At 66.4% G+C, this 111,550-nt stretch carries 108 protein-coding genes, 3 tRNA genes, 1 other RNA gene, 27 pseudogenes and 1 riboswitch (2 of these 140 running past the window's edge); of the genes and pseudogenes, 86 read left to right on the top strand and 53 right to left on the bottom strand.

Translation table 11 applies throughout. The features are described 5' to 3' along the window. The 3 genes and pseudogenes from ACPEE0_RS08265 to ACPEE0_RS08255 all read right to left on the bottom strand — a co-directional run. A protein-coding gene (locus ACPEE0_RS08265; RefSeq protein ID WP_424574320.1) for an Fpg/Nei family DNA glycosylase crosses the window boundary here: on the bottom strand, positions 1–312 show its beginning. Its footprint begins 642 nt before the window's first position; only the first 312 of its 954 coding nucleotides appear in the window; it begins with the start codon at positions 310–312; its stop codon lies beyond the left edge, outside the window. After that, positions 312–751, bottom strand: a pseudogene (locus tag ACPEE0_RS08260) (ribose-5-phosphate isomerase). The gene ACPEE0_RS08265 and the pseudogene ACPEE0_RS08260 overlap by 1 nt, the downstream one beginning before the upstream one ends. 133 nt (positions 752–884) lie before the next feature. Beyond that, positions 885–1,901 carry a hypothetical protein gene (locus ACPEE0_RS08255; protein WP_424574319.1) on the bottom strand — a complete coding sequence of 339 codons (1,017 nt, stop codon included), beginning with the start codon at positions 1,899–1,901 and terminating at the stop codon, positions 885–887. A gap of 159 nt (positions 1,902–2,060) precedes the next feature. On the opposite strand from ACPEE0_RS08255, the pseudogene pepN reads away from it, so the two are divergent. Together pepN and ACPEE0_RS08245 are read left to right on the top strand one after the other, a co-directional pair. Further along, positions 2,061–4,612: pseudogene (gene pepN / locus ACPEE0_RS08250) on the top strand (aminopeptidase N). Positions 4,613–4,636: 24 nt separating this feature from the next. Then, positions 4,637–5,110 carry an OsmC family protein gene (locus ACPEE0_RS08245; RefSeq protein WP_424575257.1) on the top strand — a complete coding sequence of 158 codons (474 nt, stop codon included), beginning with the start codon at positions 4,637–4,639 and terminating at the stop codon, positions 5,108–5,110. On the opposite strand, the pseudogene ACPEE0_RS08240 reads toward ACPEE0_RS08245, so the two are convergent. Then, positions 5,107–6,092: pseudogene (locus tag ACPEE0_RS08240) on the bottom strand (NAD-dependent epimerase/dehydratase family protein). The gene ACPEE0_RS08245 and the pseudogene ACPEE0_RS08240 sit on opposite strands and share 4 nt — an antisense overlap. A gap of 64 nt (positions 6,093–6,156) precedes the next feature. On the opposite strand from ACPEE0_RS08240, the gene ACPEE0_RS08235 reads away from it, so the two are divergent. After that, positions 6,157–6,843, top strand: coding sequence for a mechanosensitive ion channel family protein (locus ACPEE0_RS08235; protein ID WP_407709562.1), 687 nt, complete (start codon positions 6,157–6,159; stop codon positions 6,841–6,843). 2 nt (positions 6,844–6,845) lie between these two features. Then, complete coding sequence (locus ACPEE0_RS08230) at positions 6,846–7,298, top strand: globin (protein ID WP_009372883.1); 453 nt, start codon at positions 6,846–6,848, stop codon at positions 7,296–7,298. A gap of 13 nt (positions 7,299–7,311) precedes the next feature. Here the strand turns inward: ACPEE0_RS08230 and ACPEE0_RS08225 are convergent, their stop codons facing one another. Continuing rightward, a complete protein-coding gene (locus tag ACPEE0_RS08225; protein WP_407709563.1) occupies positions 7,312–7,971 on the bottom strand; it encodes a hypothetical protein in 660 nt (219 codons plus the stop codon). A gap of 63 nt (positions 7,972–8,034) precedes the next feature. On the opposite strand from ACPEE0_RS08225, the pseudogene ACPEE0_RS08220 reads away from it, so the two are divergent. Beyond that, positions 8,035–9,014 (top strand): annotated as a pseudogene (locus tag ACPEE0_RS08220) (acyl-CoA thioesterase). A 62-nt stretch (positions 9,015–9,076) separates the two neighbouring features. On the opposite strand, the gene ettA reads toward ACPEE0_RS08220, so the two are convergent. From ettA to ACPEE0_RS08205, 3 genes are all read right to left on the bottom strand, one after another. Beyond that, the gene (ettA, locus tag ACPEE0_RS08215) at positions 9,077–10,759 is read right to left on the bottom strand and encodes an energy-dependent translational throttle protein EttA (protein ID WP_009372887.1); all 1,683 of its coding nucleotides are present in this window, start codon (positions 10,757–10,759) and stop codon (positions 9,077–9,079) included. Between the two features lie 49 nt (positions 10,760–10,808). Further along, the gene (locus tag ACPEE0_RS08210) at positions 10,809–11,381 is read right to left on the bottom strand and encodes a DUF6993 domain-containing protein (RefSeq protein ID WP_424574318.1); all 573 of its coding nucleotides are present in this window, start codon (positions 11,379–11,381) and stop codon (positions 10,809–10,811) included. 121 nt (positions 11,382–11,502) lie between these two features. Further along, the gene (locus ACPEE0_RS08205) at positions 11,503–12,063 is read right to left on the bottom strand and encodes a single-stranded DNA-binding protein (protein ID WP_424574317.1); all 561 of its coding nucleotides are present in this window, start codon (positions 12,061–12,063) and stop codon (positions 11,503–11,505) included. A 216-nt stretch (positions 12,064–12,279) separates the two neighbouring features. Here ACPEE0_RS08205 and ACPEE0_RS08200 point away from each other — a divergent pair. Then, a tRNA-Arg gene (locus tag ACPEE0_RS08200) sits at positions 12,280–12,352 on the top strand. A 55-nt stretch (positions 12,353–12,407) separates the two neighbouring features. On the opposite strand, the pseudogene ACPEE0_RS08195 reads toward ACPEE0_RS08200, so the two are convergent. Continuing rightward, positions 12,408–13,579 (bottom strand): annotated as a pseudogene (locus ACPEE0_RS08195) (ROK family protein). A 182-nt stretch (positions 13,580–13,761) separates the two neighbouring features. Here ACPEE0_RS08195 and xylA point away from each other — a divergent pair. Together xylA and xylB are read left to right on the top strand one after the other, a co-directional pair. Continuing rightward, positions 13,762–14,948: pseudogene (xylA, locus tag ACPEE0_RS08190) on the top strand (xylose isomerase). Positions 14,949–14,951: 3 nt separating this feature from the next. Continuing rightward, a pseudogene (xylB, locus tag ACPEE0_RS08185) lies at positions 14,952–16,369 on the top strand (xylulokinase). A gap of 139 nt (positions 16,370–16,508) precedes the next feature. Here the strand turns inward: xylB and ACPEE0_RS08180 are convergent. The 3 genes and pseudogenes from ACPEE0_RS08180 to ACPEE0_RS08170 form a co-directional block, all read right to left on the bottom strand. Next, a pseudogene (locus tag ACPEE0_RS08180) lies at positions 16,509–17,347 on the bottom strand (sugar phosphate isomerase/epimerase family protein). Next, positions 17,344–18,557, bottom strand: a pseudogene (locus tag ACPEE0_RS08175) (dihydrodipicolinate synthase family protein). Before ACPEE0_RS08175 ends, ACPEE0_RS08180 begins: the two co-directional pseudogenes overlap by 4 nt. Then, positions 18,557–19,726 carry a Gfo/Idh/MocA family protein gene (locus ACPEE0_RS08170; RefSeq protein ID WP_424574316.1) on the bottom strand — a complete coding sequence of 390 codons (1,170 nt, stop codon included), beginning with the start codon at positions 19,724–19,726 and terminating at the stop codon, positions 18,557–18,559. The pseudogene ACPEE0_RS08175 and the gene ACPEE0_RS08170 overlap by 1 nt, the downstream one beginning before the upstream one ends. Before the next feature lie 171 nt (positions 19,727–19,897). Here ACPEE0_RS08170 and ACPEE0_RS08165 point away from each other — a divergent pair, with 171 nt between their 5' ends. Together ACPEE0_RS08165 and ACPEE0_RS08160 are read left to right on the top strand one after the other, a co-directional pair. After that, positions 19,898–20,971 carry a LacI family DNA-binding transcriptional regulator gene (locus ACPEE0_RS08165; RefSeq protein WP_424574315.1) on the top strand — a complete coding sequence of 358 codons (1,074 nt, stop codon included), beginning with the start codon at positions 19,898–19,900 and terminating at the stop codon, positions 20,969–20,971. Continuing rightward, on the top strand, positions 20,968–21,750 hold the full coding sequence (locus ACPEE0_RS08160) for an alpha/beta hydrolase (RefSeq protein ID WP_424574314.1): 783 nt from the start codon (positions 20,968–20,970) through the stop codon (positions 21,748–21,750). Before ACPEE0_RS08165 ends, ACPEE0_RS08160 begins: the two co-directional genes overlap by 4 nt. Before the next feature lie 27 nt (positions 21,751–21,777). Here ACPEE0_RS08160 and ACPEE0_RS08155 read toward each other — a convergent pair. Then, positions 21,778–22,679: pseudogene (locus ACPEE0_RS08155) on the bottom strand (aldose 1-epimerase family protein). 81 nt (positions 22,680–22,760) lie between these two features. On the opposite strand from ACPEE0_RS08155, the gene ACPEE0_RS08150 reads away from it, so the two are divergent. Continuing rightward, a complete protein-coding gene (locus ACPEE0_RS08150) occupies positions 22,761–23,471 on the top strand; it encodes a DNA alkylation repair protein (RefSeq protein ID WP_407709573.1) in 711 nt (236 codons plus the stop codon). On the opposite strand, the gene ACPEE0_RS08145 is transcribed toward ACPEE0_RS08150, so the two are convergent. Both ACPEE0_RS08145 and mptB read right to left on the bottom strand, forming a co-directional pair. Further along, positions 23,468–24,052: a hypothetical protein gene (locus tag ACPEE0_RS08145; RefSeq protein WP_424574313.1), complete on the bottom strand. Its 585-nt coding sequence runs from the start codon at positions 24,050–24,052 to the stop codon at positions 23,468–23,470. The two genes, ACPEE0_RS08150 and ACPEE0_RS08145, sit on opposite strands and share 4 nt — an antisense overlap. 5 nt (positions 24,053–24,057) lie before the next feature. Beyond that, positions 24,058–25,023, bottom strand: coding sequence for a polyprenol phosphomannose-dependent alpha 1,6 mannosyltransferase MptB (mptB, locus tag ACPEE0_RS08140; RefSeq protein WP_424574312.1), 966 nt, complete (start codon positions 25,021–25,023; stop codon positions 24,058–24,060). 199 nt (positions 25,024–25,222) lie between these two features. Between mptB and orn the strand changes: the two are divergent. From orn to def, 3 genes and pseudogenes are all read left to right on the top strand, one after another. Then, positions 25,223–25,808: pseudogene (gene orn, locus ACPEE0_RS08135) on the top strand (oligoribonuclease). Between the two features lie 128 nt (positions 25,809–25,936). Further along, positions 25,937–26,009, top strand: a tRNA-His gene (locus ACPEE0_RS08130). 122 nt (positions 26,010–26,131) lie between these two features. Continuing rightward, positions 26,132–26,704, top strand: coding sequence for a peptide deformylase (gene def / locus ACPEE0_RS08125; RefSeq protein WP_407709576.1), 573 nt, complete (start codon positions 26,132–26,134; stop codon positions 26,702–26,704). A gap of 31 nt (positions 26,705–26,735) precedes the next feature. Here def and ACPEE0_RS08120 read toward each other — a convergent pair whose 3' ends face one another. The 5 genes from ACPEE0_RS08120 to rnpB all read right to left on the bottom strand — a co-directional run bounded on the left by ACPEE0_RS08120 (position 26,736) and on the right by rnpB (position 30,626). Then, the gene (locus tag ACPEE0_RS08120) at positions 26,736–27,533 is read right to left on the bottom strand and encodes an HNH endonuclease family protein (protein WP_424574311.1); all 798 of its coding nucleotides are present in this window, start codon (positions 27,531–27,533) and stop codon (positions 26,736–26,738) included. Positions 27,534–27,645: 112 nt separating this feature from the next. Next, a complete protein-coding gene (locus ACPEE0_RS08115; RefSeq protein WP_009372903.1) occupies positions 27,646–27,855 on the bottom strand; it encodes a hypothetical protein in 210 nt (69 codons plus the stop codon). A 71-nt stretch (positions 27,856–27,926) separates the two neighbouring features. Further along, entirely contained in the window at positions 27,927–29,405 is a 1,479-nt protein-coding gene (locus ACPEE0_RS08110) for a glyceraldehyde-3-phosphate dehydrogenase (RefSeq protein ID WP_083874976.1), read from the bottom strand. Between the two features lie 246 nt (positions 29,406–29,651). Continuing rightward, on the bottom strand, positions 29,652–30,053 hold the full coding sequence (locus tag ACPEE0_RS08105; RefSeq protein WP_424575256.1) for a TspO/MBR family protein: 402 nt from the start codon (positions 30,051–30,053) through the stop codon (positions 29,652–29,654). Positions 30,054–30,236: 183 nt separating this feature from the next. Continuing rightward, positions 30,237–30,626, bottom strand: an RNA gene (gene rnpB / locus ACPEE0_RS08100) — RNase P RNA component class A. A gap of 56 nt (positions 30,627–30,682) precedes the next feature. Here rnpB and ACPEE0_RS08095 point away from each other — a divergent pair. Next, a pseudogene (locus ACPEE0_RS08095) lies at positions 30,683–31,446 on the top strand (YaaA family protein). A gap of 12 nt (positions 31,447–31,458) precedes the next feature. Here ACPEE0_RS08095 and ACPEE0_RS08090 read toward each other — a convergent pair. Both ACPEE0_RS08090 and ACPEE0_RS08085 read right to left on the bottom strand, forming a co-directional pair. Further along, a complete protein-coding gene (locus ACPEE0_RS08090) occupies positions 31,459–32,196 on the bottom strand; it encodes a zinc ribbon domain-containing protein (RefSeq protein ID WP_407709579.1) in 738 nt (245 codons plus the stop codon). An 86-nt stretch (positions 32,197–32,282) separates the two neighbouring features. Beyond that, positions 32,283–33,207: pseudogene (locus tag ACPEE0_RS08085) on the bottom strand (Nif3-like dinuclear metal center hexameric protein). A 100-nt stretch (positions 33,208–33,307) separates the two neighbouring features. On the opposite strand from ACPEE0_RS08085, the pseudogene msrA reads away from it, so the two are divergent. The 3 genes and pseudogenes from msrA to epsC all read left to right on the top strand — a co-directional run bounded on the left by msrA (position 33,308) and on the right by epsC (position 35,455). Continuing rightward, a pseudogene (gene msrA, locus ACPEE0_RS08080) lies at positions 33,308–33,858 on the top strand (peptide-methionine (S)-S-oxide reductase MsrA). Between the two features lie 36 nt (positions 33,859–33,894). Then, entirely contained in the window at positions 33,895–34,830 is a 936-nt protein-coding gene (gene cysK, locus ACPEE0_RS08075) for a cysteine synthase A (protein ID WP_407709581.1), read from the top strand. Positions 34,831–34,867: 37 nt separating this feature from the next. Beyond that, on the top strand, positions 34,868–35,455 hold the full coding sequence (epsC, locus tag ACPEE0_RS08070) for a serine O-acetyltransferase EpsC (RefSeq protein ID WP_424574310.1): 588 nt from the start codon (positions 34,868–34,870) through the stop codon (positions 35,453–35,455). A gap of 97 nt (positions 35,456–35,552) precedes the next feature. Here the strand turns inward: epsC and gndA are convergent, their stop codons facing one another. Continuing rightward, on the bottom strand, positions 35,553–36,989 hold the full coding sequence (gene gndA, locus ACPEE0_RS08065; RefSeq protein WP_354176108.1) for an NADP-dependent phosphogluconate dehydrogenase: 1,437 nt from the start codon (positions 36,987–36,989) through the stop codon (positions 35,553–35,555). Between the two features lie 193 nt (positions 36,990–37,182). On the opposite strand from gndA, the gene ACPEE0_RS08060 reads away from it, so the two are divergent. Then, the gene (locus ACPEE0_RS08060) at positions 37,183–37,908 is read left to right on the top strand and encodes a FadR/GntR family transcriptional regulator (RefSeq protein WP_009372912.1); all 726 of its coding nucleotides are present in this window, start codon (positions 37,183–37,185) and stop codon (positions 37,906–37,908) included. Between the two features lie 176 nt (positions 37,909–38,084). Here the strand turns inward: ACPEE0_RS08060 and ACPEE0_RS08055 are convergent, their stop codons facing one another. From ACPEE0_RS08055 to ACPEE0_RS08040, 4 genes are all read right to left on the bottom strand, one after another. Beyond that, positions 38,085–38,375 (bottom strand): hypothetical protein, encoded by a 291-nt coding sequence (locus ACPEE0_RS08055; RefSeq protein ID WP_035751654.1) that lies wholly within the window; start codon positions 38,373–38,375, stop codon positions 38,085–38,087. Between the two features lie 177 nt (positions 38,376–38,552). Further along, positions 38,553–39,683 (bottom strand): tyrosine-type recombinase/integrase, encoded by a 1,131-nt coding sequence (locus tag ACPEE0_RS08050; RefSeq protein WP_424574309.1) that lies wholly within the window; start codon positions 39,681–39,683, stop codon positions 38,553–38,555. Between the two features lie 3 nt (positions 39,684–39,686). Continuing rightward, a complete protein-coding gene (locus tag ACPEE0_RS08045; RefSeq protein WP_424574308.1) occupies positions 39,687–39,950 on the bottom strand; it encodes a hypothetical protein in 264 nt (87 codons plus the stop codon). A 117-nt stretch (positions 39,951–40,067) separates the two neighbouring features. Then, on the bottom strand, positions 40,068–40,487 hold the full coding sequence (locus ACPEE0_RS08040; RefSeq protein ID WP_424574307.1) for a transcriptional regulator: 420 nt from the start codon (positions 40,485–40,487) through the stop codon (positions 40,068–40,070). Between the two features lie 190 nt (positions 40,488–40,677). Here ACPEE0_RS08040 and ACPEE0_RS08035 point away from each other — a divergent pair, with 190 nt between their 5' ends. From ACPEE0_RS08035 to ACPEE0_RS07805, 47 genes are all read left to right on the top strand, one after another. After that, a complete protein-coding gene (locus tag ACPEE0_RS08035; protein WP_424574306.1) occupies positions 40,678–40,965 on the top strand; it encodes a helix-turn-helix domain-containing protein in 288 nt (95 codons plus the stop codon). After that, entirely contained in the window at positions 40,965–41,504 is a 540-nt protein-coding gene (locus ACPEE0_RS08030; protein WP_424574305.1) for an HNH endonuclease signature motif containing protein, read from the top strand. Before ACPEE0_RS08035 ends, ACPEE0_RS08030 begins: the two co-directional genes overlap by 1 nt. Next, positions 41,501–41,695, top strand: a complete 195-nt coding sequence (locus tag ACPEE0_RS08025; RefSeq protein ID WP_424574304.1) for a hypothetical protein — start codon at positions 41,501–41,503, stop codon at positions 41,693–41,695. The genes ACPEE0_RS08030 and ACPEE0_RS08025 overlap by 4 nt, the downstream gene beginning before the upstream one ends. Then, positions 41,692–41,958: a hypothetical protein gene (locus tag ACPEE0_RS08020; RefSeq protein ID WP_424574303.1), complete on the top strand. Its 267-nt coding sequence runs from the start codon at positions 41,692–41,694 to the stop codon at positions 41,956–41,958. Before ACPEE0_RS08025 ends, ACPEE0_RS08020 begins: the two co-directional genes overlap by 4 nt. After that, positions 41,955–42,110 (top strand): hypothetical protein, encoded by a 156-nt coding sequence (locus tag ACPEE0_RS08015; RefSeq protein ID WP_424574302.1) that lies wholly within the window; start codon positions 41,955–41,957, stop codon positions 42,108–42,110. The genes ACPEE0_RS08020 and ACPEE0_RS08015 overlap by 4 nt, the downstream gene beginning before the upstream one ends. Positions 42,111–42,279: 169 nt before the next feature. Beyond that, entirely contained in the window at positions 42,280–43,209 is a 930-nt protein-coding gene (locus tag ACPEE0_RS08010) for a DNA-methyltransferase (protein WP_424574301.1), read from the top strand. Continuing rightward, entirely contained in the window at positions 43,206–43,406 is a 201-nt protein-coding gene (locus ACPEE0_RS08005; RefSeq protein WP_424574300.1) for a helix-turn-helix domain-containing protein, read from the top strand. The genes ACPEE0_RS08010 and ACPEE0_RS08005 overlap by 4 nt, the downstream gene beginning before the upstream one ends. Further along, the gene (locus ACPEE0_RS08000) at positions 43,403–43,693 is read left to right on the top strand and encodes a hypothetical protein (protein WP_424574299.1); all 291 of its coding nucleotides are present in this window, start codon (positions 43,403–43,405) and stop codon (positions 43,691–43,693) included. The genes ACPEE0_RS08005 and ACPEE0_RS08000 overlap by 4 nt, the downstream gene beginning before the upstream one ends. 117 nt (positions 43,694–43,810) lie before the next feature. Continuing rightward, the gene (locus ACPEE0_RS07995) at positions 43,811–44,185 is read left to right on the top strand and encodes a hypothetical protein (protein ID WP_424574298.1); all 375 of its coding nucleotides are present in this window, start codon (positions 43,811–43,813) and stop codon (positions 44,183–44,185) included. Further along, positions 44,182–44,307, top strand: coding sequence for a hypothetical protein (locus tag ACPEE0_RS07990; RefSeq protein WP_424574297.1), 126 nt, complete (start codon positions 44,182–44,184; stop codon positions 44,305–44,307). Before ACPEE0_RS07995 ends, ACPEE0_RS07990 begins: the two co-directional genes overlap by 4 nt. Positions 44,308–44,413: 106 nt before the next feature. After that, the gene (locus ACPEE0_RS07985; RefSeq protein ID WP_424574296.1) at positions 44,414–44,587 is read left to right on the top strand and encodes a hypothetical protein; all 174 of its coding nucleotides are present in this window, start codon (positions 44,414–44,416) and stop codon (positions 44,585–44,587) included. After that, positions 44,584–45,678 carry a hypothetical protein gene (locus tag ACPEE0_RS07980; protein ID WP_424574295.1) on the top strand — a complete coding sequence of 365 codons (1,095 nt, stop codon included), beginning with the start codon at positions 44,584–44,586 and terminating at the stop codon, positions 45,676–45,678. The genes ACPEE0_RS07985 and ACPEE0_RS07980 overlap by 4 nt, the downstream gene beginning before the upstream one ends. Then, complete coding sequence (locus tag ACPEE0_RS07975; protein WP_424574294.1) at positions 45,675–46,298, top strand: hypothetical protein; 624 nt, start codon at positions 45,675–45,677, stop codon at positions 46,296–46,298. The genes ACPEE0_RS07980 and ACPEE0_RS07975 overlap by 4 nt, the downstream gene beginning before the upstream one ends. Further along, positions 46,298–46,657, top strand: a complete 360-nt coding sequence (locus ACPEE0_RS07970; protein ID WP_424574293.1) for a hypothetical protein — start codon at positions 46,298–46,300, stop codon at positions 46,655–46,657. The genes ACPEE0_RS07975 and ACPEE0_RS07970 overlap by 1 nt, the downstream gene beginning before the upstream one ends. 104 nt (positions 46,658–46,761) lie before the next feature. Continuing rightward, positions 46,762–46,995 (top strand): hypothetical protein, encoded by a 234-nt coding sequence (locus ACPEE0_RS07965; protein WP_424574292.1) that lies wholly within the window; start codon positions 46,762–46,764, stop codon positions 46,993–46,995. Positions 46,996–47,761: 766 nt separating this feature from the next. Then, complete coding sequence (locus ACPEE0_RS07960; RefSeq protein WP_424574291.1) at positions 47,762–48,274, top strand: single-stranded DNA-binding protein; 513 nt, start codon at positions 47,762–47,764, stop codon at positions 48,272–48,274. A gap of 227 nt (positions 48,275–48,501) precedes the next feature. Further along, positions 48,502–48,720 (top strand): hypothetical protein, encoded by a 219-nt coding sequence (locus ACPEE0_RS07955; protein WP_424574290.1) that lies wholly within the window; start codon positions 48,502–48,504, stop codon positions 48,718–48,720. Next, a complete protein-coding gene (locus tag ACPEE0_RS07950; protein WP_424574289.1) occupies positions 48,717–49,748 on the top strand; it encodes a DNA cytosine methyltransferase in 1,032 nt (343 codons plus the stop codon). The genes ACPEE0_RS07955 and ACPEE0_RS07950 overlap by 4 nt, the downstream gene beginning before the upstream one ends. Then, positions 49,748–50,617, top strand: a complete 870-nt coding sequence (locus ACPEE0_RS07945) for a hypothetical protein (protein WP_424574288.1) — start codon at positions 49,748–49,750, stop codon at positions 50,615–50,617. The genes ACPEE0_RS07950 and ACPEE0_RS07945 overlap by 1 nt, the downstream gene beginning before the upstream one ends. After that, positions 50,614–51,912 carry a replicative DNA helicase gene (locus ACPEE0_RS07940; protein ID WP_424574287.1) on the top strand — a complete coding sequence of 433 codons (1,299 nt, stop codon included), beginning with the start codon at positions 50,614–50,616 and terminating at the stop codon, positions 51,910–51,912. Before ACPEE0_RS07945 ends, ACPEE0_RS07940 begins: the two co-directional genes overlap by 4 nt. Then, positions 51,909–52,319, top strand: coding sequence for a hypothetical protein (locus ACPEE0_RS07935; RefSeq protein WP_424574286.1), 411 nt, complete (start codon positions 51,909–51,911; stop codon positions 52,317–52,319). The genes ACPEE0_RS07940 and ACPEE0_RS07935 overlap by 4 nt, the downstream gene beginning before the upstream one ends. 193 nt (positions 52,320–52,512) lie before the next feature. Then, entirely contained in the window at positions 52,513–52,953 is a 441-nt protein-coding gene (locus ACPEE0_RS07930; RefSeq protein WP_424574285.1) for a hypothetical protein, read from the top strand. Continuing rightward, positions 52,950–53,141 carry a hypothetical protein gene (locus ACPEE0_RS07925; protein ID WP_424574284.1) on the top strand — a complete coding sequence of 64 codons (192 nt, stop codon included), beginning with the start codon at positions 52,950–52,952 and terminating at the stop codon, positions 53,139–53,141. The genes ACPEE0_RS07930 and ACPEE0_RS07925 overlap by 4 nt, the downstream gene beginning before the upstream one ends. 85 nt (positions 53,142–53,226) lie before the next feature. After that, positions 53,227–53,667 carry a hypothetical protein gene (locus tag ACPEE0_RS07920; protein ID WP_424574283.1) on the top strand — a complete coding sequence of 147 codons (441 nt, stop codon included), beginning with the start codon at positions 53,227–53,229 and terminating at the stop codon, positions 53,665–53,667. A gap of 109 nt (positions 53,668–53,776) precedes the next feature. Then, positions 53,777–54,070 (top strand): hypothetical protein, encoded by a 294-nt coding sequence (locus ACPEE0_RS07915; RefSeq protein ID WP_424574282.1) that lies wholly within the window; start codon positions 53,777–53,779, stop codon positions 54,068–54,070. Next, on the top strand, positions 54,067–54,240 hold the full coding sequence (locus tag ACPEE0_RS07910) for a hypothetical protein (RefSeq protein ID WP_424574281.1): 174 nt from the start codon (positions 54,067–54,069) through the stop codon (positions 54,238–54,240). Before ACPEE0_RS07915 ends, ACPEE0_RS07910 begins: the two co-directional genes overlap by 4 nt. Then, positions 54,237–54,548, top strand: a complete 312-nt coding sequence (locus tag ACPEE0_RS07905; RefSeq protein ID WP_424574280.1) for a hypothetical protein — start codon at positions 54,237–54,239, stop codon at positions 54,546–54,548. Before ACPEE0_RS07910 ends, ACPEE0_RS07905 begins: the two co-directional genes overlap by 4 nt. Continuing rightward, on the top strand, positions 54,545–55,039 hold the full coding sequence (locus ACPEE0_RS07900; RefSeq protein WP_424574279.1) for a hypothetical protein: 495 nt from the start codon (positions 54,545–54,547) through the stop codon (positions 55,037–55,039). Before ACPEE0_RS07905 ends, ACPEE0_RS07900 begins: the two co-directional genes overlap by 4 nt. 583 nt (positions 55,040–55,622) lie before the next feature. Beyond that, positions 55,623–55,943: a hypothetical protein gene (locus tag ACPEE0_RS07895; protein ID WP_424574278.1), complete on the top strand. Its 321-nt coding sequence runs from the start codon at positions 55,623–55,625 to the stop codon at positions 55,941–55,943. Between the two features lie 67 nt (positions 55,944–56,010). Further along, on the top strand, positions 56,011–56,532 hold the full coding sequence (locus tag ACPEE0_RS07890; protein ID WP_424574277.1) for a hypothetical protein: 522 nt from the start codon (positions 56,011–56,013) through the stop codon (positions 56,530–56,532). A gap of 64 nt (positions 56,533–56,596) precedes the next feature. Continuing rightward, entirely contained in the window at positions 56,597–57,388 is a 792-nt protein-coding gene (locus tag ACPEE0_RS07885) for a hypothetical protein (protein ID WP_424574276.1), read from the top strand. Then, a complete protein-coding gene (locus ACPEE0_RS07880) occupies positions 57,385–57,705 on the top strand; it encodes a hypothetical protein (RefSeq protein ID WP_424574275.1) in 321 nt (106 codons plus the stop codon). The genes ACPEE0_RS07885 and ACPEE0_RS07880 overlap by 4 nt, the downstream gene beginning before the upstream one ends. A gap of 283 nt (positions 57,706–57,988) precedes the next feature. After that, positions 57,989–58,156 (top strand): hypothetical protein, encoded by a 168-nt coding sequence (locus ACPEE0_RS07875; RefSeq protein ID WP_424574274.1) that lies wholly within the window; start codon positions 57,989–57,991, stop codon positions 58,154–58,156. 16 nt (positions 58,157–58,172) lie between these two features. Continuing rightward, positions 58,173–59,678, top strand: coding sequence for a phage terminase large subunit (terL, locus tag ACPEE0_RS07870; protein ID WP_424574273.1), 1,506 nt, complete (start codon positions 58,173–58,175; stop codon positions 59,676–59,678). Positions 59,679–59,689: 11 nt separating this feature from the next. Next, a complete protein-coding gene (locus tag ACPEE0_RS07865; RefSeq protein WP_424574272.1) occupies positions 59,690–61,255 on the top strand; it encodes a hypothetical protein in 1,566 nt (521 codons plus the stop codon). A gap of 9 nt (positions 61,256–61,264) precedes the next feature. Continuing rightward, positions 61,265–61,519, top strand: coding sequence for a hypothetical protein (locus tag ACPEE0_RS07860; RefSeq protein ID WP_424574271.1), 255 nt, complete (start codon positions 61,265–61,267; stop codon positions 61,517–61,519). Positions 61,520–61,530: 11 nt separating this feature from the next. Further along, positions 61,531–62,574, top strand: a complete 1,044-nt coding sequence (locus ACPEE0_RS07855) for a phage minor head protein (protein ID WP_424574270.1) — start codon at positions 61,531–61,533, stop codon at positions 62,572–62,574. A 187-nt stretch (positions 62,575–62,761) separates the two neighbouring features. After that, positions 62,762–63,979: a hypothetical protein gene (locus ACPEE0_RS07850; RefSeq protein ID WP_424574269.1), complete on the top strand. Its 1,218-nt coding sequence runs from the start codon at positions 62,762–62,764 to the stop codon at positions 63,977–63,979. Positions 63,980–63,981: 2 nt separating this feature from the next. After that, positions 63,982–64,329: a DUF2190 family protein gene (locus ACPEE0_RS07845; protein ID WP_424574268.1), complete on the top strand. Its 348-nt coding sequence runs from the start codon at positions 63,982–63,984 to the stop codon at positions 64,327–64,329. Between the two features lie 14 nt (positions 64,330–64,343). Beyond that, positions 64,344–65,411, top strand: coding sequence for a hypothetical protein (locus ACPEE0_RS07840; protein WP_424574267.1), 1,068 nt, complete (start codon positions 64,344–64,346; stop codon positions 65,409–65,411). Between the two features lie 69 nt (positions 65,412–65,480). Beyond that, positions 65,481–65,912: a hypothetical protein gene (locus ACPEE0_RS07835; RefSeq protein ID WP_424574266.1), complete on the top strand. Its 432-nt coding sequence runs from the start codon at positions 65,481–65,483 to the stop codon at positions 65,910–65,912. Continuing rightward, positions 65,912–66,325, top strand: a complete 414-nt coding sequence (locus tag ACPEE0_RS07830; protein ID WP_424574265.1) for a DUF6093 family protein — start codon at positions 65,912–65,914, stop codon at positions 66,323–66,325. Before ACPEE0_RS07835 ends, ACPEE0_RS07830 begins: the two co-directional genes overlap by 1 nt. An 11-nt stretch (positions 66,326–66,336) precedes the next feature. Beyond that, the gene (locus ACPEE0_RS07825) at positions 66,337–66,696 is read left to right on the top strand and encodes an HK97-gp10 family putative phage morphogenesis protein (RefSeq protein ID WP_424574264.1); all 360 of its coding nucleotides are present in this window, start codon (positions 66,337–66,339) and stop codon (positions 66,694–66,696) included. After that, positions 66,689–67,105, top strand: coding sequence for a hypothetical protein (locus ACPEE0_RS07820; protein WP_424574263.1), 417 nt, complete (start codon positions 66,689–66,691; stop codon positions 67,103–67,105). Before ACPEE0_RS07825 ends, ACPEE0_RS07820 begins: the two co-directional genes overlap by 8 nt. 11 nt (positions 67,106–67,116) lie before the next feature. Continuing rightward, positions 67,117–67,362, top strand: a complete 246-nt coding sequence (locus ACPEE0_RS07815) for a hypothetical protein (RefSeq protein WP_424574262.1) — start codon at positions 67,117–67,119, stop codon at positions 67,360–67,362. Beyond that, positions 67,346–67,861 carry a hypothetical protein gene (locus tag ACPEE0_RS07810; protein WP_424574261.1) on the top strand — a complete coding sequence of 172 codons (516 nt, stop codon included), beginning with the start codon at positions 67,346–67,348 and terminating at the stop codon, positions 67,859–67,861. The genes ACPEE0_RS07815 and ACPEE0_RS07810 overlap by 17 nt, the downstream gene beginning before the upstream one ends. 106 nt (positions 67,862–67,967) lie before the next feature. Beyond that, positions 67,968–68,894, top strand: a complete 927-nt coding sequence (locus ACPEE0_RS07805; RefSeq protein ID WP_424574260.1) for a hypothetical protein — start codon at positions 67,968–67,970, stop codon at positions 68,892–68,894. Here ACPEE0_RS07805 and ACPEE0_RS07800 read toward each other — a convergent pair. Then, complete coding sequence (locus tag ACPEE0_RS07800; RefSeq protein WP_424574259.1) at positions 68,884–69,081, bottom strand: hypothetical protein; 198 nt, start codon at positions 69,079–69,081, stop codon at positions 68,884–68,886. The two genes, ACPEE0_RS07805 and ACPEE0_RS07800, sit on opposite strands and share 11 nt — an antisense overlap. A 34-nt stretch (positions 69,082–69,115) precedes the next feature. On the opposite strand from ACPEE0_RS07800, the gene ACPEE0_RS07795 reads away from it, so the two are divergent. Together ACPEE0_RS07795 and ACPEE0_RS07790 are read left to right on the top strand one after the other, a co-directional pair. After that, complete coding sequence (locus ACPEE0_RS07795; protein WP_424574258.1) at positions 69,116–72,133, top strand: phage tail tape measure protein; 3,018 nt, start codon at positions 69,116–69,118, stop codon at positions 72,131–72,133. Positions 72,134–72,136: 3 nt separating this feature from the next. Further along, positions 72,137–72,976, top strand: a complete 840-nt coding sequence (locus tag ACPEE0_RS07790) for a hypothetical protein (protein WP_424574257.1) — start codon at positions 72,137–72,139, stop codon at positions 72,974–72,976. Between the two features lie 44 nt (positions 72,977–73,020). Here the strand turns inward: ACPEE0_RS07790 and ACPEE0_RS07785 are convergent, their stop codons facing one another. After that, the gene (locus ACPEE0_RS07785; protein ID WP_424574256.1) at positions 73,021–73,377 is read right to left on the bottom strand and encodes a hypothetical protein; all 357 of its coding nucleotides are present in this window, start codon (positions 73,375–73,377) and stop codon (positions 73,021–73,023) included. 190 nt (positions 73,378–73,567) lie between these two features. On the opposite strand from ACPEE0_RS07785, the gene ACPEE0_RS07780 reads away from it, so the two are divergent. The 9 genes from ACPEE0_RS07780 to ACPEE0_RS07740 are packed head-to-tail and all read left to right on the top strand — an operon-like array spanning position 73,568 to position 80,174. Beyond that, complete coding sequence (locus ACPEE0_RS07780; protein WP_424574255.1) at positions 73,568–74,278, top strand: hypothetical protein; 711 nt, start codon at positions 73,568–73,570, stop codon at positions 74,276–74,278. Between the two features lie 10 nt (positions 74,279–74,288). Further along, positions 74,289–75,248, top strand: coding sequence for a hypothetical protein (locus tag ACPEE0_RS07775; RefSeq protein ID WP_424574254.1), 960 nt, complete (start codon positions 74,289–74,291; stop codon positions 75,246–75,248). Further along, positions 75,248–75,886, top strand: a complete 639-nt coding sequence (locus tag ACPEE0_RS07770) for a hypothetical protein (protein WP_424574253.1) — start codon at positions 75,248–75,250, stop codon at positions 75,884–75,886. Before ACPEE0_RS07775 ends, ACPEE0_RS07770 begins: the two co-directional genes overlap by 1 nt. An 18-nt stretch (positions 75,887–75,904) precedes the next feature. Then, positions 75,905–76,225: a hypothetical protein gene (locus ACPEE0_RS07765; RefSeq protein ID WP_424574252.1), complete on the top strand. Its 321-nt coding sequence runs from the start codon at positions 75,905–75,907 to the stop codon at positions 76,223–76,225. Continuing rightward, positions 76,218–77,081 carry a hypothetical protein gene (locus ACPEE0_RS07760; protein WP_424574251.1) on the top strand — a complete coding sequence of 288 codons (864 nt, stop codon included), beginning with the start codon at positions 76,218–76,220 and terminating at the stop codon, positions 77,079–77,081. Before ACPEE0_RS07765 ends, ACPEE0_RS07760 begins: the two co-directional genes overlap by 8 nt. Beyond that, entirely contained in the window at positions 77,078–78,046 is a 969-nt protein-coding gene (locus ACPEE0_RS07755) for a hypothetical protein (protein WP_424574250.1), read from the top strand. Before ACPEE0_RS07760 ends, ACPEE0_RS07755 begins: the two co-directional genes overlap by 4 nt. Next, entirely contained in the window at positions 78,046–78,345 is a 300-nt protein-coding gene (locus tag ACPEE0_RS07750) for a hypothetical protein (RefSeq protein ID WP_424574249.1), read from the top strand. Before ACPEE0_RS07755 ends, ACPEE0_RS07750 begins: the two co-directional genes overlap by 1 nt. A 15-nt stretch (positions 78,346–78,360) precedes the next feature. Next, entirely contained in the window at positions 78,361–78,567 is a 207-nt protein-coding gene (locus ACPEE0_RS07745) for a hypothetical protein (protein ID WP_424574248.1), read from the top strand. After that, positions 78,567–80,174 (top strand): GDSL-type esterase/lipase family protein, encoded by a 1,608-nt coding sequence (locus tag ACPEE0_RS07740; RefSeq protein WP_424574247.1) that lies wholly within the window; start codon positions 78,567–78,569, stop codon positions 80,172–80,174. Before ACPEE0_RS07745 ends, ACPEE0_RS07740 begins: the two co-directional genes overlap by 1 nt. Here ACPEE0_RS07740 and ACPEE0_RS07735 read toward each other — a convergent pair. Continuing rightward, entirely contained in the window at positions 80,171–80,485 is a 315-nt protein-coding gene (locus ACPEE0_RS07735) for a hypothetical protein (RefSeq protein ID WP_424574246.1), read from the bottom strand. The genes ACPEE0_RS07740 and ACPEE0_RS07735 overlap by 4 nt on opposite strands. Positions 80,486–80,708: 223 nt before the next feature. Between ACPEE0_RS07735 and ACPEE0_RS07730 the strand changes: the two genes are divergently transcribed. Continuing rightward, complete coding sequence (locus ACPEE0_RS07730; RefSeq protein WP_424574245.1) at positions 80,709–81,629, top strand: tyrosine-type recombinase/integrase; 921 nt, start codon at positions 80,709–80,711, stop codon at positions 81,627–81,629. 464 nt (positions 81,630–82,093) lie between these two features. Here the strand turns inward: ACPEE0_RS07730 and ACPEE0_RS07725 are convergent. The 4 genes and pseudogenes from ACPEE0_RS07725 to ACPEE0_RS07710 form a co-directional block, all read right to left on the bottom strand. Continuing rightward, positions 82,094–82,166 (bottom strand) — tRNA-Val (locus ACPEE0_RS07725). A 106-nt stretch (positions 82,167–82,272) separates the two neighbouring features. Then, positions 82,273–83,192: pseudogene (locus tag ACPEE0_RS07720) on the bottom strand (NAD-dependent protein deacetylase). Between the two features lie 6 nt (positions 83,193–83,198). Then, positions 83,199–83,692 (bottom strand): annotated as a pseudogene (locus ACPEE0_RS07715) (peroxiredoxin). Next, complete coding sequence (locus tag ACPEE0_RS07710) at positions 83,689–84,108, bottom strand: DUF3052 domain-containing protein (RefSeq protein ID WP_009372916.1); 420 nt, start codon at positions 84,106–84,108, stop codon at positions 83,689–83,691. The pseudogene ACPEE0_RS07715 and the gene ACPEE0_RS07710 overlap by 4 nt, the downstream one beginning before the upstream one ends. 428 nt (positions 84,109–84,536) lie before the next feature. On the opposite strand from ACPEE0_RS07710, the pseudogene aceE reads away from it, so the two are divergent. From aceE to ACPEE0_RS07680, 6 genes and pseudogenes are all read left to right on the top strand, one after another. Then, positions 84,537–87,279, top strand: a pseudogene (gene aceE, locus ACPEE0_RS07705) (pyruvate dehydrogenase (acetyl-transferring), homodimeric type). A gap of 226 nt (positions 87,280–87,505) precedes the next feature. Further along, positions 87,506–88,750 carry a PucR family transcriptional regulator gene (locus ACPEE0_RS07700; RefSeq protein ID WP_133346444.1) on the top strand — a complete coding sequence of 415 codons (1,245 nt, stop codon included), beginning with the start codon at positions 87,506–87,508 and terminating at the stop codon, positions 88,748–88,750. Positions 88,751–88,838: 88 nt separating this feature from the next. Further along, a pseudogene (locus ACPEE0_RS07695) lies at positions 88,839–89,766 on the top strand (ACP S-malonyltransferase). Continuing rightward, positions 89,763–90,823: pseudogene (locus ACPEE0_RS07690) on the top strand (beta-ketoacyl-ACP synthase III). The pseudogenes ACPEE0_RS07695 and ACPEE0_RS07690 overlap by 4 nt, the downstream one beginning before the upstream one ends. 80 nt (positions 90,824–90,903) lie before the next feature. Next, positions 90,904–91,149, top strand: coding sequence for an acyl carrier protein (locus ACPEE0_RS07685; protein ID WP_009359314.1), 246 nt, complete (start codon positions 90,904–90,906; stop codon positions 91,147–91,149). Between the two features lie 154 nt (positions 91,150–91,303). Then, a complete protein-coding gene (locus tag ACPEE0_RS07680; RefSeq protein WP_009359313.1) occupies positions 91,304–92,539 on the top strand; it encodes a beta-ketoacyl-[acyl-carrier-protein] synthase family protein in 1,236 nt (411 codons plus the stop codon). A gap of 113 nt (positions 92,540–92,652) precedes the next feature. Here the strand turns inward: ACPEE0_RS07680 and ACPEE0_RS07675 are convergent. The 17 genes and pseudogenes from ACPEE0_RS07675 to ACPEE0_RS07595 form a co-directional block, all read right to left on the bottom strand. Then, positions 92,653–93,157 (bottom strand): annotated as a pseudogene (locus tag ACPEE0_RS07675) (DUF3145 domain-containing protein). 232 nt (positions 93,158–93,389) lie between these two features. Then, a pseudogene (locus ACPEE0_RS07670) lies at positions 93,390–94,315 on the bottom strand (tyrosine recombinase XerC). Positions 94,316–94,398: 83 nt separating this feature from the next. Then, a pseudogene (gene dprA / locus ACPEE0_RS07665) lies at positions 94,399–95,540 on the bottom strand (DNA-processing protein DprA). Between the two features lie 52 nt (positions 95,541–95,592). Next, positions 95,593–97,137 carry a YifB family Mg chelatase-like AAA ATPase gene (locus ACPEE0_RS07660; protein ID WP_407709583.1) on the bottom strand — a complete coding sequence of 515 codons (1,545 nt, stop codon included), beginning with the start codon at positions 97,135–97,137 and terminating at the stop codon, positions 95,593–95,595. Further along, positions 97,137–97,493, bottom strand: coding sequence for a YraN family protein (locus tag ACPEE0_RS07655; RefSeq protein ID WP_424574244.1), 357 nt, complete (start codon positions 97,491–97,493; stop codon positions 97,137–97,139). The genes ACPEE0_RS07660 and ACPEE0_RS07655 overlap by 1 nt, the downstream gene beginning before the upstream one ends. A 112-nt stretch (positions 97,494–97,605) precedes the next feature. Beyond that, positions 97,606–97,932, bottom strand: a complete 327-nt coding sequence (locus tag ACPEE0_RS07650) for a DUF2469 domain-containing protein (protein WP_009359307.1) — start codon at positions 97,930–97,932, stop codon at positions 97,606–97,608. A gap of 53 nt (positions 97,933–97,985) precedes the next feature. Then, positions 97,986–98,863 (bottom strand): annotated as a pseudogene (locus tag ACPEE0_RS07645) (ribonuclease HII). A gap of 1 nt (position 98,864) precedes the next feature. Next, positions 98,865–99,692: a signal peptidase I gene (lepB, locus tag ACPEE0_RS07640; protein ID WP_424574243.1), complete on the bottom strand. Its 828-nt coding sequence runs from the start codon at positions 99,690–99,692 to the stop codon at positions 98,865–98,867. Further along, on the bottom strand, positions 99,693–100,370 hold the full coding sequence (lepB, locus tag ACPEE0_RS07635; protein ID WP_424574242.1) for a signal peptidase I: 678 nt from the start codon (positions 100,368–100,370) through the stop codon (positions 99,693–99,695). It abuts the gene before it with no gap. A gap of 85 nt (positions 100,371–100,455) precedes the next feature. Next, positions 100,456–100,815, bottom strand: coding sequence for a 50S ribosomal protein L19 (gene rplS, locus ACPEE0_RS07630; RefSeq protein ID WP_009359303.1), 360 nt, complete (start codon positions 100,813–100,815; stop codon positions 100,456–100,458). Positions 100,816–101,068: 253 nt separating this feature from the next. Beyond that, the gene (gene trmD / locus ACPEE0_RS07625) at positions 101,069–101,881 is read right to left on the bottom strand and encodes a tRNA (guanosine(37)-N1)-methyltransferase TrmD (RefSeq protein ID WP_424574241.1); all 813 of its coding nucleotides are present in this window, start codon (positions 101,879–101,881) and stop codon (positions 101,069–101,071) included. After that, on the bottom strand, positions 101,882–102,427 hold the full coding sequence (gene rimM / locus ACPEE0_RS07620) for a ribosome maturation factor RimM (protein WP_424574240.1): 546 nt from the start codon (positions 102,425–102,427) through the stop codon (positions 101,882–101,884). Positions 102,428–102,530: 103 nt separating this feature from the next. Beyond that, on the bottom strand, positions 102,531–102,773 hold the full coding sequence (locus ACPEE0_RS07615) for an RNA-binding protein (protein WP_009359302.1): 243 nt from the start codon (positions 102,771–102,773) through the stop codon (positions 102,531–102,533). A 1-nt stretch (position 102,774) separates the two neighbouring features. Further along, positions 102,775–103,197 carry a 30S ribosomal protein S16 gene (gene rpsP, locus ACPEE0_RS07610; RefSeq protein WP_009359301.1) on the bottom strand — a complete coding sequence of 141 codons (423 nt, stop codon included), beginning with the start codon at positions 103,195–103,197 and terminating at the stop codon, positions 102,775–102,777. A 230-nt stretch (positions 103,198–103,427) separates the two neighbouring features. After that, positions 103,428–103,868 carry a hypothetical protein gene (locus tag ACPEE0_RS07605; protein WP_009359299.1) on the bottom strand — a complete coding sequence of 147 codons (441 nt, stop codon included), beginning with the start codon at positions 103,866–103,868 and terminating at the stop codon, positions 103,428–103,430. An 87-nt stretch (positions 103,869–103,955) separates the two neighbouring features. Continuing rightward, positions 103,956–104,831 carry a VOC family protein gene (locus ACPEE0_RS07600; RefSeq protein WP_424574239.1) on the bottom strand — a complete coding sequence of 292 codons (876 nt, stop codon included), beginning with the start codon at positions 104,829–104,831 and terminating at the stop codon, positions 103,956–103,958. Between the two features lie 89 nt (positions 104,832–104,920). After that, positions 104,921–106,008: pseudogene (locus ACPEE0_RS07595) on the bottom strand (amidohydrolase family protein). A 79-nt stretch (positions 106,009–106,087) separates the two neighbouring features. Then, positions 106,088–106,195, top strand: a riboswitch (TPP riboswitch). Between ACPEE0_RS07595 and thiC the strand changes: the two are divergent. Further along, positions 106,190–108,018, top strand: a pseudogene (thiC, locus tag ACPEE0_RS07590) (phosphomethylpyrimidine synthase ThiC). Its footprint overlaps the riboswitch before it by 6 nt. A gap of 67 nt (positions 108,019–108,085) precedes the next feature. Here thiC and ACPEE0_RS07585 read toward each other — a convergent pair. Together ACPEE0_RS07585 and ffh are read right to left on the bottom strand one after the other, a co-directional pair. Further along, positions 108,086–108,818: pseudogene (locus tag ACPEE0_RS07585) on the bottom strand (alpha/beta hydrolase). 116 nt (positions 108,819–108,934) lie between these two features. After that, positions 108,935–110,518: a signal recognition particle protein gene (gene ffh / locus ACPEE0_RS07580; protein ID WP_009356574.1), complete on the bottom strand. Its 1,584-nt coding sequence runs from the start codon at positions 110,516–110,518 to the stop codon at positions 108,935–108,937. An 84-nt stretch (positions 110,519–110,602) separates the two neighbouring features. Here ffh and ACPEE0_RS07575 point away from each other — a divergent pair. After that, positions 110,603–111,550 (top strand): annotated as a pseudogene (locus tag ACPEE0_RS07575) (glucose-6-phosphate dehydrogenase) (it continues 455 nt past the right edge of the window).

Genomic DNA, 111,550 nt, shown 5'->3' with positions numbered 1-111,550 from the left:
ATCCCCGTCCGCAAAGGCTTCCTGCTCCCCCACCCGGCGGGGCGCTCCAATGCTGGAGGCCCCGGTGAAGGTGCGGTCGCCGCCGAAGCTCCAGGCCCCGTAGAGGCCCAGGTGGACGTGCAGGACCAGGGAGTTGTCGAAGTCCAGGAAGAGGTGCTTCCCGTGGGCTTCGGCGGTGAGCAGCGTGGCGCCGTCCAGGAGCGCCGCTCCCCCGCTGAACCTGCCCTGGGGGCTGGACACGGCAAGCCGCCGGCCCGCGAAAACGTCGCCGAACTGGCGGGCCAGGCGCCGGACTGAATGCCCTTCAGGCACTACTCGATGACCTCGCCGGTGGCCTCGTAGGCGGCGATCTTGCCGATCCTGCGGACGTGCCGTTCGTCATTGCTGAAAGGCTCGGCCAGGAAGGCCTCGATGAGCTCCGTGGCTTCCTCCACGGTGTGCTGGCGGCCGCCCACGGCCACCACGTTGGCGTCGTTGTGCTCGCGGGCCAGGGTGGCCGTGGAGTGGTTCCACGCCAGGGCTGCGCGGACGCCCTTGACCTTGTTGGCGGCGATCTGTTCGCCGTTGCCGGAGCCGCCCAGCACAATGCCCAGCGCGTGGACTCCTGCCTGCTGGTCCGCCACCACTGCGAGTGCCGCGTTGATGCAGAAGGACGGGTAGTCGTCCTGCGCGTCGTAGACCTTGGGGCCGTGGTCCACCACTTCGTAGCCCTTGGCGGTCAGGTGGGAACCAGGTGGGCGCTGAGCTCCATGCCCGCGTGGTCGGTGGCGATGTGGACCCGCGGGAAGGCAGGGGTAGAGGTCACGAGCAGAATCCGTTCAGTTGGCGGCGCTGGCGGCCGGGCCGGGAGGAGCCGGCCGGTGGAATGACACGGACAAGGATACTCAGGACTCCGCCGGACCGGGCTGCGGGGGTCCGCCGGCGCGACGGGCCCTGGCGGCCACCCGGGTCAGGACCTCAGCGAGCCGGGCCGCGGAAGCCTGGCTGCCGCTGCTGACGGCCAGGCGCTGGCCGTCAGCCTTGCGCACGACGACGGCGGGTCCGCTGCTGACCAGCATCGCCGCGGTTTCGCCGTGCTTCCGGTAGCCCCACCCGCCATAGTCGGCCGCCCGGACGTCCGCCGCGCTGGCGGCAGTAATGGAGCCTGCCGGGATGTCCATCACCGGCACCACGCCGGCCAGCAGGACTTTCAGGCCGCCGCGGTCCGCCTTGACCCGGGCAAACAGGAACGCTGCGCCGAAGAAGGCCAGGACCACGAGCAGGATGCCAAGCCACGGCACGGCGATGGCGATCAGCGCCGCCGGGAACAGCGAGGCGATGCCGATCATGACGAAGACGGAGCTCCTGGCATGGACCCACAGGCGCATGCTGTCCCGGGTCAGGTCGGGATCGAGCTCCGTGGCGATGGCGGCCTGGAGAGCCCGGTCGTCATCCGGGGACCACTGCTGGTCCGCCTTGTAGACGAAGCCCATGATGATGCCCAGGGACACGGCGGCTCCGCTGCCAAGGGCAAGGACGGTAAGGTCCACCCGCGATTCGCGCGCGTCCGCCAGCCCTGCCTGGCCAACAAGGCCGGCAGCGAGGGCACTGGTGATGAACAGCGTGAGGAATAGCCCGGCGCCCATCATGATCCGCCGCATCACCACGGGCCGTCCCAGCGGCACGGCCTGGCAGAGGACGAGCCAGCCGAACACCACGATCATCAGGGCGCCCACCCCGACGTAGGCGCCGAACGGGGCGAAGGCCGCGCCGCCGTCGTCGGTCCAGCGGATGGCAAGCGGCTCGGGAAGGTCACGCCGCAGCAGGAACGCGCAGAGGACGAACGCGCCGGCCAGGACAACCGGAAACCCGACGGCAAAGCGCAGGGCCTTGGCATCCACCGAATCCAGGAACTTTCCCATGCCTTAACGCTACTCCGCACCGGCCGCTGCCGTGCCTGCGCAGCACGCGGGTGTGATGCGGGCAACGTACCGGGCCGGGCAGTGCAAGAATGATCAGTGCCGGAGCTGGGTACCGCCGTCTCCGCAGCCGCAACTTCTCTGGAGGTCCATTTGCCAGGCATGAACCTGACCCGCGCCGAAGCCCGTGAGCGCGCCGATCTGATCACGGTCGACTCCTATGACATCCACCTGGACCTGACGAGGGGCGGGGAGGTCTTCGGCAGCACCACTGCCGTGAAATTCACGGCAAGGCCCGGATCGTCCACCTTCATCGACGCCGTGACGCGCACCGTGCACAGTGTCACCCTGAACGGGCAGGCCCTCGATCCTGCCGCCGTGGCCGACGGGGTGCGCATCCAGCTGCCGGACCTCCAGGAGCACAACGAGCTCACGGTTGTGGCGGACGCGCCCTACATGAACACCGGCGAGGGCCTGCACCGGTTCGTGGATCCCGTGGACAACGAGGTCTACCTGTACACCCAGTTCGAGGTTCCCGATTCCCGCAGGATGTTCGCCGTCTTCGAGCAGCCGGACCTGAAGGCAACCTTTGCGTTTACCGTCACGGCGCCGTCGCACTGGGACGTCATTTCCAACTCCCCCACTCCCCAGCCGTCCCCCGCAGCGCCCGGCGACGACGGCGGGGCCCGCTCGGTCTGGACGTTCGCCCCCACGCCCCGGCTGTCCTCCTACGTCACAGCCTTGATCGCCGGCCCCTACCAGTCGGTCCGCAGCGAAGTCACAAGTTCCGACGGCCGGGTCATCCCGTTGGGTGTCTTTGCCCGGAAGTCGCTCATGCAGTACCTGGATGCGGACAACATCTTCGAGCTGACCCGGCAGGGGTTTGCGTTCTTCGAGGAACAATTCGGCTGCCCCTACCCCTTCGAAAAGTACGATCAGCTGTTCGTGCCTGAATTCAACGCCGGGGCAATGGAGAACGCGGGTGCCGTCACCATCCTGGAGGGCTACGTCTTCCGCAGCAAGGTCACGGAGGCGCAGGTTGAGCGCCGCGCCATCACCGTCCTGCACGAACTGGCCCACATGTGGTTCGGCGACCTGGTGACCATGCGGTGGTGGAACGACCTGTGGCTCAACGAATCCTTCGCTGAGTACATGTCGCACCTGGCTGCGGTGGAAGCCACCTCCTTCACAAGCGCCTGGACCACGTTCGCCTCGGTGGAGAAGTCCTGGGCGTACCGGCAGGACCAGCTGCCAACCACCCACCCGATCTTCGCCGAAATCAACGACCTGCAGGACGTCGAGGTGAACTTCGACGGCATCACCTACGCCAAGGGCGCGTCCGTCCTCCGCCAGCTGGTGGCCTGGGTGGGGCCGGAGCAGTTCATGGCGGGCGTGCGGGAGTACTTCGCCAAGCATTCCTGGCAGAACACCGAACTGAGCGATTTGATGGTGGAGCTGGAGAAGGCCAGCGGCCGCGACCTTGACGACTGGGGCCGGCAGTGGCTGGAAACCGCCGGCGTGAACACCCTCCGCCCGGAACTGGAAACAGATTCCGAGGGCACCCTGCGGTCCTTCGCAATCGTGCAGTCCGCCGTGGAGGAATGGCCCACCATCCGTCCCCACCGCCTTGCCGTGGGGTTCTACAACCTGAACGGGGCCGGAAAGCTCGAGCGGGTGCACCGTGAGGAGCTGGACGTCGACGGCGAACGCACGGACGTGCCCGGCCTGGTGGGCCTGGCCCGGCCGGACCTGATCCTGGTCAACGACGACGACCTCGCCTACGCCAAGGTGCGGCTGGACCCGAAGTCCCTCGCCACGGCGACGGCGCACCTGAAGGACTTCGCGGCGAGCCTGCCGCGGACCCTGGTCTGGAATTCCGCGTGGGACGCAGCCCGCGACGGCGAAACGCCGGCCCGCAAGTACGTGGAGCTGGTCCTGGCCAACGTGGCGGCCGAGTCCGATTCCTCGGTGATCCTGGTGCAGCTCCGCCAGCTGGCCACCACGCTGAACTTCTACGTGGCGGAGGAACACCGCGCAGCAGCCACCATGGCAGCGGTCGACCGGTTGTGGACGCTGGCGTCCGGGTCCCCGGCGGTTCGGACGCCCAGCTGCAGTTCGTGAAGTCCTTTGCCCTGCTCACCAGCAGCCAGGAGCAGCTGGACAGGGTGGCCGGGCTGCTGGACGGCTCGGCGGTGCTGGAGGGACTGGCCGTGGACCAGGATTTGCGCTGGGAGCTGGTGGCGTCGCTGGTGGCCGGCGGCCGGATGGGGCAGGACGGGATCGACGCCGAACTGCAGCGCGACAACACCTCCAGCGGCCAGAACGCAGCGGCCCTGGCCAAGGCTGCGATCCCCACTCCCGAAGCGAAGGCGGCGGCGTGGGAGTCGATCGTGGTCAAGGGCGAACTGTCCAACGCACTGCAGGGGTCCGCGGTGAGCGGCTTCATGCGCGTCCATGACCGGTCGCTTCTGGAACCGTACGCGGAGAAGTACTTCGAGGCGGTGCCGGGCATCGTCGAGAGCCGGACGCACGCACTGGCCCAGCAGATCGTCGTCGGACTCTACCCGGCGCTGCTGACCACGCAGGCCACCATCGACCGAACGGACGGCTTCCTCGCAGCCCTGCCGTCCGGAAGCGCGGCGCTGCGGCGGATGATGCTGGAAAACCGCGACGGCGTCGCGCGCGCCCTTCGTGCCAGGGCCGCGGATGTGTAGCCGCACGCCGGCCGGAGGTGAATGATGGGCCTTTCCGAACACCACTACGAACTGGCTGTGCAGTGGACCGGCAACCTGGGTGACGGGACCACGTCCTACCGCGCCTACTCACGGGACCACGACATCATCATCCCCGGGCTGCCTGTCCTCACGGGTTCCGCCGACCCGACGTTCCACGGCGACCGGGAACGGTACAACCCGGAACAGCTGCTCCTGGCCGCGCTGGCGCAGTGCCACATGCTTTCCTACCTGCATGTGGCCGTCAAGCACGGCGTGGTGGTGACGGACTACCGCGACGAGGCGACGGGGATGCTCCGGCTGAACCGGGACGGCAGCGGCCAGTTTGAACGGGTGACGCTGCGCCCCCGGGTCACGCTTGCCGACGGCGGCCAGGCGGAGTTGGCCGCCCGGCTGCACCACGAGGCCAACCAGGTCTGCTTCATTGCCCGGAGCGTGAACTTCCCGGTGGAGCACGAACCTGTCACGGTGGTTGCCTAGCCTGCGAGGCTCGCCACCAGCCGGTCTTCCGTGGCGGGTGCCAGCCCGGCTTTGCGTGGCCGGTCCAGGCCCCGGCTGCGTTCGTCGAGCAGGGTGTCCGCCAGGGTTTCCTGCCAGGGCCGCAGGACCAGTCCTGCCGCTCTGGCGGCCTGGTTGCTGCGGGCCATGAAGCCGCCATGGCCGGGTGGAAGCCACAGCGGCAGCGAGTCCGGGCCGGACCAGTACTCCACGCCCTGCTGCGCCAGCCATTCTTCGCCAGCCGCGACGGTCTGCCCACGATGGCCGGCTGCCGCCTGCGCCGCCTCGAGGAACTGTCCGAACGGCACTGTCTCCCCCACCGCGTTCAAAGCACCGGTGGTGCCTCGTTCCGCGGCCAGCAGAATCCAGCCGGCAAGGTCGTGGACGTCGATGACCTGCGTGGGGTACCCGCCGATGTCCGGGACGAGGACCGGTTTGTTGTCCCTGGCCAGGCGCGCCGGCCAGTAGCCGTAGCGGTCCGAGCCGTCGCCGGGGCCGCCAATCAGGCCTGCCCGGCAAAGGTGGGCCCTGCCGCCGGCGGCAGCAAGGGTGGCGTCCTCAATGGCCGCCTTCGATTCGCCGTAGTTTTCGGCAGTGGATTCCACCCCCGGTCCAGTGCCGGCAGGAGTGCCGCGTCCTCCGTTGCCCCGGGGACCGAGTGGTCCGCATAGACGGAGCAGCTGGATACGAAAGTCCAGTGCGCCGCCCGGTCTGCGAGGCACGCCAGCGCGTCCCGGGCGAAGGCCGGGTTCCGGGCGACGTCGATGACGGCGTCCCACTCCCCCGACACGCCGCCATAGGCTTTCGCGCCCAGTGAACGGTCTGCCCTGATCCACTCGGCACCCGGCGGTGGCGGGCCCGCCGTTCCCCGCGCCAGGCAGGCAATCCGGTGGCCTGCGGCGGCTGCCTGGCGGACGATTTCTGCTGACAGGAAGGCGGTTCCGCCGAGGATGAGGATGCGCATTGCTCCACGCTACGGGGCTAGGGTTAAGGAGAACAGAGCCGCGCTTCAAGGAGTTTTCCCACCTATGGTCAATATGTTGTCAGTCCTGCCGTCCGCCGCGTCCGATCCGGACGGCGTCAGTATCACGGGGATCGTGATCAGCCTCGGCGTGGGCGTTGCCGTGTGGCTGGTGGCGACGTTCGTGATTTCCCGCATCACGCGGCGGGTGGCGTCCGGCAGCAACTTCTTCAAGAACCGCACTTTCAAGTGGGTGGCCCCCGCGCTGCGTGCGCTGGACCATGAACGGCGCGTGCAGCGCGCCGAGACCATCGGGTCCCTGCTGAACAGCGTCGTGGGCGTGCTGGTGGTGGTCATCACCGGCATGTACGTGCTTCAGAACCTGGACATCAACATCGCCCCGCTGCTCACCAGCGTCGGAATCCTGGGTGTGGCCATCGGTTTCGGCGCCCAGCAGCTGATCCGCGACTTCCTGGCGGGCATTTTCATCACCATCGAGGACCAGTACGGGATCGGCGACGTGATCGAGACCAGCGAGGTGGTGGGCGTGGTTGAGTCGATGGGCCTGCGCATCACCCGCGTCCGGTCCGACGACGGCGCCATCTGGTACCTGCGCAACGGTGAAATCCTGCGCGTGGGCAACCGGTCGCAGGGAAACTACGTCCCGCTGCATGAGGGGCCGGACGGCACCACCGACCAGGGCTCGGACCACGGTGCCGAGAACACGAAGACAAACCAGAAAGCCGGAGAGTAGCCATGACGATTCCCGTTGAGCCCCAGCGGCCGCGCCAGCTGATGCAGAACGATCCCTTCAGCCAGCCCGGCTACACGGACAACTTCTACGACGCCGTCGGCGGCCACGACACGTTCGCCAAGCTCATCGATGTCTTTTACGACGGCGTGGCGACCGATCCGCTGCTGCGCCCGATGTACCCGGAAGAGGATCTGGGGCCGGCCAAGCGGCGGTTCCTGATGTTCCTGGAGCAGTACTGGGGCGGTCCCACCACCTACGGCGAGGAGCGCGGCCATCCGCGTCTCCGGATGCGCCACATGCCGTTCAAGGTGACGCCCGAGGCCAAGGACCGCTGGCTGTTCCACATGCGCAAGGCCGTGGACGCCCTGGAGCTGCCGCCCCTTTATGAAGGCACCCTGTGGGACTACATGGAGCGGGCAGCGCTGTCCATGATTAACAGCCCGTCCGGCCAGTAGGCGGTTCCTGCTCCTAGAGCAACCCGCTTCCGGTCCGGGCAAGGACGTGTCCGCGGGGGCCGGAGAGCCGGAACCAGCGGCCGGCGCGGTACAGCTTCTGGTCGCCGTCCGCGAGGAAACCCAGGGCGAGGGCGGCGAAGGCTGCACCCGCAGGCAGCCCCGAATCGTCCAGTTCCCTGCCCCACACGGCTGCCCTCGCGTTGTTGACGATCATCGCGCCCGGCTTATCCGGCACAATCGAGGCCACTTCGGCGATTCCGGCTTCGGCTGCTTCCCGCAGGGACGCGTCGCTTCGCGGGCCCAGCAGCTCCCAGCCGCTGCGGGGCGCACCCACGCCCGTCCAGGACTCGGTGACGGTGGTGGGCGGAACCGGCAACTCGACGTCGTCCTCCCCTGCCCTGGCCAGGCGGTCCAGCACAGCCGACAGCGTCACCGTAACGTCCGTTTCCGACGGCGCTGCCAAGGCCATGGTGCGCAGCCCGAGGATGGTGGGGGTGGATTCACCCAGCAGGCGGGGCCGCAGCACGCACACGTACGCGGCGAGGACGGAACCCGCGGCCTGCAGCCGGATGGCGCCGTCGTCGATCGCTTTGGCGCGCGTGGCATAGGTCTTCAGGTCGGCAAGATCGCGGGGATCAGCGAAGCGGAAGGACGAGGTGAGGAGATCAGACACACCAAGAACACTACCGGCTGGGCCGCGGTTGAGCAGTGCCGGGGCGCCGTCTAGAGTCAAACCATGACTGAAGCCGAAGCCGGACTCCTGGCGCCGCCGAACGGTGACCCCACGTTGTCGCTGATCAAACTGCTTGACCTTGGCCAGTTGGAGGGAGCCCGGACGGACGAGGACATCTTCCTTGGGCCGTCGCAGCAGCAGCCCCACCACCGCGTGTTCGGCGGCCAGGTCCTGGCACAGTCGCTGATCGCATCCATCCGCAACGTGGACCCGGAGCGGTTCGTCCATTCCATGCACGGATACTTCCTGCGGCCGGGCGATGCCAACAAGCCCATCACGTTCGGGGTGCAGCGACTCCGGGACGGCCGCTCCTTTTCCGCCCGCCGGGTCCACGCCTACCAGGACGGCGTGCCCATCCTGTCGATGATCGCGTCCTTCCAGGGCGAGGACGAGGGCGTCGAGCACGAGTCGGCCATGCCTGCCGGGATCCCGGACCCCGAGTCCCTGCCCTCCACCGCGGACCTGCTCGGCAAGTTCGACAACCCTGTGGCGCGGCACTACGCCTATGAACGGCCCTTCGATATCCGGCACGTGGATCCGCCGCTGTACATCTCGGCCAAAGGCACCCGGGAGGCCCGCAACGCGGTATGGATGAAGACGTTCGGGCCCATGCCGGACAACGCCAACCTGCACCGGGCGGCCCTCGCCTACGCCAGCGACTACACGCTCCTCGAGTCCATCCTGCGCCGGCACGGCCTGAGCTGGATGACGCCGGGAATGAACGTTGCCAGCCTCGACCACGCCATGTGGTGGCACCGGCCCGCCCGCGTTGATGAATGGCTGCTCTACGTCCAGGAGTCCCCCAGCGCGCAGGGCGCCCGCGGGCTGGCCACCGGCAAGATCTTCAACAGGCCGGCCAGCATGTGGCCTCGGTGGCGCAGGAGGGCATGGTCCGGGTTCCCACGGATGTGAAGAGCAAGGTGGTGGGGGCTTTCCAGTCCAAGGTCCTGGAACACCAGATCCGCAAAGCCGGCCGGGAGTAGCAGGCACGACGATACGCAGGAGGCCGGCACCCAACGGGTGCCGGCCTCCTTGGCGCTTGCTCCTAGTCGCGGGTCAGGCGGCGGTGGGTCACACGGTGCGGCTTGGCAGCATCGGGGCCCAGGCGTTCCACCTTGTTCTCCTCGTAGGACTCGAAGTTGCCCTCGAACCAGTACCACTTGGAGGGGTTTTCGTCGTCACCTTCGTAGGCCAGGATGTGCGTGGCCACCCGGTCCAGGAACCAGCGGTCGTGGGATACGACGACGGCGCAGCCCGGGAACTCGAGCAGCGCGTTCTCCAGGCTGCTGAGGGTTTCGACGTCGAGGTCGTTGGTGGGCTCGTCGAGGAGCAGCAGGTTTCCGCCCTGCTTGAGGGTCAGCGCGAGGTTCAGGCGGTTGCGCTCACCGCCGGAGAGCACGCCGGCCTTCTTCTGCTGGTCCGGGCCCTTGAAGCCGAAGGCGGCCACGTAGGCGCGGGACGGCATTTCCACCTGGCCCACCTGGATGAAGTCGAGGCCGTCAGACACAACCTCCCACAGCGTCTTGTTGGGGTCGATGCCGCCGCGGCTCTGGTCCGCGTAGGAGATCTTGACGGAGTCACCGATCTTGAGGTCGCCGCCGTCCAGCGGCTCCAGGCCGACGATGGTCTTGAACAGGGTGGTCTTGCCCACGCCGTTGGGTCCGATGACGCCGACGATGCCGTTGCGCGGCAGGCTGAAGGACAGTCCGTCGATGAGCACCCGGTCCTCGAAGCCCTTCTGGAGGTTCTTGGCCTCCAGCACCAGGCCGCCCAGGCGGGGTCCCGGCGGAATCTGGATCTCTTCGAAGTCAAGCTTGCGGGTACGGTCAGCCTCGGCTGCCATTTCCTCGTAGCGGGCCAAACGGGCCTTCGACTTGGTCTGCCGGCCCTTCGCGTTGGAGCGGACCCACTCGAGTTCCTCGGCGAGGCGCTTGGCCTGCTTGGCGTCCTTCTTGCCCTGGATCTCCAGGCGGGCGCGCTTCTTCTCCAGGTAGGTGGAGTAGTTGCCCTCGTAGGGGTACAGGTGGCCGCGGTCCACCTCGGCGATCCATTCCGCCACGTGGTCGAGGAAGTAACGGTCGTGGGTCACGGCCAGGACGGCGCCCGGGTAGCTGGAGAGGTGCTGTTCGAGCCACAGGACGCTTTCGGCGTCCAGGTGGTTGGTGGGCTCGTCGAGGAGCAGCAGGTCCGGCTTCTGCAGGAGAAGCTTGCACAGGGCGACGCGGCGGCGCTCACCACCGGAAAGGTTGGTGACGTCGGCGTCGGCAGGCGGGCAGCGGAGGGCGTCCATGGCCTGTTCGAGCTGGGAATCCAGGTCCCAGGCGTCGGCGGCATCGATGGCTTCCTGGAGCTTGCCCATCTCCTCGAGGAGGGTGTCATAGTCAGCGTCCGGGCTGGCCATTTCCTCGGAAATCTCGTTGAAGCGCTGGATCTTGCCGTAGATCTCGCCCACGCCTTCCTGGACGTTGCCCAGGACGGTCTTCTCTTCGTTCAGCGGGGGCTCCTGGAGCAGGATACCCACGGTGTACCCGGGGCTGAGCCGGGCCTCGCCGTTCGAGGGGGTGTCCAGTCCGGCCATGATCTTGAGGATGGTGGACTTACCGGCACCGTTAGGGCCTACAACGCCAATCTTGGCGCCAGGGAAGAACGACATGCTTACGTCGTCAAGAATGAGCTTTTCGCCAACGGCTTTTCGGGCCTTGGTCATTGTGTAGATAAATTCCGCCATGGTTCCAAATCTAGTGGGTTGGCGGGCTTAACTGATATTTGCGGCAGACTCAGGAGCCGACGAAGCACTTGCCGTTCGCCAGCACGGGCAGGACCGTGACCGTCACTGTCCCTTCCCTGACCTGGCCGATGACGCAATCCTTGCCCTGCAGCACGGCCGCTTCGATGGCATCGGCCTCCAGGCCGGTGGGGGTACGGCTCTGGGAGACCTGCAGGACGCCGGGTGCAATGCCGGCGCCGGCAAGGGCGTCGGTCACCTGGGCGGTGGCCGGCTTGGGCGCCGCCGCCGCGAGCTGGGTCAGCACGGTGGTGACCGTCTGCCTGACCGCTTCGGTGGCCACAGCTTCGGGATTGGCTGAGGGCGTGGCCGACGTGTCCGCGAGCGCCTGGCCGCCCGCTCCGCTGTCTCCCGCGGGAGCAGTTTGCGCAGCCGGCTCTTCATTGCCTGTGGCGGACCTGGCAGGTTCAGTGGCGGAGCCCGGAGTGCAGGCCGACATCAGGACCAGGAGCGCCGCGCTTGCAACCATGCGAAGCGGCACCGTCCGGAAACGGAAGGATGCTGAGGGAGCAGCTGGTGAGCCGCCGGCCCTGTTGATCTGCCGGTGGTCAGGAGTAAGCCGCATGCTGTCATTCTGCCACGGCAACCTGGCCGGTTTTGCAGCCTGGGCGGACAGGGCGCGGCCGGGGGGGGGGTGCCGGCACCCTGCCCGCCCAGGAACCCGGGGGCGCGTTGATTGGGGAAAGCTAGACTCCTGATTCGGCGAGCTCCCCTGTTTCCAGATTGAGCGGCACCAGGTTGCCGTCGCCGTCCTCCACATAGGTGGCGGCGCGATCACCGCCATCCACGTCATCGTCGCCATCATCGGGTTCGTCGAGCGGGCTATCCGGGTGGATGCTGTGTGCCGGGCCGGGAGGGGTCCCGTGCTCCACAAGCGAGAGAGCCGGCTTCGTGGAAGAACGGGTGAAGTTGGCCGTGCCCCACATGAGGTCATGGCCCACGGAGTCGGCGTCGATGGTGTGGGAATAGTAGACCCTGCCGTCCCTTTCCCAGCTGCGGATCTTGAGCTTTCCTACCACGATGACGGGCTGGCCCTTCCTGATGCTGCAGCCGATGCTGCCCGCAAGGTGCCGGTAGCCCTGGACCAGGAACCAGTTTGTGTGGCTGTCGGACCAGACGCCGGTTTCCCTGTCGCGCCGACGGGTGGTGGAAGCTATGCGGAAGGAGGCAGTGGCGGTTCCTCCCGGCGTGGTGCCGCTCGTGATCTCGGTGGCAACAAAGCCCCGGATCGTGATGGTGTCGCTCATCTCTTCGTCCTGTCGTTAATGGTGATGCCCTAGCAGGCAAGACCAGCTTGCCGCCGGAGCGTTGACGGGACGAGGGCACGCAGCTCCTATGTGGACAACATCGCCTTCGCGACGCCTGTAGAGGGGAAGTCGGCCACGCGGGGATGGACACGCACCACAGGCAGTCCCGGCAATGTAAACTTTTCGAGGCGCCGGAGTTCAGCTCCGGATGCTCCTGCCTCAGTAGCTCAGGGGATAGAGCAGCGGCCTTCTAATCCGCCGGTCGGGGGTTCGATTCCCTCCTGGGGCACGCCGGATGACGCCTTCGGTTCGAGGAACCGGAGGCGTCGCGCGTTAACGCCGGGTCAGGACTGCAGCAGGTGTGGCGCGTCGATCAGCGAGCGGACCACGCTGCCGGCGGCGCCGAGAAGCGCCCCTGACTCCCCCACCACGGAAAGAGTCACCTGCTCCGGGAAAACCTGCCGGGGGCGTACCTGCCGAGGCTTGCCAGCAGCGGTGCCCGCAGCCACGGATCGAGGACGGCGAAGTGGCCGCCGAGCACCACGGAGCCAATGTTTACCACCCGCATGGTCGAAGCCAGTGCCACACCGAGATACCGGCCGGCACGGTCCACGGCCGCCAGCGCCGCGGGTTCGCCCGCCTGCAGCGCCTGCACCAGCAGGGCCATCGACGCAGACCGTGTCCGGGTATCGGCTGCGATACCGGCGGCGGCAAGGATCGCGTCCTGGCCCGCCACTGTTTCCAGGCACCCGGTTCCCCCGCAGGAGCAGCCGGTGCCGTCGGGTTCCACCACCACGTGCCCAACCTCCCCGGCATGCCCCTCCGGGCCCGTAAACAGTTCGGAACCGATGACCAGCCCGCCGCCGACACCCACTTCGCCCGAAACGAACAGGAAGTCGGAGCCGTCCTTTGGCCGGTGCCGAACCTCGGCCAGGGCTGCTGCGTTGGCTTCGTTGAAAAGCGCCACGCCCAGGGGTGCGCCCGGCAGCACCGCGCCGGGCTCCAGCGTGACGTTGGCCCACCCCAGGTTTGGCGCGGTGAGGATGCGTGCCGCCGCGGGATCCACAAGACCGGGCACCGCGAGCCCTCCACCCAGGACCTCGACGCCGCGCTCCCCCGCCGCCGCCCGGACCGTGCCGGCCAGGCCTGCCAGCGCCGCCAGCACGGGGCCTGTGCCCGCGGACCGGTTGTCCTGCTCGCGCACTTCATGGACCAGGAGGTTTCCGGACAGGTCCACCAGCCCCGCCGCAATGTAGTCGACGTTGATCTCCATGCCCAGGACACCACGGGCGGGATTGAGCTCAAGGCCGACGCCGGGCCGTCCGCGGCCCTGCTGGCTTTGCCCTGCTTCACGCAGGAGCCCCGCGTCAAGGAGGTCCAGGACCAGGCTGGACACGGACGCCTTGGTCAGCCCCGTGGCAGTGGCCAGCTGCGCCCGGCTGGGGTGGATACCGGCGGGCGCCTTGGCTACTGCCCCAAGCACCAGCGCGGTATTGCTCCGGCGGACGTCGCCCATGCTTCCGGGCACGCCGGCCGCAGTTGCAGGCAAAGCCGGGGCAGTCGCCAATGGAACCTCCCTAAAGAACTTTTGTCCGGCTGGGGCGCCGGACCTCTTGACCCCAGCCTACGGCGGTGCATATAGTTCAGGCAATGAACTAATTGCCCGCACTGCTGCGGCACGAATGCAAGGAAGCATCAATGACCCTCTCCCCCACCCCCGCAGACAAGTTCACCTTTGGCCTCTGGACCGTTGGCTGGACGGGAGCCGATCCGTTCGGCGTTGCCACCCGCGCCGCCCTTGACCCTGTTGAAGCCGTCCACCGCCTCAGTGAACTCGGCGCCTACGGCATCACCTTCCATGACAATGACCTGATCCCCTTCGAAGCCACCGCTTCGGAGCGGGACCTGATCCTGAAGAACTTCCGGGCAGCCCTCGCAGAAACCGGCCTGAAGGTACCCATGGTCACCACCAACCTGTTCAGCCACCCGGTGTTCAAGGACGGCGGCTTCACCTCCAACGACCGCTCCGTCCGCCGCTTTGCCCTGTCCAAAGTGCTGCGCAACATCGACCTCGCCGCCGAGTTCGGCGCCGAAACATTCGTTATGTGGGGCGGACGCGAAGGCAGCGAATATGACGGCTCCAAGGACCTTTCCGCCGCCCTTGACCGCATGAAGGAAGGCGCGGACACAGCCGCCGCCTACATCAAGGAAAAGGGCTACAACCTCCGCATCGCGCTCGAGCCCAAGCCCAACGAGCCCCGCGGCGACATCTTCCTGCCCACCGTCGGCCACGGACTGGCGTTCATCGCCCAGCTCGAGCACGGCGACATCGTAGGCCTGAACCCCGAGACCGGACACGAACAGATGGCCGGCCTGAACTTCACCCACGGCATCGCCCAGGCCCTCTGGGCCGGCAAGCTCTTCCACATCGACCTCAACGGCCAGCGCGGCATCAAGTACGACCAGGACCTGGTCTTCGGCCACGGCGATCTCACCAGCGCCTTCTTCACGGTGGACCTGCTCGAAAATGGTTTCCCCAACGGCGGCCCCAGTACGACGGCCCCCGGCACTTCGACTACAAGCCCTCCCGCACCGACGGCTACGACGGCGTCTGGGAGTCCGCCAAGGCCAACATGGCGATGTACCTGCTCCTCAAGGAACGTGCCACCGCCTTCCGCGCAGACTCCGAGGTCCAGGAAGCCCTCGCGGCCTCCGGTGTCTTCGAACTCGGCGAAGCCACCCTTGCCCAGGGCGAAACCGCCGCGGACCTGCTCCAGGACGCAGCCTCGTTCGAGGATTTCGACGCCGACAAGGCCGCCGAACGCTCCTTCGCCTTCGTCCGGCTGAACCAGCTCGCCATCGAACACCTCCTGGGCTCCCGCTAGGCCATGGCCCTCGTAGCAGGCATCGACAGCTCCACCCAGTCCTGCAAGGTGGTGATCCGCGACGCGGACACCGGAGCGCTGGTACGGCAGGGACGGGCCGCCCATCCGGACGGTTCGGAAATCCACCCGGAGCACTGGTGGACGGCACTCCAGGAAGCCATCGCCCGGGCGGGCGGGCTCGAGGACGTTGCCGCGGTCTCCGTGGGAGGCCAGCAGCACGGCATGGTCTGCCTGGACAGCGGCGGGGAGGTAGTCCGGCCCGCCCTGCTCTGGAACGACACCCGCAGCGCAGGTGCCGCGGCGGACCTGATCAAGACGGCGGGCGACGGCGACATTGCCGCCGGCGCCCGCTACTGGGCAGAAACGACCGGCACAGTGCCAGTAGCCTCGCTGACGCTGACCAAGCTGCACTGGCTGGCGGAAAACGAACCGGAAAACGCCGCCAGGGTGGCTGCCATCTGCCTTCCGCACGACTGGCTTTCCTGGCGGCTGATGGGCCACGGCCCCGGCAGCGGCGGGGAATGGCTGCAGGCCCTCGCCACGGACCGTTCTGACGCGTCGGGGACGGGGTACTACTCGACGGCGGAGGGCCGGTACCTCCCGGAGGTCCTGGCAGCCTCGCTCGGCCACGTGCCGGTGCTGCCCAGGGTGCTCGGCCCGCTCGAAGCGGCAGGCCGGACTCCGCAGGGTGCCCTCGTCGCCGCCGGCGCCGGGGACAACGCTGCCGCGGCCCTCGGTGCCGGGGCACGGCTGGGTGACGCCGTAATGTCGCTGGGAACCTCCGGTACGGTCTTTGCCGTCTCGGAAACGCCGGCGGCGGACCCCTCCGGACTGGTGGCCGGCTTCGCCGACGCTGAAGGGCACTACCTGCCGCTGGTCTGCACCCTGAACGCCACGCGCGTTTTCGATGCGACGGCGGCGCTGCTGGGAGTGGACCTGCCGGAGTTCAACCGGCTGGCACTGTCGGCGGCGCCCGGAGCGGGGGCCTTACCCTGGTCCCGTACTTCGACGGCGAGCGCACGCCCAACCTGCCGGACGCCACAGGATCATTGCACGGCATCACCCGCGCGAACTACACCCCGGAGAACATGGCACGTGCGGCCGTCGAGGGCGTGGTCTGCTCACTGGCCGACGGGCTTGCCGCGCTGCAGGGCCAGGGGGTCTCGGCCCGGCGGATCCTGCTGGTGGGCGGCGGCGCCCAGTCCGCCGCCGTGCAGGAGGTTGCACCGCGGCTGCTGGAACTTGATGTCGCAGTGCCGCAGCCGGGCGAATATGTGGCTGACGGTGCCGCACGCCAGGCGGCCGCGGCACTGACGGGACGCTTCCCGGAGTGGGCGGCAGACGCCGTCGTTCTTTCCGCGGGCAGGGACGACGCTGGAGTGCTGGCCCGTTACCGGAGCTGCGCGGCGCTGTACGCCTAAGCTCCACCACACAGAAGACAGCTCCACCACACAGAAGACCCGGACCGCGCTGCGTGCGCGGTCCGGGTCTTTTCTGTGGGCGCAGGCTCCTGCCGTGACGTAGCAGGAGCCCGCGGTCTGGCCAGGTATCCGGACGATGTCAGGCGAACGGGAGGACAAGCTCCGCGTAGCGCTCCTTCACCGTGGACAGGACGGTGTTGCCGTCCGTGTCCCAGATGTCCTGGTTGAAGATTTCCACTTCGATGTCGCCGGTGTAGCCGGCGTCGCGCACCCAGGTGCCGATGGTGGCGAAGTCCACCACGCCGTCGCCCATGTATCCGCGGGAGAGCAGCGGATCGGCGGCGATGGGCATGTTGAAGTCGCACACCTGGTAGGAGGCGATCCGGTTTTCGCGGCCGGCGCGTTCGATCTGTGCCTTCAGTTCCGGATCCCACCAGACATGGAAGGTGTCGACGGCGACGCCCACCGTAGAGGCGTCGAACGGGGCCGCGAGGTCCAGGGCCTGGCCGAGGGTGGAGATCAGTGCACGGTCCGCGGCGTACATCGGGTGCAGCGGCTCAAGCACCAGGCGGACACCGTTCTCCTCCGCGAACGGGACAAGGTCGGCAAGGCGGTCCGCCACACGCTGGCGTGCGGCCACCACGTCCTTCTCCCCCGGGGCCAGCCCGCCCACCACCAGGAACAGCTCCCGGGTGTCCAGGGCAACGGCTTCCAGGATGGCCGCCCGGTTGTCCGCGAGCGCGGCCGCCTGGCCTTCGGCGTCGGCAGCCGTGAGGAAGCCGCCCCGGCAGAGGGAGGAAACCCGCAGCCCGGCGTCCTTGATCAGGCGCGCGGCCTTGTCCAGCCCGGCCTCCTCCACGCGGTCCCGCCAGGGCCGATGGCGGGGATGCCGGCGTTGACGCAGCCCTCAACGACCTGCGCCAGGGTCCATTTCTTGGTGGTGGCGCTGTTGATGGACAGGCGCGAAAAGTCGCTCATACTCCCACTCCGTTGATCCGCAGGTAATCGGACATCCGGAAGGCGGCCAGGGCGGGGTCCTTCAGCAGACCGGCCTGGTCGGCCAGCTCGAAGGTTTTGGCCAGGTGGCAGACGGACCGTCCGGAGTGCAGGCCGCCCACCATCTGGAAGCCGGGCTGCTTGCCGTTGAGCCAGGACATGAAGGCTATGCCGGTTTTGTAGTAGAACGTGGGGGCGCTGAAAATGTGCTTGCCCAGCTCGCGGGTGGAGTCAAGGATTTCCCGCGCCTTGGCGGCGTTTCCGGCGTCGTAGTTCTGCAGGGCCACCGAGGCGGCCGGATAGATCGCCGCGAAGATGCCCAGCAGCGCGTCCGAGTGGTGGCTGCCGTCGCCGTCGATGAGTTCCGGGTAGTTGAAGTCGTCGCCGGTGTAGAGGCGGACGCCGTCGGGCAGGGCCGCACGCAGGGCCACCTCGTGGCTGGCGTCCAGCAGCGAGACCTTCACACCGTCAACCTTGTCCGCGTTGTCCTTGATGAGGTTCAGGAACGTCTCGGTTGCGGCGGGTACATCGTCAGAGCCCCAGTAGCCGGCGAGCGCGGGATCGAACATGGTCCCCAGCCAGTGCAGGATGACGGGCTGGTCCACTTCCTGCAGCAGGGTGGAGTACACGTTCACATAGTCCTCGGGGCCGCTGGCCACCTTGGCCAGGGCGCGGGATGCCATGAGGATGACCTTGGGCCCGGCCTCGCTGATGACGGCGATCTGCTCGCGGTAGGCCTCAAGGACTGCCTTGAGGCCGGCTTCACCGACGGGAAGGGAGTCGATGTCCAGCTGGTCGGTGCCCGCACCGCACGCCACGAGGTCGCGCACGGACTTGCCGGCGGTTGCTGCGTGGCCGGCCGAGACCACCGAAGCAGCTTCCACGCCGGTGCGCTTGATGAGCTGCTGGGTGGCTGCCCAGTCCAGGCCCATGCCGCGCTGGGCGGTGTCCATGGCATCGGCAACGCCCAGGCCGTAGGACCACAGCTCGTGCCGGTAGGACATGGTGGCGTCCCAGTCGAGCCGGGCCGGGTGCCGGGGGTGTTGTCGGCGAGGACTTCGGGAATGACGTGCGCGGCGGCATAGGCGCGCCGGGCCGTCAGCGGGGCGGTGGGGCGGGCCCACGTGGTGGCACCCTGGAGGCGGTACTCGCGGGTGCCGCCGTCGGAGGAGGGAAGGATGAGCGAGGTCATTAAAGGGTGATCTCCGGGATGTCGATGGTGCGGCGTTCGTCGTTGGACTGCAGGCCGAGCTCGGCGAGCTGGACACCGCGGGCGGCGGAGAGCAGGCCGAAGCGGTGTTCGCGGCCGGCGACGACGTCGCGCAGGAATTCTTCCCACTGCAGCTTGAAGCCGTTGTCCAGTTCGGCGTTGGCCGGGACTTCCTGCCACTGGTCACGGAAGGATTCGGTGACGGGCAGGTCCGGGTTCCAGACGGGCTTGGGGGTGTGGGCGCGCTGCTGGGCGACGCACTTGTTCAGGCCGGCGACGGCGGAGCCATGCGTGCCGTCCACCTGGAACTCCACCAGTTCGTCACGGTAGACCCGGACGGCCCAGGAGGAGTTGATCTGGCCGATGACCTCGTCGCCGCCCGGGGTTTCCAGCTCGAAGATGCCGTAGGAGGCGTCGTCCGCGGTGGCCTTGTATTCCTTGCCGGCCTCGTCCCAGCGGGCGGGGATGTGGGTGGCGGTCTTGGCGTTGACGCTCTTGACCTTGCCGATGATGCCTTCCAGGACGTAGTTCCAGTGGCAGAACATGTCCGTGGTCATTCCGCCGCCGTCTTCCTTGCGGTAGTTCCAGGACGGGCGCTGCGCGGCCTGGATGTCCCCTTCGAAGACCCAGTAGCCGAATTCGCCCCGGATGGAGAGGATTCGGCCGAAGAAGCCTTCGTCCACCAGGCGGCGGAGCTTGACGAGGCCGGGCAGGTACAGCTTGTCGTGGACGACGCCTGCGGTGACGCCTGCTTCCTTGCCGATGCGGGCCAGTTCAATGGCTTCCTCGAGGGTTTCCGCGGTGGGCTTTTCGGTGAAGATGTGCTTGCCCGCCTGCATCGCCTTCTTCAGGGTTGCGGCGCGAAGGCTGGTCATGGACGCGTCGAAGACAACATCCACGGTGGGATCGTTGATGACGGCGTCGAGGTCGGTGCTCCACTCGGCAACCTTGTGCTTTTCGGCCAGTTCCCGGATCTTGGCTTCGTTACGGCCCACCAGGATGGGCTCAACCTGGATGCGGGTGCCGTCCTCAAGGGTGAAGCCGCCGGCATCACGGATCGGAAGGATGGACCGCAGCAAATGCTGGCGGTAGCCCATCCGGCCGGTGATGCCGTTCATGGCGATGCGGATCGTTTTCGTTTCGAAGCCCATGTGTCCTCCACGGTGAGTGAGCAGTTTTACTCAAGTCGTATTGGGAAAGCGCATTCCCACTTCTTCAATGATGCACGCCGCACCATTGGTTGGCAAGCGCTTTCCGCCAACAAGTTTCTGCGCCATAATGTGATAACCGCTTAATTTGGTCCACGACACCCAGGAGATGCTGTGGCTGCAAGTACCCTCACCGAGGTGGCCCGGCTCGCCGGGGTATCCCCCGCTACCGCATCGCGCGTCCTCAACGGCTCGGCACGCAAGCCCGGCAAGGACATCGCGGACCGGGTCCGCCAGGCGGCCGATTCGCTCGGCTACATCCCCAACGCCCAGGCCCAGGGCCTGGCCAAATCCAGCTCCGGCCTTATCGGCCTCATCGTCCATGACATTGCCGACCCCTACTTCGCCGCCATCGCCCGCGGGGTGCAGGAGGCTGCCCGGGAGCAGCGCAAGATGGTCCTGCTGGCCACCACCGGCGGCGCACCCGCCGAGGAGAAGGAAGCCGTGGCCGCCTTTGCCGCCCGGCGCGCCGACTCCATCGTGATCGCCGGTTCGCGGTCGTCCCGGACCGAGGACCGGGAGGACAACGCGGAACTGGCGGCGGAGCTGGACAGGTACTGCCGCAACGGCGGGCGCGTGGCCGTCGTCGGGCATCCGGTGGTGGGCGCCTCGGCGCAGGACGGATACCACGTGGTGGCCGTACCCAACCAGGAACTTGCCGGCGCGCTGGCCACCAAACTGGCCGCGCACTGGGGCGGGGACTTTGTCATCATCGGCGGACCGGAGGGGCTGCTGACCTCTGACGACCGGATCCACGGCTTCCAGGAGGGCCTGGCGAAGGCAGGGCGGGCGCCGGCGGAAATCCTGCGCAGTTCCTTCAACCGGGCCGGCGGCTACGAGGCGGGCCTGAAGCTGGCAGCGCGGATCAAGGGCGGCAGCACCGGAACCGGGGAACCGGCCGGCCCGAAGATGTGCATCTTCGCCGTGAACGACGTCATGGCCATTGGAGCGGCAGCGGCACTGCGGGCGGAAGGACTGCGCATACCGCGGGACGCAGCCATTGCCGGTTTTGACGATATCGAGACCCTGCGGGATTTCCGTCCCGCACTATCCACCGTGAGCCTGCCGCTGGAGGAGATCGGCCGGCTCGCCACCCGGGCCACGGCGCCCCTGGCGGGCGACGACGACAGCGCCGCGCAGCCCATCACCGGCGAGGTCACGCTGCGCCGCAGCACGGAGGCGGCATGAGCGTGGCGATTGACCTGAGGGAAGTCCCGGCCGCCGCCGGAAGCGGGGGCGGCGCCAGGCCGGCGTTCCTGGTGCTTCCGGGCGGCGGGTACGCCAGGCAGGCGGACCATGAGGCGGAGCCCGTGGCGGAGTGGCTGGCTTCGCTGGGCGTCCACGCCTTCGTGCTGCGCTACCGGGTGGCCCCGGACCGGCATCCGGCACCCCTTGAAGACGCCAAGGAGGCCATGCTGTACATCCGCAGCGGTGTTCACGGCCTGGCCGTGGACCCGGAGCGGGTGGGCGTGCTCGGGTTTTCCGCCGGCGGGCACCTGGCTGCAACCCTTTCCACGGGGGCTGCCACCGGCAGCCGGCGGCTGGACGTCCCCGCGGCCGTCCCGGACCTGAGCGTCCTTTGCTACCCCGTCGTGTCCCTGACGCACGAAGTGCACCAGGGTTCGGTGGACAACCTCCTGGGCGGCGCGCCGCCGTCGGACCTCCTCGCAGCACTGTCCGCCGACCTGCACGTCAGCAGCGTGACGCCGCCGGCGTTCCTCTGGCACACCGCCGATGACGCGGCGGTGCCGGTCAACCACAGCCTGCGCTATGCGGGCGCGCTGATGGCAGCCGGCGTCCCGGCGGAACTGCACGTCTTTCCGCAGGGCCGCCACGGGCTGGGCCTGGCGGGCGAAGAACCGGGGACGGCCCAGTGGCCCTCCCTCTGCGCGGACTGGCTGGCACGGGCAGGCTGGGCGGGGCCGGCCGCAGCGGCGCCACTGGCAGCAGCCGCCGCCAAAAACTAGCGGGTTACGCCCGCCGGCCTGCCGCCGTCAACCGGTGGCACGGATGGTCCACGACGCCGAGTGGGAACCGCCCGGCTGCAGGTGCACCACATCCCGGCCCGAGTTGAAGGCATCCGGCGGGCAGGTCATCGGCTCCACGGCAAGGCCCAGCCGGTCCGGACCCGCGGGCTTGTCCGCGGTGTGGACCTGGACCCACGGCCACTCGGGCCCCAGGCAAGTTCCACTCCCGTTCCCGCCGGGTCCGTCACCCGTACACATGCCTGCCCATCCTTGTCCCGGGTGATGCCGGTGAAGGCATGGTCTATCTTCAGTGGCCCGACGCGGCGCGGCGTGCGGAAGTCGAACGCATGCCGTTCAACGCTCCGCATCCCCACGGGCAGCAACCGGTCCGGCGTCACCTCGAGGAACTCGCCGGCAGGAATTTCGAGTGACCAGTCGTCTAGCGGCGCAGGCCCGGCCACCAGGTAGGGGTGGGGGCACACACCGTAGGGCGCGGCGGCCTTGCCCGTATTAACGGCCTTCACGGTGCTGTGCAGGCCGGCCGCCGAGAGGGCATAGGTTGCCGTCAGGTCCAGTTGAGAAGGGAATGCCGGTCCTGGTTCCACGCGGAAACCCAGGGTCACTTCACTTCCGCCGGCGGCCAGGACTTTCCATACCTGGTCCGTGGCCAGGCCGTGGAGCGCCGACCCCCTCTCCGGCTCATTCACTGGCGCCTCGTAATCCTGTCCGGCGTAGGTGTACTTTCCATCCTCGAGGCGGTTGGGCCACGGTGCACAGATGACGCCGCGGTAGTCGGGAATGGGGCCGTCAGCGGCGAAGCCGACCACAAGGTCCCGCCCGAGGTGCCGTAAGCTGCGGAGCGCTCCCCCGCGTGCGGTGATCAGGGCCGTGTAGGGGCCCGAGGCGATGGTGAATTCAGTAGCGGCCAAAGTGAGCTCCGGAAAATAGGATGTTAGCGCTCACCAGCTTATCGCAACCCTTCGGGTGACCTGCACGTTAGAGTGGCGGACATGGGCACCGGGGAAAGGAAAAACGAGGCTGTCCTCCGCCTGATCCACAACGCCCTTCGGGAGCGGGCAGATCCCGTCCGGGCAGCCGGCATGCAGGCCTACATGAAGTCCAGCGAGCCGGCGCTGGGGGTGCGGGTGCCGGAGGTCCGCAAGGTGGTGGCGTCAGCTGTTGCGGCCGCACCCTTTACCGCACCCGGGCAACTCCGCGCCACCGTACTGGAGTTGTGGCGCACCGCGGGCGTCCGGGAGGAGCGGTACGCAGCCATCGACCTGACCGGAGGCCGGCTGGTGGCCGGGGACCTGCAGATGCTCCCGGTATATGAGGAGATCATCCGGAGCGGGGCGTGGTGGGATTTCACGGATGGGGTGTCCGGACGGCTCTGCGGGCTGCTGCAGGCACACCGGCCGGAGATGTCGGCAGTGCTCCGCAGCTGGAGCAGGGACCCCGATTTTTGGATCAGGCGGGCTTCCATCACTGCCCAGCTCAAGGCCAAGGACGCCACCGACGCCGCACTGCTCGCGGAGGTTATCGAAGCGAACCTGGCCGACCCCGAGTTCTTCATCCGCAAGGCGATCGGCTGGGCGCTGCGGGAGTACGCGAAGACGGCGCCGGCATGGGTGGCGGCCTTCGTTGCCGCACACGCGTCCCGGATGAGCCCGTTGTCCCGCAGGGAGGCCCTGCGGCGGATCGGGCAGGAAAGTCCGGCCTAGATCACGGGACGCTCGACGACGGGCCCGCCGGCTTTGCGGAACAGCCGCTTGGTTTGCGGATCCCAGAAGATCAGGTAAAGCCCGAACAGCAGCCCGGTCACCGCCGCGGCAACCCGGGCCAGGGCGAGCGCGAAACCGAGGTCCTCGGTCTGCAGGTAGGGGAAGACCTCCAGCTGGTCGGAGATGGCGTAGATCATGAAGAAGGACACCACAAAGTAGAGTGCCTTGACCTGCCAGTCATTGCGGATGCCGGTGACGGCAAACAGCGGGATGAGCCACACCACGTACCATGCCTGGATGATGGGGGCCAGCAGCACCACGGCAGCGAGCGCCAGCGTAAGGCGCCGCATGAGACGGTCATAGTCGCCCCGGAAAATCTGCCAGCAGACGACAGCCACAGCCAGCAGCTTTCCGGCATTGAAAACCCAGCCGGCCGGCACGGATCCGTCAAAGCCGAAGGAGTTGGCCAGCGAGGCCACCACCATTCCGATGAGCCCGACGGGCGCGTACCAGATGGAGATGCTGCCGGGGGCGGAGAGCCCGCTGATCCAGCCAAAACCGAAGCCGTTGACCAGGGCCATGAGGGTCAGCAGGGCCAGGCCAGCCCGCCGGTCAGGGCCCAGAACACGAACTTCCGCGCCCAGCCCGCCTCCCGGCCGGCCCAGAGCAGGCCGATGAACGGGAGGAACACGATGGTGATGGGTTTGACCGCGATGGACAGGGTAACCAGCACGATGCCCCGGATGGCCCGCCGGGTGGCCGAGTAGTACAGCCCGGCCAGAGCCAGGCCGATCATCAGCGCATCATTGTGGACGCTGGCGATGAAGTTGGTCAGGAAGAGCGGGTTCGCGGCGGTCAGCCACAGGGCGCGGTGCGGGTTGATCCCGTGCAGTTCGGCAAGTTTGGGCACGTAGATGACGCAGAGGATGACGCCGGCCACCGCCACCAGCCGGAACAGCATCACGCTGGCTTCCGGCTGGACGTTCGTGGACCACACCACCAGCTGCTCAATCCACAGGAACAGCTGGCCGTAGGGAACGGGTGCTTCCGTCCACATCTTGTCCGCGCCCAGCTGGAAGTAGTTGGACAGCGCCGAGATGCCGTTCTCGTACGGGTTGAAGCCTTCCACCATGAGCCGGCCCTGGCCGATGTACGCATAGACGTCACGGCTGAACAGAGGCACGCAGAACATCATGGGCAGCCCCCACGCCACCACAGCCTTCAGGGTGGCGCTGCGCGCCTCGGCCCCCCAGACGTGGACGATCTGCCCCAGCCGCAGCCAGGCCCGCACCAGCAGCATGGCCCCCACGGCCAGCAGCACGATGGAGAGGGCCACTCCGGCTGCCTCGGCGCGCATCCAGATGAACAGGGGCATCCGGCGCAGCTCCGAGACGGGGGCGAGCCAGCCCACGCCCAGCGAGCCGACCAGCAGGAACATGGAACCGATGAAGCCGGCCAGGAGCGGGAAGCGGGGATCGTCCATTCCGGCGGTGCCCGCTCCGGCGGTGGCGGCGGCCGCCAACTCCCCCGCCGCGGGCAAAGGCGCCGTCATCTCAGGATCGTCCAATCTTTTTGCGTGTGCGCGGCTTGTGCCCGGCAGGCAGCACAGCCGTCCGGGGGCGCTTTTCGTCCGACAGCAGGGCGACCCGCCGCGTACCGAAATCCTAGCACCGGCCGGATGCCGGGAGGTGTAACGGTAGGCTGGTCCGGTGCCTATCTCTAACGAACGAATCGTCTGGATCGACTGCGAAATGACCGGTTTGGACATCAAGAACGACGCCCTGATCGAGGTGGCGGCCCTGGTCACCGATTCTGAACTGAACGTCCTTGGTGACGGCGTGGATGTGGTCATTAAGCCGGACGATGCCGCTCTTGCCCAGATGAACGATTTCGTCCGGGATATGCATACCAAGTCCGGCCTGCTGAAGGAGCTTCCGTTCGGAAAGACCATGGCCGAGGCAGAGGCGGCAGTGATGGAGTACATCGCGGAATGGGTGCCGGACCCGCGGAAGGCTCCGCTGGGCGGCAACTCGGTAGGGACTGACCGGGTGTTCCTTTCCCGGGACATGCCAGCCGTGGTGGAACACCTGCACTACCGGGTCATCGACGTCAGCACCATCAAGGAACTGTCCCGCCGCTGGTACGCGCGTGCCTACTTCCAGTCCCCGCCAAAAAGGGCGGCCACCGGGCCCTGGGGACATCAAGGATTCCATCGACGAACTCCGTTACTACCGCGAGGCCGTGTTCGTCCCCTCCCCGGGTCCGGACAGCGTGACGGCCCAGCAGATTGCCCGCCGCATCACGGCAGCGGAAACGGCCAGGCTCCCGGAAGCGTAATCTGCGCCACGTTTGCAGGAATTTTTCCCGAAAAGGCCAAAAGTGGACAAAGCACCCCTGAAGAGCAGGTAAGCTATTTGAGTTGCCTTTCCAGGGGCCGGGAAGCCGGTCTTTCTGCGGGAAACATGGTGGGCGTAGCTCAGTTGGCAGAGCGCCTGGTTGTGGTCCAGGAGGTCGCGGGTTCAACCCCCGTCGCTCACCCTCACAGGACGGCAGGTAGCCGTCCAAGAAGGAGGCCGTACCGGATATCCGGTACGGCCTCCTTTGTTGTTGCAGCATCGCCCCAGGCCCCGGCCAGGGCCGCAAGCCGAAGGACCACTGACATGACCGTTCTGCCAATCACCATCTGGGGAGAACCCGTGCTGCACCGCCGGGCCTCCGAGGTTGAGGTGTTCGACGACGACCTGCGCGCCTTAATCGCCGACATGTTTGAAACCAACGATGCAGCCAACGGCGTAGGCCTCGCGGCCCCCCAGATCGGCGTCGGTAAGCGGATCTTTGTCTACAAGTACGCAAACGACGACGGCGCTCCACCCACCGGTGTCCTGGTCAACCCGGTCCTGACGCTGTCCAAAATCTCCGGCGCCGCTCCGGACCCGGACGAGGAAGAAGAGGGCTGCCTGTCCTTTCCCGGGGAGGTGTATCCGCTCAAGCGTGCCGAATGGGCCCGGGTTGAAGGCTTCGACGGATTCGGGGAGCCGGTGAAGTTCGAGGCCACCGGCTGGTTCGCCAGGGTCATCCAGCACGAATACGACCACCTGGACGGAAAGCTCTACGTCAACCGTCTCATGGACCGCTACTCCCGCAAGGCGATGAAACAGGCCAAGAAGAACGGCTGGGGCGTGCCCGGCCTGACCTGGATGCCGGGAGTGGATCCGGACCCGTTCGGACACTAGCCGGCCGCTGCCTCCAGGCACGCAGCGGCTGTCAGCGGGCCCGCACCGTCTGCTGGTCCGGACAGGAGCCGAGGACGCGCTTCATCGCGTCCTTCTCCGCGCCGGTTACCCAGAGGCCGTAGGCGGCCTTCACGGAAATCTGCCGTGCCACGTAATGGCACCTGATGGACTTGTTTGCAGGAAGCCAGGTGGCGGCGTCGCCAGCGCTTTTCTGCTGGTTGGCCGGCCCGTCCGCGGCGATGAGGTTCAAGGGGTCATTGGCGAGGCTCTGGCGCTGCCCGGGAGTCAACTGCTGGGCGCCCTTTTGCCAGGCGTCCGCCAGGGCAACAACGTGGTCCACCTGCACAGCCCTGCTGCTGTCCTGGCCGCGGCGGAAACCGACGTGCTGGCCGGTGTAGGGCTCATGGAAGCGGCCGGCCGAGACCCGGCACCTGGAACCTTCGGCGAAGACAACGTCCGCCAGGTCGCGGCGGAGGATGTCGTTGCGGGTATCGCAGCCGTTCCGGTCCACGTCGGACCAGGCCTGGCCGAAGGCTTCCCGGTCGTAGCCGCCCTTCGCTGCCCGGCCCTTGACCGGCAGCGTGTCCAAAGCGTCAAGCGCACGTCCGCCGGGGACCGGGTGGACGGCTGCCACCGGCTTCATCCACGCGGGATCGAAGACGGGGGCCTCGGAAGGACCTGCCGGCGCCGGTTCCGCGAGGGCGAACTGGCCCGCGCTAAAGAACCAGGCAAGGCCCCCAACGATGGAAACCGCGGCCAGTGCCAGAATGACCCACGCTTGGCGCGAGCGGCGGCGGGCCCGCCGGTAGGCGGACCAGCTCACGGTCACGGCTTTCCCTGCCGGCGGCTGACGTCCTGCACCCCACGAGCCTAGGGCAGCGAGAACTCCACCTCGCCGTTTTCCACAGTGTGGAGGGCAGGTGACGGATCGGGTGGAGCGGTTACTGCTCCCGCATCACCCGCCGCAGGTCCTCTTCGGCAATGGCCAGGAGGCCCTCGAGCTGGCGTACCCTGTCCTCGCCGACGTCGCCTGCCTGGTGTGCCGCACGTGCCCGCTCAAGGAGCCGGACGGCTTCCTTGTGGTTTGCCTTGGCGACGTCGAGTGCGTGTTCCAGGGTGGTGTCGTGCTGGAGCGTCGAATCTTTTTCCATGCCATTAGTGTGGTCCCGATTCCCGGCTGATTCCAGAGAACCAGCCGGGAATTAGCGTGACCCGCGAATGGCTAGACGGCGATGGCCGCCAGCGCCTTGGCGCTTTCCTTGGCGGGGTAGGACGGCGGGTTGACGCCGGCCATCTCTTCCATCACGCGGACCACCTGGCAGCTGTAGCCGAATTCGTTGTCGTACCAGACGTAGACCACGAGGTTCTTGTCGGTGGAGACGGTCGCCAGGCCGTCCACGATGCCGGCGCGGCGGGAACCGACGAAGTCGGTGGAGACCACCTCGGGGGAATCGATGTAGTCGATCTGCTTGCGCAGGTCCGAGTGCAGCGACATCTCGCGGAGGTAGTTGTTCACCTCGTCCTTGGTGGTCCCGTTCTCGAGTGTCAGGTTCAGGATGGCCAGGGAGACGTCCGGGGTGGGAACGCGGATGGAGCTGCCGGTGAGCTTGCCCAGCAGTTCCGGCAGTGCCTTGGCGACGGCCTTGGCAGCACCGGTCTCGGTGATCACCATGTTCAGCGCGGCGGAGCGGCCGCGCCGGTCGCCCTTGTGGAAGTTGTCGATGAGGTTCTGGTCGTTGGTGAAGGAGTGCACGGTTTCCACGTGGCCGTGGACCACGCCGAACTTGTCGTTGAGGGCCTTCAGGACCGGGGTGATGGCGTTGGTGGTGCAGGACGCCGCGGAGACGATGGTGTCCGTGTCCTCGATGGTTCCGTGGTTGATGCCGTGGACGATGTTCTTCAGCTCGCCCTTGCCCGGCGCGGTCAGCAGAACCCGTGCAACACCCTTGCTCTGCAGGTGCTGGGACAGGCCTTCGGCGTCGCGCCAGCGGCCGGTGTTGTCCACCACCAGGGCGTTGCTGATGCCGTAGGCGGTGTAGTCGATGGTTGCCGGATCGTTCGAGTAGATGACCTGGATCCGGACGCCGTTGGCCGTGATCGTGTTGGCTTCCTCGTCGATGCGGATGGTGCCTTCGAAGGAGCCGTGCACGGAGTCGCGGCGCAGCAGGCTGGCGCGCTTGGCCAGGTCGTTGTCGGAACCGCGGCGGACCACAATGGCGCGCAGGCGCAGGCCATGGCCGCCACCGGCCTTTTCGATCAGGAGGCGGGCCAGGAGCCGGCCGATCCGGCCAAAGCCGTACAGCACCACGTCAGTGCTGGTGCGCTCGTCAGCGCCGCGCTTGCCCACGATCTCGGCGAGCTCGGCACGGAGGAACTCCTCCAGGGTGGCGCCGTCGCCCTCTTCCTTGAACTTCTGGTTCAGGCGGGCAATGTCGATCGCAGCCGCGCCCAGCTCAAGCCCGGCCAGGGTGTTCAGCAGCGGGGCAGTCTCTTCAAGGAGCAATTCGTCCTTGCTCATCCGGCGCGCGAAGCGGTGCGCCTTGAGGATGTTCATGGTGGACTTGTTGATCAGGCTCCGGCCATGGATGCTGGTCACCACGTTGTTTTCGCGGTAAAGCCGGCCGATCACCGGAATCATGGCCTCGGCGAGGGCCTCCCGGCCCATCCATGTATCAAGACAAGAATCTGACGTCTGGCTCACAGAAATACCTTCCTCGGTTCAGCCGCATACGTCCTCGTACGCGGATGTCGGCCACCGGATGATGTCCAGGGGCACCCACGCCTGCAGGGTTCGGCCCCCAGGCGCATGGATCGTGTGCAAAGAAAAACCGCCGGCTGCGAACGCAACTCCCGGCGGAAGAACCCCTACGTCCGCTATCCATTCTAAATTGGCCCGCGCCCCGCAACAGGCTGCAGGCGCGTGAAATCACTCACACGGCCGGGCAAGCTAATTGTGCAGGGCCGAATAGAGGTTGAGGCTGGCGGAAAAGACCACCCAGGAGAAGTAGGGCAGCACCAGTAACCCGGCACCTGTGTTGACCGGTCCGAACCGCATGATCAGGAAGACCAGGGTCACTGCCAGGCCGGCGATGACGGCGAACGCGACCCACAGGGCAGCGGTCCCCAGGACGGGATACAGTCCGAAGAACGTCAGCGGCCACCCTGCATTAAGCACCAGCTGGACGATATAGCAGGCCAGCGTCCCCCTGGTCAGGGCACCTTTCCGCCAGACCAGCCAGGCGGCAACGGCGACGCCGATGTAGAGCGCGATCCACATGGACCGGAACATCCATCCCGGTGGCATCCAGGGCGCCTCGACTGACTCCGCGAACCAGCCGGGCGAATGCAGGATGATGGGAACCGAGGCCAGCGCCCACGCGGCCAGGGAAAGGGCCAGGAAGCCCAGCAGGGCAAGCGCCTGCCTGGCGCGGCCGGGAGTGGCACCCGGGCCGGTTGGCTGTCCGGGTGGCGATCAGTATTTGCGGGCACGGTTCAGGATCACCAACAAAACTTCCAAGGTCAAACCGGTTGATGGACGGGACAGCCGATACGCCGGGTTCTGTTCCCCGCTTCCGTTGCCGGAAGTGGAGCGACGGCCATCCATCTACGAGTACCGTTGCCGGTACCCTCCAGCGGCCTACCCGGACACTCGGGCGGGCAGCCCTCAAACGTGTCCTGTCTGGCCTTGCTCCGGGTGGGGTTTACCTAGCCTTCCCGGTCACCCGGGAAGCTGGTGGTCTCTTACACCACCGTTTCACCCTTACCCGCGCTCCCCCGTCCACGGACAAAGGATGCGGGCGGTCTGTTCTCTGTGGCACTTGCCTGCGGGTTACCCCGAGTGGGCGTTACCCACCACCCTGCCCTGTGGAGCCCGGACGTTCCTCGAGCCACTTGCGTGGCGCGCGGCCGTCTGGCTGTCCCATCCTCAACCAGTCTACCGGCGCGGGGCGTCCTTTCCGCCGCCGGTAGGATCGGACGGTGCTTATTCTGCTTCCCCCCTCCGAAGGCAAGACGCCGGCAGTCCGCGGTGCCGCCGTCGACTGGCAGTCCCTGGGCTTCCCCGCCCTCAACCCCTACCGCGCCAAAGTCCTCGAGGCGCTGGGGACCGTCAGCGCGCACGAGGACGCCCTTGCGCTCCTGGGGGTGGGAGCATCGCTGAGCGACGACGTCCGCCGCAACACCCGGCTCCACGCGGAGCCGGCGGCACCGGCACACACGATCTATTCCGGCGTCCTGTACGACGCCCTCGGCTACCGGAGCCTCACCCCGGCCCAGCGCCGCAAGGCAGACGAATCGGTGCTGGTCATTTCGGCGCTGTGGGGAGCGTTGCGTTTCGGCGACAGCGTCCCTGCCTACCGGCTCTCAATGGGGACTGCACTGCCCGACGTCGGCCGGCTCGCCCCGTTCTGGAAGCCGCTCCTGGCGGACGCACTCGGCGGGGCGGTGGAGGGCCACCTGCTGGTGGACTGCAGGTCCAGCACCTACGCAGCCGCGTGGACCCCGCCCCTGCCCGGACGGTCGCGGTCAATGTCTTCACGGAGACCGGCGGCGTGCGCAAGGTGGTCAGCCACTTCGCCAAGCACACCCGTGGTGAGCTCGCACGCCACCTGCTGGTCCGTCGCGGGAAGGCTCCTGCCAGCCCCGAACAGCTTCTGGGCGCGGCACGGGAGAAATGGGATGCGGAGCTGGTTGCGGGATCGGCGCGGAAGCCGCACGCCCTGAACATCATCCTGCAGGACTGAAAGCCCGGCAGGTCAGGCCCACTCCTCCGAACGCACCAGGATGGCGCCGGAGTCGGGGCAGAAGACGATGTCGTCCGCGGAGGCTGCCTTGATCTCGGCGAGGTCGCCGGGGCTGAGCTTCATGCCGGAAGCCTCCGACGTTCCGTGGAACAGCCGGGCAGCGCCGACGCCCCGCTTCGCGAGCGTCTTCTCGTAGACGGCAAGCAGTGGGGCGTCGAGTCCCTGCGCGAATTCATCCCGCCTGGCCCGGACCCCGGCGGCTTCCGCGTCGACCCCGGCGATGGCCTCATCCAGCTCGGCGCGGATACCGCCGAAAGAACCTTGGATATCGTCCACGATGACCTGCTGGGCTGCCTGGCGGGCCCTGAGGGCGTCCAGCCTTTCCAGGATTTCCAGCTCCACGTCCTCCAGGTCGGAGCGGCGCTTGTTCAGCGACGCAATGTCCTTTTGGAGGGCCACCAGGTCCTTGGACAGGCCGGTGCCGCTGTTGAGCCGTGCCTCGTCCCGTTCGATGCGGGTGGCCACCTGTTCCACGTCCGCCTCGGCACGCTTCAACTCGGATTCTGCGTCGTGGACGGCCACCTTGGCTGCGCCAAGTTCGCCGTTGGCAACCGAGAGGGCGGCTTCGAGGTCCTTGATCCGCGGATCGTTCTCCAGCGCCCGGCGGCGGGTGGCGAGCGACTTAAGCCTGGCGTCCAGCCCCTGCAGTTCGAGCAACTTCAACTGTTCCGCCGGTGCTGCCTTCGCCACTATTACCTCCGCTTGATCCCTTCCGGCCGGAGCCGGGCACCCTGCAGGCGCTTCCTTGACTCTAGCGCGTGGCCTGCTCCCCCGGCTTAGCCCGGAGTGAGTATGAAGTCCCACGGATCGCTGTTGGTGGTGCTGACCCTGGATTTCGACGTCGTGCCCCTGGTCCGCGAGGACGTTGCCCAGGGCGGCTGCCGCAGCCGGCAGCCAGAGCCATTCGCTGGCGAAGTGCGAGACGTCCACGAGGTACGGCCGGCCGTTCAGCGCCGACTCCCGGGCTTCGGATGCGGGGTGGTGCCGGAGGTCGGCCGTGACGTAGACATCCGCGTTGCTGGCCCGGACCTCGTTGAGCAGCGAGTCGCCCGCGCCGCCGCAGACGGCGATGCGCCGCACCAGGCCGTCCTTGTCGCCGGACACCCGGACGCCGCCGGCCACGGACGGCAGGATCCCGAAGACGCGGGCGGCGAACTCACCCAGGGTCATGGCATCCGCCAGGTCGCCGACCCGGCCGATGCCCTCTTCCGGCAGCCCGTTGGCGGCAACGGTCAGGGGTGCCACGTCCCGGAGTCCCAGGGCGTCTGCCAGCACGTCAGAAACGCCTCCGACGGCGGAGTCACCGTTGGTGTGCACCGTCAGGAGTGCCGTACCCGACTCGATGAGCCGGTGGACTGCCCTTCCCTTCGCCGTGGTGGCGGCAACCGAGGTGACCCCCTTGAGGAGGAGCGGATGGTGGGTGATGAGGAGTTCGGCGCCCCACTCCACGGCTTCCTCGATGACCTCCAGCGTAGGGTCCACCGCGAACATCACCTTGGTGACGGGAGTGGACGGGTGGCCCGCAACGAGTCCCACCTCGTCCCAGTCCTCGGCCAGGGATTCGGGCCAGAGTTCCTCCACCGCCAGCAGCAGGTCGCCCAGGCTTGGAGCCTCCGCCGTACCGGCCGCCGCCGGGTCCGAGGGGGCGTCGCCGTCGTTGTGGTCTTCGGGGCCGGTAACGTCGGTGTCCACAGGTTCCATAGTCTTAGTTTTACCCCATCCGCCGTGGTCGGCCCCGTACCGTGACGGGTACCGCAGCCGGCAGGGGAATCATCCGGGCCCGCCAACCATTGAAGAGGTCATGAAAACTTTTGTTCTGGGCGGAGGCTGCTTTTGGTGCCTTGACGCTGTCTACCAGAAGACCATGGGCGTCACCTCGGTGGTGTCCGGCTACACCGGCGGGCACGACCCCCACCCCGACTATTACTCCGTCTGCAGCGGAACCACTGGCCATGCCGAGGTTGTGGCCGTGACCTTCGACGAGGACATCATCCCGGCCGAGGTCATCCTTGACATGTTCTTCGCCCTCCATGACCCCACCACCCTGAACCGCCAGGGGTACGACGTCGGCACGCAGTACCGTTCGTCGATGTTCTACGAAACCACGGAAGAGAAGATCCTGTTCGAGGAGGCGATCGAACGGAACAGGAGCTGTGGCGGGATCCGATCGTCACCGAAGTCAGCCGGCTTCCGCGCTTTTATGTGGCAGAGGAGTTCCACCAGAACTATTACGCCAAGCATCCGGAGCAGGGGTACTGCCAGGTGATCATCAACCCCAAGCTGGCCAAGGCCAGGAAATATTACTCTGCATGGCTAACGCTTAGCCACGGTTACGCCGCCTCGTTAGGCTGACCTCAGTATCCACCCTTCAGAGATAGGCGTATGTACATGGCACGGATCTATGACGATGTAACGCAGCTGGTCGGCGGCACTCCGCTGGTCAGGCTCAACCGGCTCAGCGAGGGGCTGGAAGCCACCGTCGCCGTGAAGCTGGAGTTCTACAACCCTGCCAACAGCGTCAAGGACCGTATCGGCGTGGCCATCGTCGACGCCGCCGAGAAGTCCGGTGCCCTGAAGCCCGGCGGAACCATCGTGGAAGGCACCTCCGGCAACACGGGCATCGCCCTGGCCATGGTGGGTGCTGCACGCGGCTACAAGGTCATCCTCACCATGCCCGAGACCATGTCCACCGAGCGCCGGGTCATGCTGCGCGCCTTCGGTGCCGAGATCGTCCTGACCCCCGGCTCCGAAGGCATGCGCGGTGCCGTGGAGAAGGCCCAGGAAATCGTTGCCAACACGGAGAACGCCATCTGGGCGCGCCAGTTCGCGAACGAGGCCAACCCGGAGATCCACCGCACCACCACGGCCGAAGAGGTCTGGGCCGACACCGACGGCGAGGTGGACATCTTCGTTGCCGGCGTCGGCACCGGCGGAACGGTCACCGGCGTCGGACAGGTCCTGAAGGAGCGCAAGCCCGGCGTCCAGATCGTGGCCATCGAACCCAAGGACTCGGCCATCCTCAACGGCGGCGCCCCCGGCCCGCACAAGATCCAGGGCATCGGCGCCAACTTTGTCCCCGAAATCCTCGACACCAACGTCTACGACGAGGTCCTCGACGCCACGCTGGAGGATTCCGTGCGCGTTGCCCGCGACCTCGGCGTCAAGGAAGGCATCCTGGGCGGCATCTCCTCGGGCGCCATTGTCTGGGGCGCGCTGGAGCTGGCCAAGCGGCCCGAGAACAAGGGCAAGCTGATCGTCGCCGTCGTGTGCGACTTCGGCGAGCGTTACATCTCCACCGTGCTCTATGACGACATCCGGGGCTGATCAGGCCGCTTTCCGCCCGTTTCCTGTAGAAAGAACTTTGTGGGCTTTTTTCGCAAGACTGAAGGAAGACCTCGACGCCGCCCGGTCCCATGACCCGGCGGCTCGAGGTTCTTTTGAGAACTTTTTCGCTTACTCCGGCCTGCATGCCATCTGGATCCACCGGCTGACGCACCGGCTGTGGCAGAATCCTGCCCTCCGGTTCCCGGCCCGGCTGATCTCCCAGCTGGGCAGGTTCGCGACCGGCATCGAGATCCATCCGGGCGCCACCATCGGCCGCCGGTTCTTCATCGACCACGGCATGGGCGTGGTCATTGGTGAGACTGCCGAAATTGGCGAGGACGTCATGATGTACCACGGTGTGACCCTCGGCGGCCGCTCCCTGGCGCGCATCAAGCGGCACCCCACCATTGGCGACCGCGTCACCATTGGCGCCGGGGCCAAGATCCTGGGACCGATCACCATTGGACGGGACAGCGCCGTGGGCGCGAACGCCGTCGTCGTTAAGGACGCGCCGCCGGAGTCAATCGTCACCGGTGTTCCTGCCAAGTGGCGGCACCGCGACGCGCAGCGGGAGACCAAGCCCGCGGTGGACCCGGCCGAGTACGACATCGAATACCGGATCTGACCTGCCGCCATTTTGCTGGCATCCCGTAAGGCAAACAGTAACGGCCGGCAGTTCCTGGAGATCTCCAGGAACTGCCGGCCGTTTGCCGTTGGACTGGCTAGTGGGTGTCCACCGCTTCGATTTCGGACTTGTCCTCGCCCCACAGGGTGTGGAACGTGCCTTCGGCGTCGATCCGGCCGTAGGTGTGCGCACCGAACAGGTCGCGCTGTCCCTGGATCAGGGCGGCAGCAACACGCTTGCGGCGCAGGCCGTCGTAGTAGGCCAGCGAGGAGGAGAATACGGGGACAGGAATTCCGAGCTGGACTGCGGTGGCCACCACGCGCCGCCATGCCGGCAGGGCATCGGCGATGGCCTTCGTGAAGGCCGGGGCGAACAGCAGGTTGGCCGGCTTCTCGTCCGCGGCGTAGGCCTTGGTGATGTCCTTGAGCAGTTCCGCACGGATGATGCAGCCCGCACGCCACAGGGAAGCAATCTCGTCCAGCTTCAGGTCCCAGCCGTATTCCTTGGCTGCCGAGGTCAGCATGTCCAGTCCCTGCGCGTAGGAGACCAGCTTTGAGGCGTAGAGCGCCTGGCGGACGTCCTCGACGAAGGTGTCCGGGATCTCGACGGCGGCTTCCCCGCCTTCCAGCAGTTCCTGGCCCAGCTTGCGCTGGCCGGCCTGCGAGGAGAGTGCACGGGCGAAGACGGACTCGGCGATGCCCGACACCGGGGAACCGAGCTCCAGGGCGGAGATGACGGTCCAGCGGCCGGTGCCCTTCTGTCCAGCCGCGTCCACCACGACGTCGACGAACGGTTTGCCGGTCTTCGCGTCAACGTGGCCCAGGACTTCGGCGGAGATTTCGATCAGGAAGGAGGAGAGCTCGCCCTTGTTCCATTCCGAGAAAATTTTGGCCTGCTCGGCGGGTTCGATTCCGGCCCCGGAGCGCAGCAGGTCAAACGCCTCGCCGATGACCTGCATGTCCGCGTATTCGATGCCGTTGTGGACCATTTTGACGAAGTGGCCGGCGCCATCGGTGCCCACCCAGGCGCAGCAGGGCTCGCCGTCAACCTTGGCGGAAATCTTTTCCAGCAGCGGGCCGAGGGCCTTGTAGGACTCCTTGGAGCCGCCCGGCATGATGGACGGGCCGTTCAGCGCGCCCTCCTCGCCGCCGGAGACACCCACGCCCACGAAATGCAGGTCCTTCTTGGCCAGCGCGGCTTCGCGCCGGCGGGTGTCCTCATAGTGGGAGTTGCCGGCGTCGATGATGATGTCGCCCGGTTCGAGCAGCGGCTCAAGCTGTTCGATGACCGAGTCCACCGGCTTGCCGGCCTTGACCATGATCAGCACGCGCCGGGGCTTCTCCAGTGAGTCGACCAGTTCCTGCAGGGTTTCGGTGCGGATGAAGTCGCCTTCGGATCCGTACCGCTCCAGCAGTGCGTCGGTCTTCTCCACGGACCTGTTGTGCAGGGCGACGGTGAAGCCGTTCCGCGCGAGGTTGCGGGCCAGGTTGGCACCCATCACCGCAAGGCCGGTGACACCGATGTGTGCAGACATCAAAACTCCAATTCATTGCTTCAGGACGAATGGCGGCAGCCTCGTCGAAGCCGCCCGCCATGACCAGGGTCGGAATAAAGCATATATATTCCGGAGGTATGAGGAAAGGGGCAACCGGATACTGGAATGCTTTGTGTCGCCGCCGGCCGCCTCCAGCCTGGCCGCCGGGCCCGTTCCCACTAGGCTTAACGGCATGACCAGCAGCCTGCACCACCGTGCCATCGAAAATCTTGGCACCCGCATCATCGCAGGCGAGCTGCCTGCTGGCCATGTCATGCTCGCAGAGCAGCTTGAAGACGAACTCAAGGTTTCCCGGTCCGTCATCCGTGAAGCAGTCCGCGTCCTGCAGTCACTGGGGCTGGTGGAGACCACGAAGCGGGTGGGCATCCGGGTCCTGCCGCCCAGCCGCTGGAATCCCTTTGATCCGCAGGTCATCCGGTGGCGGCTTGCCAGCGACGCCCGCGGCGCGCAGCTTCGCTCCCTCGCCGAGCTGCGGGCGGCCGTTGAACCTGCCGCGGCCGAGCTGGCCGCCCAGAACGCGCCGGCCCCGCTGAGGCTCGAGCTGGTGGACGTGGCCTATGCCATGCGCGACGCCGGCCTCAACGGTGAGGTGCCGCGCTTCCTGGACCTGGATATCCAGTTCCATTCCCTCCTGCTTTCCGGCTCCGGCAATGAGATGTTCGCCAACCTCATGGGCCAGGTGGCGGAGACGCTGACCGGCCGAACGGTGCACGGCCTCATGCCCGACCACCCCAACGAGGCTGCCCTGCAGTGGCACGTGGACGTGGCGGAAGCGATCGCCAGGGGCGACGCCGCGGCGGCGAGGGAAGGTTCCGACCGGATCCTTCGCCGGACCATGGCCCGGATGGCCGATACCTGGACCGAGCAGCCGCGCGTCTTCATCCCGGTCCGCCGCTGACGGCCGTGACCCAAGACTCCGGCCCCGGGTAATGCTGCAGACACATTCAACGGTAACTTTTTGTTTCCTGCAGTTCACGGTATATTCAACTCAGGCCCTCCACCGCGGCATCCCCCAATAGTCGCGGTGGAGGGTTTTCCAATGCCCGCACGCAGGCCCTTCCCTTGGGACTGGTGCTACGCCGCGCCGGCCAGGGACTCCCGCAGGCGCCAGCCGCCCCCGAGTCCGTCACGTTCCAGCACCATGGTGGTCAGGGCGGAGTTCCGGTTGCTTCCCAGCCGCACCTGGACCTGCAGGATCTCCACGTCCACGCGGCTTCTGCCCTTTGGCATCCTCCGGTGGGTCTCCCACCAGTTAATCCGTTCGAACCATCTCACCGGCTCGGCACCCACGGACCATTCCCGTCCCCGGCAGACCACCGCCGTCGGCATTCCATCTCCGCCCCTGCGGACTATCACGTGTTCCATGACTGCAAAGCTATGGCGGGGGTCTGACATTCGGCTGTGCCGCCAACGAAAAAACCCCGCAGTTCCGTGAGCCTGGAAGGCAGGAAATGCGGGGTTTTTGTGGTGGGTCCTACCGGGATCGAACCGATGACATCCACGGTGTAAACGTGGCGCTTTCCCCTTGAAATGACAGGGTTTTCACGCCGTTTGGGAGGAATTTGGTAGGGCTGGGACGAGCTTGGGCGCGAGCAGGTTGTCCATCCGGGCGGCGACGTCGGAGAGTTCCTGGTCGAAAAGCCCGGCGTAGATGTCCAGCGTGAGGGCCGCGGAGGCGTGCCCGAGCATGCGCTGCACGGACTTCACCGAGGCGCCGGAGTGGACGGCCAGGGACGCGGCGGTGTGCCGCAGGTCGTGGACCCAGAGATCCAGCGGCAGCCCGGCGGCGGCGACGGCGGGATCGTAGGTGCGTTTCTTGAAGTTGTTCGACCGCATCCACTTACCCCGCTTGGTGGGGAACACGAGCTCGTCCCGGCCCAGCCCCTTGACCCTGTCCCGGAGCCGTTCGGCCATGAACGCGGTCAGCGGCACGTCGCGGGGTTCGCCGTTCTTCGGTGGCCCGACGACCATGCGCCCGTCCGCTTCGGTAACGGAGCGGGAGACGATGACACGCCGGCGGCGCAGGTCGATGTCCCGGCCGCGCAGCTCGGCGGCCTCACCAAACCGCAGCCCGGTTGTCGCCAGGAACCAGATCAGGTCCTCGTCCCGTTCCCCGATGGAGGTGGCGAGGGCGCGGACCTGGTCCACGGTGAGATAGATGTGCTCCCGTTTCCTGCCTTTGGGGAGCTTGACGCCGGTGGCCGGGTTGGTCTGCAGCCGTCCCTCGCTGATGCACCAGTTGAGGAAGTTCCGGAACCGCCCATAGATGGTGTCCACGGTCCTGGCCGCCTTGGCCATGCTGGTGACCCATGCCTGCACGTCGGCCTTGGTGACATCGGCGAGGACCTTGTCGCCCCAGTAGGGGCGGATGGTGGCGCGGACGTCGGACTTGGTTGTGGCCAGGGTGGACGGTGCGAGGTGCACGCACGAGTCGAGCCATGCGTCCAGCAGCTCCCCGATAAGGACGCGGCCGAGGTCCCTGGACACGTACGTCCCGGATCTCTGGTTGTGGTCCACGTGCGTCAGGTGCGCCTTGGCCGCGTCCTTGGTCCGGAACGCTTTCTTCCGTTCCTTGCCGGCCTCGGTCCAGACGGCCTGCCAGCGGGAACCTTTCCCGTACATGGCTGTCCGGGTCCCGTCCTTGAGCATCCAGCGATCATCGACCCGGGCCATGCGCTACATCCTTCCGGTTATCCGGGCGAGGGCCCGGAACTCTTCTGGTGGGAGGTTGTCGAGGAATGCCTGCACGACGGCGGGCGTGGTTCCCAGGGTTTCGGCGATCACCGGGATACGGTGGTCCAGGATCGCGGCGCCGAGGAAGGCCCGCGGGGTGATCGTGAGTTTCGCTGTTCGTTTGTCTGCGAGGTCGCAGCGGTCCGGGCAGGTGGTCCGGTAGTAGTCGTGGCCGTTCTGGTGTGCCTTCTGGTGCTGATGCGTCAAGAGAAAATCCCCAAGTCTGTCTCGCCCCCCGTGAGCGATACGAACAGGATACGACTTTCCCTAGATTTCCCTAATTGTCAGTGGTCTGTGCTTAGCCACAGGATGGGGTCGTAGGGCCTAAGACTCGCCATTTATCTGGACTCTGTAGTTACGAAATCGATATGAAAGCTCCGCTAGCAACTCCTCGTCAGACAAATGTGACGCCTTCATTACGCGTGACTTGTCCCCTCCATTCTCCATCTCCTGGAATGTCGGCTCCCCCGCGCCCCGGCGCAGTTCTTCGAGGGTGACCATGTCCGGTGCCAGGTTCTCCCGATCCTCCATGACTTCACGGATTGCGCCGGTTTTCCAGCCCAAACCCCGCTCCACCTTGGCCTGAGCAAGGTCCTGCACCATCCGATCCCCGCGCTCCATTGCCCGGAGAGTCTGGACGTTCAGGCCGATGTCCTTCGCAAACATGTTTTGCGATCTTTGGATTTCGACACGGGCGATCTGTATGAGGTGCCCCAGATGCTTCAGGGCTTCGGATTCATTCACACGTTTATGGTGTGCCCGAATCTAGGGAATGTCCAACGTATATCTATCGGGAAAGTTGCCCGTTTCGAGGGAAACAATGCTTGAAATTACAAGCGCGTGATTCCGCTCTCACCTGCGAAAACACCACTTTTGCATAACTTTCCCTAGCTTTGTCTTGTCTAGTTCCCTAACTTTCCCTATGCTTGTGTACATGCCTACACCGACAAAAGGGACCCGCAGAGGCCCACGAAAAGCACACCCCTACAACGACGACTGGGGGCGCGTTGGCGCCACCCTCCGGGAACTTCGCCTGGCGAAGGGAGCGACGCAGGACGAACTGGCCACAGCAGTTGGTTTCGTCCGGGGTTCCTCCATTGCTCAGATCGAGGCCGGGCTCAAACCTCTGACCGATCAGAAACTGTTGCTGGTAGCTGACTACCTCGGCATCCGGCCCTTGGCCATTCGCCGCCCGGAACTTCTCGAAAAGGCGGCCTCCTGATGGGCCGCCATGGATGGGACCGAGGCGTATGGGACAAAGTCCCCCACTCCGACTTGATCTTTCACGCTGACATCTTCTGGACGGCAGTCAACAAGACTGAGTCCTGCTGGGAGTGGACCGCTGGGAAGAACAAAGCCGGATACGGCTGCATGAACGTGAGGAAAGCTGATGGCAGAAAAACAACTGCCCGGACCCACAAGCTGTCCTACCTGCTCCACACCGGGCCCATCCCGGATGCCCTCGACGTAGACCACACCTGCCACAACAGGGCATGCGTCAACCCACATCACCTGCGTCTTGCCACGCGCAAGCAGAACCAGGAGAACCGGGGTCCGCTGGATGTCCGGAACAAGTCCGGTTACCGGGGCGTCCACTGGGCCAAAGCCCAAAAGAAGTGGGCCGCCACCGTGAGCCACAACGGCAAGCCAGTGCACGTCGGGTACTTCAGCACCGCTGAAGCGGCAGGAGAGGCGGCCCGAGCCAAGCGCAACGAGCTCTATACCCACAACGACCTTGACCGACAGGAGGTTGCGGCGTGAGCGTCAGCGTCACGGTCAGCCGCCCGGGCCGCATGACCGTTTCACCCTCGCATGTCATCCGTGACCGAACGATGGTCAACCTGTCCGAAGAGGACAACAAGGTCGCAGATCCCATCACTTTCTGGGTTTCGCCCGACGTCGCTGCCCAGTGGATCAAGGCACTCACCCCACTCGCGGAGGGAAAGCTATGAGCCAGGCAATCGCACTCGAGGATCTGGACTGGGAGGCCGACGCCCGCGAGGCGTTGGAGAAGGTCGCCAAGGAGGGGCAGCCTTTCACGGCGTACGACCTGACCGAGAAGGCCGACCTGCGGAATCCGCCGCACCCGAACTGTTGGGGCGCCCTGTTCCGTGAGGCGGCGAAGGACGGTGTGATCCGCCGGGTGGGCGTGATTGAGTCGCGGCGGCCGGGCCGGAAGAACGGGCTGTGCCGGGTCTGGAGGGCGGCCGCATGATCCGCCTCGAAACCGAAAGCCGTACCGCCTACTGCACGACCACGACCGAAGCGCTCCACGCGTCATCCATTGACGGTGAGGACCGGGTCGTCATTGAGGACAAAGCCGAGCAGCTGAAGATGCTGCGCCTTTTGAGAGGGGTCAAGTGGTGATCCGGATTTATCAGTGCAAGGAACCGTGCTGCCTGATCTCGCCGCCGTCGAAGCGGTTTTGGCATGCGGAGTACAACGGGGTGAAGGTCGCGACGGAGACGAGCCGGATGGCTGCGCTCCAGTCGGGGGCTCAGTACGTCATGGAGAACGTCCCGCTGGAGGTGACGGCATGAGCCTCTACTACCAGGACGACACCATCACCCTGTACCACGGGCATAGTCTTGAAATTTCCCGGAGTCTCCCCGATGCATCGGTGAGCTGCATTGTCACGTCCCCGCCCTACTGGGGTCTGCGGGACTACGACGAGCCGGGGCAGTATGGCCAGGAAGAAACCCCGTCAGAGTTCGTGGAGGGGCAGCGACTTCTGTTCTCAGAACTGCGGCGGGTGCTCGCAGACGACGGAACGCTATGGCTCAACCTCGGCGACTCCTACAGCGGCGGCAGTAGGAAGGGTTATGCCAATACCGGCAAGGCTGCAGGCCGCATCAGTGCGGATCGTCCTGCCAGCGGCATACCGGGAAAGAACCTTCTAGGGATGCCGTGGCGGGTTGCCTTCGCCCTGCAGGATGACGGGTGGATCCTCCGCAATTCGATCATCTGGCACAAGCCCAATGCAATGCCTGAATCAGTCACCGACAGGTTGAGCGGAAGGCACGAGAACCTATTCCTGTTCTCAAAGGAGCAGAAGTACTGGTTCAACCTAGACCCGATTCGGACGGAGCACGCAGAATCTACTGTCGCGGCCGCGAGTAGAGCACGTATCCCCTACGAGGCACCGGGGCAGCGACCCAACGCCAAAACACGTGCCATGCATGAATCCGGCGCGAACCCAGGAGATGTCTGGAGCATCAACACTCAGCCGTTCCCCGGCGCACACTTCGCCGTATTCCCGCAAGAGCTGGCGAGGCGTTGCGTCGTGGCTGGGTGCAAACCCGGCGGCACTGTGCTTGATCCTTTCAACGGTAGCGGGACAACTGGTCTCGTAGCTCAGAACAACGGGCGTAAGTACGTCGGCATCGATCTCAATGCGAAATATCTTGATCTGTCACTCAGGACACGCTTGCAGAACGCAGCTCTTGATTTCGGAATGACGGCGTGAGCCGGCAGGGTGACGCCACCGTCAAGGAAGTGGCGGAGTACCTAGGCCACCACCCGGAGACGATCCGGATCATGGCACGCTCCGGGGACTTCCCGAACGCGTACAAGGCTGGGCGTGGCCGGCAGAACTCGCCGCTGCGGATTCCCTGGTCGGATGTGGACCGGTACCGGAAGCTGCAGCCGAGGGCGGCGGCGTGATGAACGAGGATCTGCGGCAGGCCGTGAGGGCCGCCGTGGCTGAGCTGGCCGAGTCGGAGCTGATCGAACTGGTGGCCGAGGCCGCCGTGTCAGCAGTGATTGAGGTCGGGTATTTCCCTGGTGCCGGGTGGGAGTATGCGCTGCGGCAGGGTGACCGGCTGGTTGAGGGCGGGTTCAATACGCAGGGCCAGGCGCAGGCGTGGGCGGACGAGAACTTAGGGAAAGTTGCCTACCTTGTCCAGCGGCGCCGGGTGGGCGTGTGGGAGAACGTTCCGCTTGTTCCCTAAGTTTGCCTTGCTTTCCCTAGGTTTCCCTAATAGACTGTCTAGGTAAGCAAAAAGGGAGCGGCCCCGATGCCACGGAGCCGCTCCACGCCACAGCTCACACCGACAAAGGAGATAGCAATGGCACTTCAAGATACCACCCACGGATACCTGTTCGACAAGGACACCGCCGCGCACATCATCTTCGCCGAGGTACAGCGGTTCGCCGGCGAATGCTCCGCCTACGGACCCTCCGAGGACGAGATCCAGGACCTCACCCGCAAGCTGTCCTGGCAGATCCGCAAGGACCTCAACTGGACCGACGTCGACGTGATCGTCGGCTACGCCCTCGAACTCCGCCAGCTCGCCAACGGCACCCACGAGCTCCTCGACCTGAACGGCGCGTACACGGTGGACAACCGGGGGCAGGTCCGGTCGTGGATCACGGTCCCGATGTTCGGGGAGATCGACTTCATGGTCGCGTCGGTCCCGACCCGTTGGGAGCTGGCAGCGTGACCGCCGGGTATCTGCGGGTCCGGGCGGTGGTCCGGTTCGCCGTCCTCACCACTGGTGTGGCTCTGGCGTTCGTTATGCCGCACCTCGCCGTGGCCGTCGTCGCGTCGGCGGTGGGACTGTGACCGGCTGCTACTGCCGAGGCATGGCTACCTGCGGCAATTGCGAGCAACACATCTGCACCGGCCAGTGCACCTGCGACGACATCGACCAGACCAAGGAGACAGACCAGTGAGCTGGGAACCACAAGACGATGCCCCCGCCGGTGAGTGGATCGTCTACGACGAGATCGGCGCCGTGATCGGCACGTACGGCCAGGACGAATACCGCGCCAAGGAAGCCGCCCGTTCCTGCGGCGGCCGGGACCTTGGCATCACAGCACACTACGTGGAGATGACACGATGACCACAACATTCCGTGAACCAACCGGTAAGCCCACCTGGCCGATCCTCCTGATCGCCGGCGGGGAGAAGGCCGGAAAGTCTTACGCTTCCGCGCAGGCCTCGGCCTCTGACTTGATTGGGCAGACGTACTGGATCGGCGTGGGCGAGGATGACCCGGACGAGTACGGCGCGATCCCCGGTGCCCGGTTCCTCATCGCCAAGCACGACGGCACCCACCAGTCCATCCTCACCGCATTGCGGGAAGCGTCCGCCCAGCCGCGCATCGGCGGGAAACCGAACCTGCTGGTGGTCGACTCCGGCACCCGCGTGTGGGAGATGCTCTCCGACGAGGCGCAGGAGCGGGCGAACATGCGTGCCAAGAAGGCCGCGCAGAAGTGGAACAAGCCGTTCGACCCGGAGGCGGAGGCGACCATCGGGCCGGACCTGTGGAACCGCGCCACGGGCCGCTGGCAGGACGTCATGGAGATCCTCCGGAACCATGACGGCCCGTCCATCATCACGGCCCGCCTGGACATCGTCACCATCATGGACGACAAGGGCCAGCCGACCAAGGACAAGACGTCCAAGGTCAAGGCCCAGAAGTCGCTGCCGTTCGACGTTGGCGGGATCGTGGAAATGCCGGAGCGCGGCAAGGCCTACATCAGCGGTATCCGTTCCCTGAAGCTGGACCTGCCCGTGGGCGAGAAGCACCAGGTCAAGGACTTCACGGTGGATTGGCTGTGGCGCAAGCTTGGCCTGGATGTCGAGGGGGCGACGTCGCCGCGGCAGCACTCCGGCGCGGACGGGCAGGCTTCGGCCGCCGTCGCTGACCAACCGGAGGCGGCGCCGCAGCAGACGGCCCCACCACGGCAGGCCGCGGCACCGGACGACGCTGCTGCCACCGCCCTGAACCAGTACCGGCACACCGCACCCGTCTGGGGGCAAGAGCAGGACGACCAGCTCGAGGCCCAGCTCTTCGAGGCGAAGGGCAACGTGGAGATCCTCCGCTCCCTCTGGAAATCCGCACAGGGCAAGGGCGCACCGCAGGCAGTTCTTGACCGCATCGCAGGCATCAGCAAACCGCAGACCGAAACTAAGGAGCAGGCAGCATGAGCGCACAGACCGACGAAACCCAGACCGACGAGATCGTCCAGGTGGACATCAAGGCCGAGAACCTGCGGTTCGTGTTCAAGAAGACCATCGTGGACGCCCTCTCGGCGGAGATCAAACGGGACCGTGAGGAGCACCTCAAGCCGCTGGTGGAAGAGTGGCGCCGCTCCGGGAATAAGTCTTTCAGTGTTTCCCTGCCGGACGGTACCAAGATCGGGTCCGTGACCCTGACTGAGGCGCAGGACGCAACTGTGGTCTCCGACGAGACGGCGTTCTTCCTCTGGATGAAGAAGAACCACCCGGAGGAGATCGAGACCATAGAGATCCCGGAGAAGGTCATCCCTGCGTCCTCGTACGAGCAGGTAAAGCCGGCGGCGCTGAACCGGTTCCTGCAGGAGGAGCAGTTCCTCCAGGACGGGGACATGATCATCACGGCCGAGGGTGAGCAGGTCCCCGGCGTGGAGCACCTGAAGGCCCCGGAGCCGTCCCAGTTCTCGGTGACCTATGTGGGTGCGAAGGCGGTGGACAAGGAGCGGACCAAGCAGAAGCTGTTCGCGGCGTACCGTAACGGGGACCTCGCGCACCTGAATCTTGGTTCCGCGCTCCCCCAGATCGAGGCGTAATGGCAACGCCCACCACCAACGACGTGATCCTGATGCTGGCCCAGCTGGGCCGGCAGTTGGACGCGAAGCAGGAGGAAATCGCCCGCCTGGACGAGGAAGCGGTCCGGGCGAAGTCCCGCTACGAGGTGGCCCACGCCCGTGCGTTCATCAACGCGACTGGCGCGGAGGGGCTCCGCAAGCAGACGGCGATCCTCGCGGTGGCGGACGCGAAGCTGGACGCGGAGATCGCGGACCAGAAGCTCCGGGCTGCACGGCAGGCGATCCAGGTGTTGCGGGACCGGCTGGACATTGGCCGGTCCCTGAACTCTGCGATCAAGTCGGAGTGGGCGGCGCAGGGCATCCAGGGGCTGGCGGCGTGAACGGCCGCGCCTTCGCCCTTTACCTTGCACGCGATATGCATTGCGTTTGCGGTTGCGTTGGGCAGGAGGACACTTTCGTCCCCCAACATCGTGCAGGGAGAGGCATGGGAGGCTCCCGCGTTCTGGACCGCCCGGCGAACGTCCTGGTCATGTGCTCGCGCATGAACAACCTGATCGAGTCTGACCCCAAGTTAGCGGCGGTGGCTCGTGAGTACGGCTGGAAGCTGTCCCGGTGGCAGGAGCCGGAGAACGAACCGTTCTATGACCTCGCGACGGGGACGTGGAACCTGATCGACAACCTGTATCGCCGGACGGTCACGCAGCGAGCAGCAGCGTGAGCGCCGGGGCGAAACGGCGCCGGGAGCAGATGAGCTTCCGGCGGACCCCGGGGAGCATGTGCCTGGGCAAGGACCGGTACCGGAACCAGCAGGCAGCAGACCGGGCCATGGCAAAGCACGCCGGAAGGGTTCGGGCGTACCGCTGTCCGCTCTGCAAATACCTCCACCTGACCAGCAAGCCGAAGCACAACCAGCCTAGGTAAACCTAGGGAATCCTAGCCAAATCAAGGTAGAATAAGGACAGGCCCGGCAAGTGCGGAAACACCGGCCGGGCCTTGACCACTCACTTAGGTTCGGTAAGGAGTAGCTACCTTGAATGGTACCAAGAATTGCACGATCGACGGCTGCACACGACAGCACAAGGCGCGGGGATACTGCTCTCCGCACTACTCGGCCTGGTTCCGCAAAACACCAGCGTGTGACCGTCCGGAGCCGACCAGGGAAGAACGGTTCTGGGCCAAGGTGGACCGTTCCGCAGGGCCGGACGGCTGTTGGCACTGGACAGCCACGCTGGGGAAAACGGGTACGGCCAGTTTCATGACGGCACCAGGCTCGTCAAGGCTCACCGGTTCTCCTACGAACTCTCCGAAGGTCCCGCCCCCGATTGGGCGGACATAGACCACACCTGCCACAACGGCAGTGGATGCTACGAGGTGCCATGCGATCACCGGAAATGCGTCAACCCCAAGCACCTCGAAGCAGTAACCAGATCAATCAACGCCCGCCGCGGAAACTGCGGTGAGCACAACAGGAAGTGGGCACGATAATGGCCGGCGAAACAACGATTACAGTCATCGGGAATCTGACTGCAGATCCAGAATTGCGGTTCACTCCAAGCGGTTCAGCGGTGGCAAACTTCACCATTGCCAGCACGCCCCGGACGTTCGACAAGAACAAGAATGAATGGGTCGATGGTGAAACCCTGTTCCTCCGTTCGAGCATCTGGCGCGAGGCTGCTGAGAACGTGGCGGAGACACTGTCCAAGGGTATGCGGGTGATCGCTCAGGGTCGTCTGAAGTCTCGCTCTTACGAGGATAAATCCGGCGAGAAGCGGACTGTTACGGAGCTGGAGGTTGACGAGATCGGCCCCTCCCTGCGGTATGCGAATGCCAAGGTGAACCGGACTCAGCGGTCCGGTAACCAGGGCAACGGCGGCGGCCAGCAGGGCGGAGGGTACGGCGGCGGGAACTACCAGCAGCAGGATGACCCGTGGGCCACCCCGGGTGTGTCGAACTCGGGCGGCTGGGGCAACGGCCCCGACTCCGAACCGCCATTCTAGACAGCCTCAAAAGGGCCGGGCACCAACTGGTGCCCGGCCCTTTTTGTGTTTCTGGAGGTAGGTAGCCGGGTTAGGGAAACTGAGTACATTTCCCCTAACTTCTGCGTGTCTACCTAGGGAAAGTTAGGTACTTCTGGGGTAGACTGTACAAGTACCTAAACAAAGAAAGACCCGCCGGTGTCCTACCACCTGACGGGCCCAACCATTCACTAGGGGAAATGGTTCTAATGAACAATAAACCGGATACACCCGCGCCCGCAACGGTTGAGGCACAAGATTCCCTCAGCATTCTGCGAGAAGTCTCCCACGTCTACGAACGCCTCCGCGTCATCCGCCGGCAAGCCGCCCACCTGGCGAAGCAGGACCACACATACCAGGCACTCGCTGATGCCATGGGCACCACGCGTTCCGCAGCTCACCAGCTGATCAACCGGGATGCGGCATGAGCCGACCGAAACTGGGCGAACTCTTCGCCGGCTACGGCGGCCTTGGTATGGCCGTAGAGGAAGTCTTTGGCGCCGAACTCGCATGGGTGTCCGAGTGGGAAGAGGCGCCCTCGAAGATCCTCGCTCACCACTGGCCACACGTTCCTAACCACGGTGACATAACGGAGATCGACTGGGCAGCCGTAGAACCCGTGGACATCATCAGCGGGGGCTTCCCCTGTCAGGACCTCAGCCTCGCCGGGAAACAGTTCGGCATGGGTAAAGGCACCCGTTCCGGTCTGTGGTCCTACATGCTCGAAGCTATTGAAACCATCCAGCCCCGCTATGTCGTGGCCGAAAACGTAAGGGGTCTACTCAGTGGCACAGCACATAGCGTCGTGGAACAGTGCGCGTGGTGTTTGGGAGCAGATGGAGATCAATCTCATTTGCGGGCACTCGGAGCCGTACTTGGAGACTTGGCCGATGTCGGGTTCGATGCGGAATGGCGTGGCATCCGTGCGTCTGACGTCGGCGCTCCCCACAACCGATTCCGGGTCTTTCTCGTTGCTGAAAACACCAACCGCACAGCTTGGAGTGAACGGTGGCTCGCAGCACCCGGACAAGCGGAAAGCAGGCGGCCACGGACCGACGCTGGCCGACGAGCTGGAGCACCTGCTGTTGCCGACGCCAGCAGCTTCGGACTGGAAGCGGGACGACTACCCGGCCGACAGGTTGAGGAAGTCCCCGAACATCACAACAGTTTCCGCGTTCTTCGAGAATATTCCCCTGCCGTTCGACGCTGGGAAGGCGTAACTCGCCCGGCCCCCGCCCCGGCGTTTTACGTGCCAGGCAAAGACAAGGGCACGATCAACACGGCGTTTGTTGAATGGATGATGGGCCTCCCAGAGGGGCACGTAACTGATCAAGCAATTGGTCTGAACCGAGCCGACCAACTCAAGGCCCTTGGTAATGGCGTCGTACCTCAGCAGGCCATGGCAGCGCTCCAGGACATGCTGGCGGCTTTCAACGCAACGGAGGTGGCTGCCTGATGGCACGGGACCGAGCAAACATCAACACGGCCATCTGGACGGACCAGGACTTCCGGGACCTGAACATGGCCGAGCAGCACCTCTACAAGCTCCTCATGACCCACCCCACCCTGTCCTACGCGGGCGTGGCGGACTGGCGGCCGGCAAGGATAGCAGCGATGACCGCGGACGCCACAGCCGAGGGCGTACAGGCCACCGCTGAGGCGCTGCAGGCGAAGCGGTATGTGTTCATCGATGACGAGACGGAGGAGATCCTTGTCCGGTCCTTCCTCCGCCACGACGGGCTCCTGAAGCAGCCGAAGCTGTCGATCTCCATGGTGAACGCATTCGGGGCAATCGCCTCGAAGCGAGTCCGCGAGGTGGTCACGTACGAGCTGCAGCGGCTCCAGCAGGAGCACCCGGATTGGGCGGCTTTTGGGCAGCCGAAAGTCCTGGATCTGCTCAAGGGTAAGGGTACGGATATGGGTGAGTTTACGGATGGGGTTACCCCTGAACTTACCCTTCCGTTTACCCCTAGCTTTACCCCTGCGGTTACCCCTCTGTTTAGGCCAACGGGCGGTCAAGCTCAGGCCCTGCCTACAGCTACAGCTACTACTACAGCTACCTCACCTAGCGGTGAGGGGGTGCGGGGGAACCGTTCGAAGCCTGAGCTGCGACTCCCGGACAAGTGGCAGCCGAACGACGCGCACAGGGACTACGCCAAGGCAAAGCACCTAGACCTCGACACCGAGGCCGAACGGTTCCGCCTCCACGCCCAAGCCCATGACCGGAAGCTCCGGGACTGGGACGCCGGGTTCCGCATGTGGCTCTCCAAAGCCCAGCCTCAGCAGCACTCAGCCAGCCCCTGGTCGAAGGAGTTCCACGGATGAGCATCGAATCACCGCAGCATGACGTCACGGCCGAGCAGTCCGTCCTCGGGGCGATGCTCCTGTCCCGTGAGGCGATCATGGACGTCTCGGAACTCCTGTCCGGGTCGGACTTCTACCGGCCCGCGCACGAGACGATCTACCGGACCATCCTGGCCGCCCACGCAGCCGGGAAACCGGTGGACCCGGTCACGATCGGCGCGGAACTGAGCACCGAGGGTGAACTGGGCAAGGTCGGCGGTCCCGGCTACCTGCACGAGATCGTCCAGCTGGTCCCCTCGGCTTCGACGGCCGGCTACTACGCGGACATCGTGGTGAAGGCCGCGACCAGGCGCCGGCTGACGGCGGCCGGGCAGAAGATCAAGGACCTCGCCGCCCGGCCCGGTGACGAGGACGAACTGGTGGAGCTGGCCCGTAAAGCCGTGGACGCGACGTCCAAGGCCACGACATCGACGGTGCAGTCCTTCGGCGAAACCATCGACCTGATGCTGGGGGCACTGGACGAGGAACCGAACCACGTTCCCACGCCGTGGGGGTCGGTGAATGAGATCATCGGCGGCCTCCGGCCCGGGGCCCTGTACGTGGTGGGCGCCCGCCCCGCGGTCGGTAAGTCGGTGATCGCGCTGCAGCTCGCTAAGGCGTTGACAGCGGCCGGGTCCGTGGCGTTCTGCTCCCTGGAGATGTCCAACGCGGACGTGCAGATGCGGGCCGTGTCCGCGGACCTCGGCATCAACCTCCGGCGCCTGATCGAGCGGGACCTCACCGCCACGGACTGGGGGAAGATCCGCGACCGGCGGGCGGCATGGGAACACGTCCCGTTGTTCGTGAATGACAACTCCGGGATGAGCGTCACGGACGTGAAGCGGTTCGCCCGGTCCGTGCACCGCCGCAAACCCCTCGCCGGGATCGTCGTGGACTACCTGCAGCTCATGGCACCACCGCCCGGGGACCAGCGGAACAGGCACGAGTTCGTCGCCGACATGTCCCGGCAGTTGAAGATCCTGGCGATGGACATGGAGGTCCCGGTGATTGCCCTGTCCCAGCTGAACCGTTCCGGCGAGGGCCGGCAGGAGAAGGAGCCGAAGCTCACGGACCTGCGCGAGTCCGGGGCGATCGAGCAGGACGCCGATGTCGTGATCCTGCTGCACCGGGAGATCATGGGCGAGCTGCGCGGGGACCTGAAGATGCTGGTGGCGAAGAACCGGCACGGGTCCACGAATTACGCGGAGCTCGATTTCTACGGGCATTACTCGATGGCCGTGGAGAAGGGCCACCTCCCCCGGCAGGCCGCGGCGTGAGGGAGTGGGTTGTGACCGTCCCGGCTCCGGTCGTGAAGCCGGTCCGGAAGCGTAAAACCGGGAAGCTGTTCCAGCGCAAGCCCTGGCTCAACTCGAACGACCGGGACCACTGGCGGGTCCTGTCCCCCATCCGGGCGGACTGGCGGGCCAACGCCAAGACCGCTGCCGAGGAGGCCGGGCTCCCCCAGGGCCTCGGCCGGGTGGAGATCACCGGGCTAATCGTGAAGGAACGCGCCGGCACCTACGACGCGATGAACTTCTACCCCACAGCCAAGGCCATCGTGGACGGGCTCATCGACCACGGGATGTGCACGGATGATTCCAACGAGTACGTGTCCGGGCCGTTCCTCTACCCGGGCCCGAAGGGGCAGCCGGCCATGGTCGTCACGGTCCGGGAGATTCCTTAGCAGTACCGGCTTTCCCTAGTGGAACCCGAATTAGTTAGACAAAAAAGGGGAAAACTAGGGAAAGCTGGTGTATGCTTGGGGTAAGCGAAAAGAAAGCCCCGCGACTGCGCGAACAGCCCGGGGTGTGACCGGAAAGAAGGGTTCCGATGCCTACAAGTCTACCGACCACGATGAGCCCCGAGAGGGGCGTCCGGTGAAACGCAAATACATCAAGGGCGTGGTCGAGTGCGAGGGGACGTGCGGGCGGATGCTCCGGTCCTCGAAGATGCCGAAGGAGAAGCACCCGGGCACGGTGAAGCGCTACTCCGGCGGGTTCTGCCAGGTCTGCTGGGAAGCCCGCGGCGAGGAGCTCAAAACCGTGAAGGAGCCGCTGCCGGCAATCCGGCCGTGCGCGGCCTGCGGCCACCCGACCAGGGACCAGAAGACCCTGGCTGGGCAGGCACCTGGGACGCGCCGCAGGATCGGGGATCTGTGCCGGACGTGTGACGGGAAGGGCGTCACGGTACCGACCGAGGAGACAGTCGCCGCCGCCCAGGCCCTGACCGGGTTCCTCGCGGCCCGCCGGAAACGCGCCGAGGTAGCTGCACGCCGCGCCGCCGCTGTGCAGGCTCTCAGCCGGCGGGTGGCGTCATGAGCGCCGCGATGTACTCCCCCAGCGTTGACCTGTCCCCCGCGGCGTATGCCCGCCGCCTGCAGGCCGCCCGGCGCCGTGTCGAGGTCGCCCGGGCAAGGGCTGACCGGAACCCCACCCCCGCCAACCAGGAAGCCGCCGCTGAGCTTGAGGCCGGCCTCCGCAGGATCGAACAGGCGGCCACGGCATGAGCGCTCAGACCCGTGTCGAGTGGACCGGGAACATCCAAGTCCACCACCCCATCCGTCCTCAGCCGAAGCCGCAGGAGGCAAGCAAGTGAGCAAGTTCGAGCTCGGTCAGCCCGTCCGCTTCAGCGAGAGGCTGGTCCGGGTCCGCATCCACACCTACGGCGGATACAACGCCCCGCGGGAGGAGCGGCTGCTGCAGGCGGCGCTGGACCGGATGGGCATCTCCCGATCCCGCGGCGGCACGACGTTCCGCGACCTGGACTGGAAGCTGTGGGTGCCTGAGTCCTTCGCCAGGGAGCATCTACAATCCGGCCTGACCATGCTGGACTACGTGTACGGCATCCCGGAGTCCGGCCTCGGCGTCATCGTCCAGCGCGCCACCCTCCAGCAGGGCGGCACCGCCTACCAGGGCTACGACGAGCCGCGCTGCTGGATGGACCACGGCACCACTCGCGCCTACAAGGTCGCGTTCGACATCAACCGCAAACCCATCCACGTCCTGCCCGAACACCTGCAGGAATCGTCATGACCGCGGCCCAGTACCAGGAGCTCGCCCGGGAACTCGAGGACCGCCGGAAGTTCACCGAGGGCATGGCCGACCAAGCCCGCCTCACCGGACTCACCGCAGGAGCAGACAAATGAGCAAGCCACTCGAACTGAAGGTCTACGAGCACTTCGAACACAACGAGATCTGCTATGCGAACCTGGACGGCATTGGCGAGGTGAACGTGGATTACTGGATCCAGTGCAAGCGCCTCTCGGACGCTGAACTCGCCGCCGAGTACTGGCGGCTCCGGCTCAAGGTCTGCTCCAGCGGCAACAGAGACATGAAGGCCGTGGGTCACGTCTGCGTCAACTGGCAGGCCGCGCACGACGAATTAGACATCATGCAGAGGTTTATGGAACTCCCGCACTACGACGAGGCGTCATGAGTGCGACGATTCCGACTGCGTCCCGCCCAATCCACCTGTTGGAGCTCCCGCCGGTCCTGTCCGCGAAGATGGCCATCCTCCGCGCCACCGACCCCGGCCTCTACACCATGATCACCCGCCGCGACCCCATCACCAACCAGCCACTCACCGAACAGGACACAGCAGCATGACCGTAGAACAGTTCGCCGCCGACATCCGCACAGCACCCGTCCGAGGCGGCAATGACGTGGACCTTTCCGGTCCCCTCGCCCAGCACCTCATCAACCTCGGATACCGGAAACCGGCAGACCTCTCCCCCGGCCTGTACAAGAACAAGCTCGGTGTCCAGGTCCGTGTGGAGGCGCTGCGGCTGGACCGCGGCATCATCGGCCCGATCTGGGATGCGTCCGTGCTGGACGACGTGTTTGGGAACCGGCACGTCGTTGTCACCCCCCAAGGGCTGGAAGAGGCCGGCTACTCGCGGGTGGAGGACCAGTGACCACAACCCAGGAACGCCGGACCAAGCGCCGGTACGCGCACGAGCTCTACCCCCACGGCGAAGAATGGCAGGTCCGTTCGCTTGAGGTTGAGGTCCCCTACCTGTACGCCCGCGCCATCGGCTTTGATGTACGAGGAACCAGCTGGTTCGAGGACCGAGGCCGGGCAGCCGCCGACCGAACCAACCAGCTGATTGATGCCCGCCATATCGCACTCATGGCCGACGCCATGCACCAGGGGCTCACCGGGCAGGAAGCGTGGGTATGGGCTGAGTCGCGTATGGACGAGTCCGGTGAGTGGATCTACCAGCGGGCCCGGCACTACGGAGTCGACCCTGCGCAGATCAAGCCATACGCCTGCGGCCCCGAACCGGAGCACCACGAGCACGACGAACCCATTGAGGGCAGCGCATGGCTGAAGGTCCACCGGATCCAAGGCAAGGAAAGCGAGTGCGAGGACTGTACGGAGCCGGTTGAGGGACATGATGCCTAGGAATGCCGAGTGGATGGCCAGTGGCACCCGCCTGGTGTACCGGATCCTGATCCGCCGCCGGCTGCGGTGCCAGCGAGCAGGGACGCACCAGGACAACTACCCAGCCCGGTGCAAAGCATGCGGGGTGACTCCATGAGCTTCTGGGAAATCACGCTGGCTCGGTTCAAACCGGTTCGGGGGAAGCACTGGGGAGCCTACGCGCCAGGCACCTCCCGGGACCGCTACCGCTTCTGCTACGAATGCAAGTCCTGGCGGCGGCGCCCGGGAGCGCGGCCACTGATCCATAACGGGCGGAAGCCCAAATAAAAGAGAGGGGCCTCGATGGAGCGGACCTACTGCAGGGATTGCGGGCACTGGCACACAGGGAAATGCCAGGCCATCGCCCACAACGACACCGGCGGCGCATACCGATGCGCATGCACCGGACAACCACAACACCAGGAGGCAGCATGAAACCGCACGAGCAGTGCAGGTGCGAGCCTGACGGGAAGACCCAGATCGAATACCGGGCACCCGACCCACGCGAGGACAACAAACGGCCCTGGCATAAGCACACATTCCCCCGCCGGAAAGGCAGCAAACGATGAGCAGCCTCCAAGTCCACATCGAGCGGGACATCCGCGCCAGGGAAGCCGCCGGGCGGACAGTGACGGTAAGCCACGCCCGACCCGCGACAGGCCGCGGCCACACTCACTACTGCTACGGGGACGCCATCACCGGCCGCCCAATCATCCAGGCCAACGTCGTGGACGCGCCCCGGAACCAGGAAGATGTGGAATGGCTGCGCGAATACCTGCCCAGCTATATCGGCCCCGGAGGGACCGTCAACCTCGACTACGATCCCGCCATCGTTGTGGACGATGTCATGGAGTCTGATGATTCGGAGGGACCTCATGGAGCGTAGGCAGTGCACGGCGACGTCAAAGCAGTCCGGGGAGCGTTGCCGGCGGGCGCCGATCAAGGGCGGGACGGTGTGTAAGATCCACGGTGGCGGGTCCTCGAAGGTGCAGGCGGCGGCGGACCGTCGTCTGGCGGAGGAGGAGATGCACGATGCGGTCAAGGTCCTGGGGCTGCCGGTGGACATCGACCCGGCCAAGGCCCTCTTGGATGAGATCGCGTACACCTACGGGCATGTGCAGTGGCTCCGGACCAAGGTGCAGGAACTCTCCAGCGAGGATCTTGTGTGGGGGAAGGTGCAGACGGACGCCGGTGTCGGGCCGCAGGGGCCGGTGGACACGACGACGGAGAAGTCCGGCCCGAACGTCTGGTATCAGATGTACCTGACGGAGCGGGAACACCTCGTCAAGGTCACCAGTGCCGCGCTCCGGGCCGGCATCGAGGAGCGCCGGGTGAAGCTCGCCGAACAGCAGGGCGACCTGGTCGCGGCCGTCGTGAACCGCATCCTCGCCGCGCTGAACCTGACCCCGGAGCAGGCGGCGCAGGTTCCCATCATCGTGCCCAGGGAGTTCCGGGCACTGGCTGAGCTGGGGTAGCAAAAACTTCCAGAATATGGGACAAACTTAGGGAAATCTAAGGAATCCCCTGTTAAAATGTCACATGGGATCAAACTGTGGGGCGTGCGATAACCTGCCGGACGGGATCTACCTGTGCCACGCCTGCACAGAGAAGCTGGAGCGGGACCTCCGCGACGTGCCGGCCACCGTGGACGCGCTCTGGGCCTCGGCGGCGAGGATGGACGTCGGAAACGGCACGGTCGGGTCCTCCGGCCACTCATCCCCCACAGCCCCGACCAACTCCAGGGCGTACGACGCCGGGCGGACCCTGAACGTGATCCTCACCGGCTGGGCCGACACCCTCGGCCACACCGAACCGCACGCCGTCCGGGCCGCGGCCGTACTGCTCACCCGAATCCGTGAAGTACGCGCCGCGGACTGGGCGCCCGACCTCAAGCGCGAGCTGCGGGAAGTCCTGTGGCAGTGCGACGCCGTCATGGACCGGAAACCCCGCAAAGTGTTCGCCGGGATCTGCCCCATCCTGATCGACGGGGCGGAGTGCGGCACCCCCACCTACACGCCCGAGGGCAGGGCTGAGGCGACGTGCAAGGCGTGCGGGTTCTCCTGGGACGTGGTGGACTGGCGGGTCCGGGCGTTGCACGCCGCCGGCCACCGCACCGGGACCGCCGCTGAGGTGTCCCGCATCTTGTCCGACCCGGCCCGGAACATCATCCTCCGGCAGAACACCATCCGGGTGTGGGTGGCGAGGGAGAAGCTGGTCCCGGTCGGGACGAACGAGAAGGGCGCCCCGGTGTTCCAGATCCGGAAGGTGCGGAATTTGTGGGAGCGGCAGATGGCGAAGAACGCGGCACGGGCTGAAAGGATGGCAGCATGAACGAGCAACAGATCCCGGCCGCGGCTATTGAGGCCGCAGCGATGGCCATCCTCGGTGTGGATCAGGAGACGTGGGACCTGCAGACCACCGGGACCAAGGACCGCTACCGCTGGGACGCGCAGGCCGCCCTCCAGGCCGCGCTCCCACACCTCGGCAAAGCACCGCTCCGACTGGACTTCCCCCGGCTGATCGAAGTTACGACCGAAACGTACCCTGAGGAGTTCAGCGCCGTGACCAGGGAGGTCCTTGCCATCGTCAATGCTGGCGCCGTGGCAAGTGTCCTCATTACCCCCCTAGACAAAACTAGCCAAAGCTAGACAAGATGGGGCTCTGTAACCTAGTCTGTTCCTAGTGTGTGATTAGTGGCTCCAAGAGGGGCTGCTCCCCCAGCATCACGCAACCCCCATTCGAAACCCCCGGCCGGTGCCTTCCACCCCTGCCGGGGGTTTCGTGCAACCCGGGGCCGAACTGGTTTGGCGGCATACCCCCAGTGCCGTTGCATGTTCGAGTCATGCCGGCCCCACTGATCGAAAGCACGCCGACCAACCATCTGGAGCCTGCGGCCCTAGCGAGTAGATCACCCACCCCCGAGGAGGAACGATGCAGTGTCCCGAATGCGGCAAACCCCTCGGCGCCCTCACCGCCGTCCCCCACTGCAAGCACAAGGAATGCTCCTGGACCAAGTGCAGCTGCGGCACCACGATCGACCGTGGCACCGGCGCCGGGTTCAGTGTGAAGGCTTTCTACCCGGCGGACGACGCCGCATAAGGACTCTGGAGGGGCGATGACGGCGGTCACGTGGTGGGAGGCCGCCGCCCAACGCTTCGAGAAGCCGGCACCCAAATGGGCCACACCCGGGCAGATGGCCGCCACCCTCGACCCAAAGACGGTGCAGACCCCAGCGCTTGACCTAATCGACGCCGCCCTGGTGGAAGCGTTCAACACCCCCGACGCCCGACTCATCATCAGCATGCCCCCGCAGGAGGGCAAGTCCCAGCGGGCATCCCGCCGCTTCCCACTCTGGTGCCTGACGCAGAACCGGGACCTCCGCATCGCGATCGCCTCCTACGAGTCCAACGTCGCGAGGCGCTGGGGCCGGGCCATCCGTGACGACATCACAACCCACTCCGAAGTGCTGGGCCTGAAGATCCGCGACGACCTAGCAGCGCAGCACGAATGGGCGTTGGACGGGTCCGAAGGTGGCGTGTACACGGCCGGTATCGGCGGCGCCCTCACCGGCCGCCCCGTGGACCTCCTCATCATCGATGACCCGATCAAGGACCGCGAACAGGCCGACTCCACCGTCTACCGTGAACGCGCCTGGGACTGGTGGACCGACACCGCCCTGACCCGTCTCGCGCCCGGCGCTCCGGTCATCCTCGTCCTGACCCGCTGGCATCAGGACGACCTCGCCGGCCGCCTCCTCGCCGCTGAGGACGGTAAGGATTGGAAGGTCATCAACATCCCCGCTGAAGCGGACCACCGCCCCGAGAAGGGCGAAACGGACCCGCTCGGCAGGGAGCCGGGCGAGTTCATGGAGTCCGCCCGCCGCCGCACCCTGAAGCAGTGGGTCAAGCGGAAGATCGCCTCCGGCGCCCGCACGTGGGCGTCCCTGTACCAGGGCCGGCCATCCCCGGACGAGGGCGGCGTGTTCCCCTCCACCTGGACCCGGTACAGCACCCCGCTGTGGACGGTCCAACCGGACGGCACCCACATGGTCCCCGGTATCGGCCGCGACGACCACGAACTGGTCCAGTCGTGGGACCTCACGTTCAAGGACACCACCGGCTCCGACTACGTCGTAGGGCAGGTGTGGCTGCGGATCGGGAACACCGCCTACCTGCTGGACATGGTCCGGGCCCGGCTGAACTTCACCGCCACCTGCCAGGCGATCCTCGATCTGTCGAAGAAGTGGCCGCAGGCGGTGGCGAAGTTCGTGGAGGACAAGGCGAACGGCCCGGCCGTGATGAACGCCCTCGCGAAACGGGTCATGGGGTTGATCCCCATCGAGCCCGAAGGCAGCAAGTACGCCCGCGCTTCGGCGATCAGCCCGCTCACCGAGTCCGGGAACGTCGTCCTACCCGAGGCGCACCTGCTGCCCAACGTCGAGGAACTGATCGAGGAAGCCAAGAACTTCCCCAACAGCGCCCACGACGACACCATCGACGCCATGTCCCAGGGCGTCAACCGGCTCCTCCTCCTGCCCCTCACCGAGGCGCTGGCGGACCCGGTTGAACCGGACGAGTACATCGAGAACGACCTCCGCGGATACGCGATCACACCCTACTGAGAGGGGGCCCTGTGCCTGGCATCCTGGAATCCCTCGGCCTCCGCAAACCCGCCACCGAAACTGAACCCCGCACACCCGAGGGGCTGCGGCTGGAGGACGTCGCGCACCGGCTGGAAACCGCGCAGGAGAACCTCGCCCGGCTCCAGCTGATGTACGAGGACGCCGGGTGGGAGTCCGTGACCAGCATGGGCCGCACCGACTTCTCCCGCGACGGGCTGACCCGCAACGCCGAGCTGTGCCGGGTCATGTTCGTGGCTAACCCGCTGCTGAAGCGTGGCCTCGGCATCCGCGCCTCGTACGTGTTCGGGCAGGGTGTGGAGATCAACGCCCGCGCCAACGGTGAGGACGGGTCACAGAACGTCGAGGCCGTGGTGCAGGCGTACCTGGATGACGAGGGTAACCGGGATGCCGTGTTCGGCGCCCAGGCCGCCGCGTCGCTGGAGAACGATCTGGGCACGGACGGGAACGTGTTCCTCGCCCACTTCACCAACCCCCTCACCGGGCGGGTCAAGGTCCGGCCGCTGCCGTTCGATGAGATGGTCGAGGTCATCACCGAGCCCGGGGATAAGACCACACCCTGGTTCTACCGCCGCCGCTGGGTCGAAACGACCATCACCTCCACCTTCGGCAGCCTGGACCGGGAACGCGAGGCCCTGTACCCGGCGCTGAAGTACCAGCCGCTGACGAAGCCGAAGCAGTACGCCGGCGTCGACGTCATCTGGGACGCCCCCGTCCTGCACGTCAAGGTCAACCCCGCGGGGTCCAAGCTGTGGGGCGTCGGTGACGCGTTCGCCGCGCTGCCGTGGTGCCGGTCCTACAAGGAGTTCCTCGAGGACTGGGCCACCCTGTGCCGGGCACTGTCCCGCATCGCGTTCCGCGCCTCCTCCTCGAAGGCCAAAGCCTCGCAGGTGCAGCGTGCCGGGCTGCAGCAGCTCAACAGCATGGGGCCCGGTTCGTCCGTGTCCCTCGGCGAAGGCCAGACACTGGAGGCCGTCCCCAAGACCGGCGCCACCCTGGACTCCGAGTCCGGCCGGCCACTTGCCGCGATGGCAGCCGCCGCGCTCGGCGTCACCGTCACCATCCTCCTCGCCGACCCCGGCATCACCGGAGCCCGTGCCACCGCCGAAACCCTCGACCTGCCCATGCGCCTCGAAATGCAGGGCCGGCAAGAGGTCTGGGCGCAGGCATACCGCGCCTCCTGCGGCTACGTCATCGAGCAGGCGGTCATCGCCCCCCGCGGCCCCCTCAAAGGTTCCGTGGGGCGGGACGGGGACCGGCTGCTCGTGGACCTCGGCGAAGGCACCGACGCCACCGTGGAAGTCATCTGGCCGGACCTCGCAGAGATCCCGCTGGACATCCTCATGGGCGCCCTGGAGAAGGCCGACGGGATGGACGTCCTGCCACCGGTGGAGAAGTTCAAGCTCGTCCTCCGCGCCCTGAGGGTCCGCGACATTGACGACCTGCTGGTCGACATGGTCGATGACGACGGGAATTTCATCACCCCGTCCGCGTCCGCCGGTGACGTCGCCACCAAGGCATTCCGTGATGGGCAAGACCCATCAGCAGCACTCAAGTAGGAGAACCTCATGGCCATCACAGTGAAAGTCGCCTGCCCTGTCTGCGGCGCCAGGCTGGAATACGGGCACGCAGAACCGGAAGCGTGGGGCGCTGTAGCACTCACCGATCAGGGATGCGTCGAGATCACAGCCCACGACAAGAACGGCGTCATCCGCGAGCACATGCAGGGGCACCACACTGACGGCACCTGGGCCGCCGCGGTACGCCGGCACGCGGAGCACACCAACGCGCTGGTCAAGAGGCTGGACGAGCTAGGCAAGTAGGAGGCGTACGGATGGCGGTCACGGCCGAAACACTGCGGATCGTGGCCGACCTCCGCGCCCGCCTCGAACGGATGACCGACGCCCAAACCCTCGCCCTCACCCGGGCATGGGTCGACACGTGGGACGTCCTCGCCCCCGAGTTCCAGACCGCCCTGGTCGAACTCATGGGGCAGGCATCCAACGGGGCCGTATCCCGGTCGGTGGTGGCGAAGAACATCCGCCTCCGCGACGCCCTGCAGGCTACCCGGGAGATGCTGGATACCCTCGCCGCGCAGACCGAGACGGTCGTGTCCAACGACGTCGGCGCCGCGGTGCTGGACGCTGTGGACGGGCACTCCGCCCTGATCAGCTCCCAGCTGCCGGCCAACACCGCCGCCGCGGGCGTGTCCTTCACACGGCTCTCCCCCGACGCGCTGGCTGCCATCGTGGAACGCACCACCGGCCAGATCCACTCTGCGACCCTGCCGCTGCCGGCCGACGTCGAGCAGGCCATGAAGAAGCAGCTGATCCGCGGCATCACCGTCGGGGAGAACCCTCGCCGGGTGGCCGCCCGGATCCTGGACGCCACGGAGCAGCGGTTCAACGGCGGCCTGACCCGGGCGCTGACGATCTCCCGGACGGAGATGCTCGACGCTCACAGGGCAGCCACACAAGCCAGCGAGAAGGTCAACAAGGACATCCTCGAAGAATGGGAGTGGCACGCCGCCCTCAACGCGAGGACCTGCCCGTCCTGCTGGGTCAAGCACGGCACCCGCTACCCGCTGGACGTGCCCGGCCCGGACGACCACCAGAACGGCCGTTGCACCCGCGTCTCGGTTACCAAGTCATGGGCGGACCTTGGATTCAAGGGCGTCACGGAACCGCCGTCCCTGACCCCTGACGCGCTCACCGAGTTCAACAACCTCACACCGGAGTCACAGCGGGCCATCATGGGCCCGACCCGGTTGGAGCTGCTGCAGTCCGGGAAGATCCAGTGGGCGGATCTGTCCACGGTCAAGCATACCGACGGGTGGCGCGACTCCCACGTCGCCACCCCGGTCAAGGACCTCCTCTAGGTCCCATCACTGGCGGAGGGTTCGTATTGGACCGCGCCGCACCATTTGCACTCCACGGACATCGACCCGCCCGTCCCGCGCAGGTACACCCCGTGGACCTTCCACTCATGCCCAGGGCATTCCCCGGGCACGCCCGCACCATCGTTCCGGTCATCCAGACCCATTCCCCCATTGTAGGAGGCTGTCAATGGCCAAGCTCATCACCGAGGCGGGCACACTCACCGCACCCGGGACCACCGGCAAGCTGCTCATCACCCTCATCACGCCGGGCTGGGGCTCGTCCGGCTACTACTCCGCCGAGGTGCTGCAGAAGGCCGCCGAGGACAAGGTGTTCCCCGCCGGCACCCAGATGCACATCGACCACATGTCCCCCACCGACGAGTACGAACGCCCCGCCGGGACGCTCAACACCCTCGCCGCCGTCCTCGAACAGGACGCCTACTGGGACCCCGACTACGTGGACGAGGAAACCGGGAACAAGGGCCGCCTCGCCGCCGAGGCCATGCTCGGATCCAAGTACCGGGCCGAGATCAGCGAGTTCGCCCCTTGGATCGGCACGTCCATCGCCGTCGGCGTCGACATGAAAGCCGGTGAAGCCGAGGGACGGCGCGGGCAGATCATCGAAACGATGTACCCGCACAAGCTCAACCGGGTCGATTTCGTCACCGTCGCAGGCCGCGGCGGGAAGGTCGACAAGGTCATCGAAGCGTTCGCCGGCCGCGCCCACGAGGTCACCGCGAACGACCTCCGGTCCCAGCTCCGCGAACTCGTCAAGGCCGCCTACGGCGACGAGCAAACCTACGTGTGGCTGGAGGACCACGACGACACGAACGTCTGGTTCAGCATCGAGGACCCCTCCAAAGCCACCACCTACCAGGTCGGATACACCGTCACCGACGACGTCGCCGAACTCACCGGGGACTCCACCGAGGTCCGCAAGGTCACTCAGTACGTCCCCGTCACAGCTCCCGCGCAGGAGTCCACAGATTCCGTCCCGAACCCGGCGACGGTTACCGAAAATCAGGAGGAAGCCAACATGGCAACCATTGATGACGCAGAGCTCGCACAGCTCCGCGAAGCCGCCAGCCGGGCCACCGCGCTGGAAGCTGAGAACACCACCCTCAAGACCGAGGGCCGCACCCGGCAGGCCGAGGCCATCGTCGCCGAAGCGTTTGGCGACCTCGACGCCAAGGTGACCCGCCGGTCGATCGTAGCCGCGTCCCTGGCCGCCGAAACCTTCGACGCCGACGCCCTGAAGGAAACCGCCGTCGAAGCAGCAGCCGAGATCCGCGCCGAACGCGGCGAAGGCAACGTGCACGGCGCCGGCGACACCAAACCGGCCGCCGAGTCCGCGCCCAAGCGGACCGACGCGGACATCATCGCTGCCCTTGAAGGAGGCAAGTAACCATGAAGAACCAGCGTTACACCCACAACCGCCACATCGCCCTCACCGCTGACAAAGCGGTCGAATCCGGCGCCCCCGTCAAGATCGGCCAGTATGTCGGCGTGGCCCTCACCAAGGCCGCCGTCGGCGAAGAGGTCACCGTCTGGCTGGACGGCTCCTACGACGTGCCCGTCACCGGCACCGTCGCGCAGGGCGGCATCGTCTACATCAAGGCGTCCGACAACACCCTCACCGCGACCGCGACCGGCAACTTCCCCTTCGGCGTCGCCAACGCCGCCAAGGGCACCGGGACCGCGCCCCTCGAGGTCGCACCCTTCGGCAAGATCACCAACACCACCGCGCTGGCGTAAGGAGAACCACCACTATGAAAACTCTCGCACAAGAGGGCTTCCGCATCGCCACGTCCTACGACGAGCGCGTCTACGAAGCCGCCGCACTGTTCGCCAAGGGCAAGTCCGGCGCTGACGCTTTCGCTCAGGCCCGCCTGCTCGAAGCTTTCAGCACCTCCGACTTCCCCGTCCTGCTCGCTGACGCGTTCTCCAAGCAGGCCGTCCAGGCCCAGCAGAACGCCGTCAAGGAGTTCGAACCGATCCTCGTGGACGTCACCGTCGACACGTTCGACCGGCACAAGCTGGTGGACCTGTGGTCCGGTGACGCCTTCGAAACCGTCCGCCAGGGCGAGGAATACAAGGGCGGCACGCTCGAAGAAACCGAGCTGGAGCACGGCGCCGCGAAGCACGGCAAGTCCTACGGCCTGACCTGGGAGCTGCGCCGCAGCCGCCGGTTCTCCGACCTGGCCAACTTCCCCCGCCTGCTCGGCAACGGCTCCATCAAGGGCCAGAACAACGCTGTCGTGGATCTCCTCACGGACGGCAACGCATGGTCCACCGATTTCTTCGGCACCATCGAAACCGCCGCCCTGACCCCGGAGAACCTCGACGCCGCGATCAAGGCCCTCGCCTTGCGCGAGAACCACCGCGGCGAGGCAGTGGACGTCTCCGACCTGGTCCTGCTGCACGGCCCGGCCCTGCGCTCTCAGGTCAACCGGATCCTGAAGGCCACAGAGCTGGAGATGCAGGTCACCGAAGGGTCGAAGGTCACCAAGACCCGCGTGCAGAACCCGTTCTCCAACGTGGTGAACCCGCTGGAGTCCCGCGCACTGGGAACCGCCCTCGGCGCTTCCTCGGCCACCGCGTGGGCGCTGGTGCAGGGCAAGTCCTCGGACCTGCCGTCCATCATCCGCACCCTGCTCTCGGGCGAGGAAACCGTCGACATCCGCGTCAAGCGCGACCAGGGCGCACGCCCCGAGGGTGGCGACGTCCCCGTGGACGCCGGTTCGTTTGACGACGACACCATCTGGTTCCGTGGCCGCGACGTCTACGGCATCGACCCCGGCTTCACCCCGGGCGTCTACGCCTCCGCCGGAGCATAACAGCACCACCTGGTGCCCGGCTGACATCCTCAGCCGGGCACCACCCCACAACTTCACAGGAGGACAAGCATGTCGGAACCCATCTACGACGGCGGCACACCAGACAGTGAGTTCTCCACCACCGACGGGGCGATCGACTACACCACCCCGGCCGGGCAGGTCCGCCTCTACATCACGGACACCGACGACACCCCCGCGAACCGGCTGTTCACCGACGAGCAGCTGACCGTGTTCCTGAACCGGAACGGGGACAACGTCTACCGGGCAGCGGCTCAGGCGCTCCGCGTGATCGCCGCGTCCGAGGTCCTCGTCTCCAAGGTCATCCGCACGCAGGCCGGCACCAGCACCGACGGCGCGAAGGTATCCGCGGAGCTGCGGGCCCTGGCTGCCGAGTACGACGCGCAGGCCAACGCCGACGACTCCGCAGCCGTCGAGGGGTTCTTCGACGTGGTCCCGTTCGGCGGTGGCAGCAAGCCCGAAGGCGCGGAGCGGAGGTACTGATGCCTCTGCCCAACACCCGCGTCATTCACAAGGGATGGGCGGCGCACCACAGGCCCAGCGCTGACGGCACCCAAACCGCCCCGGGCAAGGTCTACCGGATCAGCGACGGCCCTGCCCCCTACCCCAAACCCGAAGGGTGGACCGGGGAGGAACTGATCCACGAGGCGGCCTTCAACGTCCAGCCCCTCAACCGGGACGGCGGCGGGACCCCCGGCGAACAGCCCACCACCGAACGGCAATACACCCTCACGACCTCCTGCATCGACACCCCGGCCTTCCGGGCAGGGGAACGCGGCGACGTGATCGACGTGATCGGCCGCCGGTTCCGGATCAGCTCGATCATGTTCGGCACCGAGCTGTGGGAGATCGCTTTCATCTGCACCGAGAACCAGACCCAGCAGAACCCCGACTAGGAGGCCCGGCCGTGGACGACGCACTCCGGAAGCTCGCAGCAGACATCAAGAAGGCGGCCAAGAGCACCGGAGCCCGGGCGCAGGTCGTCATCCGTAAAACTGCCCTGGACATAGAGGCGACGGCGAAGAGTATAGCCCCCGTAGACACGGGAAATCTCAAAGGCTCCATCGGCCATTCAGATCTCCGGACAGTTGGGCGCTCCGGATCTCTTGCCGTGGAGATCGGTCCGACTGCTTCCTACGGCATCTATCTCGAGATGGGAACCTCACGGATGGCGCCGCAACCGTTCATGGGCCCCGCCGCTGACCGCCACGCCCCGTCCTTCGAGCAGGCCATGGCGCAGCTCGGAGCGGAGGCCCTGAATGGCTGACCTAAGCACCTTCCCGGACATCCTCCGCGGCGCTGTGCTCGCCGCCGGCGGGCTGACCTTCTACGACGGCCAAGTGCCTGACAAGGTGCCCCACACCGGGGAGTTCATCGATCCCTATGTCGTCCTGTGGGCGGGCATCGGAGACAACCCGAACGAAACGCCCGCATGCGGCACGCAAAGCACCGACGTCAATATCTGGGACTTTCAACTGACAGTCGTGGCCGCAAGCGCCAACCTCTGCCGCGACGTGGCCGGTGCTGTCCTGGCCCGGGTTCTCAACCTCCGTCTCGGCACCGGCAAAGTCCGCCGGAACCCGGACGGCTTCAACCAGCAGACCCCCATCCCCGACAACCAGACCAGCCCGGCCCGCTATCTGCTCCCCCTGCAGCTGCGGCTCATCACCAACTAGAGGAGGACCCCATGGCAGACCCCGAAAAGATCGCCAACCTGGTCGGCCCTGACGGGCTGATCACGCTCGTAGGCGCGGACGGCAAGAAATACCGCAAGCCCCCGCACTACCTCGACAACCCCGCCCTCGGGGACTGGAACTCCCGCCCTCCGCACGACGGAAGGTCCGGGAACCGGCCACTCCGGCCACCACCCAAGTACAGGAACCGGCCAAGCCGGAGAACACTGAGGAGGCAAGCGCATGAAAGTCGCTGCTGATGGCAAGAAGAAATTCACTCTCCTGACGACCGCGCCCGCCGCGGCGTCGGGGATCCCCACCGTCACCGAACTGAACGCCGGCAAGGACATCTCCTGCGCCGTGCTCGACTCGGACGCGAACTGGACGAACACCGCGTCGGACCGGTTCAACGAAAAGGCAGCCTGCCAGAAGGGCAACTCCCAGGCGCTGGGCGCGTCGAACTACGACACCGCCCTGACGTTCCTGCGCGAGTACCTAGAGGCTGGCGGCGCCGACGTCACCGGTGAGGACTCCGGTTACGAGGCGGTGCGGGTCAAGGGCACCACGTCCTGGATCTACCTGCGCGAGTCGGACAAGGACTCCACCGAGCCGTGGGCTGTCGGCGACATCATCGACCTCGGCGGCGAAGTCGTATCCGACGCTCCGATGCGGGTGAACAACGACGGCAACCTCAAACGCCGCATCGAGTTCCTGCCGCAGAACATGATCGTCGAGGAAGCTGTCCTCGCCGGGGCCTAACAGACCGGGTGGCTGGGCGTAAATTCAGGCTCCGCCCAGCCACCCCTCCCCAACTCTCCACTCCCCTACTGAGCCTGTTACCCACGAACTTGGAGCCTGAAACCCCATGACTGAACCCATTTCCCCGGCAACGTTCAACGTTGAGGACTGGCTGCAGGACGCGCACCTGCCCGAAGAGTCAGCCACCGTGTACAAGCGCCCCGACGTCGTTGCCGAACTCACCGACCTGAAGCGCCGGATCGGCATCGAAAACCGGGCCAACGACGTCGAGCAGTCCGCCGCGGCCAAAACCCCGAAGGGCCTGACAGAAGAGTACGAGCGGCTCCTCCGCACCTTCTCGGACTCCGCCCTCACCGTCTATGTCCGGGCCCTCACCAGGGACCAGATCGCCGAGCTGCGCGCCGAGAGCGAAGCCGCAACGAAGGACCTCACGCCGACCGAGGCGAACGCCGAGTTCGGGTACACGCTGACCGCCGCGTCCATCGTCGCCGTCAAACCCGCCGGTGGCGAGAAGACTCCGGCCACGTTCACCAGGGACGCCGTGAAGGCCATGGAGAAGGCCATCGGCGCCACGCAGATGCAGCTGATCCTCGCCGCGAAGCAGCAGGCACAGAACGGCCTCCCCAACGTGGACGCAGATTTTTTTGCGCAAGCCCTCTGGCACGGACACTGGCCAGGGGTAGTCCAAGTCCTGAAGACGGCAAGGTCCGCCGGCAAGCCACCGTCGCACTGGTTCAGTCCGAACCGCGGAGAGTGGACCGAGAAGGACTATGTTCTCAGCCTCGCCCTCACGATCTACGAGGACGGGCTTTGCTCCTGCGGGCACCCGATCGCCGTGGCTCATCACCCGGACAACGATGGCTGGTACGACGCCCACAAAACCCAGTGCCATTCCTGCGCGAAGCGCGAGAAGGCTACCCAGGGGAACGGGAAAGATCCGTACAAGCCGATGCCGGGCGAGAAGGTCTACACCAAATACACGCGGCCGGCGAGCAAGCCGCTGCCGCAGGAGATGCTGCCCGTCAGGTGGTAGTGCGTTGCCCTGCACGCAGGGCGCGCACCAGCGCGACCACTCCGGCGACCACCAGCAGCAGCGCGGGCAAAAGCAGCGACAGCCCCAGCCCGAACTGCAACACCATGCAGAGCGCGAATAAGGCGATCGCTGCGCCCACGACGACCAGCCACGTCGGAATCTTCCTGTCCCGCCCAGTAATTCCCATGGGCTGAAGTCTAACCAATATCGGAGGCCGCCCCATGTCTGTGCGCTCAGTAATCGTCAGGCTTGAGGCAGAAGTCGCCGGTTATGTAGCTGGCCTGGGGAAGGCCGCGCAGGCAACCGAGGACGTCGTCAAGAAGACGGCCCAAGCCAAGAAGACCATCGGTGAGAACCGGCAGGCGATGGACACCGCCGGCACGGCCCTCGCGGGTTTCGGCGCCACATCCGTTGCTGCCCTGGGCGCCTCGGCGAAAGCAGCAATGGACTGGGAGTCCGCCTGGGCTGGCGTCACCAAAACGGTAGACGGTTCTCCCGAGCAGATGGCAGCCCTCGAGGGCGAACTGCGCAACCTTGCCAAGACCCTGCCCTCCACGCACCAGGACATCGCTGCCGTGGCGGAGGCAGCAGGCCAGTTGGGTGTGCAGCGCGAGTCTGTCGCAGCGTTCACCAAGACGATGATCGACCTCGCCGAGACAACCAACCTCACGGCGGACGACGCGGCAACTTCCATCGCCCGATTCATGAACGTTATGGGCACCGCAGGCGACGAGGTCGACAACCTCGGCGCGACCCTTGTGGCCCTCGGAAACGACGGCGCGTCCACCGAAAAAGACATCATGATGATGGCGCAGCGGATCTCTGGCGCCGGTAAGCTCGTCGGCGCGTCCGAGGCCGACGTCCTGGCTCTGGCCAACGCCCTGTCATCGGTTGGTGTTGAGGCTGAGCTCGGCGGCGGCGTGACCTCCCGCGTGCTCCAGCGTATGTACGCGGACGTCAAGACCGGCGGCGAGGGTCTGCAGGCTCTGGCAAAGGTCGCTGGCACGTCCAGCGAACAGTTCGCCGCGGCATTCGAGAACGACCCTGTCCGCGCCATGGACATGGTGGTCAAGGGCCTCTCCCGCGTCAAGGAGTCTGGCGGGAACGTCGTGGAGACGATGTCAGATCTTGGCATCAAGGGCACCGAGGAAACCGGCGTGATCCTCCGTCTCGCCGGCGCCGGTGACCTGCTCTCCGAATCGCTCGACCTCGGCGCGAAGGCGTGGAAGGAAAACACAGCACTCGCAAACGAGGCGGCCAAGCGGTACGAGACGACCGAGTCCAAGGTCAAGATCGCTTGGAATAACATCAAGGACGCCGCCATCGATGCAGGCGCTTCCATGCTGCCCATCATCCAGGGCGCAGCGGAGGCCGTGGCAGGTCTGGCCCAGACGTTTGGTTCCCTCCCAGCCCCGGTACAGGGAGCCGTGACTGGTTTCGCTGCCGTGACTGGCGGTGCCGCGCTGCTGGCCGGCGCCCTCGTCACTGTGGTCCCGAAGATCGCGGACACCCGGGCAGCGTTCAAAACCATGAGCGACTCCGGGTCCAAGGTCCCGGGCGTCATGGCAGGCATCGGCAAGGCAGCGGGCGTCGCAGCAGCGGCATACACTGCTCTGGCCACTGCTGCAGCCTTTGCCGCCGCAGCGACAGACGACAACCGAACCAAGACCAGCGTCGAAGACTTCAACAACGCCCTGACCGGCATCAGCCAGAACGGGGCGGCAGCACGGAAAGCCCTCGACGCAGCGTTCAACGGTGTCCTGAATCCGGACCTGATTAGCGGCGGCACCACCGCCGTCAACACCTTCGGAGACGCACTGAACCGAGTGTTCAACGCGTCCTGGCAGGACAACGTCGCCGACTTCGGATCGACGCTGTTCGGGCAAAACGCCACTTCCGGGATCAACGCGGCCAAGGACGCGATCGGCAACTTCGACAAAGCCATCGCATCGATGGCCACGTCCGGGAACCTGGAGGATGCGGCAGCATCATTCCGGCTGGCCGCGGAGGATGCAGGCAAGACCGGCGTCCCGGTCGAGAAACTTGTCGAGCTGTTCCCCGAGTACAAGGACGCAGTCCTTGCAGCGAAGAGCGCCAACGGTGAAACCCAGGTTTCACAGGAGGCCCTGACCGAGGCCATGCTCCAAGCCGACCCGGCAGCGCAGAACGCGGCGTCTGCACAGGCGATCCTCGACGAGGCCATCCAGGGTACCGGCGTGGCGCTGGACGGCGTAATCGAGGATATGGACAAGTTCCTCGAGCAGCTGTTCGCCACGGGCATGATCACGATGTCCGCCCGTGATGCCAATGCCGCGTACCACGAGGCGCTCCGGAACATCCCGGCCACGCTGAAGGAGATCGCTGAATCCGGTGGCGAGATGGGCGCCATCCTCAACGAGAACGGCACCGACTTCAACCTCGCAACCGAGGCAGGAGCCCGAGCTAACGCAGCGTTCCAGGACGTCGCCCGCAAGGGCATGGCCGAGGTGGAAGCCAAAGCGAAGGAAGGCGTCGGCCTGCCGGACCTGCAGGCGAAGCTGTCCACTACCTACGACGACCTACTCGTCGCGGCGGACGGCATGGGCATTACCGGTCAGGCCGCCATCGACCTGGCACGTGAAGTCCTCGGCGTGCCGGATGGTGTGGACATCCACTCATGGATGGATGACCGGGCCAAGCGTATGGCTGAGGAAACCAAGGGTGCGATGGATGCCATCGATGGCCGCACTGTCACGGTGACGACCCGGGACATCAAAATCGAAGAGACGCACCGGATCAACTACGAAAAACGTGTGGCTGATTCGGGCGGCAACGAGCCGGAAGGCGGTGGCCTCTACGGCTCATATGCGTCCGGCGGTGCTGTCACAGGCCCTGGTACTTCAACCAGCGACACAGCAGGACTGTTTGCCCTGTCAAACGGTGAGCATGTGCTCGACGCTGGCGATGTCCAGAAGATGGGCGGTCAGCAGGCGGTGTACAAGTTCCGCGCTCAGCTCCAAGCGGGTCAGTTCCAAGGGTTCGCCGGAGGTGGCGCAATCGGCACCCGCACCGCCTCAGCCCAGCTGATGACCTTGCAGCAGGCGGCACCGACGGTATCGCTTGAGGGCCTCACTGTGCTGGTCACCAACCCATTCACCGGCGAGCAGGTCCGCGGCCTGGTGTCCGCCACCGCCCGGCAACAGGCCACGGACGTGGTTCAGACGTTTGATGCGAACACACGCAATCTCAGGAAGGGGTGACCTGTGGCAGACATCTCTGCTGTAGCTCTGATGGACTCCCCTGCCGACCGCGCCGGGATCACGATCACCGGCCTCGGTGTGGGAACCTCGGTCGTCACGTTGTGGCAGATCGCGGACGGGAACCGGAACCCGGTGCAAGGGTTCGAGGGCACCACGATGAACGACGCGGCGTATGTGACGGACCACTTCTGCCCGCTGGGCCGAAGCGTCCGGTACGAACTGGAGGTGCTCAGCGGCCCGCTGGGCGCCTCCCGCGCCACGTCGAACACCGTGGTGGTCCCCTCGGTCGTCGGCTGGATCCAGGACGCCCTAGTCCCGCAGAACGCGGTCCCCGTGGTGGGGCAGCGCCGGAACGACGGCGACATCTACCTCCGCGCCCAAGCGCTCCAGGCGCTGGAGTACAACGCCGACGTGTCCATCTTCAAGATCATGGGCTCCAAGAAACCCATGGCCCTGTTCGGTGAACGCATGGCCGAGATGGGACTCGACACATCCGTCGGGACCCGCTCGGCCGAGCAGAACGCCCGGCTAAAGAAGCTGCTGAGGTACACCGCGCAGCTGGTGTTCCGGCCGCTGCCAGAGTGGGGCGAACTGGAACTTGAGGGGACCCTGTACCTCGCGAACGCGAAGGCACGGCAGACCCCGGTGAACGTGATGATGGGCGGCAAGGTCACATGGTGGGACCTCGTGTCCGACGTCGTCGACGCACCCGCGATCAAGGTCCTCACCTCCACCTTCACCTACGGCGACGTGGACATCCTCATGTCGACCTACCAGCAGAAGCAGGACCTGATGGCCGGCAAGACCTACCTGGATGACCTGAAGAACCCGATCGGAGGCTAGGCGTGCGTCTGATCGACGAAGCGACAGCCAAGGCGCTGGAGGGGTCACGGCCTGCGGACACGCTCACGGTGTGGGCGTGGCGCGGCGGTTCCCTGGTCCTCCCCCAGCCGCTGAAAGTCATCGACGCGTCCCTGCAGGACAGCGCCGGGGACAACGTGAAGATCGGCCAGCAGATCAACCTGACTGTAGCTGACCCTACCGGCGAGCTGGGCGCGTGGCGGTTTGACGACCCGCTGGGCGTGGGCGGCACGGAGCTGCACCTGATCTACATGGTGGGCGGCGCCGGGGCGGTCAACTACGGCCGGTTCCGGATCACGTCCAACGAACCGGACGAGGTCGTCGAGTGGCGGGAAATCGACGAGTACGGCTACGACGAAGCCGGGAACCAGCTGGGCCCGCACAAGCGCCTCGTGCCGGCCAGCGTGAAGTCCGTGGTCAACTCCAAGCCCAGGACCTCACGTACAACGCCGACGTCGACAAACTCGAAGGACCGGAATCCCCGGCCCGCTCGCATCGGTCCTGTCCGAGTTCCAGCGGCTCCTCCAAGGGCACTTCCCCATCGTCATCGACGAAGGCGTAACCGACCTGCCCGTGTCCCGGCTGCTCGTATTCGACCGGGAACGCCTCGAAGCGGCGCAGGATCTCCTCGCCCGCATCGGTGCCCGCTACCGTATGGGCGGCGACGGCGAACTGCACGTCTACCCACGGGTCACGGACCCTGTCTGGCGGACAGAGCCGGGCAACTGCATGGTGTCCGTGAAGCGCAAGCAGGACATCGCCGGGCTGCTGAACCGGTGGATCGTCGACGGCAAGGACGAGCACACCGGCGCGCCCGTCCGCGCCGTCGTGTCCATCGACACGGGCCCGCTGCAGTTCGGCGGGAACTACGGCCGGGCGCAGACCTTCTACAGCGGCGAAATGATCACCTCCTACGATCAGGCAGCAGCGTACGCCCGGCAGATGCGGGACGAGTTCCTCGCCTCCCTGGCGATCGAACTGACGGTGGAGATCAGCCCCCGCCCGGAGCTGCAGACCGGTGACCGGATCGAGGTTGGTTACCCGCTGCCCGAGGGGCACGTCGCCTACTTCCTCGGCACGATCACCAACATCCGGCGCGCCTTCGGCAAGGTCCCCGGGTCAACGACCCTCACGGTGTCCTGCTCCTACACCGACGTCATCGTCGCACTGTCCCGCACCGAATGGGCGCAGCACATCACCGGTGAGAAACCCGAACTCACGTGGGACCGGATGCCCGCGAACTGGGGCACCCTCCCGGATATCCCCTGGAACGACCTGCCATAGGAGGCGCCTCGTGGATGGTTTCACGCACACACTCGAAGCCATCGGCGAGGGAACCACCCGCCGAACCTATGGGACCGCGCACTTCGACGGGAACAACTGGTACGCGAACATCAACGGCAAGCTCGTCGGCTGCCGGTGGCTGGACCCGATCGCGCCGCTGCAGGGCGGCAACATCGTCGTGGACATCACCAACGAGGGCCGCGGCCAGTACGCCGCCCTCGTCATCGGCGGGTACACCGACCAGCCCCGGCCGAGCACCGGCACCGTGGTCACGGTCATCCCGGCCGGGGTGGCCACGCAGATCGTGTTCACCGGCGAGGACGGCGTCGAGTACACCACGGACCGATTCATCGGCTCCTACTCCCCCGGTGACCCGGTGGAGATCCGCTGGACAGCGACCCGGCCAACGATCCTCGGCAAGATCGCGACCAGCGCACCCCCGCCCCCGGCACCTGCCCCGCCACCCACGGCACCCGCCGCCGGCAACGGCACCACACCACTGAGCGCGATCGCATCAGACACGTTCGCGGTCGGCGGCTGGGGCCGGTGGGCGCTCTCCACCCAGGGCAGGGAGCACGTCTACGCCGGGTTCTGGAGCGGCACCACCACCACGGGCGCATGGTTCTACGGCGCGGCCCGGCCGGAGCTCGCCGGCAAGACCTTCACAGCCGTCCGCTTCCGGCTCCCGAAACGGCTCAAGGCAGGCAACTACAACGCCCCGGCCACCGTCAACATCTACGCCCACACCAGCCCCCACCGGCCAGCCGGCGACGTCGCCAGGGTCGCGGGCCCGCACACCGTCGTCGTCCAACCCAACGAGGACGCGCACGTCATCAACCTCCCCACAAGCTTCGGCCCGATCATCGCCGCCGGCGGCGGCATCAGCATCGCAGGCGGCGACTACGTCTGGTTCCAGTCCCGGCTGGAAGACCCCGAATCAGGCAAGCTCGACATGGATTGGACAGCATAATGCAGACCCTTGAGAACGGCATCCAGGTCTTCACGAACGGCGATGACTACAACCTCGCCGACGACATGGAAACCTTCGGGCGGACCTCCAACGTCATCATCAACGTCAACTCCCAGCTGCAGCGCGACACCCTACCCGGCAAGTTCATCGGCATGACGGTCCGCCGACTGGACTTCCGCGGCACCCTCGAATGGTGGAAGGGCGGCGCCGCGGATAACTGGGAGTCCGAGCGCGGCGTGGCGTACACCCCGCTGTGGTCCGGTGTCGCTGACTTCGGCTCCGGTGGCGCCCTGACCGGCACCTACTGGGTCAAGGGTGACCAGGTCACCGTCCGCGCCAAGGCCAAGTTCGGTGACTCGGTCCTGTCCGACGCTGATGCCATGGGAACCGGCGCGGTGTTCTGCCCCCTCCCGCCCGGCTACCCGATCGCCGGTGCAGAGAACGTCACCCTCGGCACCGGGTTCCATGTCACCGCCGGCGGCATCATCAGCTCCCTCGTAGTGTTCGCCTCCAACTCCACCACGGCCTCGGTCTGGGCGCCCGGGACACCGGTCAAAACCCCTGGGCAGGCCGGCCTCACAGGTGCGCAGAACAACTACATCGAGATCGCCATGAACTACCAGACGAGCGCCGTCTGACGCAGGAGGACCACACGTGTGGACGCAGGAACCATCACCGCCATCGTTGGCGCGTTCACTGCCCTCAGCGCCGGGGTTTGGAAGCTCATCGACCGGCAGGACAAGAAGCGCGAACGGCGGGAGGTCAAAGTGGAAGAACTCCTAAAGACCCGTGTTGCCAACTTGGAAGCCGAGAAAGAGGCAGAGAAGGCAGCGCGGGAGGCTGAGCTGGCGGCCTTGCGCCGGTACTCGTCCCGGGTCAAGGCCGCCGCCGGGAAGTGGCGCGAGCAACTGATCGCGGCCGGTATTGATCCGGTCCCCGCAGAGTGGCCGGAAGAGGAGGCCCAGACGCATGACTGAGTACAACGATCCCGAGCTGGCCGCTGCGGCCAGAGCCGCCGCACGTTCCCGAAAATCGGACAAGCGGTGGAAGCTGATGCTCGCCGTCTTGTCCCTGCTGCTGGCGGCTGTGACCATCGTCGCCGGTTCCCTGGCTCTGGCGAACGGGCGCCTCGCTGGTGAGAACGCGGAGTTCGCGGCCGCCCAGCAGGGCGAGAAGAAGGAAATCGCTCGCGAAGCCCGACAGGCCCTGTGCGGGTCCGGCGAGATGGAGATCTACGACCAGCAACTCTGCGAGAAGTGGGCCGACGCCGCGCAGGAGCCGGTGGTAACCCCGTCCGCCCCTCCAGCCGTGGACAACGGTCCGACACAGGCCGAGCTCGTGCAGGCTTTCCGAGAGTATTGCGCGGACGGCAACTGCCGCGGCCGCGACGGCGCAGACCCGACACCAGAGGACATCGCCCGTGCTTTCGCTGAGTTCTGCGCGGATGGGCGCTGCACGGGCCCGGCTGGCGAGCCCGGCACGGACGGAGTGAACGCGGCGGCGCCGACACCGGAGATGATGCTGGCTGCCGTCACAACGTACTGCGCGGACGGGCGTTGCATCGGCCCGAAGGGCGACCAGGGCGATGGGCCGACCGCTGACAGCGTGTTCGCTGCTGTCGCCGCCTATTGCGGGACCGGGGCATGCACTGGCCCCCAGGGCGCCCAAGGCAGCCCGGGCGCTGACTCCACCGTGCCCGGCCCCCAGGGGGAGGCAGGCCCTCCACCCTCGCAGTTCTCGTTCACGGATCAGACCGGCCGGAAACACACATGCGTACCGGACCCGCCAGGATCCACCACCTACACCTGCACCGCGGAAGGACCGCTCCCATGACGCTCACCCTTCAGGCTGTGCAGGACAAGCTTGGCGTCTGGGTCACCCAGGTCCAGGGCAAATACATCAACGAGGACTGGAACCCGACGAACGAGGGCTTTGGCGCGCAGTGCTGGGACCTCGCCGCGAATTGGTCAAAGTACCTCGGACTGCCGGTGATCAACACTGGCTACCCGGGCAAGTGGGTTGGCTGGGCGGGGAACATGGTGGACGCCTACCCGCAAACGCCCGCCATCGGCGCCGCCTATGAACTCATCCCGCCGGATCAGCCGGGCTTCCCCGGGGACATTGCGGTGTGGGGCGACTCGTACAAGGAGTATTACCCGGCCACGCACGTCGCGGTCCTGATCCGGGACGCCAATCTGCAGCTGCTGTGCGCCTCACAGAACAGCACATCCTCGCGGATGGACAACCCGTACCCGAAGTGGAGCTCCGGCCCGGCCACCATCCAATACCTCCCACGCCGGGGCCTCCTCGGCTTCCTGCGTCCCCGCGCCGGCGGCTCCATCAACTACCAGAGCACCACCCCAGCATCCGAGGAGGATGACGTGACCACACCAGAGCAGATCGACCGGATCGTAACCGCGGGCGCCGAAGCTACCCAGGCGGCAATCGATCACCTGTACAAGCGCATCAGCGAAGACATCGTCGGCCGGCTGGACGAACTGAACGGCGCCCACCACGTCGCCACCCGCGAACACGTGAATGGCACGACCAAGCGGATCCTGGACCGCGAGCCCCTGGTCATCGACCGGCTGGATGTACTCAACACCGCGCACCACGTGGCCACCCGGGAGCATGTCAACGGCGTGCGGGACGGGCTGCTGGCGAACTTCCGGGCAACCATCGACCTGCTCAAGCCCTCGGCTGATGCTGGCGCCGTCGAAGCCGCCGAGAAGATCTACGCCGAGGTGGCCGAGCGCCTGAGCAATCTGAAGATCACCGTCACGACAGGAGAGAACTGATGGCTGACCACGTCGCAAAGTCCACGCAGGAACGCAACCCTTGGGCGGCTGTCCGCCGGACCGTCCTGGCCGTCGTCGCGTTCTTCCCGCTGCTGAACGGTGTACTGGTGGCCGCGATCGACGCGCTCAAGCCCTACGAGGTGCACCTGCCCGCGTGGGTGTTCGTGGTGCTGAACGGCACGCTGCTGGCCGCCACGATCCTCGCCGCGCTGGCGACCCGCGTCCTCGCGGTCCCCGGCGTGAATGACTGGCTGCGCGAGCACCGCATCGCCCGCTGGTTCACCCCCGAACAGAACTAGGCACAGGAGGCCCTTGTGGCTGTCGAAGAAACCGATCTGGGGTTCCTGGTCCCGGACGGCAACGAGCGCGTCAAGGACGGCGACAACGTGATCGCCGTCAACGCGCTCAAGGCGCAAGAGCACATCGCCGCCCTGCAGGAGCGGCTCCCAGCACATTACGACGGCGGCACCCCTTTCACGGTGTACGCCACTGAACAATTCATGGATGGAGGCGGTGTCTGATGGCACAGCGTATTCAGTTGCGGCGCGGCACGGCAGCGGAGTGGACCGCAGCGAACCCTGTGCTGGCCAACGGCGAGCCGGGCGTTGAGACGGACACGGGCAAGCAGAAGTTCGGGAATGGCGTCGCGGCATGGACGGTCCTGCCCTACGCTTCGGCCGGGCCGCAGGGCCCCGCGGGGGTGGCTGACGATGCATCAGTGGCGGATCTCGTCACGACCCCGGGCAGCGAGACAGCCACGGCACTTTCTGCCACGAATCTGACCCAGATCACCGCAGTTGCGAATGACCCGGACGGGCCTATCGCGGCGGCTATCGATGAGCGGGCGGTTTCCACTTCGGCGTTCGCCCCGGCATTGCAGAAGATCGCTGCTGGCACCAACGATGTCAACCTGCTCATCGTGGGCGACTCAACCACCGCGAAGACAGCAGCGACGGACCAGACCGGTACGCAGGTCGACACTTGGGGCGAACGTCTGCCCGCTGCACTCGCCGCCGAGTACCCCACGCACACCATTTCCACGCGCTGGTACAACGATGGAACCTCAACCTACGACGCCGCCACAACCATCGCAGGCAGCGGCGCCCGCACGATTCACTTGTGGATGGGTGCTGTCCCCGGCAAGGAAACGGGCTACCCCATCGCCCGCGCATCCTCGCTGCTGGCCACCCCGGCGGCGGCGGGCGTGGACCTGCTGGTGATCGCGCACGGGCACAACGAGAACAACGTCACCAGCGGCGGCAACACCGCCACGGACGCGAAGCTCCGGGACCGGTACGTGGCTAACGTGGAGCAGATCCGTACCTACACCGGTAACGCGCCGACCGTCATCACTTCCCAGAACCCGGCGCCGGCCCTCGCTGGGTTCTCCGAGCGCCGGGCGGACATCTACCGCAGCTACGCGGCAGAACGCGGTTACGGGTTCGTGGACGTGTGCGCGGCGTTCTACGCGGACGGGCGCAGCATCGCGGATGTTTTGATCCAGACGGACGGGCTGCACCCGGCAAACGCCGGGGCTGTTGTCTGGCTGAACGCCATGATGAAACCCCTTGCGGCCCGGAACGCCGCGGCCCAGCCGCTCCGTCCGTCCCCGCCCGCGTTCTTCGAGGAGCGTCGGAACTTCCTGGTGAACTCGAACTTCACGGACTGGCCCACGTCGAGCACGCTCACGAGCTGGAACCAGACCAACCTGACGGTGTCGCAGCAGGCCGGTACGGCGGCGCTCCTGGAAACGAAGTCCTATTCCGCGAAGCTCACCAAGACGGCCGCTGGCTCGTCGGCAAAGCTTGACCAGTCCATTTCCGCGCAGGCCAAGCTGCTGGCGGGCCGGGAAGTGACGTTCGCCGTGCGTATGCACATCCCAGCAGGGACGCCGCAGACGGCCGCCCAGATCTCCATCAGCGACGGCGCAACCCTGCTCGTGTCGGACCAGACGAAGGTCATCAACGACACCTGGTTCTGGAAGATCGTCACCATCCGGTGCCGCTCGAACATGACGGCGTTGACCTGCAACATCCAGGTAGACCCCAGCGCGACGGGAAGCCTTGAGACGATCTACGTTGACCGCGCCGCACTCGTGCTCGGACGCTACCCGGCGGACTCGTTCTAGGCTGCCAGCGAGTACCGGGGCTTGTGGAACGGGTCCGTGCAGTCGCAATCCATGTTGCCCTGCGCGGTTGCCTCCCACTCCCGGGATACCTCGGTACAACGGTATTCCGGGAGTGGGGCGAGTTTCAGGGCACGGCGGACGAGGTCGCCCACGCCATTGACGCCCGCATCGTCCCCGCTGTACTCGTGGCCGCACGTAGGGCACAGGTGTCCATCTGCGGGCTGCTCCTGGCGGCTCTCCCGCACGATCAGGCAGGCCACGATTACGACGCAGACGGCAACGACAATCATGGTGATGTGAACCGAGTTCATACTCTCCCCCAACAAGTAGATGCCCCCATTGTAGGGGGCCGATAAGACCGGTTAAGTTCCCTAACGAATTAATTACGAACGCCCCATCCTCCTCGTGAGGGTGGGGCTTTTCGTCGTATGGTGATAGCTCACTCCCAAAACGACGGCGGCCCCGCCAGTGCGCCAACACTGACAGGGCCTATGCCGCCATCCATTCACCCGATCAAAGACTCATGGAGACGACATGGAGAACACTACTCTCGTTGGGCTGCCCAGCGCACGCATCACCACCCCCGCCGAGCTGGCCGCCGCCGGATACCTCGCCCGCTACCGGGGCTCCACCCGCGAGACGTACCGCGTCTCGCTCAAGCTCCTGTTCGACTGGTGCGGCGGCCTCGGCGTCGACGTCCTGGATGGCATGCGCCGCCCCGTGCTGGAACTCTTCGCCCGCTACCTCGAGGACGAACGGAAGAACTCGCCGGCCACCGTCGCCCATCATCTGTCCATCATCCGGGGCTTCTACAGCTTCGCGGAGATCGACGGCTACATCGACCGCTCCCCCGCCGCACACCTCCGCATGCCCAGGGTCTTTCAGGACGAGTCCCGCACGATGGGGCTGGACCGGATGGAGCTAGGCGCCCTGATCCAGTGCGCCCGCGCCTCGTCACCGTCCGACGCCGCCCTGATCACGCTGATGGGAATGCTTGGCCTGCGGGTCTCCGAGGCGTGCGCTGTGAAGATCGAGGACTACCAGGACATCGAGCGTGGTCACCGCGTGCTGCGCCTGGTGGGCAAGGGCGGGAAACCGGCCACGATCCCGCTCCCGGTGCCCGTCCTGCGCGCTCTGGACGCCGCCGCTGGCGACCGTACCAGCGGCCCGCTGCTGCTCCGCAACAAAGGCGGGCAGCCGGTGAACCGGAAGTCTGCTGCTCTCACCGTGCAGCGGCTTTGCAAGCAGGCAGGGATCAAGAAGAACGTCACCCCGCACGGGCTCCGGCACAGCTTTGTCACCGCGGCCCTGGACGCTGGTGTGCCGCTGCGCGACGTTCAGGTCGCGGCCCGGCACTCGGATCCGAGGATCACCGCCCGCTATGACCGCGCCAGGCACAACCACGACCGGCACGCCTCCCACGTCGTGGCCGCGTTCCTCGCCGGCGCCGCCTAGCATGGTGGCGTGGACAACGAGCTAGAGCAGATGCGGCGGGCCGGTGCCATCCAGGCAGCACTGGCCCGCGCACCCGGCGGGCAGGCTGAGAAGCTGGACCCCGCCCGCTGGTCCGCGTCCGCGCCGTCTACGGCCGGGCCATCGCTGCGACCCCGACACATGTGCTGCACGAGTGGGTCCGGTATGGGCAATATCACTGCCGGTGGGATGAGAAGTGGCAGGTGGAGCGGGTGGCGGCCGAGGACTGGCGCGGCGAATCTCTCGACTAGGCCCGGCTACCTTTGGGAGGAATTTGGGAGGGTGCGCTCCAGCACTCGACTTTTACCCACTGTAACTTGGCCAGCTTTCACCAGCCTTGTCTAAGCATTTCCCCAGCGAAATCCCTAGGCGCCGAAGCGCGGAATGGCACGAAAAAGCCCGCCATTCCGGGGAAGTTTCCAGAATGACGGGCTTAGACAAATCAGTGGGTCCTACCGGGATCGAACCGATGACATCCACGGTGTAAACGTGGCGCTCTACCAGCTGAGCTAAAGACCCAAGGCGCTGAATCCGGCGTTTCCGCCGCAACCAACGAACATAGACTCTACCTGACGCGGAGCCCCAAACGCGAATCGGCGCAGGGGCTGCTGCACGGACCAGCATGTCAGAGCGGCGGCAGGTTCCCGGCAAGCCAGGTAAGCGACTCCGAAACGCCCGCTTCCAGCTTGATGGTGGCTTTGTCATCCCCGCGGGTTTCGCCCCGGTTGATGATCACCACAGGTTTGCCGTCCTTGGCGGCGTGCCGCACAAACCGCAAACCGCTCATCACGGTCAGCGAGGAACCGGCCACCACCACGGCGGCAGCCGCGTCCACCATCGCGTAGGCCTTCTCCACCCGGTCTTTGGGAACGTTCTCGCCAAAATAGACAAAGTCCGGCTTCAGGGTTCCGCCGCATGCCGGGCAGGCAGCGACGACGAAACTGCTGATCAGCGCCCGGTCCTCCACGGTGGCATCTGCGTCGGGCGCCATCTCCACGAGACCGGTGGCCGCAGCCCGTTCAAGGAAATCCGGATTGAGTTCGGCCAGCATGCCGGCCAGGAGCTTCCGGGAATAGGTGCGGGTGCAGTCGAGGCAGACCACCTGGTCGAACCTGCCGTGGAGGTCGATGACGTTCGAACTGCCGGCATCCTCATGGAGGCGGTCCACGTTCTGCGTAATCAGGCCCGTGAGGTAGCCCCGCCGTTCGAGGTGGGCGGCCGCAAAGTGCCCTGGATTCGGATCCGCGTGCCGAAGGTGTGACCAGCCGATATGGTTCGTGCCCAGTACCGTTGCCGGTTCGCTGCTTCGCGGACGAACTCCTGGTAGGTCATTGGGGTACGGGGCGGCGAGCCCGGGCCCCGGTAGTCGGGGATGCCTGAATCAGTGCTGAGCCCGGCGCCCGTCAGCAGCGCGAAGCGCATTCCGCCCAGGAGGTCCCGGATCCTGCGGAGCACCTCAAGGTCCTGGCTGGAGGGGGCGGCGGCGGGTGCCGGCGGCATGCTGGCAAAGCCCGTCAGGCCTACCCCGTGCCGCTGCCCTTCCATGCCCGCTCAGGCCTCCGCCAGCCCGGCAAGTGCCGCGCGGTACTCCTCGAAGTCCCCGCCTGGCCCCTCGGGTTCACCACCGTGTACCGGATTGTTCCCGCCGCATCGATGATGAACGTGCCGCGCCTGGCCATCCCGGTCTCTTCGTCGAAAACACCGTAGGAGGAAGCGACGCCGCCATGGGGCCAGAAGTCTGCCAGCAGGTCGAATCCGTACCCTTCCTGCTCAGCGTAGGCGCGGAGGCTGAACTTGCTGTCGACCGAGATGGCAAGGACCGTGGCGTCCGCGTTCTCGAACACAGCCAGGTTGTCCCGGATTTCGCACAGTTCACCGGTGCAGATTCCCGAGAACGCGAAGGGGTAGAAAACCAGGACCACGTTCTGGCCGCGGAACGACGAAAGCCGGACCGGCTCGCCGTATTGGTTGGAAAGCTCGAAGTCGGGGGCCGTCACGCCGACCGCAGGGACAGCAGCAGAGGCAGCGGCAAGCGCTGCCGTCACTTGTTCTTCCTGCTCACCAGGCGGCTGGCGCTCCAGTCCTTGGACACACCTGCGGACGTGGTGACGTGCAGGCCGGCGGTGGGCGCGGCCTCCTGGATGTCCGCCGGCGAGACGTAGCCGTCGCGGCCGGACTTGGGGGTCAGCAGCCAGACGACGCCGTTCTCCCCCAGCGTCGTCAGCGAATCCATGAGGCTGTCCACCAGGTCGCCGTCGCCGTCGCGCCACCAGAAGATGACGGCGTCCGCAACTTCGTGGTCGTCCTCGTCCAGCAACTCCGAACCGGTGAGGTCCTCTATATCGTCACGCAAGTCGAAATCGACATCGTCGTCGTAACCGAACTCCTGAATCAGATCCCCATTCTTGAAACCCAATTTTTCCGCCACATTTACCGAAGTGGCGGCGTCGGCCTCGCTCACGTGTTCCTCCAATGCCTTAGATATGCAGTGCACATAGTGATTTCCATTACTCCCCAAGCCAACACCCTTTGTGCCTGCGCTTCAAGCTGCCGCCCCCGCCGTGCAGCATATTCTGCGTCACATCGGGTGCGGCCGGCCCGCTGTGCAGCGGCTTTTCGTCACAGAACCAGTATGACGGCGAAATACAACTGGAGTGCCCGGGCTGCGGCTACGCATCGCCTTGCGGTGAGGGCTAGAGTGGCTGATGACAACTATGCCTGCGGGACAACAACCTTGTAACTCCGTGCAGACATAGGAGCTCTAGGACCCTGCCCGGCACACATGACCGGGCTGTTGTAACCGATACGTCGCACACGGCGTATATACGCCGGGCAGTCACCCTGCCTGGCCTGAGTGCGCCGATTCATGCGCGCAAAGAGAGGTTGGACGTGGCTGCAGGAGAAGATACCTCCCATATCCTCAGCGGGTTGACTAACCAGCTGCCTGATCGTGATCCGGAAGAGACTGCCGAGTGGGTTGAGTCCCTGGACGCGCTGATCAGGGAACAGGGTACCGAGCGTGCCCAATACATCATGCGGAGCCTGCTGCAGCGCGCGGGCGCGCAGAGCGTCGGGGTGCCGATGGTGACCACCACCGATTACGTGAACACCATCCCGGTGGACCAGGAAGCACCGTTCCCGGGCAACGAGGAATACGAGCGCCGGTACCGGGCGTACATGCGCTGGAACGCAGCGGTCATGGTGCACCGGGCGCAGCGGCCGGACATCGCCGTGGGCGGGCACATTTCCACCTACGCCGGCGCGGCGACCCTGTACGAGGTCGGGTTCAACCACTTCTTCCGCGGCAAGGACCACCCCGGCGGCGGGGACCAGGTCTTCTTCCAGGGCCACGCGTCCCCGGGCATGTACGCCCGCGCGTTCATGGAAGGCCGGCTCTCCGAGGAGGACCTGGACGGGTTCCGGCAGGAAAAGTCCCGCGAGGGCCACGCCCTGTCCTCCTACCCGCACCCGCGGTTGATGCCGCAGTTCTGGGAATTCCCCACCGTGTCCATGGGCATCGGGCCGATGAACGCGATCTACCAGGCCCAGTCCAACCGGTACCTGCACAACCGGGGCCTGAAAGACACCTCCGACCAGCAGGTCTGGGCGTTCCTGGGCGACGGCGAAATGGACGAGCCCGAATCCCGCGGCCTGCTCCAGCTCGCCGCGAACGAGAACCTAGACAACCTGAACTTCGTCATTAACTCGCAACCTCCAGCGCCTGGACGGGCCGGTGCGCGGCAACGGCAAGATCATGCAGGAACTCGAAGCGTTCTTCCGCGGCGCGGGCTGGAACGTGATCAAGGTCGTCTGGGGCCGGGAATGGGACGACCTGCTCACCCGCGACACCGACGGGTCGCTCGTGAAGATCATGAACGAAACCCCCGACGGGGACTACCAGACCTACAAGGCCGAGTCCGGCGGGTTCGTCCGCGAACACTTCTTCGGCAAGGACCCCCGCACCAAGGACCTCGTCGCGGACCTCACCGACGACCAGATCTGGAACCTCAAACGCGGCGGCCACGACTACCGCAAGGTCTACGCCGCGTACAAGGCAGCCACCGAATTCAAGGGCAAACCCACCGTCATCCTCGCCAAAACCGTCAAGGGCTACGGACTCGGACCCCACTTCGAAGGCCGCAACGCCACCCACCAGATGAAAAAACTCACGCTGGATGACCTGAAGAAGTTCCGCGACCACCTGCGGATCCCGGTCAGCGACGAGCAGCTGGAGAAGGATCCGTACCGGCCGCCGTACTACCACCCGGGCACCGATGCGCCGGAAATCCAGTACATGATGGAGCGCCGGGCCGCCCTGGGCGGCTCCGTGCCGGAGCGCCGGTCCAAGCACGCCGAGATCACGCTGCCCGAGGCGAAGTCCTACGAGGTGGCCAAGCGCGGCTCTGGCAAGCAGCAGGCAGCCACCACCATGGCATTCGTCCGCCTGCTCAAGGACCTGATGCGGGACAAGAACTTCGGCAAGCACATCGCCCCGATCATCCCGGACGAGGCACGGACCTTCGGCATGGATGCGTTCTTCCCGACGGCGAAGATTTATAACCCCAAGGGCCAGAACTACCTGTCCGTGGACCGTGACCTGGTCCTGGCCTACAAGGAATCCCCCGCCGGCCAGCTGATCCACCCCGGCATCAACGAAGCCGGCGCCGTGGCAGCCTTCACCGCCGCCGGCACCGCCTACGCCACCCACGGCGTACCCCTGGTCCCGGTCTACGTGTTCTACTCCATGTTCGGCTTCCAGCGCACCGGCGACGCCTTCTGGGCAGCCGCGGACCAGATGACCCGAGGCTTCATCATCGGCGCCACCGCAGGCCGGACCACCCTCACCGGCGAAGGCCTCCAGCACGCCGACGGCCACTCCCCCCTGCTCGCCTCCACCAACCCGGCCGTGGTCACCTACGACCCCGCCTACGGCTACGAAATGGGCCACATCATCCGTGACGGCCTCGAGCGGATGTACGGCCCGGACAGCACGGACAAGAACCTCATGTACTACCTCACCGTGTACAACGAGCCCATCGTCCAGCCCGCCGAACCCGAGGAACTCGACGTCGAGGGCGTCATCAAGGGCATCTACCTGCTCCAGCCCGCCAAGATCGACGGCCCCCGGACCCAGCTCCTGGCCTCCGGCGTCTCCGTCCCCTGGGCCCTCGAAGCCCAGCGGATCCTCGCCGAAGACTGGTCAGTCTCCGCCGACGTCTGGTCCGTCACCTCCTGGAACGAACTCCGCCGCGACGGCCTCGCCGCCGAAGAGGAAGCCTTCCTCAACCCCGAACAGCCCGCCCGGGTCCCCTTCGTCACCCGTCAGCTTGAGGGTGCCACCGGGCCTGTCGTCGCAGTCTCGGACTACATGAAGGCCGTTCCGGACCAGATCCGGCAGTTCATCCCGAATGAATACGCCACCCTCGGCGCCGACGGCTTCGGCTTCTCGGACACCCGCGCCGCAGCCCGCCGCTTCTTCAAGAACGACACCCACTCCATTGTGGTGCGCGCCCTTGAGATGCTGGCGCGCCGCGGTGAAGTGGACGCCCAGGCTCCGGTCAAGGCCATCGAGAAGTACCGCCTGCACAACGTGAATGCCGGAACCACCGGCAACGCCGGAGGCGAGGCGTAACCTCTCCCCTTTGAATTTTTGTCCAGATATGGCGACTTCCGTGGCCGGGAGCCCGCCGTATCTGGACAAAACTCCCAAGCAATGAGCGACGGCGGCTCCCACCGAAAGGCGGGGGCCGCCGTCGTCCGTTGCCCGGGCGACTGTCCCGAACGTGTGATGCATGACAAAGCGGATTGTAGCCTTCGCACAAATGGAGGTTGCCGCCCGCTGCCCGTATGCTCAAAGCATGCCAGCACCTGCCACCCCGTCCGCGAAGCGTAAACCGGCCCAGCCTGCGGTCACCCCGGAGAAGTCGGAAACCCTCAAGAAACTGCGTGCCAACGTGGGGCAGCTGTCCACCACCACCATGCGGGAACTGGAAAAGTCGCTGCCCTGGTACAGCCGGCTGAGCTCGGACGAACGGTCGGCGCTGGGAATGGTGGCCCAGAACGGCATTGCGGCGTTCGTCACGTGGTACGAGCGGCCGAGCTCGCCGTCGTGGATTCTCACCGACGTTTTCGGCACCGCTCCCACCGAACTCACGCGCTCCATCAGTCTGCAGAAAGCGCTGCAGCTGATCAGGATCGTGGTGGAGGTGGTGGAGGACCAGGTCCCCGTCATCGCGCCCGAGGCTGACCAGCCGTCCCTTCGCGAAGCCGTGCTGCGCTATTCGCGGGAGGTGGCGTTTGCCGCCGCGGACGTCTACGCCCGCGCCGCCGAGTCCCGCGGGTCGTGGGATACCCGGCTCGAAGCCCTGATCGTGGATGCCATCCTGCGGGGTGAAAACACCGACGCGCTTCGGTCAAGGATCGCTGCGCTGGGCTGGAAAGCGCAGGAGCGCTTCACGGTCATGGTGGGCAATTCCCCCTCCGAGCCGAGCGCCAGCTACGTCAGCGAGCTGCGGCGCATGGCCGGCCGGTATGCCGAGGACGCACTGGTGGGCATCCAGGGCGACCGGCTGATCCTCATCCTCGGGGGCGTCCAGGACCGGGAAACCGCCTACATCAAACTCAGCGACATGTTCGCCCCCGGCCCTGTTGTGTACGGTCCCGAGGCGGGATCGCTGCTCGAAGCCAGCGGCTCCGCGCAGTCCGCCTTTGCCGGCCTCACCGCCGCCAAGGCATGGCCTTCCGCGCCGCGGCCGGTGGCCGCGGACGACCTGCTTCCAGAGCGGGTCATCTCCGGCGACGACGCCGCACGCCGCTCCCTGGTCAAGAACATCTACCGGCCCCTGCTGGCGGCATCCAACGGCCTCGTGGAAACCCTCGGCACCTACCTGGAGCTGGGCCATTCGCTGGAAGCCACGGCCCGGGAACTCTTCGTCCATGCCAACACGGTCAGGTACCGGCTCAAGCGTGTCTGTGACGTCACGGGCTGGGACCCGCTCCTCCCGCGGGAAGCTTTCGTCCTGCAGGCAGCACTGGTGGTGGGCCGGCTTTCGGCCCCTCCCAAAGCCGCCACGGAACGTCAGCCGTCGCGGACTCAGCCCTGAACCGTTGTAGACTTCCTACAACCTGACCCCGTGAGCTTGGTGCGGACAAACACCGCTGGATCACGAAGTAATTTGGAAAGCTGGTTACGTGCTTGCAATAGTCTGCCCTGGACAGGGCTCACAAACCCCGGGTTTTCTGGCCCCCGCTGGAACTGCCCCCGGTGGCAGGCCAACTGGCCACCTTGAGCGACATCGCCGGAATCGACCTGATCGCTCACGGGACCACCTCCGACGAGGAAACCATCAAGGACACTGCTGTTGCGCAGCCCCTGATCGTTGCCGCCGGCCTCGTGGCCGCGGCGTCCCTTTTCGACGTCGAACTCAACTCGCTGCCCGTCATCCTGGCCGGCCACTCGGTAGGTGAAATCACCGCCTCCGCCCTTGCCGGCGTCCTGACCGAACAGGAAGCCATGACGTTCGTCCGCGAACGTGCCAACAGCATGGCGGCCGCAGCCTCCGTCACCCCCACCGGAATGAGTGCCGTGGTGGGCGGCGATCCTGCCGAAGTCCTGGCAGCCATCGAGGCTTCAGGCGCCACTCCGGCCAACGTCAACGGCGCGGGCCAGACCGTGGCGGCCGGAACCTTCGAGCAGCTCAAGGCCCTTGCGGACAACCCGCCCGCCAAGGCCCGGGTCATTCCGCTCAAGGTTGCGGGTGCCTTCCACACCAGCCACATGTCCCCTGCCGTGAGCGCCCTGAAGGCTCTTGAGCCGCAGCTGAAGCCGCAGGCGCCGGCCGTTCCCCTGCTGTCCAACTACGACGGCGGCGAAGTCACCGACGGCCGTGCCGCCGTCGACAGCCTGATCGCGCAGGTGTCGCGCCCCGTGCGCTGGGACCTGTGCATGGAGACCCTGGTCCAGCGCGGAGTGACCGGAGTCATCGAACTCGCTCCCGCCGGCACCCTTGCAGGCCTGGCAAAGCGCGGCATGCCCGGCGTCAAGACCGTCGCGGTCAAGACCCCCGACGACCTCTCTGCCGCCCTGGCGCTCTTTGCAGAACTGGAGGGCAACGCATGAGCGTTCCCACGTTGAAACAGGCTCCCATCCAGGAGCACACCCGCATCCTCGGCCTGGGCGCCTACCGGCCGGACGTCATCGTGACCAACGAGGACGTCTGCCAGTGGATCGACTCCTCCGACGAGTGGATCCGCCAGCGGACAGGAATCGTCACGCGCCACCGCGCCAAGGCGGATGTAAGCGTCATTGACATGGCCGAGGGCGCTGCCCGCGAAGCGATGGAAAAGGCCGGCATCCAGGCTTCGGACCTCGGCGCCGTGATCGTTTCGACGGTGACCCACCCCTACGCCACCCCTTCCGCCGCAGCCAGCCTGGCTGACCGCCTGGGAGCCACGCCGGCACCGGCCTTCGATATTTCCGCCGCATGCGCCGGCTACTGCTACGGCATCGCCCAGGGTGACGCCCTGGTCCGGTCCGGAACCGCCAAGTACGTCCTGGTGGTCGGCGCGGAGAAGCTCTCCGACGTCATCGACAACCGTGAACGCACCATCTCCTTCCTGCTCGGCGACGGTGCAGGCGCCGTCGTGATCGGTCCTTCCGAAACCCCGGGCATCGCGCCCTCGGTATGGGGCTCGGACGGCAGCAAGTGGGACGCGATCGGCATGACGCGCTCCATGCTGGATGTCCGGGACCTCGGCCTGGCTGCCCGCCAGTCGGACTCCACAGGGACCTGGCCCTCCTCGAGGAGGCCCAGGAGCTGTACCCCACGCTTCGCCAGGACGGCCAGACCGTCTTCCGCTGGGCTGTCTGGGAAATGGCCAAGGTGGCGCAGCAGGCGCTTGAAGCCGCAGGCGTCGAGGCCGAAGACCTGGTGGCCTTCATCCCGCACCAGGCCAACATGCGCATCATCGACGAGATGGTGAAGAAGCTGAAGCTGCCGGAGACGGTTACAGTGGCACGGGACATTGCCGACGCCGGCAACACGTCCGCTGCATCCATTCCGCTGGCGACGCACCGGCTGCTGCAGGAAAACCCGGAGCTCAGCGGCGGGCTGGCCCTGCAGATCGGCTTCGGCGCCGGGCTGGTCTTCGGCGCGCAGGTAGTTGTCCTTCCCTAGGAACGTCCCCAAGGGTTCGCATCCGCGGCCTGAACCATTTCCGGCAGCCCCTGCCGGCAATACAAGAAAAGGAGCCATCAATGGCTAGCAACGAAGAGATCCTGGCCGGCCTGGCTGAAATCGTCAACGAGGAAACCGGCCTGGCCCCCGAGGCTGTGGAGCTGGACAAGTCCTTCACCGAGGACCTGGACATCGACTCCATCTCCATGATGACCATCGTGGTGAACGCCGAGGAGAAGTTCGGCGTGCGCATTCCGGATGAAGAGGTCAAGAACCTCAAGACCGTTGGTGACGCTGTCAGCTTTATCGCCGGAGCCCAGGCCTAGTCCAGGCCTTCGCCGTCTGGCTTGGCGGGGCTGCCGGTCCGGATGACCGGACCGGCAGCCCTGCTGCATTTCTCCACCCGGCCGAGGCCGGCCATCAACACGCGGGACCCTCCGGAAGACGGAGACGGATTCCCACCGACGAAAGAGTGATCCCATGACACGCAAAGTAGTCATTACCGGTCTGGGCGCCACCACGCCCATCGGCGGCGACGTTCCCACAATGTGGAGCAACGCGCTCAAGGGGGTCTCCGGTGCCCGCACCCTGGAGGATGACTGGGTCGCCAAGTACGAGCTTCCCGTCCATTTCGCTGCCCGCTGCAGCACCCCTGCCCTTGACGTGCTCAGCCGCGTCGAGGCCAAGCGGATGGACCCCTCCACCCAGTTCGGCGTCATTGCCGCCCGGGAGGCGTGGGCAGACTCCGGCATCACCGAATTCGACAAGGACCGCCTGGCTGTCGCCTTCGCTACCGGTATCGGCGGCGTCTGGACGCTGCTGGACGCCTGGGACACCCTGAAGGAAAAGGGCCCCCGCCGGGTCCTGCCCATGACCGTGCCCATGTTGATGCCCAACGGTGTTGCCGCGGCCGTCAGCCTGGACCTCGGCGCCCGGGCCGGCGCCCACACCCCGGTGTCCGCCTGCGCCTCCGGTACCGAAGCCATGCACCTTGGCCTGGAACTGATCCGCTCCGGCAAGGCTGACGTGGTCATGTGCGGCGGCGCCGAGGCAGCCATCCATCCGATGCCCCTGGCCGCGTTCGCCTCCATGCAGGCGCTCTCCCGGCGCAATGATGACCCGCAGGGTGCTTCCCGGCCCTACGACACCGGCCGTGACGGGTTCGTCATGGGCGAGGGTGCAGGCGCCCTCGTCCTTGAAGCCGAGGAGCACGCCCTGGCCCGCGGCGCGCGGATCTACGGCGAACTCGCCGGCACCTCCGTCACCGCCGACGCCTACCACATCACCGCGCCGGACCCGGAGGGCCTGGGCGCCACCCGCGCACTGAAGGCCGCTATGTTCGACGGCCGGATCCAGGCGGAGGACGTGGTCCACGTCAACGCGCACGCCACCTCCACCCCTGTTGGTGACAAGCCCGAGTACACCGCCCTGCGCGCCGCCCTGGGCAACCACGTGGACAACGTGGCGGTCTCCGCCACGAAGTCGCAGATGGGCCACCTGCTGGGCGCATCGGGTGCCGTCGAGGCAGTCCTCACCGTCCTTGCGGTATACGACCGCAAGGCGCCGGTGACCATCAACCTCGAAAACCAGGACCCGGAGATCCCGCTGGATGTGGTGACCTCCGCTCGCGACCTGCCTGCCGGGAACATCGTGGCGCTCAGCAACTCGTTCGGTTTCGGCGGCCACAACGCCGTCGTCGCCGTCCGAAGCGTCTGACATCACCGGGACATACCCGGAACAAGAAGGAGGCCCCGCCGGCTGGCGGGGCCTCCTTCATTGCTATGGAGTGGTGTTTCGGTCCGGGAATCCGGGCTGGGGTACGACGGCGGTCAGCCCACCTGGTGGAGCCAGCGCACGGGCGCGCCTTCCGCGGCGTGCCGGAAGGGTTCGAGCTCCTCGTCCCAGGCTTCACCGAGTGCCAGGGACAGTTCATGGTAGACGGCAGCGGGGTCCCCTGCTCCGGACTCGTAGGCGTAGCGGATGCGGTCCTCGGACACCATGATGTTGCCGTGCACGTCCGTCACCGCGTGGAAAATACCCAGCTCAGGGGTGTGCGACCACCGCCCGCCGTCCACTCCCTGGCTTGGCTCCTCCGTCACTTCGAAGCGGAGGTGCGCCCAGCCGCGCAGTGAGGACGCCAACTTCAGCCCCGGTGCCGGGCGTCCCGGTCCAGGACAACTCGGCACGGAACATTCCGGGCGCGGCAGGCTGAGGGGTCCACTCAAGGTCCGTGCGCTTGTCAACGACGGAACCTATGGCCCACTCAACATGAGGGCACAGGGCCGTAGGGGCCGAGTGAACGAAAAGCACACCGCGGGTCATTGCAACAGACATTCCATCCTCCATAGCTCTAGGTACGTCTTCCCCAACGACCTCTGCCTGGATGGAACCGCTGTGCCCTGCCTGCGGGACTCCCTGCCTGGTTATTCAAATATGAATGCTGCGTCCGGACTTGCCGCACCGCCTGCAGCCCAAGGGCTTCAAGCGGTACTTGAAAGTTGCCGGACGTGACTCTTATTGTGCCGTACGCCGCAGAATTACGCCAGTGCGATTAGCTTTCCGGAACTTAGGCCCGCGGGTGGGCCTGCTGGTAGCTTTTGCGCAGCCGGTCCACCGAAACATGCGTGTAGATTTGCGTCGTGGCCAGGCTGCTGTGCCCAGGATTTCCTGCACCGCCCGCAGGTCCGCGCCGCCGTCCAGCAGGTGTGTAGCGGCGGAATGGCGCAGGGCGTGGGGTCCCGAAGCCGAGGTATCCCCCAGCGCTTCCAGGAGCCGGTTGACCAATTCGCGCACCTGCCGCTGGTCCACCCGGCGCCCGCGGGCGCCGAGGAACAGGGCGGGGCCGCTGTTCTCCCGCGCCAGCAGCGGCCGTCCACGGCGCAGCCAGTCATCCACCGCCACCGCGGCGGGAACGCCGTAGGGAACGGTACGCTCCTTGTTGCCTTTGCCCAGGACACGCAGCGTTCGCCGGTCCGGGTCCAGGTCATCGATGTCCAGCCCCGCAAGTTCCCCCACCCGCACGCCGGTGGCGTAGAGAAGTTCAACTATTGCGCGGTTGCGGACGGCCAGGGGCTCGCCGTCGGCTGCACTGTGCTCCAACTGGCCCAGCAGCCGGGTCAACTGCGAACTCTGCAGGACACCGGGCAGGGACCGTTCACGCTTGGGCGCCTTCAGCCGCAGGGCAGGATCCACGGCGATCCGTTCCTCGCGCAAAGCCCATGCGGTGAATGACCTTACCGTGGCCGACCTCCTGGCCAGGGTTGCCCGGGCGGCGCCGGACTGGCTCTGGACACCCAGCCAGCGGCGGAGCATGCCCAGTTCGAGGTCCCCAAGCACGGAGGCACCTTCCGAGGCGGCATGCGCCAGGAGGCTGCGGACGTCGCCGAGGTAGGCACGCCGCGTGTGGGCCGACACCGCACGCTCTCCGGACAGGTAGCCGGCGAACGCGTCCAGGGCGTCGCTGAGTCCTGGTGGCAGTTCCTCATTTTCCACTCCCTTACTGTCTCAGTTCCTGGAGCCGTACCTGTGGGCTGACACGGCGCCGGCCACCACTTTGTCTCCATCAGGGCGGTACATCAGACGGAAGCCTTGCCTCTCTTCCAGCCGCCCCGTTCGGAAACGGCCAGGCCGAGCAGCCCGAGCCTGCCCAGGCCGGCACGCACCGATTCCTGCCCCAGCCCGGCCACGGCCGCGAGCTTCTCGACGGAGGTGGTGGAGCGCAGCGGCAGCGCATCGAGCAGGATCAGGTCCTCGAGGGTCAATCCGTCCTGCACCTGGGCGCTGGCCTGCCGCTGTTCGGGCAGCGCGCTGCCGCTCGGCGAGGCGAGTTCGGCAATTTCTGCGGCATCGGTAACACACACGGCTCCCCCGTCGCGCAGCAGCCGGTGGCATCCTGCCGAATTCGCACTGTGCACCGACCCCGGCACTGCACCGACCGCACGGCCGAGGGATTCAGCGTGATGGGCCGTGTTCAGGGCTCCGGACCGCCAGCGCGCCTCCACGACGACGGTGACGGCGGACAATGCCGCAATCAGCCGGTTGCGCTGCAGGAACCGGTAGCGCGTGGGGGCTGATCCCGGCGGCACCTCCGCGAGGACAGCACCCTGGTTGCAGACAGCCCGCAGGAGGTCCTCGTTGCCGGACGGATAGAACCTGTCCACGCCGCCTGCCATGACCGCGATGGTGGGAACAGCACCTGCACCGCCGGCGAGCGCTGCCCGGTGTGCATGGGCGTCGATCCCGTAGGCGCCGCCGGACACCACGGTAAAGCCGCGCTGGGCCAGCGAGTAGGCGAGATCCCCCGTCACCGAGGCCCCGTAGCTGGTGCTGTCCCGGGAACCCACCAGTGCGATGCTGGTGTCCACCGCCGGCAGGGGCTGCTCCTGGCCGCGCCACCAGAGGCAGAGCGGCTCCTGGATCCCGAGATCTGCCAACTGGGCGGGCCACAGCTCGTCGGAGGGGATGATGAGCCGTCCGCCCAGGCGGGCCATGGTGGCGAGGTCCCGCTCGGCGCCAGGTCAGGGATCCTGGGCTGCCACCGCTTGAGCGCAGCCGCCATGCTGGCCCAGCTGGTGGCGGCTCCGCTGTCCGCGAGGAGTGCCGTGATTTCGCGTTCCAGTTCCGGCCCTGCCTTCAACTCCCCGGTAGCGATACCGAGGGCATCCACGGCTCCCGCCACCTGTACGAGGGCAAGTCCGGCGGCGTCCTGCGGCTCCATCAGGCGTGACAGCGCGGCGCGGGCCAGGCGGTCGGGTCCATTGATGTTTCCCTCATGCCGACACCGCCGCGGCCTGCCGCAGTCCGAGTGCCTGTCCGATATCGTCGGTGTCCGGCTTGTCCCGGTGGCCCAGGTCGGCGAGTGTCCAGGCCAGGCGAAGCACGCGGTCATAGCCGCGTGCAGTCAAAATGCCCCGCTCCAGGGAATGGTCCAGGATCCGGGTTGCCGCCGGCGCCAGCCGCAGTTCTCCGCGCAGGATGCGGCCGGGCACCTGGGAGTTGGTCTCCAGACCGAAGGGCTGCAGCCGCTCCGACTGGCGGAGTCGGGCTTCCCGCACCCGTCCGGCTACGGCCGCTGAATCCTCCTCAGCTCCGGACTGGCCAAACTCGGCGAGCGATACCCGTTCGACCTGCAGCTGGATGTCCACCCGGTCCAGCAGCGGCCCGGACATCCTGGCCAGGTAGCGGCGCCGCATCATGGGTGTGCAGGTGCACTCGAGCCCCTTCCCGGAAGCCTTGCCGCAGGGGCAGGGGTTGGCTGCGAGCACCAGCTGGAAGCGTGCAGGATACGCCGCTGTCCCGGCCGACCTGTGGATCACCAGTTCCCCGCTTTCCAGCGGCTGCCGCAGCGCGTCCAGGACCCGCCGCTCGTATTCGGGTGCCTCGTCCAGGAACAGCACACCGCGGTGCGCCCGCGAGGCTGCCCCGGGCCGCGGCAGCCCCGAACCCCCGCCGATGATGGCTGCGGCTGTTGCCGAATGGTGTGGGCTTTCGAAGGGCGGCCGCCGAAGCAGCTGGACCGTGGAGGAGGGAAGCCCGCAGAGCGAGTGGATGGCGGTGACCTCCATGGATTCATGGTCGCCAAGGTCTGGCAGCAGGCCGGGCAGCCGTTCCGCCAGCATGGTTTTGCCGGCGCCGGGCGGGCCGGTCAGCAGCAGATGGTGGGCGCCGGCAGCTGCGACCTCCAGGGCACGGCGGGCATCGGCCTGCCCGGACACGTCAGCCATGTCGGGGCAGGGCCCGTCCGTGGCGGAAAGGTCATCGCCACCGTCCTGGTCCTCGGGTTCAAAGTCAAGGGCGAGCTCCTGCGGATCCGCTCCGAAGTCCAGTGCCAGCCGCGCAAGGGTGCGGTAGCCCCGCACATGTGCTCCCGGAACCAGGGCGGCCTCGGCGAGGTTGGCGTGCGCCACCACAATGTCAGGGAATCCTGCCTGCACCGAGGCCATGACCGCGGGCAGGATTCCACGGACCGGCCGGAGCCGGCCGTCAAGCCCAAGCTCGGCGATGAAGACCGTCCGGCCAGTGGGCCGGATGTCATTGGCGGCGCGGAGCACGGCCATGGTCACGGCGAGGTCGAAGCCGGAACCGCGCTTGGGAAGCGATGCCGGAATCAGGTTGGCAGTGATTTTCCTGCGGCTGAGCGGAATTCCAGAGTTCCTGGCCGCGGACCTGATCCGCTCCCGTGCTTCGTTGAGGGAAGCATCCGGCAGCCCAAGGATGATGAAGGCCGGCAGGGTCTGTCCGATGTCGGCCTCGACCTCAACCATGTACCCGTTCAGGCCCACCAGCGCGATGGAATATGTGCGGCCCAGTGCCATCACCCGACCCCCTTGAGGTGTTCCACGGTGGGCTGGCCTCCCCCGTCATCAACGACGGCAATGACGTCCACCCGCCGCAGGGGCATCCGCAATTCCCGGTCGCGGCACCATGCCGAGCCGAGGCGGTGCAGCCGGGCAAGCTTTTCGGGCCCTACCGCTTCGAACGGGTGGCCGTAGTCCAGGGAACGCCGTGTTTTGACTTCGGCGATCACCAGGGCGTCGCCGTCCAGGGCGACGATGTCGATTTCACCCTCGGGGCAGCGCCAGTTGCGTTCCACCACCAGCATGCCCAGCGACTCCAGGTAGCCGGCGGCGAGTTCCTCGCCGTGCCGGCCCAGCAGGTCTTTCGATCTCATGTTTCTACCTCCGTTAACCAGCCTGGGCCTGCGGAAGTAGCGGCGGACAGCACAGCCCGCCGTATGTGCATACGGCGGGCTGTGAAGGGAAAGTGGCGCGGCGGCCCCGGAGCTAGTTGCCCAGGTCCACGTCCTTGGGCATGGCCAGTTCTTCATTGCGCGGAAGCTCTTCCACGTTGACGTCCTTGAAGGTGAGGACCCGGACGCTCTTGACGAACCGGGCGGAGCGGTACACGTCCCACACCCAGGCATCCTGCAGCGTCAGGTCGAAGTAGACCTCGCCGTCTGCGCTGCGGGCCTGCAGGTCCACGTGGTTTGCCAGGTAGAAGCGCCGTTCGGTCTCGACTACATAGCTGAACAGTCCGACGACGTCGCGGTATTCACGGTAGAGCTGGAGCTCCATGTCGGTTTCGTAGTTTTCAAGATCCTCAGCACTCATGCTTCCATCTTGCACCATGTCCGCCGCCGCGGGCGCCCGGACGGGAGTGGGGATCAGTCCGCGGCGGATTCCGCCAGGCCGGACCGTTCATCGAGGGAAAGTTCGTCCAAAGCACATTCGTCGTCCGGCACCTCACCGTCCGCCACTTCCCCGTCCCGGAGTTCCCCGCCGAGCAGGTTCCAGCTCACGCGGTGGTAGGGGCTTGGTCCGGCAGCGCGCAGCACGTCGCGGTGCAGCGCCGTGGCATAGCCCTTGTTGATGTCCCAGCCAAAGTCCGGGTACTCGGCGTGCAGTTCCCGCATGGCCCTGTCCCGTTCCACCTTGGCGATAACGCTCGCCGCCGCAACGCTCAAACATTGCATGTCGGCCTTGATTTTGGTGTGCACCGGGGCCTGGCAGGCAGCGTCGAGGGCAACCGGTTCGAAGAGGGACGGCTGCTCCGCCGGGGAAAGCCAGTTGTGGTTGCCGTCCAGGAGCACGAGGTCCGGTGTGACCCCGGCCGCCAGGACGGCGTTCCAGGCCCTGGTTCCCGCCAGGCGCAGGGCGGCCATGATGCCGAAGTCATCAATTTCCCGGGCGCTGGCGTGCCCGACCGCCGAGGCCACGCTCCAGCGGCGGACCAGTGGATCCAGGCGTTCCCGTTCAGCGGGCGGCAGGAGCTTGCTGTCCCGCACCCCGGCAAGGCTGCGCTGGCGTTCAAGGTCGACGACGGCGATGCCGACGCTGACCGGCCCGGCCAGTGCGCCGCGGCCCACCTCGTCCATCCCGGCAAGGAAACGGACCCCTGGGCCTTGAAGGACCGCTCGTGCCGCAAGGTCGGCGCCTTGGCGCGGCCGGCGGATGCCCTGGTGCCGGCGGGCGCTTTCGTGGAACCGGACCGGCGACGGGCCGGAGCGGTCTCTCCCGGGTGGTCTTTGACTGCCGGGGACATGTCAGGAAGCGGCGGGTACGTTCCGGAACACGTCCGGATAGTTGTCGAGCGTTGTTATCCGGTTCAGCGGCCACGCAATGACTGCCGCCTTGCCTTCGAGGTCGTCAAGGTCGATGAAACCCCCGTCGGAGTCCATGTGCGCCCTCGAATCGGCGGAATGGTTCCGGTTGTCGCCCATCACCCACACCTTTCCTTCGGGAACCACCACGTCGAAGTTCCGGACCTGCGGGACCTCGGCGGGGTTGACGTAGGGCTCGTCCACGGCTGAGCCGTTAATGGTCAGTTTACCGCCGGCATCGCAGCAGACCACGTGGTCGCCGGGCAGCCCAATGACCCTTTTGACCAGGTGCTGCTCGGAGTTGTCCGGGAGCAGCCCAACGAACGTCAGCCCGTCCTGCACCCAGGTGAAAGGGCCATCCGCCTTCTCTTCGACCGGCGGGAGCCAGCCCTTGGTATCGCGGAAGACCACAATGTCTCCGCGGCTGAGCGAGAAGGGCTCCGGCACCAGCAGGTTGACGAAGATGCGGTCGTCGACGTCCAGGGTGTTCACCATGGACTCGGACGGGATAAAGAACGCCCGGAAGAGGAAAGTCTTGATGAGGAAGGACAGCACGACGGCGATCACCACCACCGTGGCGACCTCCTTCAGCCATGCGAACACCGGGCTGCCGGCGGGCTTTGCGGCTGCCTTCGCGGCGGACCGGCTTTCCGCCGGCGCAGGGTCAGGCGCTTCCGGACCGGGGACGGGCCCGCCGGCGGTCTGGCCTGCCGGAGTCTCAGAGGCGCCGTCGGGGCGCGGTTCCGGTGTCCGCGCGTGATTCTCGGGCATCTACTGTCCGTTCTCTGTTATTGGTTCCGCCGCGTACGGGCGGGGTACTGGAGCAAATCTATCAAGGGGCCAGATGATCTGGACGGGGCGCCCGATGACGCGTTCCATCGGCACCATGCCGCCGCCGGGGGCGCCCAGCAGGCTCCGGGAATCGGCGGACTGCGAGCGGTGGTCACCCATAAGCCACAGCCGCCCGTCCGGGATCACCGCTGTGAACTTCTGCGTGCTGGGGGCGTCGCCGCTGAAGAGGTAGGGCTCGTCCAGCGCCCCGCCATTAACAGTAATCTTTCCCGCCGCGTCGCAGCAGGCCACGGTGTCGCCGGGGAGACCGATGACGCGTTTGACATAGGTGGTGTCGCTGCCGGTGAGTCCAAGCCACTGGGTGACGCCTGCGGCCGCATCCACGACGGGGCCCCTGCCGCTGTTGAGCGGTGCGAACGTACCCCTGCCGTCGAACACCACGATGTCGCCCCGGCGGATGGGTTCTGCCTGGAAGTCGGTCCGGGACACCAGGATCCGGTCCCCGCCTTCCAGCAGGGGTTCCATGGACTCGGACGGAATGAAGTAGACGTCGAGCCACAGTGACCGGACCACCCCGCTGACGGCCACGGCAAGGAGCAGTGCCAGGAACGCAAAACGCCAGCCCATTCTTGTGGGCTGGCGTTTTGTCTGGTCCATGGTCCGTATCCTGGCGCTGGTGCTGATTGGCTCCGGCGCTGGCCGGATACGGCTGCGGCCCAGCCTGCGTATGTCCGAAAAGGACTTACTTGGCGGTGCTGAAGTCGCGCTTTTCCTTGATCTTCGCAGCCTTACCGCGCAGTGCACGCATGTAGTAAAGCTTGGCGCGGCGAACGTCGCCCTTGGTGACAACCTCGATCTTTTCGATGATCGGGGAGTGTACCGGGAAGGTACGCTCAACGCCGACACCGAAGGAGACCTTGCGGACAGTGAAGGTCTCGCGGACGCCGTCACCCTGGCGGCCCAGGACGAAGCCCTGGAACACCTGGACGCGGGAGTTCTTGCCTTCGATGATGTTCACGTGAACCTTGAGGGTGTCACCCGCGCGGAATTCGGGAACATCGGTGCGCAGCGAAGCTGCGTCTACGGAATCGAGAATATGCATGATTGCACTCCTGGTGAACGCCACAGGTCATTCACTTTGGGTCACGGCAGCAGGGCACGGCGCAGGTAGCGCCGGAAATGCTGCCGAAAGCTAAGTAGTCCGGCCACCCCAATTGTTGACGGGGCCGGTTGTCAGGCTGTTGGCTTCGCTCCCCCTGTGGCAGGCGCTGGCCCAGCAGACACAAGGACTAATTTTGCCACAGCAGCGCCGTTACAGCCAATCCGCCTCAGTCCGGGCGGACAGGGCGGCACCGTCAGTCGCGTGCTTCTTCCGGCGCCCCGGCGCGCCGGACCAGCTTCCCGTCGACGACGTCGTACCCCAGGTCCTGCAGTTCGGTGCGGTCGGCACGTGGCAGCTTGCCGGCGTCGAACCCTTCGAGGAGGTCAGGGCGGCGCTGGGCAGTCCGGCGGAACTGTTCGTGCCGCCGCCACTGCGCGATCCTGCCGTGGTTGCCGCTCAGCAGCACCGCCGGCACTTCCCGGTCCCGCCAGACTGAGGGCTTGGTGTACACGGGGTATTCCAGGAGACCGTCCGAGTGGGACTCCTCCACCAGGGATTCCGGGTTGCCCACCACGCCGGGCAGCAGCCGGCCGATGGCCTCGACCATCGCCAGGACAGCCACCTCCCCGCCGTTCAGGACATAGTCTCCGAGGCTGACGGGCCGGACGTCGAAGTGTTCCCGGGACCAGTCAATGACGCGTTCGTCGATGCCCTCATACCGCCCGCACGCGAAGGCCAAATGCTTTTCCTCGGCCAGTTCGTAGGCAAGCGCCTGCGTAAACCGCTCCCCGGCCGGCGACGGGACGATGAGGACCGGTTTGCCGGCACCCTCCGGGCGGTCTCCGGCGATGGCCGCAAGGGCCTGCGCCCAGGGTTCGGGCTTCATCACCATGCCGGCACCGCCCCCGTAGGGAGTGTCATCCACCGTCCGGTGCCTGTCGGTGGTGAAAGCGCGCAGGTCATGGACCCGAAGATCCAGCAGGCCGTCCTGCCGGGCCTTTCCGATCAGCGAGAGTTCCAGCGGTGCCAGGTACTCCGGAAAAATCGTGACGACGTCGATCCGCATCTACGCTTTGCCTTCCTCACCGGGTGCGGCGGCGTCTTCCGAATTAAGTTCGAAGAGGCCGTCAGGCGGGGTGAGGAGGATGTACCCCTCCCCGATGTTCACTTCCGGGACGATCTGCTCCACGAACGGGACCAGGATTTCCCCGCCTTCCGGGGTGGTGACCATCAGCAGGTCCTGGGCCGGGCCCGTGTTGAGGGCGGTGACTTTGCCCACCACCTGGTCGCCCACGCGGGCTTCGAGGCCCACGAGTTCATGCTCGTACCAGCCCTCGTCGTCATCCTCGTCCAGGTCCGCTGTCTCAATGAAGAGCTTGGCACCACGCAATGTCTCCGCCATGTTGCGGTCGGCAACCTCTTCGAATCCCAACAGGAGGATGTCCTTGTTCCAGCGTGCGCTGCTCACCGTCAGCGGGCCGGAGGACGCGGGCTCAACCACGAATTCGGTGCCGGGGATAAAGCGGTCCTCAGGAGCGTCTGTCAGGACCTGGACCGTGACTTCCCCGCGGATGCCGTGGGGTTTGCCGATGCGGGCCACCTGAAGCTGCATGTCTTCCTCTGTTCGGGTCGGTAAAGCGGGTGTTCTGGAAAAGACTCCGGCCCCTCCACCTGCTGGTGGAGGGGCCGGAGCAAAAACTGGTGTTGCCGTGCGCTCAGCGGCGGCGGTCGGTGTCGACGACGTCGACCCTGACCGGTTCGCCGCCGGCCAGTGCTGCGACGACGGTGCGCAGTGCGCGTGCCGTGCGGCCCTGGCGGCCGATCACCCGTCCGAGGTCATCCTGGTGAACACGCACCTCGAGGGTGTCCCCGCGGCGGTTGCTCTTCGAGCTGACCTTGACGTCGTCCGGGGAATCAACGATCCCGCGGACCAGGTGCTCCAGCGCGTCTGCCAGCAATTTACTCAGCCTCGGTGGTCTCTGCTTCGGCTTCGGCCGGGGCTTCTGCTGCGTCAGACTTGGAGGCCTTCTTGGTGATGGCTTCCGGGATGATCACGGAACCCTTTTCCGGGGCAACGAAGGCTTCCTTCTCAGACTTGGTCTTGAGGGTGCCTTCCTGGCCCGGCAGGCCCTTGAACTTCTGCCAGTCACCGGTGATCTTCAGGATCGCGGCAACCTGCTCGGACGGCTGGGCGCCGACGGACAGCCAGTACTGCGCACGCTCGGAGTTGACCTCGATGTACGAGGGCTCTTCGGTGGGGTGGTACTTGCCGATTTCCTCGATGGCGCGGCCGTCACGCTTGGTGCGTGAGTCCGCGACGACGATGCGGTAGTACGGGGCGCGCATCTTGCCGAGGCGCTTAAGGCGAATCTTTACGGCCACTTTTGTGGTCACTCCTGTTTCAGAAAAAGGGGGTGAGCCCGGTTTTCTGCACCCGTGGGGCGGGCCGTACTTGCGGGTTCGAAGGACAGGATCCGGACGCGGAGAGAGGGGCCACGCAGATCGAGTACCTGTTTATTGTGCCAGATGAGCGCCGCGATTTCGACTTGGCGCGGCGCAGGCCGCGGAAGGGCCGGCATTAAGCGCGCTCCAGGACAGGTTGCGCCAAACGCTTACGCGGACCAGACGTACAGCCCTGTCCGTTCTGAATCGTCCACGTCACCGGCCAGTTCGGCCAGCTGCTGGACGTACACACGGGCCTGGGCAGCGCCGAATGGCATGTCCTCCTGCGCCGCCCACTGTTCGGCGACGTCGTCCAGGACATTGCCTTCGCCCTCGGTTTCGTAGGTCAGCAGGTCGGCCAGCGCCCGGACCATGGCAGGGGGTACGGCAAGCAGCGAATCGCTGGTGACATCGACCATCGTCAGCTCGTAGTCGGCTCCCCCGGCGTGCACGGCCGTGCCGGCCAGGTCGCCGAGCTGTTCCACCTCATAGTCCGTGATGTCCGGAATGCGGACGCCCTGGCCGGCGGGGGCTCCCCCGCCTGCGTCCAGGAGACCGGCGCGCTTGAGAGCTGCATCATGGGTGGCGACAAAGATCTCGGTGAAGCCCATTGGGGTAACCTTCCGTCGAAAGTGCGGCGGACGGGGCGGTCACCCGCACCGGCCTTTCGGTTTCAGCCTAGTACGGGGGCGCCGGGGTCAGCGTACTGCCACCCGGATGTTGTTGCGCCACGGGTCCTCGAACAGCAACTCCGCCCCGGTGTGGCTGGACGGTATTCCGGAGACCTTCAGGCGGTCAGCCAGCGCGCCGACGTCGTCACCCGCGGGCACTTCGATGAGGACCTCGCCAAGGCCCAGCGTGTCCTTCCGGGGGCCGGCGCCGCGGCTGTTCCAGACGTTCATGGCCATGTGGTGGTGGTACCGGCCCGCTGAGACGAAGAGGGCCTGCCCGTGCCACCCCGCGGTCTTCTCGAAGCCGAGGATGCCAACGTAGAAGTCGCGGGCGGACTGCACGTCGCCCACCTGGAGGTGGACGTGGCCCACGCCGGCCGCGGTGGTGTGCTGTCCTTCCAGGGATTCCTCCGTGAGGTGCTGCTCAAGGTAGCGCTGCGGCGGCAGCGCCAGGCTGTCCATCACCACGTCCGTCCCGTTCCAGGACCAGTTGCTGCGCGGCCGGTCCCAGTACAGCTCGATGCCGTTGCCTTCGGGGTCGGTGAAATCGAAGGCCTCGCTGACAAGGTGGTCCGCGCTGCCGGTGAACGAGTGCGGGTTGAAGCGTGCGGCGGTGGCGACGGTTGCGGCGAGGGAGGCCTGGTCCTCGAACAGCAGCGCAGTGTGGAAGAGGCCCGCCTCCCCCCTGCCCGGAAGGTTCAGCCCCGGCGCGGGCGCCAGGTGGACAAGCGGCTTCCGGAGGCGGCCGAGGTAGAGGCCGCCGTCCTGCTCGGCAACAACGTCGAGGCCGAGGGCGCGCTGGTAGTAGTCGGTCATGACCTTCATGTCACCGACCTTGAGCATCACGGTGCCCATGGTGAGGTCGGCAGGAAGAAGGTCCTGGCTGGTGGCTTCTGCGGTCATTGAATGCTCCCTGTACTGGCGGCCGCACGGAGGACACGGCCTGTCACAGTTAAAATTCCTTGAAGCTTCAATTTATTCCAAGAGCCTTCTTATGGCCCTGAGATGATGCGGCCTCCCAGCACCACGTGGGAAAGGTCCCGGACGGCCTCCGGGCGGGTACGCGGATCCTTTCGGCAGACAACCACGTCGGCACGCGCCCCCTCAGCCACGCCGTCCGCTCCGAGCCACTCCCGTGCCGACCAGCAGGCGGCGTCCAGCGCAGCCGCCATGGGCAGGCCTGCCTGGTGCAGGGCAAGGATCTCGTCGGCGATCCGCCCGTGCCTGATGACGCTGCCGGCGTCCGTCCCTGCGAAAATCCTCACGCCGGCGTCGTAGGCCTCACCCACGCGCTCCAGGCGCCGCTCCCACAGGGCCATCATGTGCGCCGCGTAGCGCGGGAATTTGTGCCGTGCCTGCGCAGCGATATCGGGGAACGTGGCGATGTTGACCAGGGTGGGGACGATCGGCACGCCCTGTTCCGCAAACCGGGGAAGATGCCGGGCAGGAGGCCGGTGGCGTGCTCGATGCAGTCGATGCCCGCATCCAGCATCTGGTCGAGGGTGTCTTCGGCGAAGCAATGGGCAGTCACCCGGGCGCCTTCGTCATGGGCGGCCCGGACAGCATCCCGGACGACGGCGGCAGGAAACGAGGGTGCCAGGTCCCCGGCCCCGCGGTCGATCCAGTCCCCGACGAGCTTGACCCAGCCGTCGCCGTCGCGGGCCTGTTTGCGCACGGCCTCCACGAGGTGCTCCGGTTCCACCTCGTCAGCGAAGCCGCGGAGGTAGCGGCGTGTGCGGGCCACATGGCGCCCGGCCCGGATCAGCACCGGGAAGTCCCGGCCGCCCTGCATCCACCGGGTGTCAGCCGGCGAGCCGGCGTCACGCACCAGCAGCGTGCCGGCAGCCAGGTCCGCACGGGCCTGGTCCGCCGCGGCAGCGGAGTCCACCGGACCCTCCGGCCCCAGCCCGATGTGGCAGTGCGCATCCACCAGGCCGGGCAGCACCCAGCCGTCCAGCACCCGGCCCGGAGCCTGCTGCGGGCGGACAGATGTCAGCGCCCCGTCCACGGACCACAGGCCGCGGTGTTCGCTGGCCGGCCCGGTCAGCACAGGGCCGCTGAATTCTATGATTTCCGGCATCGGATCCCCTTTTCGTCGCCAGTCAGGCTAACACCGGCAGTTGTGACAAGGATCGGCGGACCGGCTGTGGTAGCTTCGTTCCTGACCACACGGGTGCCCCTGCAGGGGCTGAGATCGGGCTGAGGCAGCCTGCGACCGTCGAACCTGTCCGGGTAATGCCGGCGAAGGAAGTGAGTATTCCTTGAGTACACCAAATGAACAGCTGAGCCCTGCCCAAAACCAGTCCGGGAACGTGCTGCCGGAGGGGAAACCAGCAACTGCCACCCGGTCCCTGGCGTCGCATGCGCTGGCCTTCATCGACGATGGATCGGGCATCCGGGTTCCCGTAACGGAAATCTCCCTGGAACCGTCCCCCAACGGAGACGCGAACCCGCCTTTCCGCACCTACCGGACTGCCGGGCCAGGCAGTGATCCGGTGAGGGGGCTGCCGCCCTTCCGGGCAGCATGGATCGCCGGGCGGGGAGATACCGAGGCGTACAGCGGCAGGGGCAGGAACCTGCTCGACGACGGCCGCTCGGCCGTCCGCCGCGGCGCCGCGTCAGCCGAGTGGAAGGGCGCGCAGCCGGTGCCCCGCCGCGCCGTCGGGGGCCGGACGGTAACCCAGATGCACTACGCCCGGCAGGGCATCATCACCCCCGAAATGCGCTTCGTGGCACTGCGCGAAAACTGCGACGTGGAGCTGGTCCGCAGTGAACTGGCGGCGGGCCGCGCCATCATTCCCAGCAACATCAACCACCCTGAGTCGGAGCCGATGATCATCGGCAAGGCGTTCCTGGTGAAGATCAACGCCAACATCGGCAACTCCGCGGTCACCAGTTCCATCGCGGAAGAGGTGGACAAGCTGCAGTGGGCCACGCAGTGGGGCGCGGACACCGTGATGGACCTCTCCACCGGTGATGACATCCACACCACGCGCGAATGGATCATCCGCAACTCCCCCCGTACCGATCGGTACCGTGCCCATCTACCAGGCGCTGGAGAAGGTCAACGGCGAAGCCAACAAGCTGACCTGGGAGATCTTCCGCGACACCGTCATTGAGCAGTGCGAACAGGGCGTGGACTACATGACGGTGCACGCCGGCGTCCTCCTGCGCTACGTGCCGCTGACTGCAAACCGGGTCACGGGCATCGTGTCGCGCGGCGGCTCCATCATGGCCGGCTGGTGCCTGGCGCACCACCAGGAGAATTTCCTGTACACACACTTCGATGAGCTGTGTGAGATCTTCGCCAGGTACGACGTCGCGTTTTCGCTTGGCGACGGTCTGCGGCCGGGTGCCACGGCCGACGCGAACGACGCCGCCCAGTTTGCCGAACTGGACACGCTGGCCGAGCTCACCCTGCGCGCCTGGGAGTACGACGTCCAGGTGATGGTGGAAGGTCCCGGGCACATCCCCTTCCACCTGGTCCGTGAAAACGTGGAGCGCCAGCAGGAGCTGTGCAAGGGTGCGCCCTTCTACACCCTCGGTCCCTGGTTACCGACGTGGCACCCGGCTACGACCACATCACCTCAGCCATCGGCGCCACGGAAATCGCCCGTTACGGCACCGCGATGCTCTGCTACGTGACACCGAAGGAACACCTGGGCCTGCCCAACAAGGACGACGTCAAGACGGGGGTCATCACCTACAAGATTGCAGCGCACGCTGCGGACCTGGCGAAGGGCCACCCCGGCGCGCACGAACGCGATGACGCCCTGTCCAAGGCGCGCTTCGAATTCCGGTGGCGCGACCAGTTCGCCCTGTCACTGGATCCGGTGACCGCCGAGGCCTTCCATGACGAGACGCTTCCCGCGGAGCCGGCCAAAACGGCACACTTCTGCTCCATGTGCGGGCCCAAGTTCTGCTCCATGCGGATCAGCCAGGACATCCGGGACGAATACGGGTCCGCGGAGGCGCAGGCAGCCCTGGCGGACCGGGCAACCGGCATGCGGGAGAAGAGCCAGGAATCCTGGCGTCGGGCGGCAAGGTCTACCTGCCGGAGCCGCGGCTGCCCGAGGCGGTCTCCCCGTAGAAACCTTCCCCTTCGTCCGGCTGGCAATTGGGGGCCGGCCGGACGGAGGGGAAGCCCGGGCGCTCCGTCAGGAGGCGCGGGCGGACCGGGCCCTGCCGACGTCGCTGATAAAGGAGCGGACGGCCCGGTCCCCGTCGGGGAATCATGCGGCCGGTGCCCGCCGGCAGCAGTGCGGTGCACGGCTCCGGTTTCGCGGAGGTAGCCGGCAATTTCCTCGTACAGCGGTTCCCATCCACCGGTCAGGACCAGGGTAGGGACCCGGGAACGATGTGCAGCGGCGCCTCCCAGGAGGGCGCCTGCAGCCGCAGGCGCCGGGCGGACCGCTTCTCCTCCGCGGTGGCCGGTTCCTGCAGGTCTGTGGCATAGACCCGCCGCACGAATTCGCGCTGGAAGTCTTCGTCGCTGAGCTGGTGCCGCACCTCGAACAACGGCTTCATGAGGCTGATGTGCGCCGCCGTGGCCGGCAGTTCCGCCGTCAGCGACAGGCATGCCGGTTCCACGAGGGTCAGGGAATAGACGAGATCCGGCCGTTCCACGGCAGCCATCATGGCGGCGATGGCGCCTTGGGCGTGAGCAACGATGTGGCCGCCGGCGGCGCCGCGCCCGTCATCTGCCAGCGACCTCAACACGATGGCGGTATCCGCGGCGAACGAGGATTCCACAGGTTCGGCGACGGGATCGAAGCCGTGGCGGCGCAGGAACAGGGCATCGTAGGACAGCGCCATGCCGTGCTGGCGCGGCCATGCTGCGGCACCGTAACTTCCGGCGCCGTGCACGAACACTACCCTCTGCTTGAACATGTCCCAACCCTATTCCACGGCACCGACTTCCCCGGGAGCCGCCCGGGGCGGCCAACAGCCGATGCCCGGCGGGCGTGCCGCGGAAGCATCCCCTGCCGGCCAGCCGGTGGAGGCTGCTACTTGCCGAGGAACTTGTCAAAGCCCTTGGGCAGGTTCAGCTGGGACGGGTCGAAGTCGCCGGACTGCTGGCCGAAGGCTGCACCGGTCGGGAGCGCCTTGGCGGCGTTGGCCCGGCGGGCCTCGGCGTCCTTCCGCTCCTGGGCTGCCTTGGCCGGGTTGCCGGACTTTGCCTTCTTCTTAGGTGCGTTCTTGGCGTTCTTCCGCGCCCCGCCGCCGGCACCGGGAAGGCCCGGCATGCCCGGCATTCCCGGCATGCCGCCCTGCGCCATTTTCTTCATCATCTTCTGGGCCTGGGCAAAGCGCTCCAGCAGGCCGTTGACCTCGGAGACGTGGACACCGGAACCGCGGGCGATGCGGGCGCGGCGCGAGCCGTTGATGATCTTGGGAGCCAGGCGCTCATGCGGCGTCATGGAGCGGACGATCGCTTCCACGCGGTCGATCTCGCGCTCGTCGAACTGCTCCAGCTGCTGGCGGATGTTCTGGGCACCCGGCATCATCATGAGCATTTTCTTCATCGATCCCATGTTGCGGATCTGCTGCATCTGGGCGAGGAAGTCCTCCAGGGTGAAGTCCTCCTGGTCAGCGAATTTCTTCGCCATCCGGGCGGCTTCTTCCTTGTCCCAGGACTTCTCGGCCTGCTCGATGAGCGTGAGGACATCGCCCATGTCCAGGATGCGCGAGGCCATCCGGTCCGGGTGGAACAGCTCGAAGTCGTCCAGACCTTCACCCGTGGAGGCGAACATGACCGGCTTGCCGGTGACCGACGCGACGGAAAGCGCGGCACCGCCGCGGGCGTCGCCGTCGAGCTTGGACAGGACGATGCCGGTGAAGTTCACGCCCTCATCGAAGGCCAGTGCCGTGTTCACGGCGTCCTGGCCGATCATGGAGTCGATGACGAACAGCACTTCGTTCGGCACGATGGCCCGGCGGATCTGGCGCGCCTGCTCCATCATGTCGGCGTCGACGCCCAGCCGGCCGGCGGTGTCCACGATGACGACGTCGTGCAGCTTCTGGCGGGCTTCCTCGACGCCGGCGCGGGCCACGGCCACGGGATCGCCCGCGGGCTGGTCGAGCTCAGTGGAGGTGGCGCCCGGGTGCGGAGCGAAGACGGGCACCTTGGCCCGCTCGCCCACCACCTGGAGCTGGGTGACGGCGTTGGGGCGCTGGAGGTCGCAGGCCACCAGCATGGGGCTGTGCCCCTGGGCCTTGAGCCACTTGGAGAGCTTGCCCGCGAGTGTGGTCTTACCGGCACCCTGGAGGCCCGCCAGCATGATGACGGTGGGGCCGCTCTTGGCGAGGCGGATGCGCCGGGTTTCGCCGCCGAGGATTTCGACAAGTTCCTCGTTGACGATCTTGACGATCTGCTGGCTCGGGTTCAGCGCTGCCGACACCTCGGCGCCGAGTGCGCGTTCGCGGACCCTGCCGGTGAATTCACGCACCACGGGAACGGCAACGTCCGCGTCCAGGAGGGCACGGCGGATCTCACGGACTGTGGCATCGACGTCGGCCTCAGTGAGGCGGCCCTTGCCGCGGAGATTTTTGAAGGTTGCTGTCAACCGGTCAGACAGAGAATTGAACACGCGCCGCGCACTTCTTTCAGGAGATGATCGGGACTCGACTATCTAGGGTACCAAGTCGGGCCCGCCAGATGGCATGCTGGCAAAATGACGAGCCAAACAACTGTAAAAACCCTGCTCATCCTCGGCGCTTCTGGGGATCTGACCGGCCGGCTGCTCCTTCCCGGCCTGGCGCGCCTGGTGGCACGGGGACGCGCGGGCGGGCTCCGGCTCGTCGGGGCGGGGTCGGACCCCTGGACCCGGAGCAGTGGCGGGAACGCGTGCAGTCCTCATTCACGGCAGCCGCCGAGGCTGCCGGCGCGGACGGCAGGGATGCGCTGAAGGCGCTGGAGAAGGAGACCGTCTACCACCAGCTGGATGTCACCGGCGCAGGGTCCCTGGCGTCGCTGCTGAACAGCCTTGAGGGACCGGTGGCAGTGTACTTCGCGCTCCCCCCGAAGATCAGCCAGCTTGCCTGCGAAGCACTGCGGCCGGAGGATGTCCCGCCCGGGACCCGGCTGGTGATGGAGAAGCCGTTCGGTTCAAGCGAGGAATCAGCGCGCTCCCTCAACCGGACGCTGGTGCGGCTCGTCCCCGAGGACCACGTCCACCGGGTGGACCATTTCCTCGGCAAGGCCACCGTGCTAAACATCCTGGGGCTGCGCTTCGCGAACAACTTCCTGGAGCCGGTCTGGAACCGGCACCACGTCGAAAAGGTGGAAATCATCTTCGACGAGGACCTCGCCCTGGAAGGACGCGCCCGCTATTACGACGGCGCCGGCGCCCTCCGGGACATGATCCAGAGCCACCTCCTGCAGATCATGGCGCTGCTGGCCATCGAACCTCCCGCCACCATCCGCGAGCGCGACCTGCGGGACGCCATCTCCGCCGTACTGCGCGCCAGCAGCGTCAACACCCCGCTGGCCGCCTGCACCCGGCGGGCACGCTACACGGCCGGGACGGCAGCGGGGAAGAATGTCCCCGACTATGCCAGGGAAGACGGCGTGGACCCGAAGCGCGGAACCGAGACCCTCGCCGAGATCGAGGTCGGAATCG

This window comes from Arthrobacter sp. SD76, assembly GCF_049726125.1.
Classification (GTDB): Bacteria; Actinomycetota; Actinomycetes; order Actinomycetales; family Micrococcaceae; genus Arthrobacter; species Arthrobacter nitrophenolicus.
Note: the sequence above shows the minus strand (reverse complement) of the source record. Positions and strands in the feature narration are given on the sequence as shown.

Coding starts and splice junctions, on each gene's coding strand:
- ACPEE0_RS08255 (WP_424574319.1), bottom strand. CDS start 1,901: ATGGGAAAGTTCCTGGATTCGGTGGATGCCAAGGCCCTGCGCTTTGCC.
- ACPEE0_RS08245 (WP_424575257.1), top strand. CDS start 4,637: ATGGGCCTTTCCGAACACCACTACGAACTGGCTGTGCAGTGGACCGGC.
- ACPEE0_RS08235 (WP_407709562.1), top strand. CDS start 6,157: ATGGTCAATATGTTGTCAGTCCTGCCGTCCGCCGCGTCCGATCCGGAC.
- ACPEE0_RS08230 (WP_009372883.1), top strand. CDS start 6,846: ATGACGATTCCCGTTGAGCCCCAGCGGCCGCGCCAGCTGATGCAGAAC.
- ettA (WP_009372887.1), bottom strand. CDS start 10,759: ATGGCGGAATTTATCTACACAATGACCAAGGCCCGAAAAGCCGTTGGC.
- ACPEE0_RS08210 (WP_424574318.1), bottom strand. CDS start 11,381: ATGCGGCTTACTCCTGACCACCGGCAGATCAACAGGGCCGGCGGCTCA.
- ACPEE0_RS08205 (WP_424574317.1), bottom strand. CDS start 12,063: ATGAGCGACACCATCACGATCCGGGGCTTTGTTGCCACCGAGATCACG.
- ACPEE0_RS08170 (WP_424574316.1), bottom strand. CDS start 19,726: ATGGGCTTCGAAACGAAAACGATCCGCATCGCCATGAACGGCATCACC.
- ACPEE0_RS08160 (WP_424574314.1), top strand. CDS start 20,968: ATGAGCGTGGCGATTGACCTGAGGGAAGTCCCGGCCGCCGCCGGAAGC.
- ACPEE0_RS08150 (WP_407709573.1), top strand. CDS start 22,761: ATGGGCACCGGGGAAAGGAAAAACGAGGCTGTCCTCCGCCTGATCCAC.
- ACPEE0_RS08145 (WP_424574313.1), bottom strand. CDS start 24,052: ATGGCCCTGGTCAACGGCTTCGGTTTTGGCTGGATCAGCGGGCTCTCC.
- mptB (WP_424574312.1), bottom strand. CDS start 25,023: ATGACGGCGCCTTTGCCCGCGGCGGGGGAGTTGGCGGCCGCCGCCACC.
- def (WP_407709576.1), top strand. CDS start 26,132: ATGACCGTTCTGCCAATCACCATCTGGGGAGAACCCGTGCTGCACCGC.
- ACPEE0_RS08115 (WP_009372903.1), bottom strand. CDS start 27,855: ATGGAAAAAGATTCGACGCTCCAGCACGACACCACCCTGGAACACGCA.
- cysK (WP_407709581.1), top strand. CDS start 33,895: ATGGCACGGATCTATGACGATGTAACGCAGCTGGTCGGCGGCACTCCG.
- gndA (WP_354176108.1), bottom strand. CDS start 36,989: ATGTCTGCACACATCGGTGTCACCGGCCTTGCGGTGATGGGTGCCAAC.
- ACPEE0_RS08060 (WP_009372912.1), top strand. CDS start 37,183: ATGACCAGCAGCCTGCACCACCGTGCCATCGAAAATCTTGGCACCCGC.
- ACPEE0_RS08055 (WP_035751654.1), bottom strand. CDS start 38,375: ATGGAACACGTGATAGTCCGCAGGGGCGGAGATGGAATGCCGACGGCG.
- ACPEE0_RS08050 (WP_424574309.1), bottom strand. CDS start 39,683: ATGGCCCGGGTCGATGATCGCTGGATGCTCAAGGACGGGACCCGGACA.
- ACPEE0_RS08035 (WP_424574306.1), top strand. CDS start 40,678: ATGCCTACACCGACAAAAGGGACCCGCAGAGGCCCACGAAAAGCACAC.
- ACPEE0_RS08030 (WP_424574305.1), top strand. CDS start 40,965: ATGGGCCGCCATGGATGGGACCGAGGCGTATGGGACAAAGTCCCCCAC.
- ACPEE0_RS08020 (WP_424574303.1), top strand. CDS start 41,692: ATGAGCCAGGCAATCGCACTCGAGGATCTGGACTGGGAGGCCGACGCC.
- ACPEE0_RS08015 (WP_424574302.1), top strand. CDS start 41,955: ATGATCCGCCTCGAAACCGAAAGCCGTACCGCCTACTGCACGACCACG.
- ACPEE0_RS08010 (WP_424574301.1), top strand. CDS start 42,280: ATGAGCCTCTACTACCAGGACGACACCATCACCCTGTACCACGGGCAT.
- ACPEE0_RS07995 (WP_424574298.1), top strand. CDS start 43,811: ATGGCACTTCAAGATACCACCCACGGATACCTGTTCGACAAGGACACC.
- ACPEE0_RS07980 (WP_424574295.1), top strand. CDS start 44,584: ATGACCACAACATTCCGTGAACCAACCGGTAAGCCCACCTGGCCGATC.
- ACPEE0_RS07975 (WP_424574294.1), top strand. CDS start 45,675: ATGAGCGCACAGACCGACGAAACCCAGACCGACGAGATCGTCCAGGTG.
- ACPEE0_RS07970 (WP_424574293.1), top strand. CDS start 46,298: ATGGCAACGCCCACCACCAACGACGTGATCCTGATGCTGGCCCAGCTG.
- ACPEE0_RS07965 (WP_424574292.1), top strand. CDS start 46,762: ATGGGAGGCTCCCGCGTTCTGGACCGCCCGGCGAACGTCCTGGTCATG.
- ACPEE0_RS07960 (WP_424574291.1), top strand. CDS start 47,762: ATGGCCGGCGAAACAACGATTACAGTCATCGGGAATCTGACTGCAGAT.
- ACPEE0_RS07955 (WP_424574290.1), top strand. CDS start 48,502: ATGAACAATAAACCGGATACACCCGCGCCCGCAACGGTTGAGGCACAA.
- ACPEE0_RS07950 (WP_424574289.1), top strand. CDS start 48,717: ATGAGCCGACCGAAACTGGGCGAACTCTTCGCCGGCTACGGCGGCCTT.
- ACPEE0_RS07945 (WP_424574288.1), top strand. CDS start 49,748: ATGGCACGGGACCGAGCAAACATCAACACGGCCATCTGGACGGACCAG.
- ACPEE0_RS07940 (WP_424574287.1), top strand. CDS start 50,614: ATGAGCATCGAATCACCGCAGCATGACGTCACGGCCGAGCAGTCCGTC.
- ACPEE0_RS07925 (WP_424574284.1), top strand. CDS start 52,950: ATGAGCGCCGCGATGTACTCCCCCAGCGTTGACCTGTCCCCCGCGGCG.
- ACPEE0_RS07915 (WP_424574282.1), top strand. CDS start 53,777: ATGAGCAAGCCACTCGAACTGAAGGTCTACGAGCACTTCGAACACAAC.
- ACPEE0_RS07910 (WP_424574281.1), top strand. CDS start 54,067: ATGAGTGCGACGATTCCGACTGCGTCCCGCCCAATCCACCTGTTGGAG.
- ACPEE0_RS07905 (WP_424574280.1), top strand. CDS start 54,237: ATGACCGTAGAACAGTTCGCCGCCGACATCCGCACAGCACCCGTCCGA.
- ACPEE0_RS07895 (WP_424574278.1), top strand. CDS start 55,623: ATGAGCAGCCTCCAAGTCCACATCGAGCGGGACATCCGCGCCAGGGAA.
- ACPEE0_RS07885 (WP_424574276.1), top strand. CDS start 56,597: ATGGGATCAAACTGTGGGGCGTGCGATAACCTGCCGGACGGGATCTAC.
- ACPEE0_RS07880 (WP_424574275.1), top strand. CDS start 57,385: ATGAACGAGCAACAGATCCCGGCCGCGGCTATTGAGGCCGCAGCGATG.
- ACPEE0_RS07875 (WP_424574274.1), top strand. CDS start 57,989: ATGCAGTGTCCCGAATGCGGCAAACCCCTCGGCGCCCTCACCGCCGTC.
- terL (WP_424574273.1), top strand. CDS start 58,173: ATGACGGCGGTCACGTGGTGGGAGGCCGCCGCCCAACGCTTCGAGAAG.
- ACPEE0_RS07860 (WP_424574271.1), top strand. CDS start 61,265: ATGGCCATCACAGTGAAAGTCGCCTGCCCTGTCTGCGGCGCCAGGCTG.
- ACPEE0_RS07855 (WP_424574270.1), top strand. CDS start 61,531: ATGGCGGTCACGGCCGAAACACTGCGGATCGTGGCCGACCTCCGCGCC.
- ACPEE0_RS07850 (WP_424574269.1), top strand. CDS start 62,762: ATGGCCAAGCTCATCACCGAGGCGGGCACACTCACCGCACCCGGGACC.
- ACPEE0_RS07845 (WP_424574268.1), top strand. CDS start 63,982: ATGAAGAACCAGCGTTACACCCACAACCGCCACATCGCCCTCACCGCT.
- ACPEE0_RS07840 (WP_424574267.1), top strand. CDS start 64,344: ATGAAAACTCTCGCACAAGAGGGCTTCCGCATCGCCACGTCCTACGAC.
- ACPEE0_RS07835 (WP_424574266.1), top strand. CDS start 65,481: ATGTCGGAACCCATCTACGACGGCGGCACACCAGACAGTGAGTTCTCC.
- ACPEE0_RS07830 (WP_424574265.1), top strand. CDS start 65,912: ATGCCTCTGCCCAACACCCGCGTCATTCACAAGGGATGGGCGGCGCAC.
- ACPEE0_RS07820 (WP_424574263.1), top strand. CDS start 66,689: ATGGCTGACCTAAGCACCTTCCCGGACATCCTCCGCGGCGCTGTGCTC.
- ACPEE0_RS07815 (WP_424574262.1), top strand. CDS start 67,117: ATGGCAGACCCCGAAAAGATCGCCAACCTGGTCGGCCCTGACGGGCTG.
- ACPEE0_RS07810 (WP_424574261.1), top strand. CDS start 67,346: ATGAAAGTCGCTGCTGATGGCAAGAAGAAATTCACTCTCCTGACGACC.
- ACPEE0_RS07805 (WP_424574260.1), top strand. CDS start 67,968: ATGACTGAACCCATTTCCCCGGCAACGTTCAACGTTGAGGACTGGCTG.
- ACPEE0_RS07800 (WP_424574259.1), bottom strand. CDS start 69,081: ATGGGAATTACTGGGCGGGACAGGAAGATTCCGACGTGGCTGGTCGTC.
- ACPEE0_RS07795 (WP_424574258.1), top strand. CDS start 69,116: ATGTCTGTGCGCTCAGTAATCGTCAGGCTTGAGGCAGAAGTCGCCGGT.
- ACPEE0_RS07770 (WP_424574253.1), top strand. CDS start 75,248: ATGCAGACCCTTGAGAACGGCATCCAGGTCTTCACGAACGGCGATGAC.
- ACPEE0_RS07760 (WP_424574251.1), top strand. CDS start 76,218: ATGACTGAGTACAACGATCCCGAGCTGGCCGCTGCGGCCAGAGCCGCC.
- ACPEE0_RS07755 (WP_424574250.1), top strand. CDS start 77,078: ATGACGCTCACCCTTCAGGCTGTGCAGGACAAGCTTGGCGTCTGGGTC.
- ACPEE0_RS07750 (WP_424574249.1), top strand. CDS start 78,046: ATGGCTGACCACGTCGCAAAGTCCACGCAGGAACGCAACCCTTGGGCG.
- ACPEE0_RS07740 (WP_424574247.1), top strand. CDS start 78,567: ATGGCACAGCGTATTCAGTTGCGGCGCGGCACGGCAGCGGAGTGGACC.
- ACPEE0_RS07735 (WP_424574246.1), bottom strand. CDS start 80,485: ATGAACTCGGTTCACATCACCATGATTGTCGTTGCCGTCTGCGTCGTA.
- ACPEE0_RS07730 (WP_424574245.1), top strand. CDS start 80,709: ATGGAGAACACTACTCTCGTTGGGCTGCCCAGCGCACGCATCACCACC.
- ACPEE0_RS07700 (WP_133346444.1), top strand. CDS start 87,506: ATGCCAGCACCTGCCACCCCGTCCGCGAAGCGTAAACCGGCCCAGCCT.
- ACPEE0_RS07685 (WP_009359314.1), top strand. CDS start 90,904: ATGGCTAGCAACGAAGAGATCCTGGCCGGCCTGGCTGAAATCGTCAAC.
- ACPEE0_RS07680 (WP_009359313.1), top strand. CDS start 91,304: ATGACACGCAAAGTAGTCATTACCGGTCTGGGCGCCACCACGCCCATC.
- ACPEE0_RS07660 (WP_407709583.1), bottom strand. CDS start 97,137: ATGGCACTGGGCCGCACATATTCCATCGCGCTGGTGGGCCTGAACGGG.
- ACPEE0_RS07655 (WP_424574244.1), bottom strand. CDS start 97,493: ATGAGATCGAAAGACCTGCTGGGCCGGCACGGCGAGGAACTCGCCGCC.
- ACPEE0_RS07650 (WP_009359307.1), bottom strand. CDS start 97,932: ATGAGTGCTGAGGATCTTGAAAACTACGAAACCGACATGGAGCTCCAG.
- lepB (WP_424574243.1), bottom strand. CDS start 99,692: ATGCCCGAGAATCACGCGCGGACACCGGAACCGCGCCCCGACGGCGCC.
- lepB (WP_424574242.1), bottom strand. CDS start 100,370: ATGGACCAGACAAAACGCCAGCCCACAAGAATGGGCTGGCGTTTTGCG.
- rplS (WP_009359303.1), bottom strand. CDS start 100,815: ATGCATATTCTCGATTCCGTAGACGCAGCTTCGCTGCGCACCGATGTT.
- trmD (WP_424574241.1), bottom strand. CDS start 101,881: ATGCGGATCGACGTCGTCACGATTTTTCCGGAGTACCTGGCACCGCTG.
- rimM (WP_424574240.1), bottom strand. CDS start 102,427: ATGCAGCTTCAGGTGGCCCGCATCGGCAAACCCCACGGCATCCGCGGG.
- ACPEE0_RS07605 (WP_009359299.1), bottom strand. CDS start 103,868: ATGGGCTTCACCGAGATCTTTGTCGCCACCCATGATGCAGCTCTCAAG.
- ACPEE0_RS07600 (WP_424574239.1), bottom strand. CDS start 104,831: ATGACCGCAGAAGCCACCAGCCAGGACCTTCTTCCTGCCGACCTCACC.